Genomic DNA, 115,343 nt, shown 5'->3' with positions numbered 1-115,343 from the left:
AATGGCGTACTTATTATTGTTATTCGTATAATTCCACCCATGCTCCATTCGGTATCCTCCATCCGGATATTCTATTCCCCGCATCCGCACCACGATATACTTTTCGTTGTATGCCATGGTGACATCATATTCCATAGCCGTGGTAGTGATTCGTGTTGCATTGTTCTTAAAAAGATTGTCGAGTGTTTCTTGCGTACATGTGTTACACGTACCCGCTACCATTTGACTTAGTTGGGTCTCAAATTCGGCTCCTTCATCAAATACCGCCCACTCTATATCGTATTCGTCTGCTCCATCTACAACTGTCCAGGTAAGGTGCAAAAAATCCTGTGGCTGATCCAACTGCCCACCCACATACCGTTGCATGAGTCCTTGTTCCGCTTGATCAAAAGAACCAAAGATGCGGAGGGGCTGACTGTCATTGTACCGGTATTTTCTATCGATGGTTATTTGGCTGGTCAACTCGAGTATGGCAGGAATCGTGTCGCCCAATTCAGGCGAAGTGATATTATTTACCGTCACCTTCACCCAATATCCGTTCGTAAATTTATAAATGTCTTCCCGTCTCCAGCCGGCTACTCCACCTGGCTTATAATCGACCTTCAACTTCACATTGTTGATCTCAATGGGCTCTGCCTGCTCTACATTGGCGAAGTACTCTATCTTCAGGTCCAACTCACAGGAAAACTTCTTTTTGAAAGCGGCAGACGAATCGTTGATCAACCTTAGTACCAGCTGGTTGTTGACTGATTTGTTGGTGATATCAGTCCAGACAACTGCCGGATTTCGGAACTTTTCGTCTTTCACGATCAGGGAATCTCCCTGCCTGATCTTACCTGTCAGCATATTGCGGTATGGTTCCACACCCCCGAAAGCTGTGCAGGTAATACAAATCGTGAGAACAAACAACATCAAGCCACGTTGCCAACGTGTTGGCGTAGTCAGGTAAAGCATATAAAAGCGGAGTATTGAGATAAAGGTTTAGGGAGTTATCGTGCTACTAATTCATATTCACTGTAAGCCGTTGAGCACTGCCATTGGTCTTTGTTTTTCACCACAAACTTTTGTTGGCGAAAGCAGGAGTCCGGTATCGACACATTCGAAAGCTGTGCAAATTCGATCGTCATGAGTTTATCCGCCTCCGTATTGAGGGGATCGGATAACTCGGATTGACGTAGGAATATTTTTGTTATCCTATTTACCACGCTATCGTATGTCACCGAAAACTCTTTGAAATTGATGTTGTTGGGTGAAAGCATGGAGATGGTCATTGCTGCGCCCTGCCTGTCCTTCTTCATGGTATACCCCTCAGCGGTGATTGTTTTAAACAGTTGCCGAAGATCTGGCATGCCCCCTCGCATCACGCTCCTGGGTGGAGTAACAAGGATCTTCCTCGCATTGTGGTCGACCAGCATATAGCCGTCTTTTGAAAACAGGTTTTCTGTCTGGTCGATGCGGAAGTAGCAGTTTGCACCTTTTCTCGCATATCGGAATGGTACGTTTATCATCGCGTGGGCAGAATCCATTTTATCGATGGCCGTGAGGCGTGCATCATAATAACAATTTACGTTCAACGAGTCGAAAGGCCTTAGCCATTGGGTCATTTCATCGAGCATCGCCAATTGGGCAGGATCGGGGGTTTCCGTTCTTTCGGCCTGCTTTGGTTTAGGTTCTTCTTTCTTCCAGTTCTTTATTACAATCCTATTCGCCAACAACCAGGTAGTGCCGATGACGGCCACTACCAGCAATATCATTTTAAATATCCCGCGCTTCATTGTAGTATGTTTTTAGGGATTACTTTTTCTTTTGAGAGGATCTTGATTCCTTAATGGTCAATATGCCGCGTTCGGTTTCTTTCTTCACCCGTACCAGCCCTCCTTCGTTATCATACTCATAGAATGTAGCGAAGGCGTTCTCATCCATTTCTGCCATCAGACGAAGCGTTTTGGCATCGTAGGCGTAAGTTTTCATCAGGGAGGCAAACGGATGTATGCGGATGTCATCGATCTGCTTATCGCCCCCGTTGGGTAAAATGGCTATCGATACGGCAACATTGGCTTTTTCGGTGCAGACCAGATCTGGCATTGTAAAGGTTCCTTCTATCAGGCTCCACTTCTCGACATAGGCTTTCCGTTTCAGTATGATATTAAAACCGTTTATCGATAGCGTGATAGGAAGGCTGGTATTGACGGAAGGCTGTTCTTCTTTTACCCAGGCGCTGAATACGTACTCCATTTTAGGCATCGGCTCGAAGCCCAATGGAAAGACTGTAGGTTCTGGTGTAAGTGTAAATTCACCTTTCGTATTGGTGAATAAATAGGGCCATTCCTTTGACTCTGAATAGTGTGCCCTGGTATCGAGGGTTAGCCCGGCAGCTTTCAACGTCAGTGAGTAATTGCCGCTGTGTGCAAGGTTTGCAATATCGGGCTTAAGATCGCCACTGCCATTTTTCAATGCCACCCGATAGCAGGCTGTGAGGTCTTCAGGCGTTGGGCAGAGCTTAAACTTCGTGTCTTCAAAGCTCTCGAAAAAGATCTCCCTGCTTCTGGCATTGGAGGCTACTGCATTGGGCAGTTGGCCCAGGAACGAGAAACTGGCTGCGGAGTATCGACCCAATGCATCTTTGTTTTCGAGCTCCTGTCCATATTTATCATATACCGTAACGGTGTTGGCTGTTACCCAATTTTGTACAGCCGTGTTGGGTTTCCAGGATTGCCCGTCCAAATACCAGTAAGGCTTGAACGAAGCGAATGTGCCGCTGTTCCGGATATCGGCTCCTTTCTTTTGTTCGTTGAACAAATCATTGTGGTTGCGATCAACCTGGAACACTTTGGTTTCATTGGGTCTCCAGTTCCCTTTAGCGCCTTTCACGTACGGGTTGACTACCCGATCCAGTTCGTACTTACCACATCCTTCACAGGCACTGTATCCTGCGATAGGTATGGGGCAAGAATAACGCGTCAGTCTTGTATGAGGTGGATTGGGATGATCCCGATACACCTGTACACGCTTACCTAACAGATCCCTGGCTGTAGAAAAAATAATTTCCTCTTTGGTAGTCAGGTTAAGACCGGCCTGAATCAGTTCCTCGTAAGTTTTGTTGTACACCTCAAATCCCGCTGCCTGCACTCCACTTTCACTTGCAAATTCGATCAACACCTTGTTCTTTTTGTACGGGAAGTTATAGGGACGTACATGCCAATTATTTCTGTTGGATGGGTTATCTGCCGGCATTGAATAATCATAATCGTCGGTGTTAATCGTTATCACCATTTTCTGATCGGCTCCAAATCCGATATAGTAGTCCCCGGGCTCTGGAACTTCCACACAGAATTCAACGCCTACCCAACCAACGTCATTCGCATTGCCTTTATACAACCAAATACCGGATTCATTCAATCTACCACAGAAACCCAAGTTGCAATCAGACTGGTTGGGCGTGTTATTGATTACGCAACCAGTTGATGCATTCGGCGTTACAATAGCAGTTGATTGAGCACTGGTGGATATTACCTGGTTTTGGGTACTGTCTACAAGTTTGGTCTCAGCCAAACTTTGGCTTTCGGCTGTATTACCTAGCAAATCATTTCCACTCGGGCACGCGCAACTCCCTCCCCAAAAAAAGCTTTTCCTTGTTTCAGGAGCGCTATTATTAGTTTTATAAATCAATGCTCCATCCATCCCATAATGTGTGGCCCTGCTACCTGGCACCAGGTTAAAACAAACATCATTGTTCTCAATAGGCAACCGTTCACACTCACCATCTTCATTGAGCACATAACCAGGATCGCATGTAAGACATTCTGCTCCTGTAGACCAATTCTCATCGAAATTCACTGCGGACGCCGTCAGCACCTTCCACGCAGCGAGTTCTTCATTTTTGGAAAATGAAAGACGTTTTTTGCCCGTGGCCGGATCGATCACTATTGGATCTTTCAGGCACACGATATTCGCAGCAGCAGCTCCCAATACATTTCGATAGCCAGATCGAATCACCTTGATATCCTGTCCACTCAAGTCCTCAACGAGCTTACCGTAACGATCAACCAGCTTTTTGGTCATGGCCCCGCCGGTGCTCGTAGCCGACTCTATGATCCAATAACGATCGGAACTGCCATTGACTGAGAGGCTCACCAGTTCATCCCCTGGCTGTAAGAAGTTAGCATAAGTGTTGTTTTCTATTGCCCCGGTTGCTGTGGTTTTGAAACCAGACAAAACCGTTCCGAGGTTCTGGTACGCGGCTCCCATCGACGGATGCATCCAGTAAGCCGGAAAATTAACCGTGTATACAGGATCTCCGAATTCGTTTTGAGACCTTGTCACCAGGGGTTGACCTGTAGCGGCATCGAATACCAGGTTGTCTGCATTTATGGTAGACCCATTTTCTTTCTTTATGACCTTCTCTACAATTCCATATCTATTGATCACTTTCATGGTACAAGCGGAACGGAATAGCCGGTAGTCATCATTGTGTTTGTACGGGAAGTGGGGGAAGGGTCCACCAATGAAAATAGCGTAGATCAAATCCATTCCCAGCATCACATTTTCACCAATTGTGCTCGACTCCTGCTGCCGCATATCTGTGAATAGTTCAATCTCCCGGCCAATCACCTTATTCTCTTCTATTTGCCCATTCTTATCGATCACGGTTACCTCGTTCCGCAGTTTCCATTCATCTGCACCGATCATTTCTTGCAGGTATTTAAATTCTGAAGAGGACACCTCCATATCGGCCCTATTAAATACCCGTACGGCTTTGGGTTTTCCGTGCATGTCATTTAATTCGATAACATACCCCTGGGAGAAGGTCATTTCGTGCACGGACCAACCTCCAAAGAAAGAATACCATCCAGAGGGGCCTTGCTGATTCAGCTTATTAGATAATGCGTTTGTGATAACCGGAAAATCTTTTGCCGTATAAAACTCGTTCACAACGTACCCCGTTCTTTTGGCAGGGTCGGCTACTCCATCCTTATTCAAGTCCTGGACAGTAACTTTCCCATATCCCACTGTAGGAGCGGGGAAATAATATTCACCGAAGGGCTCCTCCAGGTTGAAATAATTATTAAGGCCCTTTTTTACATATTGCATATAGGGCACAGGCATCTTGAGTGGATTTTCATCATTGCCTATGGAAGGCTCATTGGACGCTACCCCAAACTCATATTTGTATTCCTGACCATAGGTGCGGGTGAGGTTGTTATTGTTGCCGGACATGGTGGCCCAATTGTCGGAGATCATGATCTTCTTCACGCGCAATCCCCCACCCTTTTTTGGACCATCCCATTTAGCCAGCCGCACAAAGCTTTTCTCTAGTTTGAACTGGTTGGCCCATCCTTTCTTTTCAGCGGTCTCGTAGAAATTACGAGTCAGTTCTTTCAAGTTCTTAGCAGAACTGGCAATGGCACCTACAGCCGCTTCTATAGCTTTTCCCACATTGTTGACCGACACGCGATTCTTGTAGCCGTTGTACGCATACCGGGGGTATTCCGTTTTTAGTTTCTGATAGGCAGCTTGCTGGATGGGGTTCATCGTGACGCCACCGTCGGAAAGTGTCTCAAAAATCAAGTCGTAGGTATCAGCTGATACTTTTCTAAAATCTACGATCTTGGCATAACAGGGCACAAAGTCATAGAAATCGTCATTACTCGCAGGTGCTGCAGGGTCCAAACCTCCCATGTGCACAAACATCCTGGTAAATATATAGGATGATCCATTGAGGAAATTATTGCAAAACTCCTTTAACGAATTCGTCAAGGGCTTTCCTGGAGCAATCACCCTAACCCCTACAATTTCCTTTACCCCTGTTGCCTCTCCGCCTGTCGTATTTTTTATCACCTTATCGACCTTCACCAACTCCATGGCCCGCCTGTTCTGCACATAGCTGTAGCTATCCGATTCGTAAGAAACGTTTATACTACCACCGGTTGGCAGGTCTATTTGCTTCAATTGCCACACGCCAACATAATCATCGGTTGCAGTTCCCTGAATGGTATAGGGGTGTTGATCGTTTTTCAACGGTATACTATTAATAGATGTATTGGCATCTCTAGGCTTATAGGTCCCCCACCGGTCGGTTTGCATAAAGCCATATTGGACAGCGTCCGGCTGCCCTGGCATACCCAAATTGTAAGTGAACTTATAAGGGTGATTTGATCCCTTAGGACTGTTGCCATATAAAAATTCAACCATCAGAAGTGTCAACTTACCAGGGAGCGGCTTATCAACCACTGTTTCAGGAACATTAAAGTTTGGTACTTTGGGAAACAATGAATAATCGTGTTTAAGTCTCACTATTTTAATCGGCCTGTTCGGATCAGCTTTAGAGTACAAGCGAATCTCTTTAAGTCTTTTCTGTGGAGTGCCGGCGGGATGTGTTCCCACTACCCCCTCTACGCCCATCGCATCATACCGGTTTTCGGTTATGAAAAAAGCAATCTTTGTTTTGGTCTCGATGGAATGGGGGTACCAAAGTTCCTTTTCGCCGTAGATGAAACTGCCTTTGTCATCATCCGGATCGGCAAGTGAGGCCTTTGCCACGGTCGCTTTGTTGGCCTGGCCCTCGCCAAGACCAAACGGCGTACGCCATTTGTAATCACCCGCGTATGTGTAATTGAACTTGATGGCAGTGCCCAGGTCATCGTCCGTGATGCCATCTCCTGTAACATCTACATAGTCGGGTGACAAAATTCCGGACAACAAATAACTGGAGGCGTAGGCCGGTTGCGTTTCTGTACGGAGGTAATTATCGTTGTCTGCATGTTCGCTTTGTTTTACTTTAAGGTTGTCCTTCAATGCCACAGTCACCAGGTTGTTGTCATCAGACACATAGCCACCTTCGCCGTTCTTTTTTCCTATGGCATAAGAGATGTCTTTCTGCGTTTTGTTATATACTGGAATACCGTACACATTGCGTTTACCAGCTTCATCAGTCACCGTAATTTCGGAGATATGGTCTCTTCTACGTAAACCGTCAGTACGGCCTTTTGGTGGATCCACCTGTCCTTTATGACAAAGGATATCAGCATCAATGGTCTGATCTCCAATTGCTTTATACGACTGGATCTGCTTGTCCAATCCCACCTTTGATGCTTCTTCCGCTGTTAAATATGAAATGGCTGTTTTTCTACGCTCTTTTTCCACCTTCTTTATGCTGGAAACGTTGGTGGGCGTACCACTCGCTGTTCGCCACCTCGACAAGGCATTTCGACCAACAATATCTACCGCTACGGGCTCTGTCCCTTTCATCTTTTGCACCAGGGCCTCATCTTCCTGGCTCATTTCTCCGACCTGCTTAAAAAATACATGCTCTTCTTTCGGATTGTCTGAAGGCGATTGAAAGTCGCCATTGGCCATGAATTGATTATCTTTTACCCATTTGCCACCTTTATTGGACATGGTCTGGTTGAACAAGTTGACCCCTGTATGTACGCCAAAGCCAAAACCACCATCGAGCCCCAGCGTTTGGTTCAGTGACTCGTCCGTAGCTTCATTGTCGAATAAAATGCCGGAACCTCCTCTGTACAACCTAAATTGCCCCGTACCTGCCTGGCTGGTATAAGAAAACAAATCTGGGGTAGCTACCGGTACTGCGAGGTTAGGCAATTCGGGTATAATAGGATTCTCCTTTTCACGCAGCAGGTCCATCATGGCGTCTGCTCTATTCTTGCCTCTGTCGGCGTACAAGAATCCGTACGCAGGTGTACTTACATCCCGGTCTTTCACTTCATTTTTCGTTACGTACCCCGTAATACCACCACCTGCAAAAATGAACCAAGCCGTAGGCCCTGTATTGAAGGTGGCCGAGCCATGTGACGATTTCATGGCTAGTTTTATAGATGGGTTGATCGCCGGCGTGTTAAAGGAAGTGGATTTGCCATATACATCATTGGCTGCTCCTTCATTCAGGCTGAAGGTGGCTCCCAGGGTCCGCTCCTTTAATCCTCCCCGGCTGTTGTAACTACTCGTACCAGCAATGCCTGGTGAAGCCAGTGTATTGTCATTGATCAACAAATGTGTTTGCAGGGAAAATTTCTTCTGCACATCTACACCACTGGACGTTTTGGAGGTGACGCCATATCCCATTTCACCGGTCAGTACACCAAAACAGTCTGTCCACTTGAGACCAGCATTAGCCCCCAACTCTGCACCGATGCCTGTGTAGTTGTTACTAAAGATGCCCATTGCCAGCGACCCAGACGTACTGAACCCAAACGGAAAGCCTGCCGTTTCGAGTGTTCCTGTAAGTTTACCGCCCACTGTGACATTGGGTTTTGTAAATTGATCTGTCGTATATCTGTCTCCACTAAAATCATCCGGTACACCACGAACCTGCCGGTTGATCGAACCGATGTTGACATTCCACCCAAAGCCGGCCCAAGAGGCCTCGTCATCATTGCCCATGCCCGATTGATAGCTCAGGTTGATCGGGTATCCATCAATATCCAGCAATGGTAGATTATAACTGAAGTTACCGGTGAACATATCCACCATATCCGTTACTCCTGCCGGCTTGAAGGTGCTCACTTCGGGCTGCACGGGGCCGGATGTCAACGCCAACGCGGTTGCCGGCAACAAGGTTTGAGTGGCAACGATTACCAGCATAAATGCTGCAATGGGCTTCCGGTATTTGGTTCTCAGGCTCATGGGCTTAGCTGTATGTTTTTTCTAATTCGTCAATTTGGGTACGGTCGAAGACAAAGGACATTCTGGTATTGGTGAACAGGCGATCATGGTAAATGATCTCCAATTGTTTTCCAGGCACGAGGTCCTTTGCCGCAATTGTTACGAGGTATTCAAACCTGGTAGCTATGCCTGTAGTAACAGGCTCCACCGAAACGGGCATTACTGTCAGGTTTTCTGCCCCCAGGGTGAAAAGCGAATCAAGGCCATAGTAGAAGATCGTTTTGTCTTTCGAAACACCATCATTGGCCACTGGACAAATTACCTGCAGGCGAAAGTGATAGAGTCTATTTTCGCTAAGGGTGTCAGCTGGATTTCCAGACTGAGACAAGGCTCCAGATGGTATATAATCAAACTGCAGGGTAAAGCCATTTCTCTGCAAGGTCTTTGTAAAAGCGTCACGGTTCTTCGCATACTGGTCTACTGCTTTGCCACGCTTACCATCCGAACAGGCAGCGAGCACGAGCCATACAGCTGCTCCAATTATCCATTTCCTCATAGTGGTGCTTTAAAAATGAATCTTAATTTTTGTGTACGTCCATTGGGCAGGCGAACCGTGAAGATGTAATTGAACCCGTCGACCATTGATTTCATCTCCGATAGATCTATCGTGACATTATTGTCACCTGACCGCAGTTTTACTTTGGGTAATTTTTTGAATATCTGATCAGGCTTATTGATGCAGAACAAAGCATATTCTACGGCCTGTGCCTGGTAGGGGTTTTGCACTGCAAAGCACAGTTTGCCATGGGCTACATAATAATTCCCCTTGGCCAGGTCTTCAATATCCCTGAAGCCTTCGGATCTTTCCACCGCGGGCGTATCGGTACACTTGACGGTAAAGTCCCATATCTCCGACCTATTGAGGATCACGCCTGCTTTATAGACGGTTACCTGCCAGGTATACGTTTTACCCTCTACCAGCGAGTTGGCATTGGCTGGATAGATGAGCATTGGTGCTGTTATGTTGGTTTGATTGATCAGGGGCAGGTTGTATACCAGTGCTTCCTGACTAGCCTGGTGGCCTTTCTTTTCCACCATGGTCAGGCGATATTCTGCACCCGGGATGGCCGGCATGGAAGGCTGCCACGTGAATGTGGGTCGCTTGTCGCAGGTTTGCTCTTTGTGGAAAGGTTCTATCAGAAACAAAGGGGTGAGTGGCTCAACCAGGTAATCAAAGCATTGCTCGCCCAGCAGGTCCCGGTTACCACCTTTGTCGGCCCGGAAGGCCTGGAAACAATACTCGTATTCACCTTCCGGAAAGGAACTGCTCTGCTTCACGAGCCTCGCCAGGTTGTTATCCGCAAACCGGATCACCGCATTGCTGGCTGCTTTTCGCTCGATGGCATTATTACCAGGCATCACCGCAAAGGGCGCTGTCGTAACCGATATGATCCTGCCTGCTTTTTTCTCCGTTACAGAGATGTCGAGTGAAATGGTGGCTGGTTGTTGTGACAAACTCGTCAACTTCACCCACAACAAGCCGTCGGCCGTGCGTCCCTGCACTTCAGGTACAAACTGGAAAGTTATTTGTGCTGCAGCGCGTAGCTGAAGTCCGCATAACAATAAGATCAATAAATACCGCATCATGGTCTCTTTATTTTATCTGGTATTGAACTGTTAATTCGCCCCTGAAATTTCCGTACAGGTAGGGATTGATAGGCTCTATCAGGTTTTTGCGCCAATCGATGTATGCCCCTATGGAGCAATTCCGCAGGATCATCATATTAATGGACTGCCGCGTACCCAGCTGACGGGCAGCTAGTTTATTATCGAGGTAGGTCAGCGAAGAATTCATCATGATCTTCTTGCCAATCGTATAACCTACACCGGTTTCGGCGTTCAGTTGATCGCCAATGAGCTTATTTTCTGTCAGCTCTTTGTTGTAGAAAAGGCTAACTGTAGCTTGCACCTGCTGCAAGAGTATGCTGGTAACCCATTGCGTCAGCAACAGGCTGCTGTTGCCACCTTGTTGCGTGTAAACATTGTCGAACTGCTGCAACCCTACTGAAAATACAGAGCGCTGATGGAGTCCAAAGAGGCCACTGCTGTACTGGCCTTCTGCAGCTATCTTCCGGCTTACATACATCTTTTGGTTGCCGGTGGCCGTCTTCCTGATCAGCTGGTATTGATTGATCCTGCCGCCCAAAGTCAGGTTACGATCAAAGCGGTAGCGCGCCTGCAGGTTGACCTGGAAGTTCTTCCAACGCTGATCGCCATCGGCGGAATAATTGTAATTCCTGTTGGCAACCTGTACCTGGAGGAAGCCTTTCTTCTTCTCCACGTATTTTCGCAGTTGGAGGTCATACTGCAGGGATCCCTTCGACGCGGATGGATTGCCGGGGTTATTGTAGCCAAAACCAGCATAAGCCACGTGTGCGTTGTGCGTCAACCCAATCTGCTCCCAGTCGTCCTGGTAACGCACACCGGCAGACAGGGTCTGCAGCAGGTCTTCTGCATAACTATATAAGGCGCTTTTTTGCTCCATTGCCTGGTCGGGCGATACGGAGGCCGTATTCCGGAATTGTGTGGCAGATTTGGATACCTCTGCTTCCACCGTACCGTTCTTGCGCACGCTGAATGATTTGGAGATCGTACCTACGAAAATGTTACGGGCCAGGTTATTGGCTTCATAATAAAGCGAAGCGGGCGAATAGGTGTTGGCATTCATAACTGTCACCGTGGTCCCTTTTCTTCCTGTAGTTCCTTTGCCCAGCTGCGCATACTGCATGGATACGGCCGCCGTTAAAGAACTTTGCAGTCCTGCATCTTTCAGAAAACCGGCATCTTTTATATTACCCAGACCGCCGCCCAACAGGCTGCTCTTTTTGAGCGCTTCGATCTGGAGGCCACCTGAAATCAGTGCATTGATCGACCTTTCACTCTTGTTGTTGGCAAAGGTGCCTATGTTGAGCGCCGATATATCGCCAAAGAACCGCTGAAGGCCATTTTGCGGCAACAGGTTACTGCCCGCTTCCTTAATGGTGGACGGTTGATTCCATCTATTGAATGTCTGCGTATTGGTCTGCTGTTGTTGCCGGGTGATCTGATTGACGTTGAGACCACTCGCTGCCAGCTTTTCTTTAACACCACTGACCTTCGTCACCAACTGATCCAGCGACTGCAGGTGTTCGGTCTTTTGGGTCACCAGTTTAACCAATGAATCCCGCTGTACAGCAGACAGCTCACTTGCTCTATTCTTCAACACGTCTTCATATACCCCTATTTGCTCCTTGACCCCTTTCACCATATCTGCCGGCATCAGTTTCTCTTTCACCTGGCTGATATCTAGTTTCAGCAATTCGTCGTAGGAGAATTTGCTAAACAACATGGCTTTAGGATTTTGCACCAGTGAGGACTTCAGCCCCTCTACTTGTGAGGTCAGTTCCTGCTCGAAATGCTTTTTTACAAAGGAAAGCATGTCTACTTCATTGAGCAGGTATTTCTCCAGGTCATAATACTTTGCCAGCTTTTGTTGCATCCGCCCTTTAAAGGCGTCTTTATCAAAGGACACTTTTACCAGGTTGTTGTATCGCAATGGCATATACGTGTCGGATAAATTGGCCAACTCAAAGTGAAAGGGAATATCCATGATCATCATGTCATTACTTGCACTAAGGTGATGCATCCAACCTGCTGGCGCCAGGGCTGTATTATCACGAACAAGGCTATACTGTGCGCCTTTAAATTGATTGTCCACCAAACTCTCGAACGAAGGAATTTGAAACGCTTCTTTTCCTTTGATGGCATAAAACCCTTTCAGCTTATTGCCCAGGTATTTCTGTAATCCTGCGGAATCACCGGATACCAACAGGCTTTTCGCCAATTTATTCACGCGCTCTTTACCAAAGTTGTTGCCTACATAATGCAGGAACTCGCCCATCACGGAATCTTTCATACCAGAGAAAGGCGATTGCGATTTTGACAAGTTGATCAGGTTATTCGTTCCCGGTATATTGGCAGGCAGCTGATCCAAAAAGCGTTTACGCTTATTAATAGTCTCCACGATGTTGTTGAACTTATGCATCTCCGCTTCGGAAAGCACCTCCTTCATGCCGGGCTTGGCGGACTTCAGCTGTTCTACCAGGGGCGTATTGGACCTTTTTAATGAATCCTGCACCTGCGCAACAGCGTCGGTTTCCATTAAACACAATAGTGTAACACCGGCGAGCAACCGCATAAGGGTAGCATGCCGTAAAAACATGGTTTTACGAGGCATAAGAATGCTTTCTTCTGATGATTAATCCAGCAACAATATGGTCCTTACAGGGGAATAGCCAGCTATTTCCTGCAGTAACGGATATACAGTAAGTGAATGATTACTTTATCGGGTATCTGAAAGTAAACAGGGGAATATACAAGTAACGTAGTGTTTGTAGTGGAGCCTGGGTTCCAGCACCAGGATGGACTTTAGGGTGATCATAAGCGAGGTTTGATTAGGTATGGGGGTTTTACTTGATGGCTATACGAAACTACGGGTTATGCAAATACGAAAAAACTTTTCTACACAATATTTCAACAGTAATTCGTAAGTGTGTCGATTTGGCCTATAAGTGTGCAGTATTGAGCGATAAGTGTGCAAAAACTATGTAGACTATTTATAATACATGAACTGTGGCTTTCTTTGTAAGCGGGAAATAATGTCAATAGCGCCTATGATCAGGTTCCCTCCAAATGCACATAGGATTGATAACAAACATCTGCCCGACACCGTGGTTAGTAAAAATACGGTACGAAATGAATTATATGACTTGGATACGAGAAGCTCGTGCACAAAGCGACAAGACGCGCCATGCAATTACCAACTCCCACTGGCACCGCCGCCGCTGCTGCTACCACCGCCGTAACTACTGGACGAGGAGCTGGAAGAGTTACTTGATGAAGAAGATGAGGACGAACTCCGATGGCTGTCGTTTTGGCTAGGCCAGTCGTCGAACCTGTCGGAGTAATGCCTGCGATAACCTCTGCCTGAATATAGATCGCTACCATAGTTGGCAGCTCCGTTGAAGATCTTGTACAGGAAACAGCCGATCACGAGTAGCCCAGCCAGGGTAACAGCTATACCCGTATAATTGAACGACGAATCGATGGGAACAAAGTTCGGCTCATAGGCTGCCGTTTCATAGGTACGGGATGTTTCGGTCGCAGCCGTTGTGCTGTCTTCAGCCCCCTGTACACCACCATACAGCACCTGCTTAATGGCCATTACTGCATCAGCCAGTCCCTGGTAATATTGTTGCTCCTTAAAATTATGGACCAGCTGGTTATCGATGATCTCCTGGCAGGCGTCATCGGTCAACGGGTACTCCAGTCCCGTGCCTACTTCTATCCGCAATTTGCGCTCGGAAGGGACGACCAATATCAGCACCCCATTATTCTTCGTACTGTCTCCAATACCCCAGGTATTGAAATAAGCATAAGCAGCTTCTTCTATCGTGTAGGTTTCTGCTGTTTCCGGATCGGTGAGCGTAGGCAGTGTGATGATCACTATAGCATTGGAAGATTGCTTCCGATAAGCGGTGAGGTCTTTAATCAGACGCTGCGACTCTTTGGGCGATAACAACCGGGCGAAATCTACCACGGGCTTTGCCTTGACTGGACGAGGCCGTACAAATTGATCAATCGGCTCCTGTGCTTCAGCTTGTACAGCAGACAGGATGAAGAGGATTGCTATAAATAAATTACGCATCGGTGAGGTTATTAGGGACAGCCATTACCAACTTCCACTGGCACCGCCGCCATCACTGCTGCCACTGTCGAAACTGCTGGATGTATCGGAAGAAGACGATGTTCCGGAGTCATAGGAAAAAGAACCCGAATCGTAGGACGAACCGGAGTCAAAGGAAGAAGAACTGGAATCGTGGGAAGAACCATTATCCCATGAATTGCTCGTTTGAGCGGAATTGCTATGGCTGTGTTCAACAGCCAACAAACCGGCCATTACGAGCGCTTCGCTCCAGTCATCCTTTTTGCCAGGTATACTGGTGTGGTAGCCCGTATTCGTGATCATGGCTGCGTCGCTGCGATCGCCGATCCCGCTTTTCGCCATCAATACAGCAGCAATAAACAGCACAGCAACAAAGAAGAATACACCCCACCCAAAGCCGCTCGAAGAAGTGTGAGTAGTCAGTTCTGTATTGTTGTATTCATCCTGATTTGTGTTGGTGTTACCGGTTGCGACCAACGCAGCGGTGTCGTTTTCCGACGAGGCTTTTTCCTGCCCCAGTGCTGCCTTGATCGCGGCGATCGCCGCTTTCAACCCCTTGTTATAGCCCCTTCTTTGAAATGAGGGATGATTTGCTCCTGTATGATGAGAGAACATGTCTCATTGGTCAGCACCGTCTCCAGGCCGCGGCCTACTGTTATCCGCACCTGCCGCTGGCTGGGCACCAGGAGGATCAGTACGCCCCGATTGGTTTCTTTCCGTCCGATACCCCAGGTATTGAAGTAAGCCAATGCTGTTGCTTCGATCGTGTAAGACCTCAAGGTGACTGTGTCGGTGAGCGAAGGAAGTATTAGTAATACTATGGTATTGCCGGTAAGGCTGTCGTACCGGACGAGGTCGTTGTCCAATTCAATGAAATCTTCCTGTGTCAGGAAGTCATCAAAATCAACAACGGCCCTTGCCTGGGAAGGCAAGGGCCGTACAAATTTATCAATGGGTCGCTGCGCCATTGTCAGCGCAGTGCTCATGACTGTAATTATAACGAGAGCTAAGGAACGCATGGGATAGGGTTATTATAAGGTCGTAAGTGGTGCTTCGTTTACCAGCTACCGCTGGCGCCGCCGCCACCACTGCTACCGCCGCCGAAGCCTCCAAAGCCTCCGCCACCACCGCCAGACCAGCCGCCGCCTCCACCACCGCCTCCGCGGCCTCCACCACCCAGCAAACTGCCGATGATGAATGGTGTAAATACGTCGCCCGCCCCTCTGCGGCTCATGTAGCCGCCCCCTCCACCACCGCCACGGCGGAAAATGGACAGGATGATAACAATCACCACGAATCCAATGATACCACCGATTCCGGTATTACGCTTTCCTTTCTTGTGATAGTCCTTGGGCGCTTTGTATTCGCCCTGGGCTGCCTGTATCAGCGATTGCGTGGCCTTATCGAGCCCCTCATAATAATCGCCGCTGCGAAAACCGGGTCCAATATCACTCCGTATGATCTGGTTGGCGGTAATATCCGGTATTGCCCCCTCGAGACCGTATCCTACTTCTATCCTGATCTGCCGGTCTTCGATGGCCGCCAGGATGAGTATCCCGTTGTTGGTTTTCTTGTTGCCAATGCCCCAACTACGGTAGATGTTCAGGGCAGTCTCTTCGAGGGGTTTGCCGTCGAGGGTGTTGACCAGGACAATCGCGATCTGTGTAGAGGTGCTATCGTCGTAGGCCACCAGTTTGCGCTCGAGTTGCTGCTTCTCGCTACTACTCAATACACCGGCATAATCGTTCACAAGCACCGTAGGCTTGTTTTTGATGATGCTCCCGATGTCTTGCCCCTTCACCCCTACCGTCAGCAATACCAGCACTATGGCAATGATTCTTTTCATGCAAATTTCCTGTTCAGTGATTAATTTCCGAAGATGATATCGTCGGGCAATTCATTCTTGTCCGTTTCCTTGTTGAAAGGGAAATGGTGTTGCAGTGCATGTCCCACATCACGTATCACGTGTATCACCGCATCGGCGTAATGGTTTTGCCGGAAATGCTTTTTCATCTCGCCGACTTCTTTGGCCCAGAACTGGTCGCCCACTTTCTCATGGATTCCCTGGTCGGCAAACACTGCAAACTGATGATCCCGTACAGCGACGTACACTAATACAGCATTATGGTCCTGGGTATAATCCATCTTGAGCGACCAGAACAGTTCTGCGGCCCGGTCGAGTGGATCGACAAACCGGCAACGGCTTTCTATAAACACCCTGACCTCTCCGCTGGTCGTGAGCTCCGCTTCCTGGATAGCTTTCACTATCCGTTGCTTTTCATCTTCCGAGAAAAACTCGACTTTCTTATTGAATGAAAAAAGTGCCATGTATCGGTGAGACTTGGTTTAGAATTTAACGTCTGGTGCTCTTTCTGCTCCGGGATCAGCCCTGAATCCATCCTTAACGCGGAAGCCAAACATGCCTGCAAACAGGTTGTTGGGGAACTTACGGATGGTAGAGTTGTACCCCTGTACAGCGGCGTTGAAATCATTGCGGGAAACCTTGATGCGGTTCTCTGTTCCTTCCAGTTGCTTTTGCAGGTCCTGGAAGTTTTGGTTGGCCTTCAGTTCAGGATATTTCTCAACCGTTACGAGCAACCTGCTGAGGGCACCGCTCAATTCTCCCTGTGCCTGTTGGAACTGGGCTACTTTTTCCGGTGTAAGATCGCCGGCATCGATATTGACAGAAGTTGCTTTGGCACGAGCTTCCACCACTTTGGTCAGGGTTTCCTGCTCGAAATTGGCAGCTCCTTTTACCGTGTTGACGAGGTTGGGGATCAGATCGGCCCGACGCTGGTAATCACTCTGTACATTCGCCCATTTTGCCTTTACATCTTCATCGAGATTTACCATGCTGTTATAACCACTGCATCCGCAACCGCCAAGGATGAGGATGACTGCTACTACAATAATCAGAACGAGATTACGCGACTTCATTTGTTTAAGATTTGATGACTTTCTAAAATTAACCCTTTTTATATAAGGCTACTAGAATTTTTGTTGTGAAATTCAATGGCTTATGCAGGTCAACAAACGACCATGCACACCATTTTCGTATTCATTAGTAAGGTGTGTCTCCAATTTATTACACCAACTGTGCAAATTTATGGCCTGGGTGCTCCCTTTGTTTGCTACACCATTAGACCTCTATTAGAAAGATTGAACAAAGCGGCGTCTCTGTCGGGCGGCTGGCAGGGAGCTACCCTTTTCTGAATACCGTGTCGCAGCAAGCTCCTATATCACAGGTTACGGTATCCGCCCACAAAAAGGCCGGCACTGCTGATCAGCTGCCGGCCTCGTATGAGAAATAATTGTATATTAGTCTTTGATCGCTGCGATACCTGGAAGGGTCTTTCCTTCGAAGTATTCGAGCATCGCACCACCACCAGTAGATACATAGCTCACCTTATCGGCGAAGCCAAACTGGTTGACAGCTGCCACCGAGTCACCGCCACCCACGAGGGAGAAGGCTCCTTCTTTGGTCGCTTCTACCACCGCTTCGGCTACCGTTTTGGTACCGTGCTGGAACTTTTCCATTTCAAACACGCCCATCGGACCATTCCAGAGGATGGTTTTGGAACGCTTGATCACGTTGGTAAACTGATCGCAGGCCATGGCGCCGATGTCGAGCCCCATCCAACCATCGGGGATGGCATTGCTGGGTGACGCAGCGGTTTCTGCATCCGCTGCAAACTTATCGGCAATGGTAGAGTCGGAAGGGAGGTGTAGACAAACGCCTTTTGCATCTGCTTTCTTGATCAGCTCACGGGCTGTTTCGAGACGGTCGTCTTCACAAAGTGATTTACCGATATGGCCACCCTGGGCTTTCATAAAGGTGTAGGCCATACCACCACCAATGATGATATCGGTGGCTCGCTCCAGCAAGTTCTCGATGATGAGGATCTTATCGGATACCTTGGCACCGCCGATGATGGCCGTGAAAGGCTTCTTCGACTCGTGCAACACCTTTTCTGCGCTCGCCACCTCTCCTTCCATCAACAGGCCAAACATGCGTTTGTCTTTGGCGAAGAATTCAGCAATCACAGCAGTAGAGGCATGTGCGCGGTGCGCTGTACCGAACGCATCGTTTACGTATACATCACCCAGCTTTGATAATTTCTCTGCAAAACCTTTGTCGCCTTTCTCTTCTTCTTTGTAGAAGCGAAGGTTTTCGAGCAGCAATACTTCACCGGGCTTCAGCATGCCGGCGGTTACATACGCCTGCTCGCCGATGCAATCATTGGCAAACAATACGGTGGTGCCACCGAGCAGTTCGCTGATGTGCTTGATGAGGTGTTTGAGGGAATATTTATCGGTAGGACCGTCTTTCGGGCGGCCGAGGTGGCTCATGAGGATCACGCTGCCGCCGTCGTTCAGGATCTTCTTGATGGTAGGAACGGCTGCTTTGATGCGGGTATCGTCGGTGATGTTGAACTGATCGTCGAGGGGCACGTTGAAATCAACGCGTATGAGGGCTTTCTCTCCTTTAAAGTTGTGTTGGCTAAATGTAGACATGGTGTGATTTTAAAAATTAACCGCAAAGTAGTAAGGCATTTTGTAGTTGTCCGGCAACTGCCAGGGCTTTCCTAATGCTTAGCTTTCTTTGCGGTTAAAGGTATAGAAATCTATACTGATCTTATTTGCTGATGAGGCCGGCAAAGTACTTCACCGTGCGCACCAGTTGGCTTACATAGCTCATTTCGTTGTCGTACCAGCTAACAACACGTACCAGTTGAGAGTCGCCTACTGTTTGTACACGTGTTTGGGTAGCATCGAACAGGGAGCCGAAAGAAGAACCGATGATGTCGGTGCTTACGATCTCGTCTTCTGTGTAACCGAAGCTTTCGTTGGATGCAGCTTTCATAGCGGCGTTCAATTCAGCAACGGTTGTCTTTTTAGAAATGATGGCTGTGAGCTCAGTGAGTGAACCAGTGATGGTAGGTACACGTTGTGCGGAACCATCGAGCTTTCCTTTCAGACCCGGCAGTACCAGGCCGATGGCTTTGGCAGCACCGGTGCTGTTGGGCACGATGTTCTGAGCGGCAGCACGAGCGCGGCGCAGGTCACCTTTGGGGTGAGGCGCGTCTTGTGTATTCTGGTCGTTGGTATACGCGTGGATGGTGGTCATGAGACCGTTCACGATACCGAACTGCTGGTCGAGGGTTTGGGCCATTGGCGCCAGGCAGTTGGTGGTGCAGGAAGCGCAGCTAATGATGGTTTCGCTACCGTCGAGTTCGTTGTGGTTTACGTTGAACACAATGGTCTTCAGATCACCTGTAGCAGGCGCAGAGATCACTACTCTCTTGGCACCGGCGGTGAGGTGAGCAGCAGCTTTGTCCTTATCGGTGAAGAAACCAGTACACTCGAGTACTACGTCTACTCCGTGGTCTTTCCAGCCAATTTCAGCAGGATTCTTCTGGGCGTAGATCTTTACTTCTTCACCATTTACTATAATAGAGTTTTCTGTAGATTTTACGTCGGCATCAAAACGACCTTGTGCGCTGTCGTATTTGAGCAGATGAGCCAATACCTTGGGGCTGGTAAGGTCGTTGATAGCTACTACGTCAATACCTTCCATTTTGTAGATCTGGCGATAAACCAAACGGCCGATACGACCGAACCCGTTGATGGCCACTTTAACTGTGCTCATTGTCAATTTTTTATTTAATGGTTTACAAATGCGGCGTGAAGTTACAATAATGTGTACAGAATACCGTGTACTGAATACAGAAATCGGGCTGATGGCAGACAGCAAACGGCTGGTACAGGCCTATGGCGGGCAACCGGCGGGTGGAATTGGTCGGATTGTCTCTTTAACTACAGCTTGCTACCCGAAAAAGTTCAGTGTACTGTCGGCGGAGCGTACCGCAAGGGCGGCACAGCCGGGAAGGAGTGGAATGCAGTCCACTGTTGCGCGCCAGGGTAAGAGCGTACCCCATCGGCTACCGAGCTACCAGATTACCAATCCGTTAATTCGGGGAGATGGCTCAGGCGGGTAAAATATTTCCCGAAGTTTCTGATATTTATTTGGTTGGAAATGGAGTCGCCCCTACCTTTGCACTCCCAATCCAACTTTTGGACTTCAGCAGCCGCGTTCGTCTAAGGGTTAGGACACCACCCTTTCACGGTGGTGATACGGGTTCGAATCCCGTACGCGGTACAAAAAAGAGTCGCTCAGCAATGAGCGGCTTTTTTGTTTTATGTCAATGCCGACGGTAAGCGGGGCGACTGGAGGAAGATCAGCGATCAAGCCTCATTGAGACCGGGTTGACAAGCTGGAGAACACTGAGAAATCCCATGACCTCACAAAAAAGCCGCCTCAATGCTTCATTGAGACGGCCTACCTTCTATAGTAAACTGGCTATTGCAGTATCGTCGAAGCTGTCAGGAACCCCCTCAGCGTGTAGTTCGAACTTTCTTCCAGGCCCGGTGGAACAGACTACACAGCTGGGGTCAATCAACCTGTTGCGAATCTTTCAAAATAATAAATGATCGCTGGGTCAGCAATGGTGGCTTTTCGCAAACTTCTAAGTGAGAGACAGGCTGCCTGGAAGCTCAAAGCTTTATATGCTGTTCGATCAAAGACAATAAGGCGGGATCGCTGGGCCTTGGCGCGTCGTCGGCGATTACCTTACCTGTTTTATCCAATAGCATATAGCGCGGCACACTCATGACCGTATTATTCTTCAGGATGCTTGCCCTGGCAGGTGACAGCAACAAATAGCTACTGGCTGGTAGTTGCTCTTGCTGGTTGGCCTTTAACCAGGCCTGCCTGTTTTCATCGATCGACAGGTATACAAATTGAACAGGTTTGCCAGCCAACGTCTTTTGTAATTGCTTCGAATATTTCATCTCCGCCCGGCAGGGCGCACACCAACTGGCCCAAAAGTCGAGCAACACCAGATTGCCCGCATAACTTTTTGCCATGTTGGGAAAATCTGTTTGCTTTCCCGCCGCATCGATGATCGCCTCACCGCTGCTGGCGATCATTTCCTTCGCTGTATTCATCCTCTCTGCCAGCATCGACCTGTACAGGCTATCGTTGCTGAGTTCATGAAAGCGCTTTAACCGTTGCTCCGGAATAGCCAAATAACGACTCGATGCGTCCATCAATACTTTAAAGAGTAAATATTCGCGCACCTTGCCCGTAAACTGTTCATTGATCAATTTGAATTGCTTTTCAAACTCCGGCGCCCCATAAGGTTGGTACCTGACCGCCCCAAGCGATAATACATTCAGCACGTCGCAGTATGCCTGTAGTGGAAAACGTACGGGTGTAAGTGGTATATTGTCTAGCGCTGCTTTTTTCGCCGAAAACTTTTTCACCAGCATATTCTGGCTTTCCAAAAACTGTTTGTTGAATGCGTACAACTCAACCGAATCACGCAGTGCGACGCTGTTGATACAGGTTTCGGCCAATGCTGCAAAAGCAGTACTAACCGGCTTTTGTTGCCGGTATTGCTGTAGATAACGTAATCGCTCCTGGTGAGCCTGGAAGATCTGTGTTTCATATTGCCCCAGGGCTGTTCCGTCATTCACCTTCTTCAAAAAAGGTGGCAGTCCCAATCCATACGACATATTACCTGTTTGCTGTACCAGCCCGGTAAAAAAGTTGAGCTCCCGGGTACGTTGGCTATTGCCGGGAATGGACAGGTAGGCCGCTCCGGATGCCGTAAATCCGACATGGATGGTTTCGCCGGGATGTATCAGGTAGGGATGTTGCTTTTCATCGGCCTGCAGGAGGAAGAACGGCTGATCTGCCATCACCCGGAAAGTGTCTTCTGAAAAATGAACGGGGTGGCCATGCAAGGCGATATCGTGGTAGTAGAAGTTCTTGTTGAGGATCTTTCCATTGATCGCGGTGACGGTATCGATCACGAAACAGACTTCTTTGGCAGTTTCCTGGCCATACCCAGTTAAAGCCCCGACTACCAGCGAAGCGAGGAGCAAGGTTTTGATAATTGTTGCAGAGTGCATGGCACGTTTCTTCATAAGTTATGTTTGACAGGCGGAGTGGTCACCTACGATGCAGAACATCCAGAATTCCACAATGGAATGATTTGATTTCGGAAAATTTGGTTGGTATTGTTCCCTTCCCTACTTTTGCACCCCCAATCCAACTTTTGGACTTCAGCAGCCGCGTTCGTCTAAGGGTTAGGACACCACCCTTTCACGGTGGTGATACGGGTTCGAATCCCGTACGCGGTACAACAAAAGTCGCTCTTTGAGCGGCTTTTTTTGTTTTCAGGGCGCTAAGCACTCCTCTTCGATTTGTGTAAGAAATGTTTTGAGTTGTACTACCGGGCATCTATATTGTATCAAATTAACCCTCATGCCCCAGCACTTATGGTTAAAAATGGCCAACCTGGTTTTTGAGCTCGAAAAAAAATTGGCCACTACCCCATCCTCCACCGCGATCTCCCGGAATATAGACCGCATGAAGACCGTACTGGAAGAAGCCGGACTTTTACTGCTCAATCCTCTTGGAGAAGCTTACAACGAGGCGCGCACAGACCTGGAAGCCAGTATTACAGGGGCAACAGCCGATCGTCTCTTTGTGCTGGATGTCATCAAACCCATTGTATATACTCAATCAGATGGACGCCGGTCTTTGCTGCAGAAAGGTGTTGTCATTGTAGGTAATAAATAAAACCAAGCATTCCAATGTCGTCGACTATCAATTTTGCCATAGACCTGGGTACTACCAATTCACTCATCGCCAAGGCGCATAATGGCCGGGTAGATGTTTTCAAGAATCCATCAGGCATGAAAACGACCTTACCAAGTGTCGTTGCATTCCGGAAAGACCGTATTTTAATTGGAGACAAGGCAAGAGAATATGTAGAAAAGGATCCCACCAACGTCTTTGCCTCTTTCAAGCGAAAAATGGGTACCGGTGAACGCTTTTTTGTGCCCAACAACGTGTCTTTCAAAACGCCCATCGAATTAAGCACGCTTATTCTGCAGGAACTTAAGCATTTTATATTTACGGGAGAATCTCCCAGCAGCGTGGTTATCACCATTCCGGCCAGCTTTGACACCGTGCAGAGCAATGCCACCAAGGAGGCCGGATACGCAGCCGGATTCCAGGAAGTGCTGCTGCTTCAAGAGCCTATTGCTGCGAGCCTGGCATTCGCCAACAAAACAGGCAAAGATGGTCTGGAAGGACAATGGCTGGTCTATGATCTCGGAGGTGGAACCTTTGATGTGGCCCTGGTTGTTATTGAGGATGACGAGATGAAGGTGATCGACCATGAAGGCGATAATTTCTTTGGTGGTATCGATTTTGACAACGAGATCCTGACCCGATTATTCATCCCTTACTTAGAAGCCCGGTTTGGCATACAGGACCTTTCCTCCAAGATGTTAAGCTCTAATGGTAAGTACAATAAATTGTACTACCAGTTGCTTTATAAGGCCGAAGAGGCAAAGATCGCTCTGAGCAGTTATGCCAGTACGGATATTGAATTTGACTTTACGGACGAAGCAGACGAGACGCACGAGGTTTATTTTTCCGTGAGCCGGGAAAAGTTTGAGGGCATCATCCTGGAGCGTTTACAATCTTCTATTGCTTTTATCAGGGACCTGCTGAGCAGAAATAACCTGCAGGCTTCCGATATTACTGAAGTGGTACTGGTGGGCGGAAGTACCTACATCCCCCTGGTGAGAAGTTTATTGACCCAGGAATTAGGCGTTACGATCAACACTTCCATTGACCCAACTACGGCTGTTGCCGAGGGCGCCGCCTGGTACGCGGGCAGCAAACCCTGTAGGGTCGTATCCCTATCTGCAGCCCAGGAACCGTCAGCAGCAACGTCTCCAACCAGTGGCACTCCGGCCATCGTGGTCAAAACTGCCTACCAGGCTAATAGCCGGGATGCTGAAGAATACCTGGCCGCCACGATCCAACATGCGCCCACGGGAAGCACCTACCGCATTACGCGGTCCGATGGCGGATTTGACAGTGGTCTGAAACCCGTGCAACCCAAGATCAGCGAAATGCTGTTGCTGGTGCCCAACAGTATGAACATTTTCAACCTGAAGCTATTTGATCAGCAAGGATTTCCCTTGCCGGCTTCAATCCCTGAGATCACGATCGTTCAGGGAAAGTTCTCCATTTACGGCCAGCCGCTGCCCAATGACATTTGCCTGGAAGTAGACGATACGGACAATAAAACAACTCACCTGGAATTGATCTTTGAAAGGAATGCAATTCTTCCTATCAAAAAAACCATCACGAAAACCCTCAGCAGAACAATCATCAAAGGAAGCGATGACCAGTTACTAATCAATGTACTGGAGGGTAGCCGTTATGCATCTCCCCCCTCCAATCTTCCGATCGGTATTGTCGGCATTAGCGGCCGAGATCTCCCGGCAGACCTGGTAAAAGGGTCTGACCTGGACCTTACCTTCGAGATCAGCGAAAGCAGGGATATAACAGTTACCGCCTATATCAGCCAGATCGACAAAGAGATCAGCGAAGTTTTCAATCCATCCTCCCGAACTGTCAATATAACCCGCCTTCAACAAGAAACCGACTATCTGCACCGCCTGGCTAAGCGACAGCTTGACAACCTGCTGAAAAATGAAAAATATGAAGAAAGTGCGACGCTGCAGCAAACCCTCGAAGAACTGGAAACCATTCTCCGCAAATTGCGCCAATTGACAGCCGACGATGTCACTGATACCAAGTATCAGCTGGACGATCAAAAGAGACGATTGGCACAGGCTATCGCTACGGTAGAAAAAGGAGACAAGCTCCTGGAACTAAAAGAGGAATACTACGAAAAAAGAGATATGTACCGGCTATTGCTTCTGCAGACCGACAACAAGGAACTGCAGCAACGGCTGGAAGGCCTGCATGCAGCAGAAAGCGCCTGGATCAATAACTGTAGTACACAGTTCCTTAAATTGAAGATCAATGAACTGGACCGGCTAACCTGGGAAGTCAGGAAAAAAGACATTGGTTATGTAACGAGCCTTTACATGTATTACACCACGAAGCCCAATGAGGAATACAGCAACCAGGCCGAAATAAGATCCCTGAAGAAGAGAGGAGATGAGGCCTTAACCCGACAAAACACCCATGAGTTATTGAGCATTATTTACCGCATGTACGAACTATTGATAGACAAGGATCAGGACGAAGCGATCAAAGGCACGGGGTTGCGTGGATGATCCAGCCTGCACCAGCGATCGGGCGTACCTGGCCCTACTTAAAGTGACGGGTGCGGTATTTCGCGGAGCTTGTATCCATCAATGGAACCGACTCCAATTTTTCTGTATCCCGATGGCTTTTAAGGATAGAATCAAACATGCGTGACTGCTCGGGAGATGGATGCCATTCATAAGCCGGTGTAGAGTTTCCGGAATTACAGGTAGCTATTTTAATGATGATAAACAGGGCGAATGCCAAGAACTTAAATATACCAGAGGCCGAACCGCTGTCGCTGCCGCTACTACCGCTACCGGTCGTGTCTGCGCTTACTATGTTTTCCATTTCTGCCAGCTTCTCACCCAGCGTGTTTTTTACTTCCTGGGAAGATGCCAATAATATGGCATTATCCATCCAGGTCCTCACAGAAGACCTGTAGCGTATATTCCTGTTAAATATGATAATGCAGGCGTTCTGCATTTGCAGCGCAAATTCGTCCCGCAGGTTGTCAAACCTGCTTTTGGGCAGCAAAATGATCATGCGCACATAACTGTATTCCATCAAACTACTCACCGCATGAACCGACAACGCTTCGTGTGATCTTTCGCTTCTGCTTTGGTCGACAAACTGCTCCAGCGTAGAAAGATCGTTGAATAGGATCCTGGTGACGGAATCCCAGGACGATTCAAGGTCCCTGGCAGTCATCAAGAGCTTGTTATTAAGTAAAGCGATCAGTTTGTCTTCGTCGGGATGAAGAAAGCATTCACTCATGAATGCCGTGAAGGAGCTATAAAAATAGGGGCTGATCCATTGGATAAATTGCTCCTGTTCATACAGCGGATTATGCCGGAACCGTTCCTTTCGTCCAATATGTATATTCTCCAGAAAACCGAGCAAAACCTGATCCTCGTTTACTGCACTATGATAACTTAGCGCATCTTCTTTCAACAGGCTTTCCAGGTATTGAACAATATCGTTCTTCGTAAAAGACCTGCCCTGCAATTCGATCGTACTACCACCGCTGAGTTCCAGATCAGCGAAGAGTTTCTTGCGACCCAATTGAATAGCTTTCTTATCCAGCGTACCAGACAATGATTCTCCCAGAACTGCAGCAGGCGACAGGTATTGCATTACGTTATTTCAAATTTCAATCCCTGAAAAATAATCAATCTCACGTAAAGTCGCAAATGGCGCTGTCAAGAGGGGTACAACGTTCCTGAATATCCTATCGCCAGGTAATTCGGGACCAGGATGAAATGGCTGTTGTAAACATTTGCGGAATTATTGTAGCGGTCAGCTGGCAGGAGACAGTTATGGAGAGGGCAGGATAGGTTGCAGACTATCGGTGGGGCCAGCGCCATTAGAATTGGACCGGCTACGTGGTTCGCTACATATTTTTGCGCTTTTCAATCCCCAGCTTACGCATGCGGGAACTAAGCGTAGAGGCGTTTATGTCCAGCAGTTCGGCTGCTCCACCGGGTCCGTACAATTTCCATCCACATTTTTCCAGGGCACCGATGATGTAGTCGCGCTCATTTTCCTGTATGGATTTGGTAGAGCTGGTAGCCCTGCTTCCTGTTCTGCTGTATTGGAGAGGCAGATCTACCTGCGTGATCTGGTCTCCTCTTGTCAACAGGACGCTACGGATCATTACATTTTCCAATTGCCGGACATTTCCCGGCCAGGAGTATTCCAGCAGCAGGCGCTTGACATCTTCTGATAATCCGGTGATCTGTTTGTGTTGTTGCTCGGCATACTGCTGAATAAAGTGTTGTGCCAGCAACAATACATCTTTTCCTCTTTCGCGTAAGGGAGGCATAGTAACGGGAAATACGTTCAGTCGATAAAACAGATCGATCCGGAACTGACCGTTTGCTACTTCTTCTTCCAGGTCACGGTTGGTGGCAGCCATGACGCGTACATCGATCCGCTTCTTTTTACCACCCACGGGCTCTATCTCACGCTCTTGCAGTACGCGCAGGAGTTTTGCCTGCAAATCGATCGGTAGCTCACCGATCTCATCGAGGAAGATCGTTCCTCCATCTGCCTCTTCGAATTTGCCGATACGTTTATCGGTGGCACCGGTGAAGGCACCACGCTCATGTCCAAACAATTCCGACTCGACGAGGTTGGCCGGTAGTGCCGCACAATTGACCACAACAAAGGGTTTTGCGTGCCTGAACGACAGCTGGTGAATATATTGAGCGGCCAATTCTTTTCCGGTACCGCTCTCCCCTAATATCAGCACTGAAATATCTGACGGCGCTACTGTATTGATCGCCAGCAGGCTTTCCTGCATGGCCGGACTATCGCCCAATAATTTCTTCACGTCGCGAACCTGCGCAATGGGAGGTCGCGAGTTGCTCTTTTGCGTTGTTACCGGATTTTGCCTGATCTGGTGAAGGTACCAGGCGATATCCAGCATGATGAGTACATCTTTTTTCCGGAAGGGCTTTACCAGGAAGCCATAGGGCTCGGTTATTTTTGCCGCCTCGAGCATGCGTTTGTCTGAGTTGGCTGACAGGAATACGAAGGCTACCCCTTTCTGACGCAACCTGTGTGCAAGATCAATGCCCGTCAGCTCGCCCTGCAGTATAATATCGATGAGTACCAGGTCGGGCGACTCGCTCTCGACAATTGCCAGTGCTGCGTGTACCGATGCGGCAATGGTGCAAACCCTGTATCCTGCTGTGGTCAATATCAGCTTCAGGTTGTTTGCTTCGATAAACTGGTCTTCTACAATAAGCAACTTTTGCTTCATGCCAAACAGGCCGGCATTGGTGGTGTAAGTTGCCGGCCGGGCAAAAGTCGACATTTTTCGATCATTTATCCATCTTTCATTGTTGATTGATGCAGGCCACGACATCATATCGGCACCATTTATGATTTTTGTCAATGTGACGTTTAATATTGTCCATCTATCTGCTGCTCCGGACATGTCCGATCCAAGACTCAGCTTGGCAATGCCTGCCTGCGTGTATCGGAAGGCCTGTATCCAAAGCAGGATTTAAAGATCCTGCAGAAATGCGCGTTGCTTTGAAAGCCCATGGTATAGCAAATCTCTGTTATCGTCAAATTGGTGTTCAACAGCAGGAGCTGGGCTTTCTCCAGTTTCTTTTGCCGTATCCATTTCGATGGCGCCATATTATAGATGGAAAAAAAATCCCGTCTGAAGCTGGAGAGACTGCGGCCAGCCAGGCGGGCCAGTTGCGGAACGGGTACGTCATCCATCAGCTTTTCCTCGATCATCGCCGGTATATCCCGAATATAGCGTTCACGGCAATCCATGATCAGGGAGCCGATGACAGGGCATTTGCTGGACAACTGAAACATCAATTCCAGTCCCCGGATGCTGAGCAGGGGCTCCGGTATGGTTCCCTGCGTATTGAGCTGTTCCCGGATGCCCTGGCAAAAGGCCGCCAGGGATTGATCCATGTCGCCCCAGGCGAGCGGACCTGCCGGTGTGTTGGTTTTGGCGGGTTTGTTGGTCATCGCGGCAAACTGCAGAGTCAATTCATGCTTCAACACAAACAGCAGCATTTCGGATTGCGGCATCGAAGGAGCGCATTCCAGCAAGGTTCCTTTTTTAAAGAAGACAAAGTCGTGGACATTCAACTTGCGGTTATGGTCGCCGTGGCGGGCATTGACCTGTCCGTCGAGCACGAACAGGACCGCGTCTTCTTTGAGAAAAAATGATTGCTGGTGCCTGCCATGCTGCATGCCGTTGAAGCGGAGAATGGCGACTGGTGATTGGTTTTGGCCGTTGTCAGCAGCTTGATGGTCAATGTTACTTGAATAGATCATAAAAGGCGCATTAGATGTGAAGGTGGCCCTGCCCGAAGCAGGTTGGTCACTACCTATTTTTCAAAGGCTGTGCCACAGTATCAACCTACTATTAATCAAACCATTACACAACACTCCCAATGCCCGCATCATGATATTTCGTGGACATGTCATGAAATATCATGATGAACCCGGGTGATTTTCGTGACGGCGAATTCATCATTGAGGTACCAAACGGCATGATACAGCCATTGATACCGGTAGCGGCCAAGGCTACCTTCGATACCTTGCCTGCATGAAGCCGTCTGCAGCCGTTGGGGATCGCCTTTCTTCCGATTCGTGATGTTGTATGGCAACATGCAGGTTTCTGTTTACCAATTCAATCAAACCAATTTAAGTATGCAAACAGTCACCACACCAAAGCAGCCAGGCGTACAACCCTGGCAAACCGATGTTCACCTATCTTCTGGCACCAAACAATTTCTCAAAGCGCTTAACACCGGCGGAGCACCGGTAGAATCGCTGGCACCTTTGGATGCCCGCAAAGTGCTGGAGAATGCTCAGTCTTCTGTAGCCGTTGATCTATCGGGCATCGATGTGTCGGAAAAAACCATCAGCCACAACGGGTATACGGTTACCCTGCACATCGTAAGACCCTCTGGCAATTCACAAAAGTTACCTGTCTTCATGTTCATTCACGGCGGCGGCTGGATCCTCGGAGACTTCCCGACTCACCAACGACTGGTACGCGACCTCGTGGTGACCTCGGGGTACGCGGCGGTATTTGTCAATTACACCCGTACGCCCGATGCGGCCTATCCACAGGCCATCAATGAGATCTTTGCCGCGACCCAATGGGTAGCTGACCATGGCGACGAGATCAACGTAGACGGTAAAAACCTGGCTGTAGTAGGTAATAGCGTAGGCGGCAATATGACGGCTGTCACAGCCCTCAAGGCCAAAGCGGCGGGCGGACCGCTCATTAAATTGCAGGTCATGATGTGGCCCATTGTAGACGCCGATTTCACCACGGGATCTTACCAGCAATTTGGCGAAGACCGTTTCCTAACCACTTCCCTGATGAAATGGATGTATGACATGTATATTCCCCAGCCTGAAGACCGGAAACAGATCTATGCTTCGCCGCTGAAGGCTACCCACGAACAGTTAAAAGGGTTACCCCCCGTGTTGATCCAGGTGGCAGAGAATGATATTTTGCGTGATGAAGGCGAGGCTTATGGCCGCAAGCTGGATGAGGCCGGTGTAACGGTAACTACGGTCCGGTACAATGGTGTGATCCACGACTGGGGCATGCTGAACGGCATGGCCGATCTGCCGGCCACCCACTCCCTGATCCGGCATGCAGCCGCTGAACTGAAGCACTATCTTGGATAGTTAATAAGAATCAACTGGTTAAGCAAAGAGCAGGTTCGCCTGCTCTTTTTTTTGGCGTAAACAGGCAAACAATCAGGTGCTGCTCATCAACCCGGTGCGTTGTTTATAGCTGAATATTGCAGTCAAAATCACCTATTATGTATGTATCTACTATCACCCGTCAATTGCCCAGCAGCAGGCTGCCCGGTCAGTTTGCCATTGCTCCACTCGAGTCCATCTGCCTGAATGGACAGGGCCGGTCTGGTTCGCTGGCTGCTCCCGCTATGTTTTCTATGATCGTCGTGCAGCAGCCTGGCGGCACCATCCAGATCGGCAAACGAAGCTTGCTACTGGAAAGCAATACCCTTTACTGGATCAGCCCGCATCAACAGATCGCGCTTGAGCTGGAGACCAGCACCAGGGGTTTTATGATTTCTTTCTCCAACGACTTTATCGATCTATCGGAAAAGCAGGGCGCATCGCTCTCACGTACAGCTTTCTTCAAACGTTCGCTGTTGTACCCTGCCATTCAATTGCCCGCCGAACTCAATCAACAACTGGCAGGTTTTGCCGGCAATATGCTGAAAGAGTATGCCAGTGCGGTACCTCAAAGCGAAAAGCTGATCCGCAACTACCTGAATGTATTCCTGGTTTACCTGGAACGTTTGTGCGAAGTGACCATGGATCATTCACTGCCTTCGCGGGAACAGGATATCAGCCTTCACTTCTTCTCACTGCTCGAGCAACATTTTCTGCAAAAGAAGCGGGTCAGCGACTATGCCGACATGATGGGACTGACACCCAGCTACCTGAACAAGAGAATCAAAGACAATTCAGGATTTACCGCCAGTCACCATATCCAACAGCGTATTGTATTGGAAGCTAAACGCCATGCGATCTTCGAAGGAGACAGTTTGAAGGAAGTGGCCTACGCGCTCGGCTTCTGCACGCCTGCCCATTTCAGCCGTTATTTCAAGAACAGTGCCGGTATGAATTTCACCGCTTTCAGGAAGACTGCCTGATACTGCTTTACCTACCTACCCATTGCTGCCCGTATGAACTGCTATGCCACGACCTATACCCTGCTCTCCTTCTTTCCATGAATCGCCATTCACTCAACTACCTTATGAATCTTTTTGTCGTTGGTCCCTACTACTGGCGTATGGACTAACCACTTATTCGCCATGACACGATATTAGCCAGCTATTTCACTGATGGGAGTCAATGCACTTCCACCCGCGCGAACGTATGCACCAGGAGGATCCCGGGCAGGCCCTGCCTGCCGGCAGGTTCAGATGATGGGCAGCAAGTATCCATCTTCGGTCCAGGGCAAGGGATTTACCTGTCATCCGACTGGTTCCTGTTCGGCGGGAATAATTGTACCCAGGCAGATCGATAGTCACTTCGGCACTTCCAGCAAAAGGAAGCCCATGGCAGGCGCCATGGGCTTTCTCATAGTACCATCACCTGCTATCCCTGCAGGTAATCTTTCTTGGTGATGGCCAGTTTCTTGATCTTGGAATGTAAGGTTGTAGATGGAATACTCAGGAACTGAGCGGCACCGTCTGCACCGCCGATCCTGCCATGGTATTTCCGAAGGGCCTGTATGATATAACTCCGCTCCATTTCATGCAACGATTTATCCGGCACCGGGACAAGTTGGGGTTCTTCTTTCATTGGTGACGGCTGTGGCAGGTAGATGTCATTCAACACCGGTTCCCGCGCCAGCAATACACTTCTTTCTATCAGGTGCTCCAGTTCACGGACATTACCCGGCCAGGCGTAAGCCTCCAGCGCTTGCAGCTGATGGGTTGTAACACCGGTTACTTTCTTGCCGGTGGCTTTGCTGTAGCGATCCAGAAAATAAGTAGTCAGTGGGGCAATGTCTTCTTTTCTTTCCCGGAGCGGTGGTAGTGATATGGGAAATACGTGTAGTCTGTAATACAGATCGGCCCGGAAACGTCCGGCTTTTATCTCTGCTACCAGGTCGCGGTTGGTGGCGGCTATAACGCGTACATTGGTTTTGATCGTGGTTTTACCACCGATGCGTTCAAATTCACGCTCCTGGAGCACCCGCAATAACTTCACCTGGATCTCTACCGGTATCTCACCAATTTCATCAAGGAAAATGGTGCCCTGGTTGGCCATTTCAAATTTACCTACGCGTCGATCGGTAGCACCGGTAAAGGCTCCGCGTTCATGACCAAACAATTCGCTCTCGATGAGGTTGGCCGGCAGGGCTGCACAATTGACTTTTACCATGGGTTTATCGTGCCGCATGGAGGATTGGTGAATAGCGCGTGCTATCACTTCTTTACCGGTGCCGGTTTCCCCCAGCAAGAGCACTGTTGAATCGGCCTTGGCAACCATCGATACCAGCTTGTATACCTGTTGCATCGCCGGGCCATGTCCAATGACCTGGGGAAAAACGGCGGCTGTTGTATTTGACGGACCTGGTTGTTGGTTAAGGAATGGCTGTTGGCTTGTACGTGAATCTGTCATCGCTCTTGATTTTACGATTGTACATTGAGTAAAACAAGATGATGAGGCAAGACGCTATTCAATCCCGGGCAAGGGAAGAGGTATCAAAAATACCGCTAATTATTTGTCACCTGGCGATTATGGCGCTGCGCACGTTAATAAACTGTTTCAGTATGTATTCTGAACAATCTGGTCAATAAGTATGGTACTATTTGCCAATTTCATCACACAACATTCCACTTCAGGCTACGCTGTCCTGCAGGTTGCGCCAGGTTTTGATGTAATTGAGCAACATTTGCTGGTCGGGTGCGGCATTGTACTCACCCCGTGCACTGTAATACACAATACCCAGCGCGATCACGATGTCGATATCGACACCCAGTGTAAGTCCCATGGAATAACCGTTGATAAAGTCGTTGCGGGCATGTCCATTGTTCTCGATCGCTGCAGACAGCACCCTGCGTGTCAAATTGAACTTTTGCTCTTTGGAGTAATAAGAAACGCCATTATTGGCGTATACCAACAGCCTTTGTATGTTCATGGCATTGAAGAGTGCCCGGTATTTTTCTTCATAATCGAATGGCCAAGAGTCACCACTGGTGCGGTGAACACCGTTCAATCCCTGCCACAAGCGCAACATTTCCTGCTGGTCCAAAATGAAGGTAACTTTTCCGTAGCGTGAAAACTCGCCCATGATGTCGAGCAATTCATCGACGAGGAAGAAGGGCGACCCCGATATATCGCCGAGGTAAAATATAAATTCATGGTCGCGCCGGCCAATGGGCTTGATCACCTGTGTGAGTATCGAATCCCAACATTCCGAAGCACTGGCAAACAAGGCCCAGTCGGCAAAGGCCACTGTGGTGGCGTGCCTGAACAATTGCTGCAGTGGTTTTGCAAGCTCCGGATGCTTCATCAAGGCACCTGGTGACTGCGCGATTGTTTTGGCAATGGCTGTAACTTCCCCGAGCACAGTTTCAATGGAATCGATGTCTGTGACCGTCATACTACGAATACCTGCCGCCCGGAGGAAATCGGGAAGGGGCAACTCCAGGTGCCGCAGTTTATCGACCGAATGGATGGGTGACAGCTTACTGATCGCTTCTTGTTGCCTGGCAGGTTCCAGGTACACCTGTTGCAGCATCTGACACTGGGTCACCACGGCCGACAGCTTGTCCAACACGGTGTTGATGTCTTTGTTTTCCATATGTATTTTTTACAGGAAAAGGCTACCCCTTGCATAAGGGGCAGCCTCTGCCGATGTTACTATGTGTTAGGCGGCTACGATTGCCTGACGTACTTCTACCACGGCTCCATACTGAATGATGGGACATTTCTCCGCGATCGCTACTGCTTCGTCATAACTCTTTGCCTTGATCAGGAAAAGGCCACCGATGGAATGGTTCTTTTCTGCATAGGGTCCTTCTTTCACAATACCGGGTGCGGAGATCACGCGGCCTTCGACATCCCATCTTTTAACAGGCGCTACGAGCTGGTTGGCAGCGGCGATGCCAGCTATCCAATCCTGGTAAGGCTTCATGGCTTCTTTCATTTGCTCGGGTGATGGCTTAGGATTTTTGCTGGTAAGATCCCTGTGGATGGCGATTAAGAATTCGTGCATTTTGTGTTGATTTAAACTATTAATAATTGATTTGCTATATGGCTGCCTGTATGTAGCCGAATTAAAGCTCCTGGGCTGCTCCGATAATAAATGCAGCTACTTTATCCGGCATGGACAACATGGGTACGTGACTGGACTTCAGTTCGAGCGCTTTGGCCTTGATCATCCTGGCTTCTGCCCTGGCGAGGGCAACGGGTACCATCTGGTCGTCGATACCAATGATGCACCAGGCTGGTTTAGTTTTCCAGGCTGCCTGTGAAATCTTATCGGTGGTTGCTTTAACAGACCAGGGTCCCTGGGTTACGAAAAGGAGATCTTTTTCCCCCTTGGTGAGATCCTGTGCGAAGTTGTTGTGGATACCCTTGGATGTCAGTGATAAAAAACCGGAGGCATCTGGTCTGATCTCTGCACTTCCTGGTGCTGCGGGGAATGCACCCGTTACATCCTGCACGGATTGATTGTCGTCGGGCACCAGGGCGCATACGTACAACAGGCCCGCTACCTTGGGATCGTTTCCTGCTTCGGTAACTACCATTCCACCGTATGAATGACCAACCAGTAACACGGGGCCCTCCATCAGGGCTATTGCGCGTTTTGTGGCGGCCACATCTTCTTCGATGGAACTTAGCGGGTTTTGTACGGCAATGACATTGTAGCCTTTTGCTTTGAGGGTAGGGATGATCTTTACCCAGCTGGACCCATCGGCAAATGCGCCGTGTACCAGTACAATGTTCTTTACTCCTTTAGGCGACTGTTGTGCCTGTGTGGCAGGCGTGAATAATATGGTTGTCATGGCGATTAACAAGGCTGACAGCCCTTTTTTAACGGTGGACATACTTCTTGCTTTTTATTTGATGATTGATTGTTGACATGTAGTGGAGGTGATTACAACAGGTACCGTGGGCTTCCTGCAGACACGCTTTCTTCGGTCAGTATAACCGGGAGCTCGTCCATATGAATGGCATCATCCAGGAATTCTCCTCCCTCGCTTGTATTGACTGGTGGTTCGTGAAGTTGTACCAGTGTGTGCCCAAGCTGATTGGCTGACGGGTCTGGTACCGGTGGATGTACAATTTGCAGTTTCATACGCTACCTTTTTTTGAGTGAATAATGTTGTTTTGCGAAAGGCACGTCTGCCAACGGTTGACTTGCCGTGTTGTTGACCGGTTTTCGTAAGGATCATACGCCGGCGTAGAGCTATCCTGGTGCACGAACGGGTGGAAAGTGCACGCTCATTACAACCGCCCCGGCAAGCTGACACCCGTCATCTTCGTTTCAAAGCTGGCAGACGTCGTCCTTTACACGTTGAGGGCTATTGCTGTATTTTTATTTACTTTTCGTTGTAGGTCTTCCCTTAACAGCGCCTGCATCGCTGTACCCGGCAGGGCGATGCTATGTAAGATTTCCATGACTTGTGTTTTTGTGTTGATCTGTCTTTATATAGGCCAACGACATGCCAGCCCAAAAACACATTGATTATCAAACAAATACCCATCAAACCAATTGCTTTTTATCACTTTATTCAGTGAAAGCACGTGTTGTCACACTATATGCAGTGAGCATTTGTAAAACGGTCTCCTGGAGCTGCCTTCCTATATTATCTTATCGTAAACAGGTATGTGCTTGCACCTTCTACCTATAAATTCGCGGTTTTTATTCTAACCGATGATGTAATCCGTTGCCCCGTACGGCACACTATCCTACCTCATCAACGACCATTCAATAAGCAATCATGGAAAGAAGAAACTTTTTAAAGAACATTGGATTGGGTGCTGCCGCAGTAGTGCCAGGCAGCAGCCTGCTGGCTGCAACCACTGATAACACGGTGATCGGTGCCGGTACCGTCAAAGGGAAAGTAGTCAGCAGTGGAAAAGGCATTGCTGCCGTGTCTGTCAGCGATGGTTACTCCATTGTGCAAACCGACAAGAACGGTCAGTATCAACTGCCGCTTCACTCCGATGCCAAATTTGTATTTGTGACCATTCCCAGTGGCTATCATATACCGCATGAAAAGGGATTGGCCCGTTTTTACCAGCGCCTGGACAAATCGCAGGCGGCACAAACGGCGAACTTCACGCTAACGAAAAATGAGCAAGACGATACCAAACATGCGGTGATCATCTGGGGTGATACCCAGATGGTGAAAGACGAGAATGCCGTTGAACTGATCAATGTATCTGCTCCCGACACCGCGGCGGTGGTACGGTCGCTGGGTAATATCCCGGTGCATGGTATTTCTGTAGGCGACCTGGTGCACGACCGTGCCGATCTGTATGATGAATATTCGAAGGCAGTGGAAGTAACTGGTATTCCTTTCTTCCAGGTGATCGGCAACCATGACCAAACGTATATCGCTCGTGGCGATGATAATTCACAAGCTACCTTCCAGGACCTGTTTGGCCCCGGTTATTTTTCCTTCAATCGCGGCAAGATCCACTATGTATTCCTCGACGACGTTTTCTTCCTGGGGAAGGGACATAGCTATATGGGTTACCTGACCGAGCCGCAATTGAACTGGCTGGAGAAGGACCTGCAAGCTGTACCGGTCGGCTCTACGGTGATCGTGAGCCTGCATATCCCCACCTATACCAATATTGTAGACCGGGAAAAGCTGAAAGAAGAGCCTACGGGTGGCATGGTCACCAACCACGAGCATTTGTATAAGTTGCTGAAGCCGTACCAGGTTCATATCATGTCGGGACATACGCACTGGAATGAGAACTGGGAGAAGGACAATATTTTCGAACACAACCATGGAACCGTTTGTGGCGCCTGGTGGCGTAAGCAAGCGGTATGTGTAGACGGTACTCCCAATGGCTATGCCGTGTATGAGATCGACGGCAACAACGTAAAATGGTATTACAAAGGCACTGGTAAACCGAAGGACTACCAACTGGCGGCCTATGCCCCCGGTAAAGTCAAAACGCAGCCGAATGCCGTGATTGCCAATGTGTGGAACTGGGATAAGCAATGGAAGGTGGAGTACCTGGAAGATGGTGTGCTGAAAGGCACCATGGCGCAGATCCGTTGCCAGGACCCGATCTCGATGGCTCACTACCCTGCCAATATGCATGTGTTCAGCGACCACTTCTTTGCTGCCACGCCTGGCGCTGGTGTAAAAGAAGTAACCGTAAAGGTGACCGATCGTTTTGGTGTGGTATACCAGGACAAGGTTAAACTGGGATAATACTGTCATTACGCTCTGTATGGTTTGCCCCCTGCTTGGCAGGGGGCTTTTTATTGGGCATAAAAAAATCCCGACACCATGTAGCTGCCGGGATCTCTGAGCCATTATCACAGTGAAGGAAATGACAATGACCCTTTCTGAATACGTTGAGCATTCAACTATTAATCAAATGATGTCTTTATCGGGCATCGATCAGTGATGTCCTGCTACGGTAGGGGATAGTTTCGGAAAAAATGATCTCCCGGGGGCTGTGCGGTTGGGTATGGGGCGGGTTTCCGGGTGCAATATAGGCAAATTATCAATTATATAATCTTATCGATAAGAATAGGTGCATGAAATTGAAAATCGTACGCTATCATCATTTCTTGCATTCACGGGCGCGGCCCAACGACAGGCAGGTTATTTACCCTAAAAAAAGAAAACCACCATCCGGATACGGAGGTGGTTTTCTTTTTATTACCAAGTCGTTTATACTTTATAGTATTGCTCGAATCCTTTGCGGGGCGGTAAACCAACCAGCAAATCGTTGATCTTTTTGCTGCTGGTGATCTGCTTCTTCTTCCGATCGAACTTGATCGTCTCACCGGTCCATTGAGCCAGTACACCGAGGCAGAATACCTGGCTCAGCGGGCCTGCAATGGAGAATGGTGAGCGGGTCTTTTCCTGTCCTTTACAGGCCAGCAGGAAGTTGGCAAAGTGGTTGGAAGGACTGGCTGGTACTACCGGCAGTTTGCTTTCCATCTCTTTTGCTTTTTCGGCTGGAATGATCGACAGGGTGCTACCGTGCGATCCTCCCTTGAAGGTGAGGTCCTTGCTATAGATGATCTTACCGGGATTGAGCTTGGCGGGTTCGATCTTACCGGTGCTGGGAGGCGGAATATTTGGATCGAGGCCTGATACGCCGTACCCACTTGGAATAGGCGGCAGGTTATCGAGTCCATCGTACCACTTGATCTCCAGCGGTGGCATCTTACCCCTTTTGGGGAATTTGAAGGCCAGCGTGGTGGACATGGGGTAGAAGAAATTGTTGTGGCCTTCCAGCTTGATCGGCTCTACTTCATAAGGCAGACCAAGGTCGAGGAACTGGTGAGCGGTATCGAGGATATGCGCGCCCCAGTCACCCAGTGCTCCCATGCCGAAATCGAACCAGCAGCGCCATTGTCCGTTGACAAAGTCCTTGTTGTAGGAATGCCCCTGGGTGGCCATTTGCCAGAGCTCCCAGTCGAGTGTGGAAGGAATGGGTTCGGCAGCCGGGAAGGATTTGATCTTGGGATCCCATCCATGCCAACGGCGCGGCGAATTCATGTGTGCAGTGATATTGGTCACGTCTTTGATGATCCCGGCTTCTGTCCACGCTTTGAACTGGAAGTAGTTGCCTTCGGAGTGTCCCTGGTTGCCCATTTGGGTAACGACCTTGGGGTATTTCTCGGCGGCCTTCATCATCAGTTCTACTTCCTGGAAGGTACGTGCCATGGGTTTTTCTACATACACGTGCTTGCCGAGGCTCATGGCCATCATGGTGATGGGGAAGTGGGAGAAGTCGGGTACACCGATGGATACGGCATCGATCTGGTTGCCCATTTTATCAAACATGACCCGGAAGTCCTGGAAACGTGGTACGTTGGGAAACTGTTTTACAATGGGGTCGGTATGCGGTGCGCCCATGTCTACATCACACAGGGCGACAATATTGGCAAGACCTGTTTTGGCAAGGGCTTCGATGATCTCACGGCCACGGTTTCCGATTCCGATGCAGGCAAGGTTTACCTTATCATTGGGTCCGATCTTTCGTGGATGGCTGTATTCATTGGCCAGCAGAAAACCAGGTATAGCAGCTGCAGCAGAAGCCATCATAGCCTGCTTCAGGAATTTCCTTCTTGAATAATCGTTACTGAACATTGTTTGGTAGGTTAACTTTTATTCACCCAAAATACATACTATTGTGGAATGGCTGACATTAAAGAATGATTAGGTGCCAATTGAGCTGTATGTTTTGCCAATTGAGCTTACTCGACCCCTGTTATCTCCAATTGCAGACGATTTAATTCCTTATAAATGCCATCCGGCATGCTGATCAACTCCTGGTGAGTACCAAATTCTTTCACTTCTCCTTTGTCCAGCACCACGATCTTATCGGCCGTGCGGATCGTCGAGAGTCGGTGTGCGATGATGAACGAGGTGCGGTCTTTCATCAGGTTGTCGAGGGCATCCTGTACCAGCGATTCGGAAGCTGCATCGAGAGAGCTGGTGGCCTCGTCGAGGATGAGGATCACGGGGTTCTTGAGGATGGCCCGGGCAATGGCAATCCGCTGTCTTTGTCCACCGGAAAGCTTCACACCACGCTCTCCTACTACCGTATCGTATCCTTCCGGAAAACCTTGTATGAACTCATGGGCGTTGGCGAGGCGGGCTGCCTGCTCTACTTCTTCCATGGTGGCATTGGGTTTACCATAAAGTATGTTTTCGCGGATGGTGCCGCCAAACAATAAGATATCCTGGGGCACGAGGGCCATTTGTTGTCGCAGTTGTGTAAGTGGAATGCTGTTGGCTGCCTTACCATCGAATAGCAGCTGACCGGCAGACGGTTCATAATAACGCAGCAGCAATCCGGCAATGGTCGACTTACCCGCACCACTGTGGCCTACGATGGCTACACGCTCACCTGGCTTTGCCAGCAAGGTGACTCCATTCAATACGGGCATATCCGGCCGTGAAGGATAACTGAAGGCTACGTTGTAGAGGGCAACCTGGCCCTGCAAGGTATGTTTGGGATCGGGTTGGGTTTCAACCGTTTCTACTTCCTCCGGTATTTCGCGGAGTAACTCGCGTACCCGTTGTGTGGCGCCGAGCGTCTTTTGCAGTTGCCCGTACAGGTCGGCAAAGCCGGCCATACTGCCCCCCACAAAAGCGGTATATACGACAAAAGCGGTCAGGTTGCCAAAATCGAGGTGGGAGGTGCCGTACCAGATCACCAGGGTGATGGTACCAAATAAGCTGAACAGGAGGAAGGAAACAAACAGGCCCCGGTACTGCCCGCTCTTCACGGCCATCTTCACGACCTGGTCCAGGCTACGGGAATACCGGCTGATCTCGAACCATTCGTTGGTAAAGGATTTTACATTGCTGATGCCCTGCAGGGTTTCCTGCACGATGGTGCTGGAGTCGGCCAGCTGATCCTGCGTTTGCCGGGAATAGCGGCGGATGAACTTCCCAAACACGATGGCTACTACGATGATGACCGGCAATACGGACAGCATCACCAGTGTGAGTTTCTGAGAAATAAAAAGAATGAGCCCTATGCCGATGATGAGTACCAGCAACCCGCGCAATATCTCTGCCAACACGGAGGTAACGGCATCCTGTATCTGCGACAGGTCACTACTGATGCGGCTCGATAATTCTCCCACGCGACGCTGGGCGAAGAAGTCCATGGGCATGGTGATCATCTTGCGGTAAATGCCGCGGCGCATATCGGCCACCGCATTTTCACCGACGGCGGTGAAGAGATAGACCCGCAGGAAGGAAAAGACCATCTGCACGACAAGTACGGCAAACATCCATCCTACGATGGTGCCGGGGCCTCCCCAGGAGGTATCGGGTGTAGGCCCGGCGCTATTGATCAATTGCTTGAGCAGGTAGGGAAAGGCCATGGTGGTGAGCGAAGACAATCCGATAAAGATGAGGCCCGCAATGAATTTTCCCCGGTAAGGTTTTACGTAGGAAAAGATCATGAGTGCATCCCGCAGGTTCTGCCTGTTGATCTTTGCTTTCGGTGCCTGGTCTTTGTGTGATCCACTACTATCTGCATTGCGACGCGCCATATCCGGTTTTTATTTGGGTGACGAATGAGCCCGGTCAATATTGTAAGGCTGTCAAAAAAACCTGCTGCAAGGTACGGATTCGTGCAGTAGTGCGTCAGATCAACTGCAGCTGGGCTGCTATGCGGACGAGGGAGGCGGTATTTTTTGCATTGAGCTTGCTGAGCAGGCTTTTGCGGTGTGTATCGACGGTGGTGGGGCTGATGAATAGTTTCTCCGCCACTTCGTTGTTGGTCAATCCTTCTGCGATCAGGGTCAGCACCTGCTGTTCGCGCCGGGTGAGTAACGGCACCTCCGGATCTTCTGCAGCGCGCAATGATCTCGCCACTTCGTGGCTGAGGTACAGCTTCCCTTTTACGATGGTGTTGATGGCATCCACGAGTTCTTCGCGGGTTACGTTTTTGAGTACATACCCGCTGGCGCCATTGTCCATCATCTTACGGATAAAGCTTTGCTGGTTGAAGGTACTCAGTCCTAGTATAAAGATGCCGGGGTACAACCGTTTTATTGTTGCACTGAGCTCGATACCACTTTGCTCGGCCAGGTTGATGTCCATGAGGATCACGTCGGGCTGCTGATTCCGCAAAAAGGAGAGGCAGGAATCGACCGACATGGCGTGGCCTACCAATTCTATGCTGGCCTCCTGCTGTAGCAGGGAGCGGATGCCTTCTATCACCATGTAGTGGTCGTCGACGATGAATACTTTTATAGTCATATCACACGGGTAATTCTATGAGTATGGAGGTTCCTTTGCCGGGGCCTGATTGTATATCCAGGCTGCCATCGAAGTATTCGACGCGGCTACGGATATTGCTCCAGCCGATGCCCTTGGCCTTCTGCAGGCGTTCGATATCGAATCCTTTGCCATCATCTTCTACCGTGATGGCGATGCCCGACTCGTCGCGGATCAATTGTACCAGGGCCGAAGCGGCTCCTGAATGCTTCAATACATTGCTCACCAGTTCCTGTACGATTCTGTATATGATGATGGCCGTACCTGAAGGGATCTCGCCTTTGGCTATTCCGCTTGACTGATACTGCAAGGTAAGACTGCCCGACAGGCGGATATCGTTGCAGAAGTCGCGCATAGCATCGTCGAGGCCAAATTTGACCAGCGCCTCGGGCATGAGGTTGTGGGCCACCCGCCGCATTTCACTGATGGAACTGTCGAGCATATCGATGCCGCGCTCGAAGGAACGGAGGTTGTCGTGGTCCATGATCAGGTTTCCCTTCAAGGTATTGAAGGAGGACTTGATTCCTGATAACATCCCTCCCAATCCATCGTGCAGGTCTTTGGCCAGGCGGGTACGCTCCTGTTCTTCTCCCTGCAATACGGCTTCGGTGGCGGCCAGTTGTTTTTCTGTCTGCAGCTCATTGATGCGCTTCTGTTGCAGCGCCTGTTGTTGCCGGTAGTTGCGCCAGCCCAACAAGCCTATCAATACCAAAGCCATCGCACTGCCGACCAATATTAAGTTGAGGGTATTCTTTTGCTGTAGGCTGAGTTCCTGTACTTTCTTTTCTGCCTCCAGTTGCCGGATCCGGTTTTCCTTTTTCTCCGACTCATATTTTGCCTCCAATTCAGCGGAAGGCTGTGACGATATATCGCGTATCAATACTTCGAGCCGGGCATTCATGCTGTCGTCCAGGGCAAGGCCTTCTTCGTAGTTTCTCTCGGCATAAGCAATATTGGACAGGAGGCGTAGGGTCGATACCTCTTCTACTTTGTATTGCCATTGCTGGCTCAGTGCCAGTGCCTGTTGCGCATAACGCCGGGCTTCCGCTAGCTTTCTCTGCTGCAGGCAAAAGATACCGAGGCTGCGCAAGGCGGTGGCTTGACCATCGGTGGAGCCGAGTTGCTGGTAGTTGCGTAATGTTTCTTCCGCATACTTGCGACCCAACGGATAGTTGTGGAGGCGGAGGGCTACGCTGGCCAGGTTTTGTTGTATAATCGCCGTATACCGCAATTCGTCGAGTTGCTGGCTGATCTGTAGTGCCTCTTCCAGTACCTTCATGGCCTTGTCCAGTTGGAAAACGCCCTGGTAACTCAGGGAAATATTGATCAGGAATTTGGCCAGCAGGGGTCGCTGCTTTTCTTTCCTGGTGAGGGTAATTGCTTTTTCGCCGAACCCGATAGCTTTTTGGAACTGCGCGCGGTTGTAGTACAATACTTGTAAGGCATCGTATACCTGTGCTTCGATCACCGGCGTGCCTAGTTTGTCGATGATACGTAGTCCCTGCAGGCAATAATCGATGGCTTTTTCGTAGCTGGCTCTTTCGCGGTAGTTGATACCTATGTTGAAGAGGGAAACGCCTATGCTCAGCGAATCTCCCATCTTCTGCGCAACGGTCAGCGCCTGTTGCTGATAGTACAGGGAGGAATCGAAATTGCCTTGCATTAAGAAGCTGTTGCCATAGAGCGTTAGGTATTTATACTCACCCCGGTCGTACCGCAATGCCCGGCTCAACTGCCCTGCCTGGTGCAGGTAGGCCTTGGCCATTTCGGGATCATTGTTCTCCAACGCGTCACTGATCGCGCAGAGCAGCAATACTTTGTTGGTGTCTGCCTTGGCGGTGGACAGGCGCAGCAACAGGCTGTCACTCTTCCTGGTTTGTGACCAGATGTTTGTGGCGACTGCCAGCAGCATAGCGATAACAAGAATTATTTTATTCATACAGGCGTGTACCACAGGTCGTGATACCCGCAAATAAACAACATCCTAATCGTCTGCCGGTCCCTCTTTTCCATGATTTTTTTGCTGCGGCGAAAACTCCTGTTTTTCGGGGATAGGCAACGGACAGGTCGCAGGATACTTTTACCACTTAAATATTAATTATTATGAAGTATTTGTCTTTATTTCTCCTCGCAACAAGCATCAGTATTTCTACTCAGGCTAAGATCTGGCGTGTTAATAATACGCCTGGTGTGATAGCCGATTTCAGCAATTTTGAGACAGCTGTCAATACAGCGGCCGCTAATGACACTATCTACCTGGAAAGCTCTGCTTTAAGCTATGGCGGCTCTCCCCACTTGACGAAGAAACTAACCATCATCGGACCTGGGTATCACCTCGACCCAAGCGACGGGGGAAATGCCGGCCTGCAGGTAACAACGCAAGATGCTTATCTGAGTGCCACTTTACAAGTCGACCCCAGTGGTACCGGCAGCAAAATAATGGGTTTCGTGTGCGCCAGCGTATACCTGAACGGCACCTCCAATATTACTTTCGAGCGTATGAGGGTTGGATCTGTGATCTATTTTCACACTTCCGAGTCCACCAATATTACCTTCCGTAAATGTTATTTCAACGCAAGCGGTTTCCTCAATGAATACAGCGGCGGCACCGTTAATGGTCTTACTTTTGAAAACAATATTGCTGCCGGCTACGTTTCGCTGACTGAGCTGAAGGGTTCGAGTAATATTATCCGGAACAACAATTTTACGTCTGGCAGTGGTTCGACTTTTGTCAATGCCTATTTTGTCAATAACATTATTAGCGGTAATGCGGCCACCAGCTTAACCAACTGTACGATCAAGAACAATATTTTCCGTTACGCGCAGACCCTGCCAGGTACTGCTACCGGTAATAAAGTAAGCCAAAACATGGATGATGTTTTTATCAATACTGGTAGTACGGATGGCAAATACAAATTGAAAGCCGGTTCACCAGCCAGCGGAGCGGGCCTGAGTGCCAATGGTGTCAACAATCCCGATTGCGGCGCCTTTGGTGCAACCGATCCTTATGTGCTTTCGGGCATACCAAATATCCCCACTATTTATAGCCTTACAGCACCCACATCGATCCCGTCTGGCAGTGCTACCATGAATATCACTTTCAGTACCCGCAATAACAACTAATCATGTGCTGATGGCATCAGCGTAACATACCACCCTGGTTACTGCTTGTGCTACGAAGCTTTTGATGAGGAAATGATGCTGTGAGGCATTTTTTCCGTCGTGATTCAGACTGATCAGCTTAAACATTCAGCAATGAAAAAGTATTTACTCATGCTCATAGGGTGGGCATTGGCCTTCGTGGCTTTTGCACAGGATCCTGCCTACCCGCCGTCGAGACCTTCCCCTCAAAACATCGTCGCGGCGGAGTATTTTATCGACACCGACCCTGGTTTTGGACAGGGTACACCGATGCCCATCACTCCTTCGGGCAATATCAGCAATAACAATGTTGTGATCAATGTAAACGGATTGACCAATGGCCTGCACCGCCTGTTTATCCGTTCCCGCAATGCAGAAGGAAGCTGGAGTATACCGACCGTACGGGAATTTCTCTACGATCAGGCAGTGCCCTACCCTACTGTTCCTGCTGCTCCGCAATCTATTGTGGCTGCGGAATATTATATCGACACTGACCCTGGCACTGGAAAGGCTACACCTATCCTGCTTACGCCGGGTGTCGATCTTCCTAACATTGCAGCGCCCGTCAACGTTCAAGGCCTCAGCAACGGTACCCACCGGTTGTATATCCGCACGAGAAGTGCAGAAGGCCGCTGGAGTTTGAGTTCGTTCAAGGAATTTACCATCGATTTCGACCCGCCGTATCGGCCCGCTCCGGCAGCGTTGCAGCCCATAGTGGCTGCTGAGTATTTTATCGATACCGATCCGGGCACGGGAAAGGCTACTGCTATACCGGTGACACCCGGCACGGAGCTCGCCAACATTTCAGTTGACGCGAACACGCAGGGACTATCTATGGGTATTCACCGGCTTTATCTGCGGACCCGCAACGTAACCGGTAGTTGGAGTATTACGCATTGGAAGGACTTTGCCGTCAATGCAGATCCTCCTTACCCAACAGCTCCCACTCCCGCTCAGCCGGTAGTCGCTGCCGAGTATTTTATCGATGCCGATCCGGGTACGGGTAAAGGCAAAGCGATTACCCTTGTGTCAGGTCTTGATATCGCTGACCTGTCTGTTGCTGCCCAAACCAATGGGCTCAGTATTGGCACACACCGGATCTACCTGCGCACCAAAAACCAGGAAGGCAGCTGGAGTATTACAGCCTTCCGCGAATTCATCGTCAGCGAAGAACCTCCTTATCCAGCAGTACCCGCCGCCCCACAAGCGGTGATGGCCGTTGAGTATTTTATCGATACGGATCCGGGTTTCGGCAAGGCGACAGCTATCGCCATCACCCCCGGTACGAACCTGACGAATGTATCGGCTGATGTACAGACGGCCGGATTGGCAGATGGCTATCATAGATTGTTCATCCGTTCCAGGAGCCAGGAAGGCCGCTGGAGTATGACCTATGATTCTGTATTCTTTGTCGGTGTGCCCCAGGCCAGCTGGACGATCGATCCGGCTACTGGTCATGACTTCGAAACGGTAGCCATCAATGCTACCAAAAACTTTACGTTCACAATTCGCAATACGGGTGATGTACCCATCACCGTCAGTGGAGCAACAATCGACAACCCGGTTTTCACGACATCTATTCCGGCGAATACGGTGATACCGGCACGTGCAACCCGCACCCTGTCGGTGAGCTTCAAGCCTGTTTCTGCTGGCAGCTTCACGGGTGAACTGCGTATCACCACCGCCACGGCGGGCGTCATTCCGATCACGACCATCGTACGCGGAACTGGCTTTGTGGTGGCGACACCGCCTGTATTGAAATATGTGACTGCTGCGCCTTATGGCGGCACGGCAGGCGTTGATCCGGCTGTTGGTACACCGGGCTTATATACGTATAAAGTGTTGTATCAATCGCCAGACAACAAAGCGCCTCAGGCTGGTTATCCCCGAATTGGTATCGACCTCAATGGCGACCAGGACTTTGATGATCTCGGCGAAGGCATCTTCAACATGACCCCCGAAGGCAGCAGCACCGATTATGTGGCCGGTGTGGTGTATAGCTATTCGTTCCAACAGGAAACCGTCAATAGTTCCATGGGCTATAAGTTTATCGCCAACGACGAAAACGGCAATAGCGCCAACAGTTCCTACAAACAGGGCCCTGTTGTCACCTTCAACCAACCCGACCTGCGGTTGTTTGCGAATGACATCACCTTCAGCAAGAACAACCCTGCGCCGGGCGAATCGTTTACCGTTACCGCGAAGATCACCAACAGTACCGCGCACGCCGCGTCGGATGTATCGGTGAAATTCTATCGTGAGAATACGGCCATCGACAGCCTGCGTGTACCCGTGATCAATGGCAACTCGACCGTATCGGTGACCAGCACGCTGCAATTCAATACGGATGGCTTCTATCCCATCAAGGTGTGGGTAGACAGTGCCGATCAACTGGGCGATGTCAATATGCTGAATAACTACGCGATCAGGCCGGTTACCGTGGGTACGCCTGTATTGCCGGGCGGCATCAATGTGACGTCGGATTACAAGGTGCAGACCTGTCCGCAGATCAGCACGCTGATCAGTGGCCGTGCCCTATATTATGGTACAGCTACGCCGACACCTGTGGCCGGTGCTGAAGTGACGATCAAAATTGGCACGCTCACCATCAAGACTACGACCAATGCCAATGGAGATTACAGCTACCTGCTGCCGAGTACGGTTTGCGGTACTTCGTACCAAACGTATACGGTCAGTGTGACGGACTTTACGTTTACCAGCCAGCTGTTGACAAAAGCCATCACCATACCTTGTACCTCTTCTGTGCCTTGCTATGGCGGGCAGGTGGAGATGGGTGGGGCTCGTATCATTTACGACAACAATCCTTGCGCCAATATAAGTGGCAAGAAAGCCAAATTGACCTTGAAATTGCAGTATCGTTCGAGCAATCCCAATAATATGTGGAGAGGCAATGATAAGATCATGTACGATACGATCAGAATTTACAAGAACGGCGATAAGATCTATGAATGGGGTATTGACCAATCTGGTGCAGCTCCCGGCAATGAACGGATCATTACAGAAGATGTACCGCTCAACTCCACCGATCCGGTGACGCTCCGGGCCGAATTAACCTACACCTATGTGGAGTATCTTCAGATACCTTCGCCTACCTACCATGGTCGTTGGGAGAAGATCAGGGTGGAAGACCAGGTGACCTTTACTCCGGCGCCCAGTATACCGGATCTAACGATCCAGCAGTTTCAGCAAACGGGGCATACCAGCTTCCGGTTTGCCGATGCCAATATCAGGTGTGTGGATGCGGGCATTCATACGGTGAAAGTTTATGACTCTATACCAGGTGGCAGCAAAGTGCTGATCCATACGCAAACCGTGACTGAAGTGAAGGCAGGCGCTGCCGCATTGATCGGTCTTAGCCAACCAGACATGTTGCCTGGTAAACATTACCTGACCGTCGTGACGGATGAAGACGATGCGATTGAAGAAACCGATGAGAACAATAACAGCATGCAAGCTGTCATCGATGTACCGCTGCCGGACCTGATCGTTTCGGCTGTAAAGTCGGCCACTACAGCACTGTCTAAAGGCGAGGCGATCACCTTTACCGCCACTATCGAAAACAAGGGGCGTAAAGCCGGGCCTTTCAAAGCAGGGTTCCGCGTCAATGGAGCGTTGCTCGGCTCTACGGTGTCGGTATCCGGGCTGGCAGAGAACAGCAGCCTCACGGTTACCTCACAGCCTTATATCCTGACGGGAGATGAAAACGATTGTGCCTTTACTGTAGCCGCTGTTGTGGATTTAGATGGAACGGTTACTGAATCGAATGAAGGCAACAATCAACGCTCGATCAGCATCGGCACCGATCTTGCTCCTTATCAAACCGCGAGCGAAGTGGGTTCTGTCAACCGCCCTGCCCTCGTGCGCGTCAACAAGGAAGGTCAATTCTTCCCGTCGATCCGTAATATCGGCCGGCGTGATGCAGCTGCTGTTAACGTACGGTACTTACTCAACGGCGTACGGCTCGGTGGTGAACAATTCGCACAGGTGAAAGCCGGCGAACTGTATGGGTCCGTTGGCAGCTTTACGCACACCTTCACCATACCTGGTGATTATGTAGTGCAGATAGACGCCGACACGGCCAATGCATACTGTGAAATATCAGAGAGCAATAATACCGGTTCGTTCCATATCCGCGTCGTCGATACGAAGGAAGACCTGGAAGTATTGTCTCAATACATTTCTCCGAGCAGCCTCAACCCGGCGATGGGTCAATCCATTACCCTTGTTGGCACGGTGAAGAATACGGGCGGTAAAGCATCAAAACCCAATGTGCTGCGCTTTTTGGTGGATGATATCCAGCTGGGTGTCGATGTACCTATCAACAGCCTGCAGCCGGGTAAGGATACGACCGTTGCTGCTACTGCGACCTACGCTTCACTGATCACCGGCGTGAAAGTGATGAAGATCGTAACTGATCCGAACAACACGAATGATGAAGAAAGGGAAGACAACAACGCGGCAACCCGTACCCTGATCGTGGGTGCTGCAACCGACTTCGCGGCGAATGGTGTACACCCGATCAGCTTCAATCCTACCGGGTTCCGGGCTGGCGATAGCGTCATTATTTCGTATGCGGTCATCAACAAGGGAACAGAGCAGGGAACCGCGTGGGTTCGCTTCCTGATCCTGGATGAACGTGGTGCTGTAACCGGTATCGACAGTGTGGCTATTCAACTGGCAGGTGGCGCCAGCACTGTTGCCCGCGTGAAGATGTTGTTCAATATCGAGCGTGGTAAGGTGATAGCTGAGATCGCAAACTCTACAACGCCTGAAGCCGACCTGCTCAACAATGATACCGAGCAATCCTTCAGCACCGTGGTAGCGCTCGATGGTCCGATCACCGTGAATGGCAACCTGGACATGAAGAATGGATTACCCGGTCAGCTGCCCGGCTGGATTGGTGGTAAACTATTGCTGGGCAACAACGACCTGGTGGTACGTGGCCAACTGACCAGCTACGATGCGGATCACTTCATCGTGACCAATGGTACGGGTAAACTGAAGATCATCAACACCAGCAATGACAATGTGTTTCCGGTGGGCACGACGGAAGGCAGCAGTAATTTCATCAAGATCCAGAACAGGGGTACTGCCGATCAATTCTCTGTAGGCGTGTTGCCTTATGTGCTGAGGAATGGCACCAGCGGTGATACGATCAGGCAGACATTCGTAAACCGTACCTGGCTGATCGAAGAAGAAATACCTGGCGGCAGCAATGCTACCGTCACCTTCTACTGGCAGGCAGGCCACGAACAACCACTGTTTGACCGCGACCAGGCTCGTACGGCGCATTACACCAGCAAATGGGAATTGGGCGATATTGGCATTGCCGATGTCGACTCCATTGGCCGGTATCGCAAAACCCAGACCGGGTTTACCAGCTTCTCTCCTTTTGCGGTGGCCAACAACAGTGCGATCCTACCGATCAGGCTGATCAGTTTCGAAGCGGAGGCGACCGGTAATACGGCGCAACTGACCTGGAAAGCGGAAAGGGACGATCACAGCAAGGAGTTTGTGGTGGAACATAGTACCGACGGTGTTCATTTCACGCCTATTGGTACAGTAGCTGTCGTATCAGGTACGCTGGTACATACCTATACCTTCACCCATCGCGGACTCTCCAACGGTAACCATTACTACCGCCTTCAACTGGTGGACCTGAACAGCAGTGCTACGTATTCGATGATCAGGCGGATCGAGGTGAGCCAACTGGAAGTATTGCGGGTGTATCCCAACCCTGCCCAGCGGTTCATCACGGCCAGTGGCCTTGTTGCCAATGGTACGGTGCGGGTGGTAACCATGGATGGTAAATTATTAAAGCAATGGCGTACGGAAGGATCTGTGCTGACGGCTGATATCAGTAGTCTGCCACAGGGCACTTATGTATTGCAATTCATTCACCAGGGCAAGCAGCAGCAACAACTGTTCATCAAACAGTAAGCTGGTTTCCCTTTTAAGCGAGGGGCCGCTCCGGATGGAGCGGCCTCTTTTATTTTTTGGGTCGTACCGATCTATTCTTGTGTAGACAAACTCGCGTATTGCCAGTTCTTTGGCGTGATGCCCTCCGATTTTTTGAAGGCGCGGATAAAGTAATTGACATCTGAAAACCCACATTGCTGGCTGACACTGGTCACCGTATTCCTTCGATCGGACAACAGCTGGCGGGCCAGCCTGATGCGCTCGCGGGTGATGTATTCGAGGGGGGTAATTCCAAACTGTTCTTTGAACCATTTGAAGAACATGTTGCGGCTCAGGTAGGCTTTGCGGCTCAGCTCATCGATCGCAATTTTCTCCAGCAGGTGTTCCTGTATATAGTGTAATACGTAGTGTGACCGGTTGCTGTTGGTATTGTCCATGCACTCGGCCGACACCTGCGACAATCGCTGGCTTTGCATGAGCCGGATGAACAGTTCTTTCAGGCTGAGGTCGGCGAAGATGTTCTTGGTCTTATCGTCGCTGCTGCAGATACGTATCAGCTTGTTGATGATGCCGGTTATTTCGCTGTCGTTGTCGAAGTGGTGTTCGTTGAACTTGAGTTTCCAATCGTATAGTTCCTGCTTATCGCTGTTGTAATACTCGTTGAGGTAGTGCATGATCTGGTTGATGTACTGACCATCTACTGTCAATGCTATGCACTGGGTGGGATCTGTAAACTGTGCCTCGGGAAAATCGATCGCCATGGGTTCGTTGGCGGGAATGATGGTGGTTTCGCCCGGCAGGTATTCGAAACCTGGTTCATCAAACAGGTGCATGATCTTTTTGCCACGTACCATGCTGCTGATGGTAAGGTCGTTGAACCTAAGTGGAACCCTGTAGGCGGCCTGGAAGCTTTCATACACGTTGAACTCGCAATTGTGCAGGTTGTACACGCGCCTGTTTTCTACCAGGGTATCCAGGCGATCAGGCGGGGTGAGGTCGATCGGGTCTAGGAATTTCTTTACAGGCATGGCTATAGATTTGGCATTCTGAAGGTAGTTTTCTTCACCCAATCCCGGAAACAAAGGGTACAATTATGCTACAAATAAGTACAAAAATGCAGCAGTTTGCCCCGTATATTTTGAAAATTAGCATAAATAATTAAGTATAAAAGCGCCTCTATCAATAAAATACTTCAGACCCACGGGTTGATCGTGCAGGGTTGTGGTGCTGTAGTAGATTGGATATTATGATTTTAGAGAATAGGAATTGCTTTGACCAAACACATCTTTTCAGGCAGGTTTCGAGGCGAGTTTTTGGCGACCGTAAGGTCGCCATTTTTGTTGGTGAGCCGGTCATTTATGCCGTCTGGTACCTGATGGTTGTGGCGCAAAAAAAACCGCCAGCCTGCCGGGGACACGCCAAGCCCTATCGCTTTTGGTGTAAGAGACTGATTTAGAAAAGTTGTGCTATTTTCATTACACTTCCATGGGAGCGAGTAGGGAGCGGCATGGAAGCGAGTAGGGAGCGGTACCCTACCAACACCTGACTTCTCTTTTGCCGCTGCGCTGTTATAACTACAATCGGTCACCAATTTACTATCGCTTCCAGGCCCTTTCCAAATTCCAGGCTTACCGTTAAATAAATGTCATGACATTACTAGCTGACCGGAATATTTCTCTGGCTGTAGAAGGTGGGTTGGCTGCTTCCATTGCTACGGCCCAATGTGCCATTGCGGGCAACGCTGGTTTAATATACCCCGAAGGATGATACCGGATACTGTCTCGTAGGCTTGTGGAGCACCTGCTCTCCGGTGTCCTAAAAAAAAAGAGCGCCCGGGATGGAGCGCTCTTCATGTATACCTGTCTCTTAATAAGCTTAGTACTTAGCCGGTGTGCCTGGTTTGGGCAGCGACTTGAGGATGAATGCGCGGATGTGTTCGTTGCTGGTGGCCAGGTCTTCTTTGCGCAGGTACATCATGTGTCCGCTGCGGTAGCCTTCCCAGCTGAGGCGGCTTTTCAATTTACCACCGGGATCCATTTGCCACATATCGTATTTGGCATTGAAGTAATCACAAGCTCCGTCATAATAACCGGATTGTACCAGTACATGCAGCCAGGGATTCTGGGCCATGGCCTGGCGCAGGTTTTCGCCGGTCTGGTCTCCACTGCGATCCCAGGGATTTACCGGTCCAAACATATTGTACTTGAGATCGGTCTTGTAGTTAAGATCGTTGCGCAGGTACATGTTGATGGGTGGTGTGAAGGAATGCAGCCAGGATGTCAATTCAGCATTGAAGTCGGGGCTTTCTCCCGCGTCTTCCTTATCGATGCCCTTGTAGCGGCTGTCGAGGCGGCCCACGGTATATCCCTTGTCGCGCAACAGTTCTTTCCAGAAATAATTGGTCGACACATCGAGGTTGTGCTGCAGGACCACTTTCTCGGACAGGCCGGAATAGCGGGCGTATTTGGCGGCGATCTCTTTTCGCTTGGCGTCCGCAATGAATCCTCCGCGGGTGATGGCGGGGATCAGTTCATTGACGGTAAACTCTTCCACTTCGGGCAACATGGCGGTGAGGTCTTTCTGCTGCAGGTCGGCTGGCAGTGCTTTGTGGTACCAGGCGGTGGCTGCGAAATAAGGCAGGCGCAGTGCAGCGCCTACGGGACCACTTCTGGCGATACCCAGGTCGGTGGGTGATACGAGGACCACGCCGTTGAGGTACATCCATTGGGAATTCTGCAGTTCCAGCGCCAGGCCGGATACACGTGTAGTACCATAGCTTTCACCGATCAGGTATTTGGGAGATGCCCAACGGTTTTGCCTGGTGACAAAGGTCCCGATCCACTCGGCGAGGTATTTGATGTCGGCCCGTACTCCAAAGAAACGCGAGGTCGGTACATCTTTGTTGATGGGACGGGAGAACCCTGTGTTGACGGGATCTACATACACGATATCGGCCACATCGAGGATCGAGTGTGGGTTTTCCTTGATGCCATAGGGCATGATGGGATAACCTTCGTCATCGATATTGAGCAATACCGGGCCGGTGTAGGCGATGTGCATCCATACAGACGCTGAACCGGGACCTCCGTTGAAGGAAATCACGAGTGGGCGGTTTGCACGGTCTCTTACATCGGATCTTTCGTAATAGGTATAGAATATGCCGGCAATCGCCTTTCCTTCTTCATCCCATACGGGCATGGTACCTGCTACTGCTTTGTAGGGGATACGGTTGCCTTTGATGGTCACTTCATGGGTGGTCGTCACCGACGCATCCGGATCGATCAGTGTTTTGGCGGGGGTTTTATCTTCCCGGGCAGGACTGGCGGGTGTTGCTGTAGCTGGTGCGCCGGGCCTGGGCGCGCCGGGTTGACCTTGCTGGCCTGGTTGCCCCGAGGGCCTGCCCTGACCTGGCTGCCTTTGTTGTGCAAAGGATGTTGCCACGATGGCCAACATCGCTACTGATAGCAGAGTTCTTCTCATATACTGATTTGGTTATTGTGCACTTAAAAAGCCAATTTAAAGGATTGCCTTGCGATTGCCGGTTATTTGCCGACTATTGGTTCATTCTGGTTAAGGAATGAATAATTTCTATCCATTGCTATTTAATCTCATATTTCGTTTCCTCGGTAATTCCCTTCCACGTATCTGTGCGGAAAGGTACTGCGGGAAATCCTTCTTTGTTGTACAGGTTGGCTTCGGGCATGTCATCGGCCCAGGCATAGCGCACGGCCACCGGGGCGGCTACCTGCTCGCTCCATACCAACAGTTTACCACCAACAACGAGGGCCTGGGCAAAGTGGAATTTTTTATCGGCCCCGGCGATCTCGAACCCTTTGATGTAGCCGTATTTGTCTTTTACCTGGAAACCTGTCGCTGCGTGGTCGAAGGTCAGTTCTATTTTGTTGTCCTTTACCTGCATGGACTGGTAGAGCGGTCCGGACCATTCGCCGGTTTGTTTGTATTGTTCATGGAGGGCGATGGCTGCCAGTCGCTTGCCTACATCCTGTTTGTTGCGGGGATGGATATCTTTCGATTCACCGATATCGATGGTCACTGCCATGCCGGTATTGGGGAGGGACAAGGTTTTGGTTTGTGCTTCGCGCAATTCGGCCCAGGTACTACCCTGTTGTGTGTTGCCATTGCCTGCGTTGAAGCTGGCGAGCTGCACAAAATAGAAGGGGAAATCGCCCTGGTTCCAGCGTTGGCGCCAGTCGTTGATCATCAGCGGGAATGCCTTGCGGTATTGATACGCGCGACCTGCATTGGTTTCGCCCTGGTACCAGATAGCACCCTGTATCGCGTAAGGTATGATGGGGTTGACCATGGTATTGTACAGCAAGGTGGGATAGCTGTTGGGCGCCACGGTATTGTTGGTGTGCATCGATTCTACGCGGTATTGCCAGTTGCCGGCCAACGACTGGGAAGTTTGGTCGACGGTGAGCTTCATGCCAGCCGCATCGCCATAGATGCCTCCACCACCGCCACCGTCCGTGACTTTCACTGCGATGCTGTTTTTGCCGGCTTTCAGTACGCCTGCGGGGATCGTATATTTTCTCAGGGCATCGTATTGGGCTGTGCCGCCTACCCGTACACCATTGACAAAGGTTTCATCGATATCGTCGATCTGCGCCAGCTCAAGCGTGCCCGCTTTTCCGGCCTGTGGTTCGGTGAGGTTGACTGTTTTGCGAAACCACAGTACACCGTCGACATTCTCGAGGCCACGTGTTTCCCAGAGTGCAGGCAATTGCATGGTTGCCCAGCCTGCATCATCGAGGTCGGCGTTTTTCCAGGTGCTGGTATTCATGCCTGGTTTTACCGGCCCTTGTTGTGCTTCTATTTTTTGTATGACCTTGCTGGCCTGTTGTTGCAGGTTATTCTCCAGTTGCGCAAAATTGCTGTTGCCAAAAAGGTTCTTAAATTCTTCGTTGCGTTCAAAGGCCTCGCGGCTGGCCCAGGTTTCGACCATGGTACCTCCCCAGCTGGTATTGATCAGGCCAATGGGTACATTAAGCCGCTGGAACAATTCACGGGCAAAGAAATAACCTACTGCGGTAAAGTTGCCGACGGTTTGCGGGCTGCACACTTCCCAACTGCCGCCCGGCAGGTCTTTCTGTGGTGTGGCGGAGGTGGTATTGGGAATCTTGATATGCCTGATCTGGGGAAACTGTGCGTTGGCAATCTCCTGGTCTTTGTTGTTGCTGTTGGTGACCGTCCATTCCATATTGGACTGGCCGGAGCAGATCCAAACTTCTCCTACCATCACATTGCTGATGGCCAGGGCATTTTTTCCCTTTACAGCCAGCTGCCAGGGGCCACCTGCCTGTTCGGCGTCCAGCACTACCTTCCACTGGCCTGTTTTATCGGCTTTGGTGGTCTTGGTTTGCTGGTTGAATTGTACGGTCACTTTTTCATTGGGTGCTGCCCAGCCCCATACCGGAATGGGTTTGTTGCGCTGCAGTACCATGTTGTCGTTGAATATGCGGGGCAGTGAAACATTTGCCTGGCTGATGCCGGTGCCAGCCAGCAGGGCCAGGCAGATCATAACTCTTTTCATATAGAAGTTTGGTTGGATGTGCAATCTTGGTTTGGGCATCTAAAATACGTTGCGCCCGCTATAAAGCAAGCGCCGGATGCCTTAAGAACGACCGGGAACGTTTTTATAGACACGCTTCCTGCTATTTACCGGTAGCGCCATGAAAAAGAGCCGCCATATTTATGGTCGGCCCTGGGATTTTTAGGGAAATGGGATCAGGCTCTTTGCGGGGGTGCGAGCCAGGATATTTTTGCGTGCAGTTCGCCGGGGCGAAATGGTTTGTGTATAAAGTCGGTAAATCCTTTTTGCAGCAGGTCTTCCTGCATATTGTCGTACACCGCTGCCGTGAAGGCAACTACCGGAATATCGGGCCGCAGCTTGCGGATCTCCCGCAGGGCGGAAGCGCCATCCATCTCGGGCATTTCGAGGTCTATCAGCAGCAGGTCGTAAGATTCGCGTTTGAACTGCTCTACCGCTTCACGGCCATTAACTGCCTCACTCACTTCGATGCCCCATTTGGTGAGGAAGCGACGTGCGATCGACATATTGACAGGATTGTCTTCGGCAATCAGTACGCGGACGCCGGGCAGCTGTTTCAACTCGCCCACATTCTCTTCGTGGATATAGCGCTGACGGCTTTCATTGATCTTGAGTTCTACCGTAAAATGAAAAGCACTGCCTTTTCCTTCTTCACTTTCGAGGAGCAGGTCGCTGTTGAACATGTTGACGATCTTCTTGGTAATCGCCAGTCCCAATCCGGTACCTCCGTATTTGCGGGTGGTGTTGACATCGGCCTGGGTAAAGGTGTCGAAGATCTCGCGGTGCTTGTTGCGGGGTATGCCGATGCCGGTGTCCATGACGATGAACTGGATCGTGGCCTTGGTACTGGAGGCAAATAGTTTGCGCACTGCCAGCGTGATCTTACCCTGGTGGGTAAACTTGATCGCGTTGGACAGCAGGTTGCTCAGCACCTGGTTTAGCCTAGTTTCATCGGTAATGAATTCGGCATCCAGCCGGTCATCGATATCTGTCTTGAACTCCAGCCCCCTGGCCCTGGCCTGGGAGGAGAACTGGGTGGATACCTGTTGTATGAAGTGCTTGATGTTGACGGGGCCCTGGGCCAGTTCGAGTTTGCCCGCCTCGATCTTATTGTAATCGAGGATATCGTTGATGAGCATCATCATGTGCTCGGACGAAAACTTAAGGATATCGAGGTGTGGTGTTTGAGAGGCCAGGTGTTCTTCCTGTACAAGCAAGTTGGAAGCGCCAATGATGCCATTGAGTGGTGTGCGCAATTCATGGCTCATGTTGGACAGGAACCTTGACTTGGCCTTGGCGGCCACTTCTGCTTTTTCTTTCGCCTTCATGAGCTCAAACTCGGTCATCTTTACATGCGACACGTCGAGGATACTGATCTTCGTGTACCGAACGTCTTTATAAAAGAAGGGAGCTACACTCACATAACCATGAAAGGTGCGGCCGGTGGTGGTGGTAAAGGCCAATTCGCCCTGCCAGCTCTGGGCGCCGTCTTCTACCGCTTTTTCGATGGAGCTGAATTGCCGTACATGGTCTTCATCGAACCAGTTTTCTACGTGTGATCCTTCGATCTCACGCTTTTCTTTTACGTCAAACAGTTCCAGAGCGCGGTTGTTGCAACTGGCGATGATACCTGACTGGCTAAACAGGATGAATACGCCATCCAGTGACGTATTGAAAATGGTATCGCCGAATTTCTTTTCCTGCAGGATAGCCACCTCATTGTCTTTGTTGACCCGCAGGATGGAATAAGAGAAAATGATGGTCATGCACAGCGATATCACGAGGTTACTGCTGTACAGCCTGGTATAGAGTGCATCGTTGATTACCTGCACGCTGTTGGTATAGGGTGATAACTTAAGACAAATGAGCGACGCTATGACGGTAATGGCATATACAATGAAGAGTTCACGTGAGTTGCGCCGGATACTTACCACAAAGGTAAGCACGAGAAAATAGGGGAAATAAAAGAGGTATTCGCCGGCCTTGAGTCCTTCGATATAACTGATCACGATCAGGTATAGGTTAAGATTGACGACGGCAATGATACGTCCCGCCTCCAGTTTTTTCCTGGACCCGAGATAAAAAGCGAGTAAGAAAAAGTAAGCGGATGTAATATTGATCAGTGCGCTGATGTATAGCTTGTGGTAGAAGTAAGAGATCACTGAGAAGAAGTTGACCAGCAATGCCAACAAGATGAACTGGTTAAAGCCAATGATCTTTTTGCGTTGATCTTTTGTGATGCCCTCCTGCAGACCTGAAAACACAATATCCCGGTAAATTGACCACCCCAGATATAATAATTTCTGCTTCATAGAGTTATTGGATTATACGTTGGTTGCTCAGCGGGCCAACCAGCTGTTACTGTAACGGAAAAAACGAAAATCTATTTCCCATGAACCCAATCACCCTATCTAAGCAGTTCATTTTCAATGAAAAAATAAACAGCGACTACCTGTTTAGCTTGTACGCCGACGATTACCCTTATATAGAAGAGGTGTTTGGCGTGACCCTGCAGCATTACGATGAGGATGTGGATGCCATTCAGGCGGCCTATGGCAATGGCAGTGTGGCAGACCTGCGGAGAGGGGTGCATAAGATCAAACCAGCCTTTGGCTTTGTGGGGCTTACCGATATTCAGCAAAGCTGTGCGGTCTTTGAAGACGCCTGCAACCGGGCCGAGGAAACGGAAACACTCAAATCCGATTACAAACAATTGCTATCGCTGCTCGAAGAAGGGAAATTGATCCTTGACAAAGAATACCGCAAGTTGAAAGATTTTAATGCCAATCCTCTATGAATTTGAAATGCGTGATCGTTGAAGACCTGCAGGTGGCCGCCGACTACCTGACAAAGTGTTGTGAAAAGAGTGGACAAATCGAGGTACTGGCTCATTTTCCCAATGTGGCCGAGGCGTTGGTGTATCTCAACCAACATTCGGTAGACCTGCTTTTTCTCGATGTGGAGATGCCGGGTGCTACCGGTTTTGAACTGCTCGATCAACTGGCCTATTTCCCGAAGGTGGTGCTCACCACTTCGAAATCGGAATATGCGTATGATGCCTTTGAATACAATGTGACTGATTTCCTGAAGAAGCCTTTTACCTACCAACGCTTCCAGGAATCGCTGCAGAAGATCACGACGGCCCCGGAGAACAATATTGCGGCTACGGCCTCGGACCATATCTTCATCAAAAGTGAGGGGAAGCTGGTGCGTCTCAACAACGACGATATCCTGTATATTGAAAGTATGGGCGATTATGTGAAGTTTGTGACGGGCGATAAAAAGTATGTGACCCACAATACGATCAAGAACCTGGAAGAAAAAGTGAACAGGATCAGCTTTATCAAGGTGCATCGCTCCTATATCATCAATATCTCCAAGATCGACGATATCCGGGAGAACGATTTGTATATCAAGGGCAACGAGATCCCTATCAGTAAAGCGCACCGCAACGAGGTGATGAAGCGCCTCAACATCATTTAACACGATAATTTTCAACAGATTAACATAGTTACGCCAGTATCACCCGATACTGGCGTTTCCATTTATCGACAAAAGGGGCGGTTTCACCGGCCTTTTGCGGTTGATACGCTAAAAAACTTCCAGTCCTCCGGTTCATTTTACACCTTTGTATCAGCGAAAAGGCAACGAGGCAGAAAGGCAGCAAGGCAACGAGGGGAAAGGCAGAGAGGCAAAGGGAAGGCGAGAAGGCTGAGAGAAGGCAACAAGAGGCAACGAGGCACCTAGAGACAGCAATGAGAAAGGGAAAAGGGGGAATGAACGGGTAAGCCTTAAACAAACTGATTTTATCAAACTGATTTATTGCGACGGTTATACTCTATACTTTTAGTTACACAGCAAAATGAAGTCCGTACAGTATGAAAACTAATGGGTAAATGCTCCAGCCTTTACTCATCTTAATCCCCCAGGATTTCATTGGTAACAGCCGAACCCTCAAGGTTCGGTTGTTGCTTTTTAGGTATGCCGGAAAACGGCGAGTGGACGGTATATTGTCGAGCGAACGGCAGGGTATTTCCGAAAAACGGCGTTCAGCCACTGTTTGGCGAAAAAAATAGGTGGCAATAAAAAGAATCTGCATCTTTGTTTACCGATGGTCCAGGAACAGCCAGTGGACTGCGTTTCAGGCCTGCTTCACGGAGTAGCCAATGTGATCCAACCATTTTATGAAAGGCTTGTTGAACAGTTGAGTAATCTCCTCGAAGGAAAACCTGCACCAATATCTATGATGGCTACCCTATTCAATATTTTATGACTTACATCTGATTCTACAGACAGATTTAAAGACGCTTGACGACCCACAGTAAAGTAATTAAAGCTGCCCCGTGAGGCAGCTTTTTTCGTTTATATATCCCATGGAGTACATTGCGTGTTAACCTAATCCGATTTCATCGTGGCGGGCGGGAATTTGTACGTCGTGGAATCCTTTCTTCACCAGGCGCTGTTTGAATTGTTGTTGTACATCGTATTCGCCATGCACCAGGAATAGCTTTTTCACTTCGCGTGGGTCCTGACTGGCCAGGAACTGGCTGAGGTCTTCATAATCGCCGTGTGCGCTCATGCTGCGAATGGATCCTATCTCTGCGTTCACTTCATGGCGTACGCCAAAGATGCCTACTTCCCGGGCTCCTGCCATCAGGCGGCCGCCCAACGAGGTGGGTTCACAATAACCGGTCAGCAGTATCGTATTACGGCTATTCTCGATGTTGTTGCTGATATGGTGTTTTACACGGCCCGCTTCTGCCATACCGCTGGCGGAGATGATCACGCAGGGTTCGTTGCGGAAGTTGAGCAGTTTAGACTGATCGACTGTTTTGACATATTTCAATCCGGTGAAGGCAAATGGGTCACTATCGGTTTGCAATATCTTTTGGATGTGCTTATTGAAGTATTGCGGATATTTCTTCAACAGTTCCGTTACTTCTATGCTCAGCGGACTGTCGACAAAGTAATCCAGCTTTGGCAGTCTGTTTTCCAGTTCGAGTTGATTGAGGGCGTACAGCAACTCCTGGGTACGGCCCACACTGAATGCCGGCATGATCAGCTTGCCTTTTTTCTGCAGGCAGGTCTTTTCGATCCACTGCAGGAGCTGGTCGGGCGTTGTGATGTGTACATCGTGCAAGCTGTTGCCATACGTCGATTCGAGCAGGATATAATCTGCCTGCGGAAACTTTGCCGGCGACTTGAGGATTACATCCCGGAACCTGCCTACATCACCGCTGAAGGTGAGGCTGGTGGTTTTGCCGTTCTCTTTGATGCGCAGGTGCACGGCTGCACTGCCAATAATATGGCCTGCATCGGTATACATCACCTCTACAAATTCATCGATGGTATGCCAGCGCTCATACTCTACGGTCACAAAAAGCCCCATGGCTTCCCAGGCATGTTCTTTTGTATATAGGGGCTCTATATAGGGCAGGCCTTCCACGGCCCTTTTCTTGTTGGCGTATTTCACATCGCTTTCCTGGATACCGGCTGAATCTTCGAGCAGCAGGCCCGCCAGTTCTTTCGTGGCGGGTGTAGAGAATATCTTCCCGTCGAAGCCATCCTTGACCAGTTTAGGAATAAGACCACTGTGGTCGATGTGCGCGTGTGACAGGATCAGGAAGTCGACTTCGCGGGGATCGAATCCCCAGGTTTTGTTCAGGGTATCGGTTTCGGTACCCATGCCTTGGAACATGCCACAATCGAGCAGGTATTTCTTACCATTGGTTAGTGTGAGCAAATGTTTTGAGCCGGTAACTGTGCGGGCGGCTCCATGGAAAGCAATTTTCATCTTGTTCTGATTTCTGTTTTTGAATGTCGTCTGTACGGATCGTTCCTTTCTTATAACCCTATCGGGCAAGCAATGTTGTGCAAAGCGCTCGTTAATGTTCGCACGGTCATCGTTTTACTTTAAATGACCAGGTGAAGAGAAACTCTGCCACCGATTCGCCCTGCTCGTTGAAGCCGGAGCTGCGTGTTACGAGTGTTTGTCCTTCACCGGTTGCGATGGCCCGTTCCACCACTTCGCGCAAGGCGTATCCATCTTCACACTGAAAAGTGGTGATATTGGTGGCCTTTTTGAGATAACTGGATTCCATTTTTACGATCAGCATGGATACCGATGGGGTACGTTTGTAGAGCTGCATCATCGCCAATGCGCCGGTCGACAATTCGGCTGCCATGGAGAGGCAGGCGAAATAGGTGGAGCGAAAGGGATTTCTCGTAAACCAGCGGTAGGGTACGGTGACCTTGCACCCTTTTTCCGATACTTCCATGATGCGTACACCGGAAAAAAAGGCGGCGGGCAATTTCATCAGGAGAAAGAACCGACTTTTCAGCGGATGCTTCATCAGCGTGATAAATTCCTGTGCGTTATTGCTCATATTATTGCTGCTTGTAGGTAGCGGGGTTGATCGCTTTGGCTGTCCAATTGTTGAAAAAGCCCAACACTTTTCTTTTGTCATATCCTTTGCCTTCTTCGAGCAGGCCCGAATCCTGGATGTGCAACAGGTTGCCTTTGCCATCGAGGATCAGGAACACTGGAAACCCAAACCTTTGCGGAAAGCCATATTTAGCCAATAGCTTTTCGTTCTTGTTTTCGGGGCTGTAGTTCAGGTGGTATACCACGTATTCTGTTTTCAGGAGCGAATCGATGGTGGCATCTTTGGTGGTGTATTCCTGAAATCGGGCACACCATACACACCAGTTGCCACCGATCTGCACCAGCACCTGTTTGTTGCCGGCACCTGCTTCCTGTATTTTTTGCTGAAGGGCTTTTTCGGCATCTTCTGTTGGGTTGTAGAGCTTGAAGTTTTTCATATCCTGGGCATACAGACTGGCTGTTGCCACGAGGAGGAATACCAGTACGGATACTTGTTTCATGTAAAGGAATTTATCAGTTTTATTTGGTTACTTCTATGATGAACGCTACCATTTGGTTGTCGGCCCCACCGGCATTAAAGTGGATATTGCCGTTACCGGTATGATCAAATTTTACGTCCCGGATAAGTTTGCGCGTTAAGGCATTGTCGAACCGCGAAGCATAATCGGAGGAGGGATTGCGGCTGATCTGCTCATTGAGGGCATGCCAGTCGATCTGTTCTTTACTCACGACGACGGCCATCACATCACGCTTTCCAATGCTGTCGGGGGTCATGCTTTTGTCTTTCGGGAACAGCCGGTAGCCGGTGATGCCACAGAAGGGCGAGTATTTGGTTTTGGTGGGATCCTCTTTGGAAGGGTACGGGAACAGCGTGTAGCTGGTGCCATCCGTTTCCTTGCCAAACACATAGATATAACATTCGGTACTGTTCTTCACTTCTATTTTGAAGCGGGTACCGGGCTGCATGGGGCTCACCGTTTCAAAAACATTCTGACTGTTGTGCCGTAAGGGTACATAACCTTTGGACACCATTCTACCGTTTTCTTCTGCTACGGGCACCAGGCCTATCTCGCATTCAAATGGCTGGTTGGCGGCTGCCCCTACCTTGTTCATGGGTTCGAGGCCGTACGCTTCCCGCACGAATATCCGGAAGTCGCGGTACCGTACCCAGGCAAATCCATTGTTGCCCCACTCTGGTCCCCAGCTATTCATCAGGAGAAAGGCGCCTCCGTGCCGACGGTCATCATAGCCCACCACACACATAGCGTGGCCACCAAAGCCCATTTGCGATTCATCGCCTTGTTCAGGCTCCCAGAGGTCACGTCCCTGCATGGGCTGCATGAAGCTGGGCCCTACCATCATGCCGATGACAACGGGGGCTCCCTGTGCGAGGTTTTCTTTGATGGCGCGCAGGTCGATGGCATCTGTACGGTCGCCCTGTGAGAGGCGGTTGAAGCCCCGCATTTTGAACTCGCCGGCTTCCTGTATGAGGTCTGAACCCGGCGGGCGTGTACAGTCCTGGTCGGTATAGGGGAATTTATCGTAGGCCACGGAGCCTTGCTTCGTCATGTATTCCATGGCCCGGATGATGTAGGAACCCTGGCAGCCTTGTAAGCCGATCTGGTTGTACAGGAAGGAGGGGCTGAAACGCAAGGCATTGCCCGATTGTCCGGTACGGGCTGACTCGAGGATGGTACGTGCGCCGTATGCACTGCTCCAGGCTACACAGCTACCCTGTTCGCCCTGGTTGCCCACAGCGGGAGCAAACTTTTGCAGGTTGGCACTTTCCGGCAGTGGATTCTTGGTATCGTCTTCGGCCAGGGGCTCGTAGATGTTGGCTTTTTCGAACTGGCGTGGGTCGAGGAATCCTCCCGTAGCCAGCTGCGCCATTTGTGCGAGGTTGCAACCGCCGCCTCCCCTGCCCAGCAGGAAATAAGCACCCACACCGATGACCAATAAAAGCAGTATTCCTTTTCCACGAAATAGTCCCAATAGCAGTGGCAACAAGGCAAACAGGCCTCCGCCTCCACCACCACCACCGGGAAAATTGGAACGGCCACCACCACCGCTGTCGTTACTATTATCCTGCTGATCCTGTGGATCGTCGGTCATACGAATAGGCATAGAAACAGTTTTTGGTTCTATACTAAAAATACCAAGATTTCGGCAACGCTACATGAAGAAAATAACAAATAGGACCGGATAACGGGTTGACCATGACAGAAGTTGACCAGGTAAGCTTTCTCCCTATCGCTTAACAAAAAAGGACCACGCAGATGGCGTAGCCCTTTTGAAAACCCAGCAGTAAAGATCATCGATAACTGTAAACAATAGTATATACGCAAAGAAGGGACTAATGGATTTGGGTAGTATATCAATCATTCTGGCAGCAGGCAGGCGTAAGCATTAAAATTGAATGGCATATCAAGGAATTTACGGCTTGATTTTTACCACATAGTGGTATTTCCTGCGACTTACTATCTAGGTAACTTGCGAACTCATTGACCTATAACCTAAAATTAGTACCATGGCGCTCAAGAAGAAAACTGCCAAGAAAGCAGCGAAGAAAGCCCCACCTAAAGCTGCTGCAGCTTCAAAAACTGCCAGGCCCACTTCCACGAAAACACTAAAACCCGTTGCCATTGTAAGAAGCAAGGGTGCACACACCGTTTACCTCGACTCGAGGGTATTTTTCCCGGCCGATAGCTCACTGGGCTATATCGATCATTTTCAGGATGGACGTCAAACGGTCATGGCCGGTACTGGATTGACTGCTGCTTTGCCATTGCCGGTGAATGCGGTGATCCGGTCTGTGACGGTGTATTATAAAAATACCGGACACGAGGATATGCAATTCTTCATCCTGAAGAAAAGCATCGATCATCGTTGTCCCAGTGGTGAGGTGGAAGTGACCATTGACTTTTTACCGCCCGCTACGCTGGCGCCCGATAACTATGCGGCGAAGCTGATCGATCATTTCGATGCTGGTGGACTGATCAAAGACAAGTACCTGTACTTTATCGAAATATACGGTACCGGCAAGCCAACAGAAGAGGATGTTCGTTTATTGCGGGGCGTGAAGATCGATTACAATTATTTGCCTTAAGGGAAAGTATAACCATGTATAAAACAAAAGCGGGTCGCATGACCCGCTTTTTATCTTGTTATAAGACTTCTATCTGGTTTCTTAGCAGATCGTTGAACTCATCCCGCTTGCGGATCAAATGTGCCTTGCCATCGATCACCAACACTTCGGCTGGTTTGTAGCGGGCGTTGAAGTTGGATGACATTTCAAAACCATAGGCGCCGGCATTGCGGAATACCAGGTAATCTCCTTCCCGTACTTCGTTCAGGGTGCGATCCCAGGCAAAAGTGTCGGTCTCGCAGATATTACCGACAACGGAATATTTCTTCTGTTCGCCCGTGGGATTGCTGATGTTTTCGATGTGGTGATAGGCATCGTAAAACATGGGGCGAATGAGGTGATTGAATCCGCTGTCTACGCTGACGAATGTTGCGGCCGCTGTTTCTTTGATCACATTGACCTGCGTTACGAAATAACCACATTCGCTGACAAGGAATTTACCGGGCTCGAACCATACCTGTAAGGGGCGACCACCCGGATTGGGGTGTGCTGCAAAGGCTTCATTGACCTTTTGGGCTAGCAGGTTGATATCCGTTTCTACGTCACCGTCTTTATAGGGCACCTTGAATCCACCACCGAGGTCGATGAACTCCAGTTCCTTGAAGTGGGGAATGATATTGAACAATACTTCGATACCTTTTACAAACACTTCTACATCTTTGATCTCACTACCTGTGTGGATGTGCAGGTCACTGATGCGCAGGTTGTGTTTTTTTACAAGCGCGAGCACCTGGTCGATCTGGTCGACGGGAATGCCAAATTTACTTTTGTCGTGGCCGGTAGAGATCTTCAGGTTACCACCTGCCATGATATTGGGCCGGAGGCGTAACCCTACCGGATAGCTATGCCCGTAAGCTTCGCCAAATTTATCGAGGTTGGAGAGGCTATCGATGTTGATGATGATGCCCAATTCTTTGGCTTCAGCGATTTCGCTGAAAGCGATACCGTTGGAGGTATACAGGATACGTTCGGGCGGAAAACCGGCATGGAGGGCCAGTTTGGCTTCGTTGATCGAGCTACAGTCTACATTGGCACCCAATGAACAAACGTATTTGAGTACATTGATATTGGTGAGGGCTTTGCAGGCGTAGAAGAAAACCGTATTGCTTTTGCTAAAGGCGGTCGTCAGTTTCTGGTATTGTTCTTTGATCTTTTCTGCATGGTATACGTAAAGGGGGGTGCCGAACTCTGCGGCCAGTTGGGCTATATATTCCTTCGTGAGTTGCTGTGACATAGTGTGCGAATATACTGTAAAAAAAATGTCACGGCCGGGCCGTGACATCTACATCTTAAAAAACTATATTTTATCATCGCTTCCGGTCCCTAGGAACGGTCGGACTTGTTTTTGTCTTCTTCCTCGTCCTGATCTCCTTCGTCGTCTTGGTCGTCGTCGTCGCTTTCCTCTTCTCCCGCTTCTTCATCGGCCAGCTCTTCATCACCGGCTTCGTCGTCGGCTTCCTCTTCTTCGTCGTCCCCGGCATCTTCCGCTTCGTCTTCGTCGTCGTTATCTTCTTCGTCGTCCTCAGCCTCTACGTCCTCCTCCGTTTCTTCTTCCTCGCTTTCTTCGTCCTCTTCTTCGGCTGCTGCCTCTTCTTCCTCGTCTTCGCTGGCGGGGTCGTAGTCTGCTTCTTCTCCTTCGTCTTCACCGGCTTCTTCATCGGCCAGTTCTTCGTCGCCCGCTAGCTCGTCGGCTGCGTTCTCGTCGTCAGTTGCCTCTTCTTCGCCGGCTTCTTCTTCCGACAAGTCATCGGTGGCGGATTGTTCTGTGCCTTCTTCCAGGACCTCTCCCGTCTCGAAGTCGATCTTCTCTCCATTGAGGTGGGGGCCTGTGCTGCCTTCGATGAGCTCACCGTTCTCGCCTACGGCGAGGTTGGCATCTTCTTCCGTTGCTGCGGCGTCGCCGGCAGTTTGTTGTGCGACGGCATCGTCGACCCTTGTGGCGTCTACCAAGTTTTCGTCGAATATTTCCTTGAGCTTGGGCAGGTCTTCGGGTGAGTTGATGCCGAAATAATCCATGAAGTTCTTGGAAGTGGCATATACCAGCGGATGGCCTGGCAGGGCTTCGTTGCGGCCAGTGATCACGATCAACTCTTTTTCGAGCAGCTTCTGGATCGCATAGTCACTGCTTACGCCGCGAATGGCCTCGATCTCCGCCTTGGTAACCGGTTGCTTGTAAGCGATGATGGACAGGGCTTCCAGGGCGGCTGAAGACAGGCGCTTGAGGAACTTCTCTCCATTGAGCTGGGCAACGGTTTTATGAAAATCTCTCTTGGTCAGGAATTGCCAGCCTCCGCCGCTTTCCTTGACCTCAAAAGGATAGAACTCTGATCTGTATTTTTCTACTACGCCCTCGATGGCTGCCTCTACCTGGTCCAGCACGATCTTATCCTCCATAAAGCCAAAGGCATTGTTGATGAGATCGGTTAGCTCCAATGCGGTCAGGGGCTTATCGCTGGCAAAAATAAGGGCCTCGATATGTGGTATAAGATGTCCGATTTCCATGCTGGCAGTTTATGGACGCAAAAAACAATAAAATGATGAATTATCCCTGCAGGGCTGCTGCACCACTTACGATCTCTGTGAGCTCGGTAGTGATGGCTGCCTGGCGTGCACGGTTGTAAGAGATCTTGAGGGTTTTCAACATTTCATTGGCGTTCTCTGTCGCCTTATCCATGGCTGTCATACGGGCGCCATGTTCAGAAGCGTGTGCATCGAGCACTGCCTTGAACAATTGCGTGTTGAGGATCTTCGGCATCAGTTCGGCGATCAGCTCCTGCTGTGAAGGTTCGAAGATGAAGTCGCTTTTCTTGGCGCCGGCTTTCTGCTCCACTTTGGGGATGGGCAGGAAACGCTCGAGAACGAAGTTTTGGGTAGCTGCGTTCTTGAATTCGCTGTACACGAGTTCTACGACGTCAAACTGACCGTTTTCAAAAGCTTTTACGGCTGCTTGTGCGCAGGCCTGTACGTTCTCGAAAGTGAGGTTGAGGAAAATATCTTTGTAGGTCTCGTCTGCATTGAACTTGTTCTTGGAGAAATGCTCGAAGCCTTTCTTACCAATGCTCCAGATCTGCACATTGCCTTTGGCAGCCTGGTCGGCATATTTTTCTTTGATCGTGGTTTTTGCCAGCTTGATCACGTTGGCGTTATAGGCGCCGCTCAAACCACGGTCGCTGGTGATCACGATCAGCAATACTTTTTCAATGGGTCTCTCTGTGGCCAGGTTGCTACCAACTTCTCCTTCCGCACTGGTTACGATGTTGCTCAATACTTCCTGCAATTTGCGGGCGTAGGGGCGCATTTGGATGATAGCGTCCTGAGCTTTACGCAATTTGGCAGCACTAACCATTTTCATCGCTTTGGTGATCTGCTGCGTATTCTGTACCGATTTGATCCTGTTACGTACTTCTTTTAATTGGCCTGCCATGTATGGAGGGTTGAAAAGTTTGCTTTACAATAAAGGCTTCCCGGAGGAACCCAATAGCCTTTTTTAATCGGCGGCAAAGGTAGCGCATAGCGTCCGGATTTCCATCCCGCTGTGGAAAATTCCGGCTTCCGTAAGCCGGTGGGTGGTTGCCAGCCTTGGGGCTGGTGGCCGGAGGGGTTGGAAACCAGCTTCAAACAGTCGAGGTGAACGTCAAGAAGACAAGCTATACAATTCATTATCAATAAATAATGAGCCAGCCCTGCAGGACTCCCGGTAGCCCTGCAGGGGCTGGCGCCATGCCGCTCCCATCGGCTGGCCTGCCTGGTTTTCCGGGTTCGGTCCGTCCGATATGGCTTTGTGAACGTCTGTAATGGTCGCGTGTGTGTTGATGGGTGGGGGCGGCGAACGTCGTCGACTGCACTGCGTTTATACGTGATAAAGGCTACTGCCTGACCGGATGCTCCGCGGCGAATCCGATGTACCAATCAACGCTTTTGCGTTGTTATTCAATCAGGAACGCTGGTTTCTTTTTGTGCCACCGAAAATATTCAGCACTTTTGTTACCTGTTCAATATCAGTTATGGCCAAAGCGAAGAAAAAAGAAGAACCTGTAATCCTGGTCGTCAACGACGATGGCATTACAGCCCCGGGCATACGCAACCTCGTAGAAGCGGTAAAAGACCTCGGTAAGATCGTAGTGGTAGCACCCGATAAGCCCCAGTCGGGCATGGGCCACGCCATTACCATCGGTCAGCCCTTGCGCTTGACGGCAGTGCCCCTTTTTGATGGCATTGAAGCCTATCAGTGTACCGGCACGCCGGTGGATTGCGTGAAGCTGGCCGTCGACAAAGTGCTGCACCGTAAACCCGATCTTTGCATCAGCGGGATCAACCATGGCGCCAACCATTCTATCAATGTTATCTATTCCGGTACCATGTCTGCCGCCGTTGAAGCGGCCATTGAAAGCATTCCTTCTATCGGCTTTTCCCTGCTCGACCACAGCATCGAGGCCAATTTCGACGCCGCGCGTAAATATGCCCGTATCATTGTAGAGCAAATGTTGAAACGCAAGGCAGACAAGCATATGGTGCTTAATGTCAACTTCCCGGCCGTCGACGAATCGCTCATCAAAGGCATTCGTATTTGCCGGCAGGCTTATGCCAAATATGAAGAAGATTTTATTGAACGCAATGACCCCAATGGCCGGAAATATTACTGGCTGACCGGTGAGTTCGTCAACTTCGACAAGGGTAAGGATACGGATGTCTGGGCCCTTGAAAATAATTATGTTAGCGTAGTACCCGTACAATTTGATCTCACGAATTACGTTCTTAGAGACAAACTGCAAAAAATGTGGAAATTCTAATGTTCAAGAAAGACAACCTCCGCTTCGGTATCCTGCTTGGCTTTATTGCACCGCTGCTCAGTCTGGTGATCTACTATTTTGCCAAATTCTCCACGTATTTTACGGTGAGTGATTTCCTGCATTTCGTCAGCACCAATAAAAGCCAGGTAACGGCTATCTCTGTTCCCTGCCTGCTGCTGAATATTGCTCTTTTCACTGTTTACATCAATACCCGCCGCGACAAGACCGCCAAAGGCATCTTTGCGATCACCCTGGTGTACGCCATAGGTGCGATGCTATTGAAATTTGCGCTTTAAAGTCTGCCATGCCCCTGTGAGAGCCCGTTATTCGTGACGGCGCTGCTGCCTGTTTTATCTCCAATCCTTTTTTGCCGGACCTTTGACCGATGCTTCTTTTACTTACTTTGCACCTGAAACCTATAGCTTAGTATGCGATATTATATGATAGCTGGTGAAGCTTCGGGCGATCTGCACGGAAGTAACCTGATCAAAGAACTGAAAAAGCTCGATTCCCAGGCAGATATCCGCTGCTGGGGAGGTGACCTGATGGAAGCCGCCGGCGGCAAGCTCGTGAAACATCATCGCGACCTGGCCTTTATGGGTTTTGTCGAGGTGGTGATGAACCTGGGAACCATTCTGCGGAACCTGAAGTTTTGCAAGGAGGATATCCTGGCCAACCGACCCGATACCCTGGTATTGATCGACTACCCGGGTTTTAACCTGCGCATTGCAGAATGGGCCAAGGAGCAGGGCATCAAAGTGATCTATTATATTTCTCCGCAGGTATGGGCCTGGAAGGAAAACCGGGTCAAGAAAATGAAGCAATGCATCGACAAGATGCTGGTGATACTGCCGTTTGAAAAAGATTATTATCGTGACAAATGGAACTGGGAAGTGGAATATGTTGGGCACCCCTTGGTGGAAGTGGTGGAAGAAAGACAGGCGAACGCCACCCAGCAGCCGACTGCACTGACGACCACCAACGGTCACCCCCTCTCCGATCTGCCTATCGTGGCTTTGTTGCCGGGCAGCCGTAAGCAGGAGATCCTGAAAAAACTGCCGATCATGCTCGAGGTGAGCAAACAATTCCGTCACCTGCAGTTTGTGGTGGCTAAGGCGCCCGGGCAGGAAGATAGTTTTTACGATGGCTTGCTGGCTGGTCACCCCAACGTATCGGCAGTGAGCGGCAAGACCTATCATTTGCTGATGCAGTCCAAAGCCGCGCTGGTGACTTCGGGTACAGCTACGTTGGAAACGGCGCTCTTTGGCGTGCCGGAGGTTGTTTGCTACAAGGGCAGCAATATTTCTTACCAGATCGCCAAGCGACTGGTCAAGGTAAAATACATTTCGCTGGTAAACCTGATCATGGACAAGCTGGTGGTGAAGGAACTGATCCAAGACGACCTGACCCCTGCCAACCTGGAGCGGGAGCTGAATGAACTTTTAAACAGCCCTCAGCGGCGTCAGCAGCTGTCGGCCGACTATGCTGCGCTGAAAGCCTTACTATCACAGGGTGGCCATGCGTCTGCCCAGGCGGCTGCCAGCATTGTGCGTTATTTGCAAGCGTCTTAAATTTTGAGCGATATAAAAGCAACGGGCTTTCAACCATGGTTGAAAGCCCGCTCCTTTTATAAGTCCTTGTATCGTTACTGCACCAACAGTTTTTTTACGAGGTGGCTACGTCCATGCACCACTTTGATGTAGTAGGTTCCCGCAGGAATACCCGTCAAAGGCAGGTCAAACGACTGGCTTCTATTGCCTGTGCGTTTGGTCAACAAGACCCTGCCATCTGTAGACAGCAATTGGATCTCTGCCTGACCAAGGGCTTGCGTGAACACCAACTGTACGCGCCGGATAGAATTTACCGGGTTGGGTACGATGGTGAAATCCAACTCAACGCTGCCCGACAATAAGCCCGACCGTATCGCCGAATAAGTAGGACGTCCATCGAGGTCATCTTCCCGAATGCGATACTGGTACAAGGTATTGGCCTTTGCCGTTGCGTCGGTGAAGCTGTATTGATTCCGCCCGGCCGCATTGATGAAGGCAATGGTCTCAAACACACCGGTGCCTACCTGCATACGCTCTACCGCATAGCCTTTCACATTTACCTCCTGGTCTACTTTCCAGATCAGTTGCAGTTTATTGTCCTGGGGCTGTACGGTGAAGTCGGTAAAGATCACCGGCAGCGCAGCATCGACTGCATACAGGGAGGTGATGGGCACTATCTGGCGGAATACGCGTGGTCCATACCACTCCAGTTCAATATCGGGGCTACCGCTGTAGTTGGCCCAGAAGTCGATCTGTACGGGGTATTTACGTCCGGCCACCAGCATCATATTCCCTTCTGTAGGTTGTACGGTGCCACCAGGCCATCTCGAGATCAGCGTATCTCCATCGATGATAAAGCGCGACTGACTCTGTTTGTTGCGCAGGTAGAAGGTATACTCGCCGCTGGTCCTTGGCTGAATATAGCCTTTCCACTGTACGGTGAAATTTGTGGGGCTTACACCTGGCGCCGGCGGTGTGGGATATGGCCAATCGAAGTCGATGGCGGTATCGATACGTGTCACAGTTGGTACGCCGGTGAACTTGTCGTTATTGGTGCGATACTCCCCGGTAAGACCTTCACCTGAGAAGACGGCTGTCTTTTCATAGTTGGCCACAATAGTGGTATCGGCATTGGGGGTGATAATATTCAAGGTCGGGTTGGTGTTGCCATTGCCCCAGCCCTGGAAGGTGAACAGGGTATCGTTGAGCAGGTAGGTTGCCTGTGCGGTCACACTTCTGGCCACGCCCTTCACACTGGGCTTATCGACATTGGGTGTCGTGATGGTGCCATCCATATTGAGCGGTATGGCTGCGAGGCGGCCGCCTGTCATCGCCCGAATGTGCAGGTCAACTTTTTGCGGATACACTTCTCTATATATGGTGGATTTAAGCCCCAGGCTGTTTTCTGCCGTCAGGTACACCCGGTACCATACGGTATCCGACACTTCGATATTGCCGGGAATGAAATAATTACCAGTGGCTACGTTTCCGGCGGTGGCATCGAGGCCCGGATGGTAGTGTGTATCGTGGTGGAAATCGATCTTCCAGGTCAGTTTATTGCTGGGTACCGTGCCATCTACCGCATCTGTCGCCGAACCGCTGTATACCATGGTTGAATTGGCGACGTAGGTGGAACCAGGTGCCGGCAGGCTGATTACCGGTGTTGGGGGCTGGCGTTGGGTAACCCGGAGTATAGCACCCTGGCTGGTGACATCACCAAAACTGTTGACCACCTTCACGGTGATCACAGCGCCGCTATCAACCAATACCAGGTTGTTCAATACCAGGGTCGAGGTATCCGAATTGGGGATGGCGACACCACCCTTGAACCATTCGTAGGTAAGTCCGAGGCCATTGGCAACGACTGTAAAGCTTGCCGATCCACCTACCGAACCGATGGTGGTAGCAGGCTGCGCGCCGATCACGGGCGCGAGCGAACCGGTGTATTCTACTTTCCACAAGATACCGTCTACCGCTTCTTCACCGGTTTGTGGTAAACCACCCCGGTCGAGGTAGTAGAAGATACCGGTCGTGGGGTTCACGGCAAAGGCTACTGGACGTTTCAGGTTGGACCCAAAGATGCCCAGCGACTGGTTGGTCTCGGGATCCATGATCCTGATCGACTGGTTACAATAGTCGCCGTAAAAGAATTTATCGAGGTATTGTACGGGGAAGGAAGGATTGTTGGGGGCATAGAACACGCCTCCTACTACTGCACAACCTACGCTGTGGTTGTACACGAACAGGGGATCGACGTATTCATCGGGAGGGGTTGTACCGGGCTGGATCTTTCCTTCCACTACCGACCAGCCATAGTTCTTGCCTGCCTTGATCTCATTGATCTCTTCCCAATCGTTCTGCCCTACGTCGCAGATAAAATACCGGCCACTAACGGGATGTACGTCGGCCGCATAGGGATTGCGAAGGCCCCGTGCGTAGATGTAACGCAGGCTATCGGCCAATACATTGTAGAAAGGATTGTCGGTTGGGATCTGCCCATCTTTGTGCATCCGGAGCACTTTACCAAGCTGGCTGTTGAAGTTTTGTGCATAGTCGGGATGGCTCGATTCGCCAGTGGCCACATAGAGCATTCCATCTGCACCAAAATTCATGGCACCTCCTGTATGGATGGGCCCCACCATGGCTTGTGTAGACATCAGTGTAAATGGATCTTTCAGTGTATCTGCTGCTGCATCGAAGGTGTAACGGTTGATCCGGTTACGCGCAGAGGGCAACGTGAAATACAGGTACACATACTGATTGGTGGCAAAGTCGGGATCGATCGCCAGGTGAGTGAGTCCCTTTTCACCATCGACGATAATGCTGGCAGAGATGTCGAGCAACGGTTTTGTCTGCAGCACATCATTTTCGACGAGGAATACCTTTCCGTTTTTGTCGGTAATGAAAAGGTACTGTCCATCGGGCGAAAATTTCATTTCAGTAGGGTTCAGGCCATCAGCTACTTTGGTAGCCTGAAAGCCTGCGGGAAAGGATTGGGCGCTTAGCTGGTTGCCTCCAACACATAGCAAGGCCCATAATACAAATAGGCATTTGTAAATAGTCTTCATGCGGAATAACAGTTTTGAACGTTAATGGTAGTTCACGAGTAAAATGACTGGTGGAGTTTCAGTTAGACTTTAGATTGTGGCAGAGGTAGTCGTTACAAAGGATATTGGGATGGGAACTACGATTCAGTGCGAGGGGTGGGGCAAAACTACATGAATTCACCTACATAACCTTCATTTCGTGTAGATTAATATGTTAGATAGCAAAACAGATGCCACCCAACATCAGGAGATTAAAATCTTATTAAGATATCGCTAGTGACGCTTGAACACAAACAGTTTGAGGAGGACAATGATCGCTGCCACGAGGAACATAAATAAGGAGATGCGGTTGATCCCATGCATGTATTTCATCCACTGTGTATGTGGCGCATTGGGATCTCTTTTCTTAATGTAGAAATACTCCGCCAACTGTCTCAGAACACCCATAGAAAATGCTGTTGAGCTACAAAGTTACTGCATTCGAGCCAGCTACCGTTCCGTGAGCTGATCATATACCCGGATCAGGCCGGTCTTTTACCTGTTTCGTTACTGGTATAGTTTTGGTTGTCACCGGCTCTTCGTCATGCAGCAGCTCTTTCTGGTAGAGGTGCTTAAGCCGGTCGTAAAACGAATGACGATCGACCAGGTAAGATACCAGGCTGGCCACCATGCCTGCCAGCATCAGGTGGAAGATCACATTGTGCCGGTCGGTCATTTCCAGTACCAGGATAAACGACGTGAAGGGGGTGCGGGTTACACCTGTGAGGAAGGCCACCATGCCTGCCAGCACGATGACATTCATGTTACCATCTGCCAGGTGAAACCAGCTGCCGATCACCGATCCTACGCCTGCCCCGGCGCCAAGTGCGGGTGCAAACACGCCACCGGCCCCACCGGTAGTAAAGGACAATACCGAACCGACCATCCTGAACAAGGGCACATACCAGGGCAATTCCTTATCGGGGGTAAACAAAGCATGTGTCATGATCTCCTTGCCCGAACCAAACATACGTTCGTCGAAGTAAATGCCTACCCCTGCAACGATCAGCGCGCAGAGTACCGTATACAAGATATGTTTGCGATGGCTGCAAAAGCTACGCACCCAGGCCAGCACCCACAAAATGATTTTTGCCATACCACTTCCACACAGTCCGGCGATAGCGGCCACGAGGATCGTAATAAAGAACAACCAGGAAGAGAGGTGTGCTACATCTGGATAACCCAGGTACAGATAAGGGCCCAACAATCCCTGGGCAGTAAGTCCGGCGATGATCACCGCTGTAAAAAGGGCTGTCTTGAAAAAACTGATGTGCGTTTTGGTTAGCTCTTCTACGGCAAAGACCAATCCGCCAAGGGGTGTATTGAAGGCTGCTGCCAGTCCCGCTGCCGCCCCCGCCTTGATCATGTTTCTGCGGGATACCCTTGGCCACCATTCGGGCAACCACTGATTCACTTTCCGGAAGATGGAGCCGGCAATCTGGATGGTAGGGCCTTCGCGCCCCACTACACCGCCCCCTACGACCATGATCACGCTGGAGATGACCTTGACGACGATGATGCGCAGACTCAACAAGCGACCTACCTTATCGTTGGTTTTAGGATTGGTGAGCTCTACCGCAGCAATGACCTGCGGAATACCACTGCCACGTGCATAGGGTGCATACCGCGCTACCAGCCACCACGCAGCTACAAAGCAGGCGGGCGTTACGATCAGCATCCACCCACCGTGGTGATGAATGATCCATGCGGCCCCTTCTTCGGCCCAACCAAACAGCAGTGCATACCCCACCGCCACCAGGCCGGTGATCAACGAACCAATCCAGAAGGGGATTGCCTGCAGCAGGTTGCGTTTAATATGATCGTTGTGGATCTTGTCGAATAATTGCTTTAACCGGGCACGGACCCGTGACACGAGTGGCATCATATAATTAATATTAGCCGGGCGACAAAGAGACATGCTGATCACCACCCGCAGTAATGGCCCGGCAGACAGGAGATGAAGCTGCAAGCTCCGGGCAACAGATTAAAACAGTATTAGAATAATCTAAAAATGGGATTAATGAACGGGCGTTAGGGAGAGGAAAAAGCACGGTCACCTGCCCATCAGGGGCAGTTTAAAGGGAGGCAAAGATCGTAGCTGAGGGTTGCCTGTATTACTCCACCGCCATGGTGTGGATCTTCCATCGCTCCAGCTTGTGCAGGTTGCGGGTAAAAAAGGAAGCGACAAACCCGGGGAAGCCGACACTTTTTAATTGGCCCCTGACCCGCGTTTTCATGTCTTCTACGGTAATGTTGCGAACAGTGAAACGCCCATCCCGATAACAATGGCTGCAGTACATCGTATTCCTGCTGCCATCGGCATTGGAACCGCCACCGTGTTCATCCCGCTTCATGGTCATTCCGCAAGACTGACAGTATTTGTACATTCGTTCCATAGCCTTATAATTTGACTATTTCTAAGTTACCGAATTCCGCTGAAAATGGCGCCAGATGCGGGTTTTGTTTTTATCCACCCTGCCATAGGCCGCACAAGATCATCCAACCTAAACCTATCTCCCTGAAACCCACCGGCAAAGAAAACGACCTCAAACCAGTACCTTAGTAGTTTTAAATAATATGGGTATGCTTTCCCCCAACGATATCAAGAAAATTACCGGCGAAGCTGCGGCCCGGATCGTGCAGTCCGGCATGACGGTTGGCATTGGAACAGGCTCTACGGCCTACTGGCTGATCATGGCTTTGGGACAGCAGGTAAAAGCTGGCCTGGATATCCGTTGTGTGCCCACCTCTACCCATACTGCCCAACTGGCGGCTGAACAATCTATCCCTCTGACTACGCTCAACGAGGTCGACAACATCGACATGACCATCGATGGCGCCGATGAGATTGACCCGGCAGGCCAACTGATCAAAGGTGGTGGCGGCGCCTTGCTGCAGGAGAAAATGGTGGCAGCTGCCTCCCGCGAACTGGTGATCATCGCCGACCACACCAAACTCGTTTCTCAACTCGGCGCCTTTCCCTTGCCCGTAGAGATCATTCCTTTTGGCTGGAAACAGGTTCAACAGCGTATTGAAACCCTGTACCGCACAAAGAGTGCTTTGCGCCTGAAAGACCAGCAGCCGCTGGTTACCGATCATGGCCATTATATTCTCGATGTTCATTTCCAGCAGATCGAAGACCCGGCCTTCCTCAATACCCTGTTAAACACCATCCCAGGCGTTGTCGACAATGGCCTGTTTATTGACATGGCCACCCAGTCTATCATCGGTTATCCGGATGGCTCGGTAAAGACCCACCATTTTAACCGACCGAACCCGTAGCGCAACACCAGCTGTTTCAAAAGCCCCCTTCCCGATCTGCCACCGACTGGATCAGATCTGAATGGTTTGAATTTTATTATATTTGACTAGATCAGATTGTCAGTATATGGGCAAAGCAGTGTTTACATCCGACGAGCATCTTTATCTCCAGGTGGCTGACGGTATCGAAAAAATGATTGCCGGCGACGTGTTACGCATCGGCGACAAGCTACCCTCGGTACGTGTATTAAGTGAAGAATATGGCATCAGCATGGGCACTGCCTTTCAGGCCTATTATCACCTGGAAGGCAAAGGCCTTATCGAGTCGAGGCCCAAATCGGGCTATTATGTTCGATTTACGCACCGGCGTTTCCCGGCCGTACCACAAATGATACGACACGAGCCGGTACCGGCGGAGGTGACCGTGCAGGAAATGATCAAACAGGTCTTGCACCGCATCACGGCGGAAGACATGACCAACTTCGCCCTGGCAGCGCCTGCCATCGAACTGCTGCCGACTGCCAAGCTGAACAAATCGGTGGTCCATGCCTTGCGCAATGGGAAAGACCACTGCATTGGCTACGAAGATACCCAAGGCAATCCGGAGCTGCGCAAGCAGATTGCCAAACTTGCCTTCAATTGGGGCGGTCGCATTGCGCCCGACGAAGTGGTGGTGACCAGCGGTTGTATGGAAGCCATCGGACTGAGCCTGCGGGCCGTCACAGTGCCTGGGGACACCGTGGCTGTCGAGTCGCCTGCTTATTTTGGCATCTACCAGATCATTGAATGCCTGGGTCTGAAAGTGGTGGAGATACCATCCGATCCGGAAACGGGTCCGGAGCTGGCCAGCCTGGAAAAAGCGATCGACAAACTGGGCATCCGGGCAGTGATCCTGGTGCCTAATTTCAACAACCCGGCTGGCAGCTGTATGCCCGACGAAAACAAGAAACGGCTGGTGGAGATCATTCAGCAACACCAGATCCCGCTGATCGAAGATGATATATATGGAGAGTTGTATTTTGGTCGCCACCGGCCCAAGACCTGTAAGTATTATGATACGCAGGGACTGCTGATCCATTGCTCTTCGCTGTCAAAATCATTGGCGCCCGGTTACCGCATCGGCTGGATATTGCCGGGCCGGTTTCTGGACAAGGTAAGCGCCCTGAAGCAAATGTATACCATCAGCAGTCCTACCCTCACACAGGTAGCAGTAGCCCATTTTCTCAGTATTGGCCGGTACGAATACCATCTCAAGAACCTGCGAAAGGCCTTGCATACACAAAGTCTGCGGTATATACAGGGCATTTTACAGCACTTCCCGGACGACACGCGGATATCCCGGCCGCAGGGTGGTTTTGTGTTGTGGGTAGAGCTGAATGCAGCCATCGACACCTATGAGTTGTGTACAGAAGCGCTGAAACACCATATCTCCATTGCACCGGGGCGCATTTTTTCGATCGGCAGTAATTACTCCAACTACCTCCGCATTGGCTATGGCAGCCCGTGGAATGAAAAGGTCGAGAGCGGCCTCAAAACGCTGGGCAGCATTATCCGTAAAATGGTGGCCCGATCGGCCATTAAATAAAGCGATAGTCCAATAATTCGCGGGGATGAACATTCAGTCCTTTGGCCAATTCTACGATGGTGGATAGCTGGATATCGAATTTACCATTTTCGATCTTGGAGATATTGCTGTTGTCGAGGTCGCATTGTTCTTCCATTTGGCGCAAGCTCAGCCCTTTTTCTTTTCGTAAGGAACGCAGGTGCTCGCCAAAATCGATATTCAGCTTACTATATGTTTTGACGGGCGTTTTCTTTTTGGTGGCCATATTAGTTATATGCTGATTAAAGATACGCTACAAACCGATGTAAATGACAATAAGACTTGCGCATACCCACCTGCATACCCGAAAGCGGTAGGCGTGGGCGTTAATTATGAGCTATAATCTGGAGTTTTGAAGAAAAGGCAGGTTTTCTTCAAAAAAGTTGCGGTAATTTGATACCGCAACATAATATTTACCGTATATTTGATCTCGTTATACTGCTTCAGGATGTTCCAATATCCGGGCAACCCAACCAATACACCATCATAAGTTTGCGACCTGATTTTCTCTTTCGGCATTGCCGTTAGTGGACCTGTTATGCAATGTCATAACACCCGGGTATATCAAACCATATTGTAGCGAGCTGTTCTTTTATCACTACTGGTTTAAGGCTCTGGGGGCTCATGACTTGAAGCAAGGGTGAGCCCTTCTTTTTAAAACCTATTATCCCGACCATGTACGACATCAATCAAAAGACCCAACTTATTCAAAGCTACCTAGCCATCGCCACGCTCAACCGTACACTATCTTAAAATTATTGTCCATGCCGAAAAAGAATCAACGTCGTAGCATACCGGCAGCCGATAAGAAGCCTGTAACCAAGTCGGGCAAAAGCCCCCTGGGCGTGATCGGCGAGTTTTGTGACAACTACCATCTGCCGGAGGCACAGGATATGTTATGGGAATGGCTGGTTACCGCACTGGGTAAAAGCCCGAGCCAGTATGATCAGGGCAAGGAACGCAGTAACCTGTTCTTTTTTTATGAAAATATCGATGGGCTGCTGGAGGCGATCTATATACTCAACGCCCAGCGTACGCCTGGCAAACCGACACCACCCAAAACATCACAGGCTGCTGAATAATATGGTGCAGCTTGGCTGGACAATGCATTGCCGCTATTGCAGTACTATCTGCATGTTCAACGGGCTACCAGGTGTACTCACTGCGCGTGGACATAGCAGGGTGATTTTTCTGGCTGCTGCATCATAGTAGTAGCTGCCTGCATCGTTACCCACCGAAGTGGTACCAGCCTTGAACGCCTGACCATTTACGGTCACCGTGCCAGGTTTACCAACGCCATTCCAGCTGACCAGGTAGGTATCGATGGATGGTTGGTAGTTACCAACAGGCGCAGCTATTGTCAACCGCAAGGTATTGCCCGCCGCGGTAGTGGTGATAGGGGTAACCGCATTATCCCCCTTTTGGTACTCCAGGCTCTTCCCATCGTCCTCATACCAATCGAACCGGCCATTGCCGGGGTATACCTGCAGCTGAAGTTGCCGGATCGTTTTCTGTCCGTCGTATTGGATCAGCTCCTGCTGCGGTAATACAGCACCGGCTTTTACAAACATCGGCATGGTATCGAGTGGCGTCACTACATGTAAGTATTGACGGCCGGTATAGTATTTACCGGTCCAGAAATCGTACCAGCCACCTTCGGGCAGGTACACGGTGCGCGTTTGCGCCCCTTTGGTGGTGACGGGACATATCATCAGGTTGTCGCCCAGCAGGTATTGATCACAGATCTCGTGTACATTTTTATCTTCCTGGTATTCGAGCACCAATGCCCGCATCAACGGCATCCCCGTTTTGTATTGCTGCCAGGCACTGCCGTACAGATAAGGCAACAAGGTATACCGCAGCGAATCGTACTTTTTAAAGTTTCTCAACCCGTCGGCCCCATAGTTCCAAGGCTCCTTATAACCCGGATGGTCCATACCGAATACCGTAGCGATCGGACTCAACATACCAAACTGGCACCAGCGTATATATAGTTCCGGATCGGCATTGTGCTCGAACCCACCCATACAGTGTGCCCAGTACCCTACGCCCGACAATCCAATATTCAGCCCCGCCTTGATGACCGCCGGGAAATACTGCCATTCACTGGGCCAGTCGCCTGCAAAGATGTAGGGGTAGCGCTGTATGCCAGCATACCCTTCCCGGGTTTGATTCAGGCCGCGGACGCCGTTGTATTGCTGGAATTTTTCGTAAGGCGCTTTGGCATAAGCGATCGGGAATACATTGTGCAGCCCCTCTATCGCTTTACCGGTAGGCCCGGTCTTGTCGCTTTCATTGGCCAGGTGACCAAAGGCACTCCCCTCATCTGTTTTAAGGAACCGGGCGCCGATCGATGCCACCCGCATTACACCGCGCTGCCACCAGAAATTCACAGCATTGCTATCGAAGTAGTTCACGAACTCTCCTGCGTAGTTTCCTTCCCGATAGGTAAAACCCAGTTGCTGGGCGGTATCGAGCAGCCGGATCTTGTTGCCATTGTCGAACCGAGGCCGCAGATGCAATCCCACCATATTGTACCCCATGGCATACAGGCTGTCGAACATGCCTTTGGGATCGGCAAACGTCTCCCGCCATTCAAAAGATGTAGCACCTTTGCCGCCATTCTTACCGAAGATGCGCCAGGTAGAATCCAGCCAAAGCAGATCGACAGGAATACCCATGGCCCGCAGCTTCCTCGCCAGTTCGATCACATAGCGATCGGAAGTAAGTTGCTCATGCCCCCAAGTACCACCCGAATACGTACCCACATGCAAACCCAACGCAAAGCGCGGCAACAACGGCGACCTTCCTGTGAGGGCTGTATACTGCTCCAACAAGGCCGGAAACCTGGGGCCGTAGATAAAGTAGTAATCCAATTCTCCGCCAGCGGCAGCGAACCGGTATTCGTCATCACGCGTAGCCCCCATATCCCAGGAGGTAGCAAAAGAGTTGTGGAAGAAGATGCCATATCCCTGCGTGCTCAGGAAGAAAGGCACGGGCGAATAATTGGCTTCAAGGATATTGTAAGCACCTACGGCATGCGGCAGGCCTTTGCCGCGGCCAACATTCAATGTTAGTTTTTTACTGCGCCGGTTGAGGAAATCCATACGCTCGCCAAATCCGAAGAACTGCTCATCGGGCTGGCATTGTTTGGTGCAACCCACTGTATCTGCGTTGCGGAATAGGCCACCTTTGGCGGTGGTTACTTTTTCGGAAGACAATAGTTTTCCGGCGGCCGTATAGATATCGATGCGCGCCGGCGATTTGTATACGCGCAACTGCAACTGCGCTGTTGTCACCAGGAAATGATCGGCCTGGATTTTTACCTGTACCGCCACCGATGGCCATGCATACTGTACTACCATCAGGGATTCGTTTGCTTCGAATGACCCCGTCCAGCTGCTGCGGATGCGCACCATCGCCGGTGTACAGAATTCCAATCTTAACTGTGCAGTAGATGTTTTGAATTGTACCGAGTTGCCATTTTTAGTATAACTGCCCTGTAGCGTGCCAATACCGGTTTGGGCGGAGAGGATTTGGTACGAAGCGAGCAGCAAGCAAACAAGCAGTATCCTGGTAAACATGCAATCGTTGATTTATAAGTAGGGCTTATTGCCGGTTTTGCAATGTACCTGAAGCGCGGGGCAAAACCATCCTGTAGCTACAGGACGGCCTTTTGCCTGGAAGTTATTTTCAACGCTGGTATAAGTTACTCTTGCAATCAATGATCTGCCACCCTTCTTCCATACACCCTATTCCGTTTTCTTCTCGCCTGGCAACAAGGGCCAGTTAACATCTGCCACATGCGCTTCACGCATGTACGCAGCAATCTGTTGAACGATATCGGGGTGAGCCGTCGCGATATTGTGTTGCTCGGCCGGATCCACTGTCAGGTCATAGAGCTCGATGGGTCCATCAGCCTCTTTCGATACATTTAACCGCACGCCTTTCCATTTACCCCAGCGTACCGCCTGCTTACCGTTCTGCTCATGAAACTCCCAATAGAAGTATGGATGCGGAGCTTGCACACCACCGGTCAGGGCAGGCACGATAGAGAGGCCATCGATCGGTTTCCATACGAGTATAAGGGCAAGCTCACTGAAAGTAGGGAAAAGATCCCACCAGGCGGCCGGTTGTTCCTGTTGCGTACCTGGCTGTACTACCCCTTTCCAGTTGGCGATAAAGGGCACCCGAATCCCCCCTTCATACAGGTCACGTTTAATACCCCGTAAACCGCCATTGCCATTGAAGAATGTCGGATCACCGCCATCTTCTTTATGGGGTCCGTTATCACTGGTGAAGATGATCAGTGTATTGTCGGCCTGGCCGCTTCGCTGTACATACTGGTATATTTCTCCCACATAACGATCGAGCCGGGTTACCATGGCTGCAAAGGCCGCATGTGGGTAAGGCTCAAACCTGCCTTTCGAAACAGTTGATGCCTTTAGTGGCGGCTCATTGAACAACTGTACATAACGCCGATAAACGCTGTCACGCGGCACATCGAGATCGCCATGTGGTAAGGTATAGGGCAGAAAGAGAAAGAAAGGTTTTTTACCCTGGGCCCGGAGCCACTTCATGGCTTCGGCATGTATCTTATCACCCGAGTACAGCGAATCGCTGGTACGGTTACCGGGAAATTCCACCCGCTGGTCATTGTCCCACAAATGATCGGGATAATAATTATGGGCTTCCGTTTGGCAGTTGTATCCAAAGAAACGGTCAACACCCTGCTTGAGCGGTGCACCACCGGAGCCAGGATAGCCCATACCCCATTTACCAAAAGCACCGGTGGTATACCCAGCCTTCTTCAATACTTTGGCGATTGTCAAGGCCGAATCAGGGAGCGGGAATTGCCCTTCCGGTTTGAAGCCGCGATTGCCGCGTATGGCCGCGTGGCCGGTATGCATGCCCGTCATCAGGCTGGCCCTGGAAGGTGCACAGACCGTAGTGCCTGCATAAAATTGGGTGAACCGCATGCCGGTTGCCGCCAACCGGTCAATATGAGGGGTAGCAATCTTTTGCTGTCCGTAGCAGCCCAGGTCTCCATAACCAAGGTCATCGGCCACGATGAGAATGATATTGACGGGGCGCCGGCTGGTCGTGGTGCGCTGCGCAGCAGCAACAACCGTTACTATAGTCAGCAATAAGATAGCAAACGTTCTTTTCATGGAGGTTGATTGTAACGATCGCAAGATAACGAAACGAAACCGACGAGCATCCTGTGCAATCATTACCTGCCAACCTCTACAGCCGCTTTCCGGACAGCAAAAAGCCCGGCAACATTGCCGGGCCTTCGTTGTATGTACTCGTCCATCTTTTAGAAACGTCTTCCGCCACCGCCGCCATTGCCCTGACCGCCACCTCTCCGCATTTCACCACCACCGCCACGTTGCTGATTGTTTCTGCCACCAAACCGGTTGAGGTTGTACATGAAGGTCACCATGAAATAACGACGCAATGCTTCTGTATAGCTGTCTTCTATATAATACTCATTGATCGTACGATCGATGTTCTTGTTCTGGTTGAGCAGATCCACCACACTGAAACGCAGTTCGCCGTTGCGCTTCTTGAACAGCACCCAGGCTACACTTGCATTCAGCAAAGGAATGGGTTGGTTGAATCCGTCGGCGCGGCCGGTGTTGACCAGGTAATCGAAATCGCCACTCACCATGAAACGCTTGAGGAAGGTATAGGTAGCATCCAGCGAATAGTTGTGGTTGAAATACCGGTTATTGGAATTAGCCTGGAAACCATACCGTGCATCGTTGTAGTTGAAGTTGGCACTGGCGCCCACATCCAGCTTGTCGGGAATATTGTAATCGAAGCGAATCCGCTCTCCCAAACCGGTCGTGGTATTGTACCCCACTACCCCTACCTGCTGGCTCACGTCGCGGTTGTAGCGGGCGCTGGTCGTCAGGTTGATATTCATGGGACTGCGTTTGCCCGTGGTCACTTTTACCAGGGGAATACCGATGGTACCCGACAAGGAGGCATTCCAGGCACCGTTGAGGTTGACCGGGCGGATCAACTGCACTGTGTTGCTCACCTTTTCCAGGCTGTTCACAATCCTGTTGTTGATGACCGATGCGTTCAGGTTCACATTGAAGAACAGGAAATTATTCAGGTTGAAGGTATTGTAGCTGAAGTTGAAGTTGTTGGTAAACTCCTGTTTCAGGTTCGGGTTACCGGTGCGGTATACCAACTGATTGCTTTGGTCTACTACATCCTGCAACTGACTGATGCTGGGCGCCCTGGTATTACCCCGGTAGCCGAAGCGGATACTCTTGCGGGTGCCCAGGTTGTAATTGAAGGAGGCATTGGGGAAAAAGTTGGTGTAACGCTGACTCATCGTGCTGTCTTTGCCCGTCATCGCCCGATGGCTCAGGTTCTTCAACGTGGCGAATTGCACGGCACCTCCCAACTGGAAATCGTACTTCTGCTTTTTCACGCGGTAGTTGGTACCCAGCCTGCTGGAAATAAAAGTATTCTCGAAATAGTTGGTCTGGTTCTTATTCACGCTATCATAGGCGCCGGTGCTAGGCAGCCAGTCAAATACCTTTCGATCGCTGGTGCTTTCATTGACGGAATAAGCATAGTTCAATTCCAGCACCTGCCCTTCTGCTAATGCCTCTGTCACGGACGTACTCACGGTATTGTTGAAGGAAGTGGTCAGCTGGTTGTTTTGCTGACGCTGATCCCGGATATAATTGAGCGTGCTATCGGGGTTGTAATAGTTATAAGGCGAAGTATTGTAGCCGTTGCCTTCGCTGTCGTTGACAGCGGTGGTCCATCCAATGGTAAAGGTGCGACCAGGTTTGCGGAACCGGTGACGGAACAAGAGGTTGTTATTAAAACTTACGCCATCGCGTTCGTTGGTGCGCAGGCTGGTACCATCGATGGCCTTGTAGCGGGTCTTGGGCGACACGGCCACCGTCATGATGGAGTCGAAGCTCTCCGACTCAGACTGTTGTATATTGAAGGTAGGCGTCAACAGGATGGAGTTCATGCTGTCGATCCGGTATTCCCAACGCAGTCCAAAACGGTGGTTGAGGTTATCGTTGCGTGTGTAAGATTGTTCGTCGCTTTCAGAAGTAGAGTCGTTGGCAAACAGGTTTTGCCGATGGCTCGTACTGCGATTGATGGTACTGGTTTTGGATACAAAATAGTTGCCGGAGAACTCCATTTTCTTGCCCCAATCATCGCGGTAATTGACGCCCAGGTTCCAGGATTTGGTATTGCCATTGCCGGCACTACCACCGCCACCTCCACCACCGCGGCCTCCACGACCACCACCTCCGCCGCCACCCGAAAACCCTCCCATACCGCCCATGCTGCTCACCAAGTCGCTGGAGCTGAAGCCGAGCCGGTTGACATTGTTGGCGCCACCAACGATCGACACCCGTTGATCTTCATTGAAGGCGTTCAACGAAATATTCGCAGTATAGCGATCGCTGGTACCCGCCCCCACCGTTGAACGGCCAAACAAGCCTTTGCGCCGGTCTTTTTTGAGTTTAATGTTAATGGTACGCTGGCGGCTGCCATCATCGATCTTGGTAAACTTGGCCTGGTCGCTCATGTCGTCGAATACCTGGATACTTTCTACCATTTCGGCCGTCAGGTTCTTGGTGGCAAGCTTGGGATCGTTGCCAAAGAACTCTTTACCATCTACATATATCTTGGGAATATTTTCACCCTGAGAAGTAACGTTACCGTCTTTATCGACCTCCACGCCCGGTAGTTTTTTCAACAGATCTTCCACGGTGGCGTTGGGTTTGGTCTTAAAAGCGCTGGCCCTGAATTCGACAGTATCTTTCTTAATGGTAATAGGAGGCACCGTTACAATCACGCTGGCCAGCATATTGGTATCGGTCTGCATCTTGATCGTATCGAGGTCGATCATTGGCTTAGTGGCCGTGATGTCTATAGAACGATTGTAAGTAGCATATCCGGTAAAGCTGATGCTGAAGAGATAACTACCACCGGGTATATTTTTGATCTCGAATGATCCGGTTTTATCTGCCACGGCGAAGCCGATGGAAGCGGAGTCTTCTTTACTCATGACGGTCACTGTAGCATCGGGCAAGGGTAGGTTGTTCAATATATCTACCACTTTACCTTTAATATTACCACTGACCTTTTGTTGGGCAACAAGGGCCGGGCTCGTCAGTAAAACCGTTAAGACAAGGACCAGTAACTTCATGCGTTGTTGTTGGGGTATGTCCTATATTGGACGACGCCCCCTGCGAAAACCCGCAAATATGACCTTATCTTTTTTTCTTTTCCCGGCGTTAAACCTATGTGCGTGGCCGCAGTCAAAGCGGTTGCTTTATGCCCCACCAGGGCTTTCTAGTTGTCATGTAGACAGGGAGTATTGATTACCAGCGACTATCGGTACCCTAACGCTCCCCCGCCACCGATCACCGTTGCAGTTTATAGACTTCTGATCCTGCCAGCAGGAAACAACCCAGTCCATAGTCCTCAAAATCAGGGATATTGGTATAGCTGACCGGCTGTCCATCTTTCGGCTCTTTACCTGTACCCTGCACATATCCCAACATACCATCCGTATGCAAACAGTCGCTAACCAGTGCATTCCAGGCTTTGGTCAATACAGGCAGGTAGGTGCCCCGGTCGATTATTTTGTTGTTGATGCCCCAGGCCATGCCGTACACGAACAGGGCAGTACCCGTTAATTCTTTTCCGCCAAAATGGGTGGAATCGTGCAAGCTGACGTTCCAGAAACCATCTGCCCGCTGTATGGGCAACAGGGCTTTGAGCATGGCCAGGTAGTCATTTTTATACTCCGTGTAATGCGGATCGTTTTTCGGCAACCACTGCATGGTGCGCACGAGCGCAGCCACTACCCAGCCATTACCACGGCTCCAATAGCAGTCTTCGCCATTGGGTTCCTTGTAAGGGGGTACAAAATCCTTATCACGCCACCAGAGCGACTCGGCAGCATTGTACAAACCGTTGGTGCCATGGTTGTACTTGGCAAAAGCATACAGGTCGTACATCTTGCGGAAGTAGGCGGTATCGCTGTAGATAACACCCAGCCGTGTATAGACGGGCATCGCCATTTGCAGGGCATCGATCCAGTTCCAGTCATCTTTCTTGTCGCTCTTCACCATCAGGTCGACGGAAGCCTTGATGTCTCGGATATGGGTAGAGTCTTTGCTTTTCAGGAACAGCTCGATATAGGTTTGTCCACAACATTGGTTATCGGCATTGCGCGTGCGGATGCCTTCCCGCAGCCCCCATTTGTGTTTATTTCCCCATTCGAAAGCATAGTCGATATAGGCTTTCTTTTTATCGAGGTGGTACAGCTCCATCAGTCCTTCATAATACACCGCACGGGTCCAGATATTGCTCGGTCTTTCGCGGTTGGTGATGATCGACTTGCCTGGATCGGGCCATTTCGCCATAAAATATTTGTTGGCCAGGGTCATGGCTTTCAACACGGCCTTCTTCTTCGGCAAGGACTGCGCATAGCCGGCTGCCGACAGCAGCAGTGCGCCCAACACAACGAACATATTCTTATGCATCATAAACGATTATTTTAGGGCTGGAACAAACCGCATCGATCAACGTAAATACTTTTTCAGGTCGCAGGCTGTCAGCTTTTTCAATTCACTGACAACGATGCCTGCATTCAACTGGGCACCCTCTTTGTTGGTATGTGTATGGTCTGCGGGAAAAAAGGCTTTCACCTGATCGGGACCCAGCTTCTCATATTCGTCAGCGATCGTATTGTTGAGGTCGATGAAGGAGGCGCCGGTGGCCGCAGCCGTTTCCCGTGCCCACTTGCCGTAGTCTTCGTTGGCCCGGTTCACTTTGCCTTCTTTGAAATTGTTGCGGGGGATGGGCGAACAAACGATGGCAATGGCGCCTTTGGCCTTCGCTTCATTAATATACTTTCGCATATACCATCCGTAGGTATATACCACTTCCTGTTTCTTCGTAATGGGATTGTAGATCTCTTTGCTTTCTTCTCCGGTACCGCGGATCGTGCCGCGGGCTCGGGCAGTATCGTCGAGCGGACCAGCATCATTGTGACCAAACTGCATCAACACATAATCGCCGGGTTGTAACACATCCAGGATGCGCTGCCAGCGGCCTTCATTGATAAACGTGCGGCTGCTACGGCCACCAATCGCATGGTTGCGTACACCAATCTGTGTGGTATCGAAGTAGGGCGCGATCAGGCTACCCCAGCCCCACTGGTTATTGCTGCCGGAACCGTCGCCATTGCGCACGGTAGAATCACCGATGATGTAGAGTGTGGGCTTCTGTTGTTGCCATACGACAAAGGACAACAAACCGATGGCGAGTACTGCCATACCGATGGGCCGTAAATAATGTTGGTTTGATCTTTTCATACAGCTTGTACAGGTAAATATAAGTTAGGTGATCATTTTGCCTTGCTGGCGGTGGTGGTTGGCTTTGGCCAAACCAGCCGGATAGGCGGTGGCGGCGGCGGTTTCATGCCTTCGCCGAGGTGAAAGCCTGTATGAGGCGGCTGGTTATACGCCACATTCTGCCAGGCGATGCTAAGCCGGTATTGCGGATCGTGCATCAGTGTATAGAAGCGGTGCGTAGTAGGGATGGTGGTCGTAAAGATGCGGAGCTCGTTGTTGTCTGAAGTGCGATAGATGACCTCCTCGCGCCAGTCGCCCCAGATATCGGCACTCAATACAGGATTGGACTTGGTGCCGTTGTTCTTTACACAGTTGTATTGTGCGGCTTCCAGCAGGGTTACGGTTTGGCTGTTCTGGTAATCCCATTTGTCGATGGTGGTACCATTGAGTATTTCACTGAGCACATCTCCATCCCAGTAGATGCCCATATTGCAGGCAGGTGTTTTGTCGGCTATCTTGTTGCCTTTGGCATCGAACATACCCAGGATACCTGCACCGGCTACCCAACATTCGTATCCGGGATAACGCGGATCAACGTCCAATGCCAAACCACGGCCAGGGCCTTCTCCATCTTCACCAGCTTTTACGGAAGCTTTTTTCCAGATCACTTCCCCGGTTTTGGCATCGCGGAAGTTGGCGCCTGCATCATCAAAGCGTTCCTGGATATCGAACACTTCCAGGCCAGGTCGTGAGGGATCGAGGTCGGTCACGTGGAGGGCATCACCATGACCAAGCCCGGTACTATACAAACCCTCTCCGTTGTCGTCGATGGTCATGGCACCGTACACGATCTCGTCATTGCCATCGCCATCTACGTCGGCCACCGTCAGGTTGTGATTGCCTTGTCCTGCATAGTTCCGCCGTCCGTTGTTGGTATCGAATACCCAACGGGAAGTGAGTTGGCCATTCTTCCAATCCCAGGCTGCCAGTACGGTACGGGTGTAATAACCGCGGCACATCACGAGGCTGGGATGCACCCCATCGAGGTAGGCGATGCAAGCCAGGAAACGGTCCATGCGGTTGCCGTAGCCATCACCCCACAAGGCTTTCAGCTCGTCGGTGGTGGGCGCCAGCGAAGCCGGATGCCGGGCGGGCAGGTAGTTGGTTGTAAACAATGCCGCGCCGGTGCGGCCATCGAAGATGGTCAGGTATTCCGGCCCGGCGAGAATATATCCTTTGTCATTGCGGTAATCTTTGGTGGAGTCGCCGATCACTTTACCCCGGCCATCGATACTGCCGTCGGCTGTCTTCATCGCCACCTCGGCCCGTCCATCGCCATCGAGGTCATAGACCATGAACTGCGTGTAGTGGGCTCCTTCACGGATATTCTTTCCAAGATTGATGGTCCACAGTAAGGTGCCATCTATTTTATAAGCCTGAAAGATGGGGGGATCGGTCATGCCAGCGTGGGAGTTGTCGTGCGCCCTGCCGGTTTGGTGCAGGATGATCTCATAGTTGCCATCTCCATCGAGGTCGCCTACCGAAGCATCGTTGGGTGAATAGCCAGCGGGCGTTTGCAAGGGCAGCGACCAATATGGCTTTGCGCCCGGTTGCAAAGAGAACAGGGCACTGGCTACTCCTTCTTTCCCTTTCAGGAGTGCTTTGACAAAATAGGTTTGTGTCCTGGACGAGTCGGTGGAAATCTGTGTATAGGAGGTACTGCTGGTAACCGGTTGCTGGTTGAGCTTGGTTGCCTTTCCGTTGGCTGCCACCTGGTACACGTTAAAACTGATGTCGGAGGGATCTGTGCCGAGTAAACGCCAGCTGATGAAAACCTGGCCATCTGGCTGGCGGGTGGCATGTACGCCACGATCGAGCCATTCCATATTTCGTTGGGCCAATAACTGCGCGCAGAACAGCATGCCGACGCAGCCAAACAAGAGGGATTTCTTTTTCATATAGCGGTTGAAAAGGTAGCCTACAACGGGTAGTTGTCCATCCTGTACTGTTCTGAAAAATTATGTATAAACTACAGACCGGTTCAACAGTATCTCCAAAAGGAGCATATACTGCTAAACCGGTCCGTATTAAAAGCACAACGCTTAACTGGTGTGCAGGCTATTGTTTCATCACCCGGGTGGAGGTAGTCTCTCCTTCACGAATGATCTTCACCATATACCAACCTGTACTCCAGGCGGCACCTACTGATAATTTATTTTGTCCTTTGCCACGTTCGATCAAACGGCCCGCTGCATCGTAGGCTTCATAACCGAAAGCACCGCGAGCGGTGAGTTGGAAATGGGTTGACGTTGGGTTGGGAAATACCGACACCTTGATACGCTCTTCCGGCGTGAGCACATCGGTCGTGGTGGTCGCTATCCGTGCAGAAGCGCATGCGACCGCGGTAGCATTGCCCGACACATTGAGGTAGTCGATGTTGGCGGGCCCGGTGGCATTGATGGCTTCCAGCCGCAGGTTGACTGTACCAGCCGGTAGCGATACATTGATGGATACGGTAGTCCAGGTAGTCCAGTCGGTGGTGGCCGGGAAACTGATGCTGGCCACGGAGGTACTACCATTTACCAGCAGCCGCGAGGGCCTGTCGGCACCACCACCATTGGCATAACGCCAGGTCAGGGTGTAAGTACCAGCGGAGGGTGTACTGATCCGCCAGTTAATGCTGGAGTTGGCCACATTGTTAGCATTGGCGAAACCAGTTCCGGTAAATCCTGCATTGTTATTGTCAACCGTACCATCTATGCTGCAGAAACCGTTGGTATTCTCCTGGACGGTCAGTCCGCCGCCAGCGGGTGGCGGAGCCCCTACCATCACGATATTGGGTGTGGGTGGCGCACTCATATCTGTGCCCAGGTAGAAGCCGGGATGTGGCGGTTGGTTGTAAGCCCCATTTTGCCAGGCAATGGCCATGCGGTATTGCGGATCGTGCATGAGGGTATAGATGCGATTGGTGGCCAGTGCGGTGGTGGTATAGATACGCAGGGCGCTGTTGTCCGATGCACGAAGTATCACTTCTTCGCGCCAGTCGCCGAGGATATCACCGCTCAAAGCCGGTGTTGCCTTGGTACTGTTGTTGGAGGCAGTACCGCTGGTAGCCAGCAGGGCACTGGTGGTAGAGCTGGTATAGTTCCATTTTGAAATAGTGGTACCATCGAGCAGTTCACGACTCAGGTCAGCATCCCACCAAACGGCGAAGTTGATGGAGGGTTTTGACGTCGTGATCTGAACACCTTTGCAGGTATAGAGACCGCCGCGGGAAGCCCAGCATTCATATCCTTTGTAGCGGGGATCGATATCGGAAGCCATGCCCCGGCCTACATCGGTGCTGGGTTCGGCAACGGTCCACAGGCGGGCGCCAGTCGCTGCATTGACAAGGGCGGCGCCAACACCGCCATTGCTACCGGGACTTTCATAAGGCTGCCATATTTCAAGGCCAGCCCGATCGGGATCCATATCACTCACATGCAGGGCATCGCCATGCCCCATGCCATTGGCCCAGGATCCGGTACCGTTGTCGTTGATGGCGCTGGACCCATTGATGGTCTCCTGTTTTCCATCGCCATCGATATCGGCTACGCTGACCTGGTGATTGCCCTGACCCGCGTAAGAGGTATTGCTGTTGCTATCGAAGGCCCAGCGTTGGGTGAGCGTGCCGTTGCGCCAGTCCCAGGCTACGCGCACCAGGCGTGTGTAGTAGCCCCGTCCAAAGACCATGCTGGGCCGTTGACCATCGAGGTAGGCAACGTTGGCTACGAAGCGATCGACCCGGTTACCATAATTATCGCCCCAGGAAGATACGGTACCCCGTGCAGGCAGGTAATTGGTGGTAGCCATCGCGGCACCTGTTTGTCCATTAAAGACGGTCAGGTATTCGGGACCGGTCAATACATAACCGCTGGTGTTGCGGTAGTCGGCAGTAGAGCTGCCGATATACGTGCCCACGCCATCGCGGGTGGCATCGGCCGTTTTACAGGCTACTTCTGCTTTGCCATCGCCATCGAAATCGTAGACGAGGAACTGGGTATAGTGAGCGCCGGCCCGGATATTACGGCCCAGATCGATGCGCCACATACGGGTGCCACTGAGTTTATAGGCATCGAGGTACACGTTGCCCGTATAACCCGATTGCGAATTGTCTTTGGCATTGGTGGGATCCCATTTCAGGATGATCTCGTATTCCCCATCGCCATCGAGGTCGCCTACCGAAGCGTCATTGGCCGTATAGGTGTAGGCTTCGCCGCTGGGGGTGGTACCACCGGCGGGGATTTGCAAGGGTACATTCAGGTAGGCCGTGGTAGTGACATTGGCACCAGCGGAGGCGGCCTGCTCTACCCCACCGATCACGGGCCGCACCGTGTACGTGTTGTTGGTCGATATGTTATCGACCAGGTTGGTAGAAGCGGTGATCGGCGATGCATTGATCAGCGTAGTGCCGCGGTATACGTTGAAGCCGATGCCTGCCGGATCGGTACCCAGCAAGCGCCAGCCTACATATACCTGGCTGGTACTGGTGCGCACGGCCACTACGCCTCTGCCGAGGTATTCCATCTGGTACTGCGCCTGTACCAGGCAAGCTGACAACAAGAAGATGACCAGCAATGCCAGCTGGTGGCGGATCATTTTGCGGAAGGTGTGGGAATGAACAGGGCGCAAGGGCGCGCGCTGCGATGAACACAGTAAAGAATTAGTCATATGGCTTTTATTTGGTTATGGAAAAACAAGGGAAGCCATGCAACAGGAGATACGCAGACGGTTGTTTTATAGGTCTGCGGCCGGGGAATGGGCAGGCGCTATCATCACAGCGATGCAAGCGCGTGGCGCCACGCACGATGCTGCGCATGGAATGATAGTGTCATACTATTCACCCGAAGGCTATTACCTGTAACATGGTTATACTAGCTGATAATACCCTGGTGGAGAGTTGCGTGCCAGGGGGCTTATCCTGCGAGTAGCGCGCAGTTGATCATTAGTCGTGTAGAAGTTGCAAGCATATAAATTTAACCTACCTGCCACGGTTGTCTATCCTGCACCGTCATGGAGAATGCAGGTTACCCTCATTACCGGTCGCATTAAACGAAGTGTATTACTAATCTAACCTTACCAGATCTTCCACCAGGGTTTGCGGACGGCGGTGTGGTCGGGTTGCTGCTGTTGCAGCGACTGAGGTGCCAGGAAATCGACGGCGGTATTGTCCGACAAATGTTTAACAATGTATCTGCCCACGTTGGCGGCATTGTCGAGGTTGATGCCCAGGTTGCGGGCCAGGCCATGGATATCGTCGTAGAAAGCGTCTGTGTTGAAATTGTAGCCAGTCTCTTCCGGAAGCGGCTTTCCAAAATTATCGACCACCTTGCCATCTTCGTTAAAGAAGCTGCGCAGCTTTTCGAGGTGATAGTAGTGAAAGCCATAACAGCCACTGGTACCGATCGTCTGGAGCGAAAAGACAGGTGTCTTAAAAGTACGCGATACGGTGGCCATGGCTTCTTCATCCATGCACAGGAGGAAGGAGTAGTCTTCGATGATCGTCCAGCCATTGTCGACCCACACAATACGTCTTTGCAGCCCATCGGCGGGGTTCATGTACTCGTCGTCGATGATATTTTCAGCAGCTTCCCAGCTGGTCAGTACTTCCTCCTTTCCGGTATCGGTCAGGTTGAAAAAACCAAAGATGGTGGTCAGTTGATCGATATGATCGCCTTTGATCGCAATTAAGCCGGATGTCATGCTCATAAGTGGCAGCGGGGGGTGAGTGTCAAAAGTACACCAGTATACGGCATTTCTTCGGCAAAAATATCAGTTTCGGGTAGCACGGCGACAATTGGTGGTCAGTAGCAGGCTTTTACCCTATCCCTACTGTATTACTACTGGTATGGAACTGGTATAGGACTGGTATGGGACTGGTACGGGACTGGTACTGGAGTACCAGTATACCTCAGGGAGTTCCATACAATACCCATAGGAGTGGGCGGGGAGTGATACAGCATCCAGATACCAGTCAGGTGGCATTGGAGAGCACTATTGCGCGACGACATCGCCCATATTGGCCGAATTGGAGACCTTTAACGGCGCTTTATCCTGGGTGGTGATGGTGACCCGGTCAAACTTCCAGCCGGCCGCATAGCTGATATCGCCGGCAGCCGCTGCCTGGATGGTCACGTTGGTGAACTGAAAATTTTGCAGGGAAGATTCCGGCAGGCCGGTGGCGCTGATCACCCGTTTTACGCCCTGTGCCCGGATGTTCGACACATAGATATTCCGGAAGGTAGGGATGCCTTTGGCCGTCGGTTCCACTTTTTGCAGCATGGTTTTCCAGTGTGCAGGAATCGAGTCGTAGTGATAGCCTTCGGGTAGTTTGGAATAACTGTAGGTCGGGTTCCAGTTCATGGTGAAATGAAAGGCATTGCCTACACTATCGAGTTGATTGTTGATGAAATAAACATCTTCCACCGTGCCACCGCGGGTAGTGGCCGATTTGATGTGAAAGCCGTTGCCCGTGCCCATGGCCACCAGGTTGGTAGCCAGTACATGCCGTATGCTACCGGACGTTTCGGACCCCAGTGTCAACAGACCACCGCCTTTACGGGCAATGCAATTGCGGATGACCACGTATTCCGTAGGGCGATTCACCCGCAAACCATCCCAGTCACGCCCGGCCTTGAGACAGAAGTCATCGTCATTACAATCGATATCGCAGTTTTCTACCAGCACCCAAGAAGAAGAATCTACATCTACCCCATCGGTACTGGGTCCTTTCCCATCTTCGTTGTTGCGGATCACAATGCCATCGACCGTGATGTATTTTGAATACAGCAGCTGCACGGTCCAGAAACCGGCATTAGAGAAAGTGACGTTCTTCAGCGTGATGTCGGTCGACTCCTGCACGAGAAAAGTGCGGACCCGCTTGGCATCGTAGTCGACGATCCAGCGCAGGCCCTTGGGTTCATACTCCTGCCGGCGCATGGTCCAGTATTTGTCCCAACAGAATTTACCGCGTGCATTGACCTTTCCTTCGCCGCTGACCATGACGTTCTGCTGACCTATGATATTGATGAGGGCTGCGGGCCATTTCATTTCGATGCCGGCGATGCGGGTATCGATCTCCGGATAGTCGTCGAAACTTTGGCTACCCAATAAGGTAACGCCTTTGCCGATCTGCAGGTGTACATTGCTTTTGAGGAAAATAGCGCCGGTCACATAGTTCCCGGGCTCAAAGTTCACGATACCGCCACCTTTGGCGGCACAGGCATCGATGGCTTTCTGAATGGCGGCTGTAGTGAGCGTTTGTCCATCTTTTACAGCCCCGTATTGGTTGACGGAGAAAACACGGGTGGCGGAAGGCTTTGTGCGCGCGCCCGTTTTATTGGCCCATTTCAATACGTCGGCCGGGATGCTGTCGCCGACATTCGCATAAACAGGTGCAACGATCCAACACATGAATACAACAACGATCCCGCGAAGAGCCAATGTACACATAGCAAGCAATTTACGGGCAGTAAAATAGAACAGGCCGGGAAGCTGTCTATCCTGCGGCATCCTGCCAGGCGCCGTGCGCGCCTAGATCTTCGTTCCGAATAGCGGGAATGCTACTGCTAGCCCGTCACCCCAATTGGCATCGATTGACTGCATTTTCTGGCTGTGCGCCTATCGCCCTATGGCTTCAGTTTATTAAATTCTTCAGCACTGATGGAGAATACCGTTCCATGGCGAAGGCCTTTGGGAAAACTGACCTTATCAGAAATATCCGTCCAGGTCTTGAAGTCGGTGGAGCTGATGGCGCCGTATTTATGTTCGGTGTATTTGTCGAAGTACACGATCCATTGGTCGCCGATCTTTATCACGGTAGGTCCTTCTGCCCAGTATTTCCCGGTTATAGGCGCTGAAGGCGCCGAATACCCCGCGGTGAGGCGTTTGCTGGTAGCGATGCGCAGGTTTTTTTGTGGGGGACGCCGCGTCTCGTCTTTGAGGAACATAACGTATTGCTTTCCCTGTTGCTGAATGGTAGCATCGATCACGTTGAACCCTTTATCGTAGAGCAGTTTCGTGGGGCTGAAGGTTTTAAAATCTTTGGTCGTGGTATAATACATCCGGTGATTGTACTTGTCATCGCCGGCCGTATCGCCCACGGCAAACCTGCCGGATATGGTAGTGGCCCAATAGATCAGGTACTCTTTTCTGCGGGCATCGTAAAATAACTCGGGTGCCCAGCAGTTTCTTGCTTCGGGCTCGTGCTCCATGACCGGAATGTATCGCTGTTCACTCCAATTTATCAGGTCTTTGGAACTGGCATAGCCAATACCTTTTTCATTCCAGCTTACCGTCCACACCATGTGAAAGGTTCCGTCGGCCCCGCGCACGATGCAGGGGTCACGCATGAGCTTGTCTTTTCCAGCAGTTGGCTTCAGGAAAGAGCTGTCGCCTTTTAAGGGCTGCCAGCTGTATCCATTCTGGCTATAGGCCAGGTGAAGCCCATCTTCGCCATTGCCTTTGAAGTAGGAGAAAAGGTAAACGGGATTGTTCGACTGCGCCGCCAGCCAGGTGGACTGCGCCAATACATAAAAAGCCAGGAAGAGTTTTTTCATATGTCATGCTATTCATTTGCGCCTATGCCGGCAATTTAATCAATTAAAAAGGGTTAATTCCGCACCAGGGTCACACTCATCAGACCAATGACCACCTCATTGGTCAGGGCATATACACTGATCGACTGCAAGTCCTTGTCACCATCCAGCGGCAGATCCAGGACCGAAGCGGCGCCACCATCGATCATTTGGTTGCTGAAGCCTTTCAGGGTCGTGTACGCTTTACTGGTGAACGGATTGATTACGGTACCCGTTTTCAGGTACACCCGCAGGGGTGGTGGCGCACCGGTTGTAAAGGCGTAACCATCCACAAAATAATCCTGCTCGACCGGCCACCAGTTTTCCGGATTCTTCAGCAACAAAGAATCCGACGAGCCATCGGCATATCGTACCACTACTACCCCATTGGCCATCCGGCTCTGCATGTGATTGGTGGTGCCTGCCATCATCAGGTATACATGCGAAGACCTGCCCGTTAAAGGGATGCTGGCACTATCCGGATAATTATCCCATGCCGAGGTCCACAAGATATCGTTGGCCGCCGTATCGCCCGGCGTGCTCAGGGGAATATGCTGCCCGGGGTTGATCTCATTGTTGACCGCCGCGGCTGCCCGCAGTCCCGAATCATTGATCACCGGCTGCACGAGTGGATAACACCAGTTGCCAATGCCTTGTACGGGCAACTGCAGCGTGGGTGATGCCGGACGTGGCGATAGGTACGCCTGCCTGAACACTTCGCGCAATTTGCCATTGAAGCGACCGGAAAATTCGAGCTTTTCAAAGGCCACACCGATGGAAGGGATGTTCCAGTTGATCATCTCCGCCTGCACTTGCTTTACGCTATCCCAAACAAACCGTATTACATTGGTACCGGTGACGAGGTAAGGTGCCGGAATATGCACGGTAGGGGATAGTTTTTTTGTTTCTATTTCCAAGGGCATGGTGATCATGCGCGAACCGGAGTTCAACACCAGCTTGCCTTTCACGGCGCCTCCATAGTTCTGCACCTGAAAATAAATGCCCGCCGAATCGCCCCGTACGGGAATGATCTTTATGACAGGCACCACTTTGATGTCTACCGGCTGCCACCAGCCCAGGCCACCCTGCGTAAGACGCACAAAAAATGTTTTGTCCCCTTCGGCCGGGTTGACCCTTGCTTCCACACGATTGTTGCGTACCGCAGCCCCCTGCAGTACTTGTTGCGGGTCGTAGATCTCCTGCACAGCCGCTACCCCTCCTGCCAGCGCGATCGAGGCGCCGGCTGCATACAGGGAATCAATTGCCAGTCGTTGCGGCACAGCGCCTTTCCAACTGATCGCGACCGTATACCGCGGTTGTTTCGGCACAACGATCTCGATGAGGGGTGCACCCAGCGCAGTGGTAACAGACTTCCAGGGAACAGGTTTGCCATTGACCAGGACACCAGCCACCCCTGCTTTGGGGGCCATCACCTGCAAACGCAAGTGCATGTTGTGCGTATATGTAGGAACAATGGTGTATTGATCTTTTACCGCATCCCGTTTAAAATCGATCTGTATATCGGGCGTCTGCAAAGCCGCGGTACTCCACGTAGCAGGCCAACCGGGCTTGATGGTTAGGGTATCATGGATCGCATCGGGTGCAATGCCAAACAACCCCTCGACGAGCGTACGTGCTGCCATACCAATCGGGTCCGCAAAGTCGCGGTATAGTTCTCCCCGCATTGCATCATAAAAAGGTAGTTGCTGAAAATTACCGGGGCTCGCCCCTGCATACATGGATTCCAGCAAGGCCGACTTCCAGAGCCGGTAGGCCTCTTCCTGCCGGTTGCCCTGCCAGTAGGCTAGTGACGTATGCAGGTTCTCGGCCAACGCTACATTGTTGATGGACCAGGTATAAGGTTGCCAGTTGGTGGTAGACAACAAATACAGGTTGTTGCCCGGCAGTCCTTTTACCTGCAGGGGAATATGCGGCAGCTTCGTATCGACATAACGCAGCGTTTGCCAGGCCTGAAAGGCATCGGGCAACCGGGCATCCAGCACATGGTACACCGTCCACAGACCGGCAGCAGGATGTACGAGTTGATTTCCTAACAGGTCTTTGTATTCGCCATACCACCCTTGCTTTGGCAACCACAACTCCCTGTTGATAGCCTGTGCAATCCTGGTAGCTTCCGCCCGGTACGGTGCCGGGTCTTTTCCAACAATGCCTGCGAGCAGGGAAGCCATTACATGAGCCCGGTAGTTATAAGCAGAAGCATGGGTAACCCCACCGCCACTGTATTGCAGGGCATCACTGGCCCAGATACAACAGTAAGCATCGTACAAGCCATCGTTGTCTGCATCGAAATTTCTTTTCTCCCAGGCCAGGTGCCGTTCGATCAGGGGCCAGCTCTCTATCATATAAGCCGTGTCACCGGTATACAAACAATGCGTGAGCAACTGATCGACAAATACGAGGTTCATATCGTAGTGGTGCGGACGCATATCACCGTTGGGGTTGCGGCAGATATAGCCACTGCTGAACATGGCCGTACCCATCTTCTCGAGGTGCCGGGCCAGGTGCAGAGCAGTATCGGCGATGACGGGCGCCGTAAGCGGACTGGTCACCTGCGAGGCTGCATAACTGGTGAAATGGCGACGCGCACGATCATGCCACCCGAGTGCATCGGCCGCATAAGCTCCCCGCCAGGCAGGTAGCCGCATACGCCAGGCAATGGCGCCATGCATATAAGTAGGATCATCCCAGATGGCATCTGCTGCAATGCTCAACGCACCACCCAGGGTATTGATGAAAGGATCGGGAGTATTGACCTTGATACGCCCCGCCAATTGCTGACGGGTAGCTTCTGCCGCTTTAAAAATAGCCGGCAGGTCGGCATACGTCATATTTGTTGCCTGGGCAGCAGGCTGGCGGATCAACCAATAAAGCGTATCCGATTTCACCAGGCCCAGCTTACCCACCATCATCGGCGCGGTACCGGCCGTAGAAGCATCTGCTGCCAGCGGCGATTGTTGCTGGTTGGCATCTGCGGTGTGCAAGCTGATGCCTGCAGGGAAAATGCCCTGCAGCTTTTTAGCGCCTGCATCCCCAAAGCTGACGGTGAACTGGTTGCCATCGATGTCGTAGCTATTCCCGACACAATACGCAGGCTGTAAATAAAAGGAAGATTCGGGATCGGCGCCGATATCGCCATCACGGGAGAACTTCTTGCCCGTTACTCCACCAAAAGCAGTCAGCAACTGCACGGGAGCAGTAATACCCCTGGGCACTACCTGCAGGATCATCGCTTCCTGGTCATAGGTTGCCAGGGCAGTTATCTGTAATACACCTGCTCCCAATAAAGGATCCCTGACCTCGTAGACCATGGAACCGGGACGATAAATAGCTTTGATGTTATTGGCGGAAATGAGCCAACTGCTTTTGTTGCCAGCGATGAGGCCCAATTTACAATTACCGCCCATGCCGGGCAGGTAGAGGGCAAACTCCGGCAGGTCGCCGGCTTCTACGCGAAAGGCCGTGTTGCCGCCATACAAAGCGCGGTTGAACCTTGCCTTACCGTTGGTAGTCACAAAGTCTTTCCCTTCCGGACGGTAATGGATAGAACGTTCCTTACCGTGCCAGGGAACAGGGGCAGACTGCTGAGCATACACAAGCTGCGTGCAGGCCAGCATGAGCAGGGCACCATAGAGTCGTATCAAGGGGAGCGATTTTATTAAGGCATTTTACGCAACCCTTCCCACTTCACAGTCCAGGTATCTTTCGGAAAACCCGGGTTTAGGGTTGTATTGGCATCGGATCCGGCACACATCAGGGCAATGGCGCTTAACAGTCCTCCATTACCCGGCAGGTATATCGTTAGTCTTTCATCCTGAAAATTATGGCCGTTGATAAGGTAAGTGTTGGTGCGAACCGGCATGAACAAGGCATCGATGGCTTTTTCCGGCAGGTGAAGCCGGGTAGCCGCCATGGCCGTGAGTGGAAAGTCCCATCCCCAGGTATCGTCCCATTTCCATGATTTCCACACCAGATCAAAGGTACTCTTCATCACGACAGTATCCAAGTGGTTGCTGGCAGGAATTGACGCATAGGCGCCCAGCACGGCCGGGTGATCGGTCAGGTACCGTTCGGTGGTGTAACAATCAGGTGTGCTCTCCGTGGCCAGGTACACCCCCTTTTGCTGCGGTAGCGGAGCAAGGTTATCCATCACCCGATCCCACTCTGCCTTGCGGGGCAAGCCCAGCCGTTGCCGCCATTGCTGCGCCACCCCCAATGCCCAATGCCAGTAGGCCAGCTCATAGGTGGGGTTGAAGGTGGTGACCGCATCGAAACATTCCTGCGCCGGAATAAGCCCTCGACCCAGGTTGTATTTTTTAGTGCTGTCATTCAAAGAAGGGAAAGAAGCCATAAAATCGGCAGTCGCAAATACCAGGTCCTTGTATTTCTCCAACACTTTATTCGATTTGTGCTCGCGGTAACTGAGCTCGGCCATGTAGATAAAATGCGGCTGCTGCCAGATCAGAAAAGAGCCAACCGACGAGGGCGATTCGTTGCCGGCATGGTCTACCATCTTTTGCCAGCGCAAGCCCTCAAACCCTTGCCGCCTGGCAACGGCTTTTGCTTCCTCCGCCACCGTCGCATACCAATCGAGGCTTTTCTCCATCAGTTCGACGCGCCCCCACAAGGCGAAATGCACGGCATGCCACCAATGCATTTCCAGGTGCGGTTTGCCGTACCAGCTGTTGTAGGTAAGGCCTGTTTCCTGTGGTGGAAAGTTGGAAGCGCATTGCAGGCGGGTGAGGTATTGGGAAAGGATAATTCGCCTTTCCAGTTCTGGAGCCCGCTTGTCCTTGCTGCCTGCCAGGTCGATGGCACCGCCACTGCTCCAGAATTTGAGCCAGCTGGCAGTCGCTCCTGCAGCTACCGAGGCATAAGCAGGTAAGGTGCTGTGCGCTGGCCGTTGTGCAAAAGCAATCGTGGCCGTGAAACGATTACCTCTTTGTGGCGTGATCACAAACTGGTGTGCTGCGGATTGCTGTATGGCAGCCGGCTGTTGCCAGATAGCCTGTACATAATAGTTGGTAGTATCGAGTGTGCGTTGAATGGTGACTGGTTTGCCATAAAAAGGGTTGGCTGCCGGCGCCGTCAGTTGCGATCGATGCTTGTCGTGTTGCCCATAGTGAACACCTGCGTCCTTGAACTGGGCATTGGGATAAGGGAAGCGCATGGTGAGGCGAAGGCGCTTTTGCTGCAGCAGGGGCGATTCGATGAGCACCGCAATGCCATCGAAGCCAACGGCAGCGCTGGTGTAAACCGTTACTGGATTTCCCTCTACGGTAAATTTACTCGTCAACAGCCCCTTCCACATATCGAGTTGCTGATCAATGTTGCTGATGTCGTCTATAGTTACAGGCTGCCCGTTAGCCTTCAGTATCTCCAGGCCAATATTCCCCAGCTGCAAACGATGCGGATTCACACGGAAATAATCGACGGCCTCGCGGTTGCGCCCCGGCTCTTTGAACTGCACGGGGTAAGGGATCGTTCTTCCCTCCAACTGATAAGGGCGCAGCGTTTCTTCAAATCGATATTGGTTGGTATTGGGAAAGCTATGCCAGCCCCATTCCGATTGCGTACCCAGCGGCACCCCTCCTTTGTAGTGTTCGGGAAAACTCTGCAGGCCGGTGATGTCGGCAGTAAAAGCAAACTGGCCGTTACCCAGCGAGAGGGATGCCAACGAATCGGCCTTGCGTACGTGTATCGTATGCCGTTGCACCAGGGCCTTGCGGTCGATGCGCGGAGACTGGGCCACTACAGCAATACCCATCAGAAGCAATACAGTCGTCAATACAGTTCTCATACATCAGGTATTTAGCGATCAAAACAGGTCATTCACAGAAGGCATGGTAAATTGCTTGCGCTGGTCTTCCGGTTTGGGTAAACCAAAATAGAACCAGAGGCGGCGCTTTACCGATGCTCCGAGCCTGGTGAATTCACCGGCGGGGCCCAGGTTGCGCGTGTTGGCGCTGATGTTCAAGGCCAGCTTAGTACCAATCGGTGGTATGGCATCGAGGAAAGAAATATCACCGGTAGGCAATGCCGGATGTGGCACCACACCCGACAGTCCATAAAAGTCGAACAGGCGTACATACAAACCTGGCTCCTGGCTGGCCACCAGGAATTTACCTTCTACCGTATTCAACTCCATCCAGGTGATGTCGGCGAAGTATCCTTTGAATTCGGGGAAGTTCCAGGGATAGCTGCCCGTTTGCGTATTGTTGTAACTATTTTCCCACACATTGTTGGTGACGCCCTGCAGGCGGTTCTTCCAAACCCGGTAGGGCCCTTTGCCCAGCCATTTGGCGCCCAGTACAAAATTCTCCGGGTAACTGAAACTGATACCAGCCAGCGCTACCGTATCGGTCAGGTTGTAGGCATAATCGAGACTAACCCATCCGCCGGGATACATGGTCCAGCGGGCATACTTAAATGCCCCGTCGTAGGCAGCTTCTATACTCCGGGTATTGCCTTCAGCAATCGTTTTAATACTATTGAAACTGGCATTACCGCCCACCAGTACGGGACCATTTCGAAACAGCAACGCATTGCTGGCAGCATTGGCTACGCCTTGGAGCAGCCCCGTTTTCTTATGGATCGCGAGGCTGATACCGGCCGAACGTAAGGTCAGGGAAGTATCCGTTTCCAGCAGGCTTACCGAATCGGTCGAATGGTTGATGAAGGAACCCAATAGCTGTTCATTGTTCTTTATGTTGTAGGTGCGTCGCAATACTTCTCTGCCTTTTGGGTCCAGCACGATCACTGTCAGGGCGTCGTGCGCAGCCCAGTTGTCAGGCAGGTTCAGCGCGAACGTTCCAGACTGTGTGGGAGCGATATCCGGTGCCGTCGCTGTTCCTTTTTGCAGGATAGTGACCCCGGCTTGTCCGCTGAATGGTTTGGTATAATTGACCAGCTGCCACTGAAAGCTGCATTGTGACAGGTTGGTAAAATGATAACGGTTCTCTACTGCCAGTGTGCCTTTGAAATCTACCGGCAATGTCAGGGCTTCGATTTTCACCGGAGAAAAGATCTCGCGGATGGCCCAGAAGCTGCCCTCCTTTTCGCGGTGCGGCCCCACGACTCCATCCGGTGCGTTTACCCCATTCACATCGATGCGGCCGCCGAAGTCGGTACGCACAATGCCTTCATCTACCAGTGCCCATAAAAATCCGCCGCCTGACTTCTTTGACTTCCAATGCAGCTCCCAAAAATCGTTGAGCGCGGCGCCACCGCCGCCATCGTCCTGGCAATGGAGGAACTCCGTCGGCATATAGATATCGGGGCCGTTGAGGATATTCTTTGAACTATAATAATCTTCATAATGATTGCAATCGATGCCATTGAAGGTATTACCCGGCCGGTGGTGTGCATGGATCACAGGCCTGTTGCTGAGGTCATACTGACCATAGTCATCATCCAGCTCTTTGTTGTGGCCTCCTTCATTGCCATTACTCCAGAAGATGATGGAAGGATGGTTCGCATCGCGGGTCACCATTTCCTTGACCAGCGGGGCACCGGCTTTGGTGCTGTAGGCTTTTTGCCAGCCTGCCAGCTCGTCAAGCACATAGAGGCCGAGGGAATCACATATTTCAAGAAAACGTCTGTCGGGCGGATAGTGGGAACAGCGCACCGCATTCATGTTCATCTCTTTGATCAGCTGCACGTCGGCCAGATCAATGGCAGGGCTTATGGTTCTACCGGTTTCGGGCCACCAAACATGCCGGTTGATGCCTTTCATCTTTATCTGCACACCATTGAGGTAAATACCATCTCCTTTGCGGATCTCGATGGTCCGGAAGCCAAAGCGATCGGTCGTTTTATAAAGAGACTGCACCCCATTGCTGAGCGCCAGGTGAACGGTATATAGGTTCGGCGTTTCGGCAGTCCACAACCGGGGATTGGACACGCTGGTGACTAGTTTTACCAATGTATCACCTGCCTTCACGGCCTGTTGCATGGTGGCCACCGATTTACCGGCCGCATCTTTGATGGTGGCGGTCAATTGGCGGGGACCTTTGATCTGTTGTAAGGCTACATTCATCGCAAAGCTGCCATCGGCTTTGGCATCGATGGCGGTGTGATCGATGTATTCTTTGGGAACCACCTCGAGGTAAACGGGCCGAAAGATGCCGCCAAATATCCAATAATCGGCCAGGCGCTCTGCATTGTTGACCGACTCGTCGGCCGACATCTTGCTGACCGTCACGTCCAGCACATTGGGCTTGCCGGCTTGTAGCTTATCGGTGATATTGTATTTGAAACGGTAAAAAGCGCCCTGGTGAATGGGCCCAGCCAAACGTCCATTGATCTTCACTTCTGCATCGGTCATAGCGCCCTCGAAAACGATGAAAACATGCTTTTGTTTCCAATCGGCCGGGATGGTGAAGCTGTGCTTGTACAATCCTTTCTCGTCGGCGAATCGAAAATTGCGGCCATAGGTCTTGTAGTCGCGACCATAATTATAGGCACCAAACCCCTGTTGCTCCCAGCAGGAGGGTACTTCTATTTTGGTCCATTGGCCGCTTTTGCGGCCTCCGGTACACAAGAAGTCCCAGGTTACGGTATGGTCTTTATCTGTGCCTGAAAGATATTGTATGATCTTCTCCTGGCCGGAAGCCACGGAGCAAAATGCCATCAACCCGATGGCTTGTATCGTGCGAAGGAGGTTCATAACGGTATCAATAAAGTGCTGTACTATGGCTTGCTGACCGGCCGCAAAGGATCAGCCACCAGCTTGTTGCGATCGCAGGTGAGTGTTCCGTTGTCGTATTTCAGTATAGCCAGTTGTATCAGGGTGCGTTTATCTTCCACCGTACCAGGTTTGGCCGGATTGTCTTTCCGCCTGCCGGGATGGGTGAAATAGTACAGGTACACTTTATCGTGGTTGACGACTACATCGGCGTGGCCGCCGATGGCCTGGTCGTCGGTGCCCGTGCCAGGCGCTTCGAGGATGCGCTGGGGCTGTTTGGTCCATTGCAACAGGTCGTCGGAGCGATAGATATCCATGCCCTTCCACACATCCACTACCATCCAGTAATGCCCTTTCCAGGCAAATACTTTAGGTCCTTCGCCACGGGCAGCGATGGCCTTGCCCTTATCTTCCCAGTGGTATAGATCTTTGCTGTCGGCATACCAAAGCGACTTCCCATCACGCTCGTTGTTGTACCACATACGCCAGTTGCCATCGGGCAACCGGAATACCGCCGCATCAATCACTTTGTCGTTGACCAGCTGCAATTGAGACTGATAGGTCCAATTGACCAGGTCTTTGCTGGTAAGGTGTACAATGTGGCGGGGATGGTTCCAGTCGCGGAAGATGCCGGGAACATACGTGAGGTACATGTGATAGGTACCGCTGTGTTCAATGATATCGGGAGCCCAGAAGGTGTATCCTGCATCGGGCCGGTAATTGATGTTTGCCGTGTCTTTGTATTGCCAGTGCAGGCCATCCTTCGATTCGGCAATACCGATGCGCGTACCATGCACCCATTCCACGCCGGTAGAATCGGGCAGGTTCGCGCGTCGGTTGGTATAGAACATCCACCATTTCTTAACGGCCGGATTCCAGATCACCACCGGGTCTGCCGCGCCATCATAGATGGGATCACGGTAAAGCGGTTTGGGGGCGGGTTGTTGTGCCATCGCCATCCAACAAATGAACTGTACCGCAAGGAGCAGGCTGAATGTTCTCATAGTCGATTATTAAACAACTTTTACTGCCTGACGTGCCAGCAGCTTCCACTCTTTTCCGGTTTTCTTCCATACCGTCATAATAGCGAGGTTTACTTTTCCGGGTTTGCCACCATCATTGGTATCTGCTGCCAGCTTATGCCGTACAATGGCCACGTCTCCACTTACCGCAATGGTTTGCTCGGTGAGGTCGATGGTCACAAAGTCAGACTTACCACTCGCAATGGCTTCTACAAAAGCGGCTTTGTCTTCCAGCTTACCACTGGAATGGCCATAGGTCAGTTGTGCAGCAGCGATGTTTTCCAGCGCCGTACGGTCGCCATCGACCATGGCTTTGCGTAAGGTTTCAACAGCAGCAGCTACTGCCGTTTCGTCTTTTGATTGGGCAAGTACCGTCATGGTGATCAGGTTTACCAGTACGAGCAGGCTCAGCAATTTGATGCGCATATAGTTACATTTTCGGGTTAAGAATGAACCCAATATTAAGGCTTATTGTATAATCCGCGACTGGTCGGGCTGTTTAATCCGCACTTTACTTAACAGGGCAATTGGCGTAATCGTAACTCCTGTTGTCAACCCCGATGCCCGCGGCTCCCAATGCTTTGCCGTGAACAGGCCATCGGCGCCACGATTGTCTGCCAACCTGGACGGGAAATTGGTATTGTAAAATTTCTTCCAGTGTTCACCTGCTTTGTCCATAGCCGCAATGCGGTTGGCCATTCCATTGGTAACGAGGATCTCCAACTGGTTGGTGGCCTTCAATGCTGAAGCCGGCACCACCACCTGGAATACCGGACCGATGAGCGTGGCCAGGCGCTTGCCATTCAGGATCACCTCGGCCGACTCCTGCACCACACCCAGGTCGAGCAGGAAATCTTCCGCCTTGTCGGCAGGTTTGGGAAAACTGATGGCATAAGAAGCCGTTCCGGAAAACTTTTTCAACTCATCGCCAGCCCATCCGGTCCAGGAGTTTAGTTGCGTAGTAGTCGTTGGCGCCGGTAATACAGGGCCTCCTTTTAGAAAGGAAACCTTCCAGGTACCTTCTATATTAATAGCGTTGCCGGATGCATAATAAAAGGGGAATCGCTCCTTTCCGCCAGCCGGTGGATTGGTTTGCAAAAGGCAGCTTTCGCCGGGATTTAATTGCACCCACACCTGCGTTTCACCCTTTTCCTGCCGAAGCGCGCCAATCCCCTGTCGCCCCTGCATCGGATCGAATACATGTACCGTATTGGCTGTCGTAGCAATCGACACCCAATCGTTGATGGGCTTATTACCGGTGTTCGTAATGAAATAATATTTCCCCCCGGGGATGACACGGCGGATACATTGCAGGCTGCTGTCGGTCATCGACTCGCGGCGCACCTGGGCTGATGACAACAGCGCTTGCCAGTCTTCTGCTATCACAAACTTGCCTTTGCCTACTGCCGCTTGTTGTACACTGTTTATGGTCGTAAAAGTCAGGGCTGACCAGATCGCTTTGGCATCTGCCTGGCGTTTAGCCAGATTGGTAAGCCCCGGCACATCCGTGGGCAGGCTTTTGTGTACCAGGATCGTGGCTCCCTGCTGCGCCAGGGCTACCAGCTTTTGCAAGGTTTCCAACGGTAAGTATTGTATGGCTGGTACCATGATGGTCTTGTAGCTATTGCCACTAGCAATCAGGTTTTGCCCGATGTATTTGACCTGCCCCAGTTGTTTATCGGAGAACAGGTCCCAGGTATATCCCTTTTGCAGCATCCAGGCAGCCGTCTCTTTGAAATCGGTGTGGTCAAATCCTTCCATGCCATCGAAGTGGTGCAGCAGATCGCGTCCGGGTTGCGCAAAGCGATCATAGATGGGGAAATACAATAACACATCGTTATCGGGCTTGCCGGCCTGCAGGAATGACTGCACCCGCGTTACGTATTGGTTGAGCGTAGGAAAATCTTTCCAGAACGGGTTATTGGGATGAAAATGCACGGCTGCATAAAACAACCAACCCGGCCAGGGATCATTGTTGGGCGAATAGTTGGTGCCGTGGTAAAAGATATGGTTGACACCCCCTATGAAGTATTTATCGAGCGCCACTTTTACGTCACCCAACGTGGATATAAAATGTTCGTTTAGCCAGGTAGCCGCTTCAGCGGATGCCAATGGTTTGCCGAGCACGTGGGCAGTAGAAGTAGCAAACTTAAAACGAAGTACATCCGTACCTTCTGTTTCAGGAATATCGATGGCGCCATACAGGTCAAGAATATTGGCCGGCGATCCGTGCGACTGATTGCGGATCAGCGCTCCTTTACCTTTGGCCCAGCTATGCCAGGGCGTGGTGAATTTCTCCAACAGCAGCTCGGAGATCGTTTGGCGATAGTCGCTCAGCACACGCGCATTCTTATCGGCGTTGTCTTTTCCGTATAGCGCAGGTAACTCTTTGCGGAGATCATACCCACGCCGTTGCTGAAACTCCTTCAGCAGATCGGGTGTCCAGTTGGCCTGCCCGCGGGCATCATCTACCTCGTAGGAATCGTTGAAGTAAGAGCGTATATTTTTTACATTCCTGTCGGCAAAGGCTTTGTCAAACCGCTGCAGGTAATGTTGCAAGGCGGGCAGGTTGAAATGGTCGATCACATCGCCCTCTCCACCGGGAGCAGCGCGCTCCACCAGTTTGCCATGCCATCCCTGAAAGAGTCCGTACAGGGTCCAGTTGCCGGTGGGCGCCGTCCAATTGAGCGTACCATCAGCAGTTACTTTGGCAGTGATATCCTGTTGATTGCCTTTGTCGTCATACGCCATCAACAGGGTGACCCGCAATTCCTTTTCAAACCGTACCTGGTCGAAGGCATATTCCTGTAAATTCTTATTCGTGGCAATGGGATAACTCAGCGTTTTAATATCGATGGGCTTGCCGCTGACCGTACGCACGAGTGGCTGTTGGGTAAAGCTGATCTTCTCGCCCAGCTGCTCACCGCCTTTGAGTGTCCAGGTTTTTAGGCTGATATTCTTGCAGGCATCGGTGGGCGTCACCCAGGGACCACCAAAGGGCCAGCCGGTACCGGTGGCCAGGTCGATGCCCATTTGTAGTTTTCCCGCTTCCTGCAACGTGTGCTCCAGCATCGATACCCATTGGGTCGACAGGAAGGGGATGAATTGCTGTTCGGCGCCACGCACTCCATAAATGGGCGTCACTTCAAGTCCGCCGAGACCAACGCGATGATACTCCTTGATCAACGCACTCAGGTCAGTTTTATTGACAGCACTGCCCTGCCACCACCAGCGTGTCCACGGTTTCGTGGTGGCCGTTACGGCCGGCCAGGTAGGCTGTGCATAAGAAGTACCAATAGCAAAAAACAAGCAGGTAAACAGGGAAGTACGTTTCATGGAGCAGCAGGTTATTTCCGGACGAAGGGGTGTATCAATATTGGCGTGGAGGAAAGGCTAGAGAGCGGCCGCCCATCTGGCAATAAGCCCGGAAGTAATGTATTCATACAGCAATCTATTTTTTAGTACAAGCGCGTCTGTAAAATAGGATGCGCAGGCTGTTCCATCATCCTGCGCTGTCCTGTTAAAATAACTGATCTTCCTTCTTTAATGGAAATCTAATTGCCATCGGGCTTGGTGATATTCAGTCTCGGACTCAAGGGCCAGTGCCACGCCTTCACCTCATCCGGTTTGGCCGGATCGAAAGCAGGAATGTCTTTCTTCAGGAAGTACATAAGGGCCAACTTGTTCTTTTTGATGCCTTCTACGATGCAACGGGCGATCTCATAAGCGCCGTAGGTATTGAAGTGGGTATTGTCTTTTAACGCTTTCTCCTGCCCCGGAAATGTATTGGCGGGATAGATCACAAAAGCCAGTTGGCTTTTATCCGGTCCCCAGGCTTCGTACAGGGTTTTGCTCATGTTGTTGAGGTCAATCATGGCTACCCGCTCTTCGACGGCCGTTTTGCGCACAGCCGCCGGATAGTCTCCCAGCGTATTGACGATCTTACCGGTGCTATCGAAACTTCTTCGGTGCATGGAAGTGACCAGCACGGGAATACCGCCTCTTTTACGCGTTTCGCTGATATAATACTTCAGGTCGGCGGCATAAGAAGTGAAAGCACCGATGCCCTCGCCTTTCTGTTTTTGGTCATTGTGCCCAAACTCGATGAAGAGATAATCCCCCTGCTTCATCAGGGCCAGTATTTTGTCGAGCCGGTGGGCAGACCGGAAGCTGGTGAGTGCTTCACCCGATTCGGCATAGTTGGCAATAGCTATCTTACCTGGCTGAAAAAAAGCGGGGATCATTTGCCCCCAGGAGGCAAAGGGTTCGCCGGTCTGGTCCACGACGGTGGAGTTGCCGGCCAAAAACACCGTCGTCACATCCATGGCAGGGGCGATCTCGATGGCGCACACCTTCGGTGCCGCATCGTTGAATTCAATGGTCAACTTATTATCCCAATGCAGGTAGCTGCCTTCCCGGGGCTTCAACCGCACCTGCCGCTCGGTACCGTGGATCAGGGAATCGCGTACGTGCACGGTAAAGTGTACGGTGGCAAATTGTTTGCGTTTGGTTTTTACCTGTTGCACCATCATACGGCGATTCTCGACGCGGATGGCGGCCACACTGGCGCTGTCGGCATCGCCGAGGATAACCGTGACATGGTAGTTGCCTTCCGGCAACTTCACCGAGAAAAAGAAGGGCAGCTGCCCCGTGATGAAATCACTTTTCAGCGGGTCTTTGCCCCCACGGTCTACTGCCCGTAACACGGCTCCGGGCTCGAAGCCGTAACCAGTTTGATCATTGTAAAAAGTAGTAGCAGTTACCGGCTTGTATCCCTCGGTCAGTTTTCCACTGCCGAGGTCAAATCGCCAGGTATTGGTTTGAGCCTGCAACAAGGCGGGTAGGCATAGAGTCAGTAACAGGTAAAGGTGTTTCATACGATCTCAAAACTATCTTACTTCTCGTAGTACTGCAAGGCACTATCGTTGATGCGGAATTTATTGTCTTGTAATAACTCATAGATGGCAGCGCCCGCCAGCAACACCGGACCGTACCCATGCGCTGCATACACATTGACGGGTCTGTAATAATAAAACGCCGGTTCGAATCCCATGCCGGTGCCCACACAGGTACCCTCTACCTGCCCTTTGTCATTCACTTTGGTTGATACGGCATTCCAGGCCAGTAACGCCATCGGGCCATAAGCCACCGGATCGAGCCATCCCTTCCTGATGGCCCGCGCTATACAATAAGCGTAGATCGCCGTGGCAGAAGTTTCCAGGTAAGAATCGTTGCGATCGAGTAGTTGGTGCCAGAATCCCGAACCTGATTGATACCCAGCTAGCCCCTGTGCATGCAGGCGTAACAACTCCAGTATTTTGGCACGACCGGGATGGTTTTCGGGCAATACATCGAGTAACTCCACTTTGGTCAGGATAGCCCAACCGTTGGCACGTGCCCAATGAAATTGAGGGTGGTCTTTCATGCCCTGCACCCATCCATGCATATACACATTCTTTTGCTTGTTGAACATACGTTCGGAAAACTGCACGACCTGCTTCACCGCATCGTCGAAGTATTTGCGGTCGCCGGTCAGCTTACCCATCTGGGCCAAAGCCGGTACACTCATAAAAAGGTCATCGAGCCAAATCGTGTTGGGATGCGGGCGGTTGCGCGCCAGCGTACCA

The 115,343-nt window shown here is 50.8% G+C and carries 78 protein-coding genes and 2 tRNA genes (2 of these 80 running past the window's edge); 19 read left to right on the top strand and 61 right to left on the bottom strand.

The window, feature by feature from the left end; all coding sequences use genetic code 11:
- The 14 genes from P2W70_RS04725 to gap form a co-directional block, all read right to left on the bottom strand.
- Positions 1-954 carry the beginning of a LamG-like jellyroll fold domain-containing protein gene (locus P2W70_RS04725; protein WP_276480271.1) on the bottom strand. 9,456 nt of this gene lie to the left of the window's left edge, so the window shows 954 of its 10,410 coding nt (coding positions 1-954); it begins with the start codon at positions 952-954; the stop codon falls past the left edge of the window.
- Positions 955-989: 35 nt separating this feature from the next.
- Complete coding sequence (locus tag P2W70_RS04720) at positions 990-1,775, bottom strand: hypothetical protein (RefSeq protein ID WP_276480270.1); 786 nt, start codon at positions 1,773-1,775, stop codon at positions 990-992.
- Positions 1,776-1,794: 19 nt separating this feature from the next.
- Positions 1,795-8,646, bottom strand: a complete 6,852-nt coding sequence (locus tag P2W70_RS04715) for a hypothetical protein (RefSeq protein WP_276480269.1) — start codon at positions 8,644-8,646, stop codon at positions 1,795-1,797.
- Positions 8,647-8,650: 4 nt separating this feature from the next.
- Complete coding sequence (locus tag P2W70_RS04710; RefSeq protein WP_276480268.1) at positions 8,651-9,181, bottom strand: hypothetical protein; 531 nt, start codon at positions 9,179-9,181, stop codon at positions 8,651-8,653.
- A complete protein-coding gene (locus P2W70_RS04705; RefSeq protein WP_276480267.1) occupies positions 9,178-10,272 on the bottom strand; it encodes a DUF928 domain-containing protein in 1,095 nt (364 codons plus the stop codon). The genes P2W70_RS04710 and P2W70_RS04705 overlap by 4 nt, the downstream gene beginning before the upstream one ends.
- A 7-nt stretch (positions 10,273-10,279) precedes the next feature.
- Positions 10,280-12,901, bottom strand: a complete 2,622-nt coding sequence (locus tag P2W70_RS04700; RefSeq protein ID WP_276480266.1) for a hypothetical protein — start codon at positions 12,899-12,901, stop codon at positions 10,280-10,282.
- 579 nt (positions 12,902-13,480) lie between these two features.
- Complete coding sequence (locus P2W70_RS04695; protein WP_276480265.1) at positions 13,481-14,371, bottom strand: TPM domain-containing protein; 891 nt, start codon at positions 14,369-14,371, stop codon at positions 13,481-13,483.
- Positions 14,372-14,395: 24 nt separating this feature from the next.
- Positions 14,396-14,941 (bottom strand): hypothetical protein, encoded by a 546-nt coding sequence (locus P2W70_RS04690; protein WP_276480264.1) that lies wholly within the window; start codon positions 14,939-14,941, stop codon positions 14,396-14,398.
- Positions 14,938-15,375 (bottom strand): TPM domain-containing protein, encoded by a 438-nt coding sequence (locus tag P2W70_RS04685; RefSeq protein ID WP_276480263.1) that lies wholly within the window; start codon positions 15,373-15,375, stop codon positions 14,938-14,940. Before P2W70_RS04685 ends, P2W70_RS04690 begins: the two co-directional genes overlap by 4 nt.
- A gap of 71 nt (positions 15,376-15,446) precedes the next feature.
- A complete protein-coding gene (locus P2W70_RS04680; protein ID WP_276480262.1) occupies positions 15,447-16,235 on the bottom strand; it encodes a TPM domain-containing protein in 789 nt (262 codons plus the stop codon).
- A gap of 20 nt (positions 16,236-16,255) precedes the next feature.
- Positions 16,256-16,717 carry a TPM domain-containing protein gene (locus P2W70_RS04675; protein WP_276480261.1) on the bottom strand — a complete coding sequence of 154 codons (462 nt, stop codon included), beginning with the start codon at positions 16,715-16,717 and terminating at the stop codon, positions 16,256-16,258.
- Between the two features lie 18 nt (positions 16,718-16,735).
- Positions 16,736-17,326, bottom strand: a complete 591-nt coding sequence (locus P2W70_RS04670) for a LemA family protein (protein WP_276480260.1) — start codon at positions 17,324-17,326, stop codon at positions 16,736-16,738.
- A 381-nt stretch (positions 17,327-17,707) separates the two neighbouring features.
- A complete protein-coding gene (locus P2W70_RS04665; RefSeq protein WP_276480259.1) occupies positions 17,708-18,904 on the bottom strand; it encodes a phosphoglycerate kinase in 1,197 nt (398 codons plus the stop codon).
- Between the two features lie 121 nt (positions 18,905-19,025).
- The gene (gene gap / locus P2W70_RS04660) at positions 19,026-20,039 is read right to left on the bottom strand and encodes a type I glyceraldehyde-3-phosphate dehydrogenase (protein ID WP_276480258.1); all 1,014 of its coding nucleotides are present in this window, start codon (positions 20,037-20,039) and stop codon (positions 19,026-19,028) included.
- Between the two features lie 438 nt (positions 20,040-20,477).
- Here gap and P2W70_RS04655 point away from each other — a divergent pair.
- Positions 20,478-20,549, top strand: a tRNA-Glu gene (locus P2W70_RS04655).
- A gap of 395 nt (positions 20,550-20,944) precedes the next feature.
- On the opposite strand, the gene P2W70_RS04650 is transcribed toward P2W70_RS04655, so the two are convergent.
- Entirely contained in the window at positions 20,945-22,381 is a 1,437-nt protein-coding gene (locus P2W70_RS04650; RefSeq protein ID WP_276480257.1) for a thioredoxin-like domain-containing protein, read from the bottom strand.
- 144 nt (positions 22,382-22,525) lie between these two features.
- Between P2W70_RS04650 and P2W70_RS04645 the strand changes: the two genes are divergently transcribed.
- The 3 genes from P2W70_RS04645 (at position 22,526) to P2W70_RS04635 (ending at position 25,567) form a co-directional block, all read left to right on the top strand.
- Positions 22,526-22,597, top strand: a tRNA-Glu gene (locus P2W70_RS04645).
- Between the two features lie 124 nt (positions 22,598-22,721).
- Positions 22,722-23,039, top strand: a complete 318-nt coding sequence (locus P2W70_RS04640; protein ID WP_276480256.1) for a hypothetical protein — start codon at positions 22,722-22,724, stop codon at positions 23,037-23,039.
- A gap of 14 nt (positions 23,040-23,053) precedes the next feature.
- A complete protein-coding gene (locus P2W70_RS04635; RefSeq protein WP_276480255.1) occupies positions 23,054-25,567 on the top strand; it encodes an Hsp70 family protein in 2,514 nt (837 codons plus the stop codon).
- A gap of 34 nt (positions 25,568-25,601) precedes the next feature.
- Here P2W70_RS04635 and P2W70_RS04630 read toward each other — a convergent pair whose 3' ends face one another.
- The 3 genes from P2W70_RS04630 to P2W70_RS04620 form a co-directional block, all read right to left on the bottom strand.
- Complete coding sequence (locus P2W70_RS04630) at positions 25,602-26,675, bottom strand: hypothetical protein (RefSeq protein WP_276480254.1); 1,074 nt, start codon at positions 26,673-26,675, stop codon at positions 25,602-25,604.
- A 256-nt stretch (positions 26,676-26,931) separates the two neighbouring features.
- Positions 26,932-28,359, bottom strand: coding sequence for a sigma-54-dependent transcriptional regulator (locus P2W70_RS04625; protein WP_276480253.1), 1,428 nt, complete (start codon positions 28,357-28,359; stop codon positions 26,932-26,934).
- Between the two features lie 137 nt (positions 28,360-28,496).
- Positions 28,497-29,348, bottom strand: a complete 852-nt coding sequence (locus tag P2W70_RS04620) for a helix-turn-helix domain-containing protein (RefSeq protein ID WP_276480252.1) — start codon at positions 29,346-29,348, stop codon at positions 28,497-28,499.
- 378 nt (positions 29,349-29,726) lie between these two features.
- On the opposite strand from P2W70_RS04620, the gene P2W70_RS04615 reads away from it, so the two are divergent.
- On the top strand, positions 29,727-30,722 hold the full coding sequence (locus tag P2W70_RS04615) for an alpha/beta hydrolase (RefSeq protein ID WP_276480251.1): 996 nt from the start codon (positions 29,727-29,729) through the stop codon (positions 30,720-30,722).
- Between the two features lie 137 nt (positions 30,723-30,859).
- Complete coding sequence (locus P2W70_RS04610; protein ID WP_276480250.1) at positions 30,860-31,723, top strand: helix-turn-helix domain-containing protein; 864 nt, start codon at positions 30,860-30,862, stop codon at positions 31,721-31,723.
- A 448-nt stretch (positions 31,724-32,171) separates the two neighbouring features.
- On the opposite strand, the gene P2W70_RS04605 is transcribed toward P2W70_RS04610, so the two are convergent.
- The 5 genes from P2W70_RS04605 to P2W70_RS04585 form a co-directional block, all read right to left on the bottom strand.
- Positions 32,172-33,203 (bottom strand): sigma-54 interaction domain-containing protein, encoded by a 1,032-nt coding sequence (locus tag P2W70_RS04605; RefSeq protein WP_276480249.1) that lies wholly within the window; start codon positions 33,201-33,203, stop codon positions 32,172-32,174.
- 220 nt (positions 33,204-33,423) lie between these two features.
- On the bottom strand, positions 33,424-34,389 hold the full coding sequence (locus tag P2W70_RS04600; RefSeq protein WP_276480248.1) for a hypothetical protein: 966 nt from the start codon (positions 34,387-34,389) through the stop codon (positions 33,424-33,426).
- A 66-nt stretch (positions 34,390-34,455) separates the two neighbouring features.
- On the bottom strand, positions 34,456-34,803 hold the full coding sequence (locus P2W70_RS04595) for a YciI family protein (RefSeq protein ID WP_276480247.1): 348 nt from the start codon (positions 34,801-34,803) through the stop codon (positions 34,456-34,458).
- 61 nt (positions 34,804-34,864) lie between these two features.
- Positions 34,865-35,596 (bottom strand): alpha/beta fold hydrolase, encoded by a 732-nt coding sequence (locus P2W70_RS04590; RefSeq protein ID WP_276480246.1) that lies wholly within the window; start codon positions 35,594-35,596, stop codon positions 34,865-34,867.
- A gap of 92 nt (positions 35,597-35,688) precedes the next feature.
- Positions 35,689-35,889, bottom strand: coding sequence for a hypothetical protein (locus tag P2W70_RS04585; protein WP_276480245.1), 201 nt, complete (start codon positions 35,887-35,889; stop codon positions 35,689-35,691).
- 646 nt (positions 35,890-36,535) lie between these two features.
- Between P2W70_RS04585 and P2W70_RS04580 the strand changes: the two genes are divergently transcribed.
- Positions 36,536-37,990, top strand: coding sequence for a calcineurin-like phosphoesterase family protein (locus tag P2W70_RS04580; RefSeq protein ID WP_276480244.1), 1,455 nt, complete (start codon positions 36,536-36,538; stop codon positions 37,988-37,990).
- 468 nt (positions 37,991-38,458) lie between these two features.
- Here the strand turns inward: P2W70_RS04580 and P2W70_RS04575 are convergent, their stop codons facing one another.
- The 4 genes from P2W70_RS04575 to P2W70_RS04560 all read right to left on the bottom strand — a co-directional run bounded on the left by P2W70_RS04575 (position 38,459) and on the right by P2W70_RS04560 (position 44,480).
- Positions 38,459-39,889 (bottom strand): Gfo/Idh/MocA family protein, encoded by a 1,431-nt coding sequence (locus tag P2W70_RS04575; RefSeq protein ID WP_276480243.1) that lies wholly within the window; start codon positions 39,887-39,889, stop codon positions 38,459-38,461.
- Positions 39,890-39,996: 107 nt separating this feature from the next.
- Positions 39,997-41,811 (bottom strand): ABC transporter ATP-binding protein, encoded by a 1,815-nt coding sequence (locus P2W70_RS04570; RefSeq protein ID WP_276480242.1) that lies wholly within the window; start codon positions 41,809-41,811, stop codon positions 39,997-39,999.
- Positions 41,812-41,905: 94 nt separating this feature from the next.
- Positions 41,906-42,523 (bottom strand): response regulator, encoded by a 618-nt coding sequence (locus P2W70_RS04565; RefSeq protein WP_276480241.1) that lies wholly within the window; start codon positions 42,521-42,523, stop codon positions 41,906-41,908.
- 1 nt (position 42,524) lies between these two features.
- Complete coding sequence (locus tag P2W70_RS04560) at positions 42,525-44,480, bottom strand: sensor histidine kinase (protein WP_276480240.1); 1,956 nt, start codon at positions 44,478-44,480, stop codon at positions 42,525-42,527.
- 164 nt (positions 44,481-44,644) lie between these two features.
- Between P2W70_RS04560 and P2W70_RS04555 the strand changes: the two genes are divergently transcribed.
- Both P2W70_RS04555 and P2W70_RS04550 read left to right on the top strand, forming a co-directional pair.
- Positions 44,645-45,664, top strand: a complete 1,020-nt coding sequence (locus P2W70_RS04555; RefSeq protein ID WP_276480239.1) for a right-handed parallel beta-helix repeat-containing protein — start codon at positions 44,645-44,647, stop codon at positions 45,662-45,664.
- A gap of 132 nt (positions 45,665-45,796) precedes the next feature.
- A complete protein-coding gene (locus P2W70_RS04550) occupies positions 45,797-51,643 on the top strand; it encodes a CARDB domain-containing protein (protein WP_276480238.1) in 5,847 nt (1,948 codons plus the stop codon).
- A 71-nt stretch (positions 51,644-51,714) separates the two neighbouring features.
- Here P2W70_RS04550 and P2W70_RS04545 read toward each other — a convergent pair whose 3' ends face one another.
- The 4 genes from P2W70_RS04545 to P2W70_RS04530 all read right to left on the bottom strand — a co-directional run bounded on the left by P2W70_RS04545 (position 51,715) and on the right by P2W70_RS04530 (position 59,506).
- Positions 51,715-52,650 (bottom strand): AraC family transcriptional regulator, encoded by a 936-nt coding sequence (locus tag P2W70_RS04545; protein WP_276480237.1) that lies wholly within the window; start codon positions 52,648-52,650, stop codon positions 51,715-51,717.
- Positions 52,651-53,497: 847 nt separating this feature from the next.
- Complete coding sequence (locus P2W70_RS04540) at positions 53,498-55,102, bottom strand: S10 family peptidase (RefSeq protein ID WP_276480236.1); 1,605 nt, start codon at positions 55,100-55,102, stop codon at positions 53,498-53,500.
- A 118-nt stretch (positions 55,103-55,220) separates the two neighbouring features.
- Entirely contained in the window at positions 55,221-57,176 is a 1,956-nt protein-coding gene (locus tag P2W70_RS04535) for a sialate O-acetylesterase (RefSeq protein WP_276480235.1), read from the bottom strand.
- Positions 57,177-57,370: 194 nt separating this feature from the next.
- Positions 57,371-59,506, bottom strand: a complete 2,136-nt coding sequence (locus P2W70_RS04530; protein ID WP_276480234.1) for a hybrid sensor histidine kinase/response regulator — start codon at positions 59,504-59,506, stop codon at positions 57,371-57,373.
- 80 nt (positions 59,507-59,586) lie between these two features.
- Here P2W70_RS04530 and P2W70_RS04525 point away from each other — a divergent pair, with 80 nt between their 5' ends.
- Complete coding sequence (locus tag P2W70_RS04525) at positions 59,587-59,991, top strand: Hpt domain-containing protein (protein ID WP_276480233.1); 405 nt, start codon at positions 59,587-59,589, stop codon at positions 59,989-59,991.
- The gene (locus tag P2W70_RS04520; RefSeq protein ID WP_276480232.1) at positions 59,988-60,677 is read left to right on the top strand and encodes a LytR/AlgR family response regulator transcription factor; all 690 of its coding nucleotides are present in this window, start codon (positions 59,988-59,990) and stop codon (positions 60,675-60,677) included. The genes P2W70_RS04525 and P2W70_RS04520 overlap by 4 nt, the downstream gene beginning before the upstream one ends.
- Positions 60,678-61,584: 907 nt before the next feature.
- Here P2W70_RS04520 and P2W70_RS04515 read toward each other — a convergent pair.
- From P2W70_RS04515 to P2W70_RS04500, 4 genes are all read right to left on the bottom strand, one after another.
- Complete coding sequence (locus P2W70_RS04515) at positions 61,585-62,988, bottom strand: MBL fold metallo-hydrolase (RefSeq protein WP_276480231.1); 1,404 nt, start codon at positions 62,986-62,988, stop codon at positions 61,585-61,587.
- Between the two features lie 106 nt (positions 62,989-63,094).
- On the bottom strand, positions 63,095-63,580 hold the full coding sequence (locus tag P2W70_RS04510) for a DUF4442 domain-containing protein (protein ID WP_276480230.1): 486 nt from the start codon (positions 63,578-63,580) through the stop codon (positions 63,095-63,097).
- A 1-nt stretch (position 63,581) separates the two neighbouring features.
- Positions 63,582-64,079 carry a thioredoxin family protein gene (locus P2W70_RS04505; RefSeq protein ID WP_276480229.1) on the bottom strand — a complete coding sequence of 166 codons (498 nt, stop codon included), beginning with the start codon at positions 64,077-64,079 and terminating at the stop codon, positions 63,582-63,584.
- A 19-nt stretch (positions 64,080-64,098) separates the two neighbouring features.
- On the bottom strand, positions 64,099-65,703 hold the full coding sequence (locus P2W70_RS04500) for a C1 family peptidase (protein WP_276480228.1): 1,605 nt from the start codon (positions 65,701-65,703) through the stop codon (positions 64,099-64,101).
- A 403-nt stretch (positions 65,704-66,106) separates the two neighbouring features.
- On the opposite strand from P2W70_RS04500, the gene P2W70_RS04495 reads away from it, so the two are divergent.
- The gene (locus P2W70_RS04495) at positions 66,107-66,685 is read left to right on the top strand and encodes a hypothetical protein (RefSeq protein WP_276480227.1); all 579 of its coding nucleotides are present in this window, start codon (positions 66,107-66,109) and stop codon (positions 66,683-66,685) included.
- Positions 66,686-66,743: 58 nt separating this feature from the next.
- Here the strand turns inward: P2W70_RS04495 and lysA are convergent, their stop codons facing one another.
- From lysA to atpG, 3 genes are all read right to left on the bottom strand, one after another.
- A complete protein-coding gene (lysA, locus tag P2W70_RS04490) occupies positions 66,744-67,958 on the bottom strand; it encodes a diaminopimelate decarboxylase (protein WP_276480226.1) in 1,215 nt (404 codons plus the stop codon).
- A gap of 89 nt (positions 67,959-68,047) precedes the next feature.
- Positions 68,048-69,226, bottom strand: a complete 1,179-nt coding sequence (gene scpB, locus P2W70_RS04485) for an SMC-Scp complex subunit ScpB (RefSeq protein ID WP_276480225.1) — start codon at positions 69,224-69,226, stop codon at positions 68,048-68,050.
- A gap of 40 nt (positions 69,227-69,266) precedes the next feature.
- On the bottom strand, positions 69,267-70,148 hold the full coding sequence (gene atpG, locus P2W70_RS04480) for an ATP synthase F1 subunit gamma (RefSeq protein ID WP_276480224.1): 882 nt from the start codon (positions 70,146-70,148) through the stop codon (positions 69,267-69,269).
- Between the two features lie 580 nt (positions 70,149-70,728).
- On the opposite strand from atpG, the gene surE reads away from it, so the two are divergent.
- The 3 genes from surE (at position 70,729) to lpxB (ending at position 73,085) form a co-directional block, all read left to right on the top strand.
- Entirely contained in the window at positions 70,729-71,514 is a 786-nt protein-coding gene (gene surE / locus P2W70_RS04475; protein WP_276480223.1) for a 5'/3'-nucleotidase SurE, read from the top strand.
- Positions 71,502-71,810, top strand: a complete 309-nt coding sequence (locus P2W70_RS04470; protein WP_276480222.1) for a hypothetical protein — start codon at positions 71,502-71,504, stop codon at positions 71,808-71,810. Before surE ends, P2W70_RS04470 begins: the two co-directional genes overlap by 13 nt.
- Positions 71,811-71,942: 132 nt before the next feature.
- The gene (gene lpxB / locus P2W70_RS04465) at positions 71,943-73,085 is read left to right on the top strand and encodes a lipid-A-disaccharide synthase (protein WP_276480221.1); all 1,143 of its coding nucleotides are present in this window, start codon (positions 71,943-71,945) and stop codon (positions 73,083-73,085) included.
- A 74-nt stretch (positions 73,086-73,159) separates the two neighbouring features.
- Here lpxB and P2W70_RS04460 read toward each other — a convergent pair whose 3' ends face one another.
- The 4 genes from P2W70_RS04460 to P2W70_RS04445 all read right to left on the bottom strand — a co-directional run bounded on the left by P2W70_RS04460 (position 73,160) and on the right by P2W70_RS04445 (position 78,546).
- The gene (locus P2W70_RS04460) at positions 73,160-76,132 is read right to left on the bottom strand and encodes a PQQ-dependent sugar dehydrogenase (RefSeq protein ID WP_276480220.1); all 2,973 of its coding nucleotides are present in this window, start codon (positions 76,130-76,132) and stop codon (positions 73,160-73,162) included.
- Between the two features lie 252 nt (positions 76,133-76,384).
- A complete protein-coding gene (locus P2W70_RS04455) occupies positions 76,385-76,558 on the bottom strand; it encodes a DUF6728 family protein (protein ID WP_276480219.1) in 174 nt (57 codons plus the stop codon).
- 61 nt (positions 76,559-76,619) lie between these two features.
- Complete coding sequence (locus P2W70_RS04450) at positions 76,620-78,035, bottom strand: chloride channel protein (RefSeq protein ID WP_276480218.1); 1,416 nt, start codon at positions 78,033-78,035, stop codon at positions 76,620-76,622.
- A gap of 229 nt (positions 78,036-78,264) precedes the next feature.
- A complete protein-coding gene (locus P2W70_RS04445) occupies positions 78,265-78,546 on the bottom strand; it encodes a zinc ribbon domain-containing protein (protein ID WP_276480217.1) in 282 nt (93 codons plus the stop codon).
- A 187-nt stretch (positions 78,547-78,733) separates the two neighbouring features.
- On the opposite strand from P2W70_RS04445, the gene rpiA reads away from it, so the two are divergent.
- Together rpiA and P2W70_RS04435 are read left to right on the top strand one after the other, a co-directional pair.
- Complete coding sequence (gene rpiA / locus P2W70_RS04440) at positions 78,734-79,432, top strand: ribose-5-phosphate isomerase RpiA (protein WP_276480216.1); 699 nt, start codon at positions 78,734-78,736, stop codon at positions 79,430-79,432.
- 106 nt (positions 79,433-79,538) lie between these two features.
- A complete protein-coding gene (locus P2W70_RS04435) occupies positions 79,539-80,996 on the top strand; it encodes an aminotransferase-like domain-containing protein (RefSeq protein ID WP_276480215.1) in 1,458 nt (485 codons plus the stop codon).
- Here P2W70_RS04435 and P2W70_RS04430 read toward each other — a convergent pair.
- On the bottom strand, positions 80,989-81,240 hold the full coding sequence (locus tag P2W70_RS04430; protein WP_276480214.1) for a helix-turn-helix domain-containing protein: 252 nt from the start codon (positions 81,238-81,240) through the stop codon (positions 80,989-80,991). The genes P2W70_RS04435 and P2W70_RS04430 overlap by 8 nt on opposite strands.
- Positions 81,241-81,778: 538 nt before the next feature.
- On the opposite strand from P2W70_RS04430, the gene P2W70_RS04425 reads away from it, so the two are divergent.
- Positions 81,779-82,096 (top strand): hypothetical protein, encoded by a 318-nt coding sequence (locus tag P2W70_RS04425; protein ID WP_276480213.1) that lies wholly within the window; start codon positions 81,779-81,781, stop codon positions 82,094-82,096.
- Positions 82,097-82,129: 33 nt separating this feature from the next.
- Here the strand turns inward: P2W70_RS04425 and P2W70_RS04420 are convergent, their stop codons facing one another.
- From P2W70_RS04420 to P2W70_RS04390, 7 genes are all read right to left on the bottom strand, one after another.
- Positions 82,130-84,598 carry a glycoside hydrolase family 31 protein gene (locus P2W70_RS04420; protein ID WP_276480212.1) on the bottom strand — a complete coding sequence of 823 codons (2,469 nt, stop codon included), beginning with the start codon at positions 84,596-84,598 and terminating at the stop codon, positions 82,130-82,132.
- A 168-nt stretch (positions 84,599-84,766) separates the two neighbouring features.
- Positions 84,767-86,185: an arylsulfatase gene (locus tag P2W70_RS04415; protein WP_276480211.1), complete on the bottom strand. Its 1,419-nt coding sequence runs from the start codon at positions 86,183-86,185 to the stop codon at positions 84,767-84,769.
- Between the two features lie 149 nt (positions 86,186-86,334).
- Positions 86,335-89,217 (bottom strand): TonB-dependent receptor, encoded by a 2,883-nt coding sequence (locus tag P2W70_RS04410; RefSeq protein ID WP_276480210.1) that lies wholly within the window; start codon positions 89,215-89,217, stop codon positions 86,335-86,337.
- A 217-nt stretch (positions 89,218-89,434) separates the two neighbouring features.
- The gene (locus tag P2W70_RS04405; protein WP_276480209.1) at positions 89,435-90,565 is read right to left on the bottom strand and encodes a glycoside hydrolase family 88/105 protein; all 1,131 of its coding nucleotides are present in this window, start codon (positions 90,563-90,565) and stop codon (positions 89,435-89,437) included.
- 36 nt (positions 90,566-90,601) lie between these two features.
- Entirely contained in the window at positions 90,602-91,396 is a 795-nt protein-coding gene (locus P2W70_RS04400; RefSeq protein WP_276480208.1) for a rhamnogalacturonan acetylesterase, read from the bottom strand.
- A 32-nt stretch (positions 91,397-91,428) separates the two neighbouring features.
- Positions 91,429-93,333, bottom strand: coding sequence for a rhamnogalacturonan lyase (locus P2W70_RS04395; protein ID WP_276480207.1), 1,905 nt, complete (start codon positions 93,331-93,333; stop codon positions 91,429-91,431).
- A 160-nt stretch (positions 93,334-93,493) separates the two neighbouring features.
- Positions 93,494-96,085: a rhamnogalacturonan lyase family protein gene (locus tag P2W70_RS04390; protein WP_276480206.1), complete on the bottom strand. Its 2,592-nt coding sequence runs from the start codon at positions 96,083-96,085 to the stop codon at positions 93,494-93,496.
- 37 nt (positions 96,086-96,122) lie between these two features.
- Between P2W70_RS04390 and P2W70_RS04385 the strand changes: the two genes are divergently transcribed.
- Positions 96,123-96,278, top strand: coding sequence for a hypothetical protein (locus P2W70_RS04385; protein WP_276480205.1), 156 nt, complete (start codon positions 96,123-96,125; stop codon positions 96,276-96,278).
- Between the two features lie 212 nt (positions 96,279-96,490).
- On the opposite strand, the gene P2W70_RS04380 is transcribed toward P2W70_RS04385, so the two are convergent.
- From P2W70_RS04380 to P2W70_RS04330, 11 genes are all read right to left on the bottom strand, one after another.
- The gene (locus P2W70_RS04380; protein WP_276480204.1) at positions 96,491-97,117 is read right to left on the bottom strand and encodes a hypothetical protein; all 627 of its coding nucleotides are present in this window, start codon (positions 97,115-97,117) and stop codon (positions 96,491-96,493) included.
- A gap of 291 nt (positions 97,118-97,408) precedes the next feature.
- Positions 97,409-98,866 carry a glycoside hydrolase family 28 protein gene (locus P2W70_RS04375; RefSeq protein WP_276480203.1) on the bottom strand — a complete coding sequence of 486 codons (1,458 nt, stop codon included), beginning with the start codon at positions 98,864-98,866 and terminating at the stop codon, positions 97,409-97,411.
- 176 nt (positions 98,867-99,042) lie between these two features.
- Entirely contained in the window at positions 99,043-99,972 is a 930-nt protein-coding gene (locus P2W70_RS04370) for a glycoside hydrolase family 43 protein (RefSeq protein WP_276480202.1), read from the bottom strand.
- Between the two features lie 53 nt (positions 99,973-100,025).
- The gene (locus P2W70_RS04365) at positions 100,026-103,652 is read right to left on the bottom strand and encodes a DUF4450 domain-containing protein (RefSeq protein WP_276480201.1); all 3,627 of its coding nucleotides are present in this window, start codon (positions 103,650-103,652) and stop codon (positions 100,026-100,028) included.
- Positions 103,653-103,666: 14 nt separating this feature from the next.
- Positions 103,667-105,808 (bottom strand): hypothetical protein, encoded by a 2,142-nt coding sequence (locus P2W70_RS04360; RefSeq protein WP_276480200.1) that lies wholly within the window; start codon positions 105,806-105,808, stop codon positions 103,667-103,669.
- Positions 105,809-105,826: 18 nt separating this feature from the next.
- Positions 105,827-108,676, bottom strand: coding sequence for a glycoside hydrolase family 2 protein (locus P2W70_RS04355; protein WP_276480199.1), 2,850 nt, complete (start codon positions 108,674-108,676; stop codon positions 105,827-105,829).
- A 23-nt stretch (positions 108,677-108,699) separates the two neighbouring features.
- Positions 108,700-109,698, bottom strand: a complete 999-nt coding sequence (locus P2W70_RS04350) for a family 43 glycosylhydrolase (RefSeq protein ID WP_276480198.1) — start codon at positions 109,696-109,698, stop codon at positions 108,700-108,702.
- A 9-nt stretch (positions 109,699-109,707) separates the two neighbouring features.
- A complete protein-coding gene (locus P2W70_RS04345; protein WP_276480197.1) occupies positions 109,708-110,142 on the bottom strand; it encodes a nuclear transport factor 2 family protein in 435 nt (144 codons plus the stop codon).
- 42 nt (positions 110,143-110,184) lie between these two features.
- Positions 110,185-113,052, bottom strand: coding sequence for a glycosyl hydrolase (locus P2W70_RS04340; RefSeq protein WP_276480196.1), 2,868 nt, complete (start codon positions 113,050-113,052; stop codon positions 110,185-110,187).
- A 218-nt stretch (positions 113,053-113,270) separates the two neighbouring features.
- A complete protein-coding gene (locus P2W70_RS04335) occupies positions 113,271-114,593 on the bottom strand; it encodes a rhamnogalacturonan acetylesterase (RefSeq protein WP_276480195.1) in 1,323 nt (440 codons plus the stop codon).
- A gap of 17 nt (positions 114,594-114,610) precedes the next feature.
- A protein-coding gene (locus P2W70_RS04330) for a glycoside hydrolase family 88/105 protein (protein WP_276480194.1) crosses the window boundary here: on the bottom strand, positions 114,611-115,343 show its 3' portion. The gene runs 617 nt beyond the window's last position; 733 of the gene's 1,350 nt are visible here — the last part of the coding sequence; its start codon lies beyond the right edge, outside the window — the gene reads right to left on this strand; it ends in the stop codon at positions 114,611-114,613.

This window comes from Paraflavitalea pollutisoli (genome assembly GCF_029360705.1).
Lineage (GTDB): Bacteria > Bacteroidota > Bacteroidia > Chitinophagales > Chitinophagaceae > Paraflavitalea > Paraflavitalea pollutisoli.
This window is presented reverse-complemented; position numbering and strand designations above follow the sequence as displayed.

Coding starts and splice junctions, on each gene's coding strand:
- P2W70_RS04720 (WP_276480270.1), bottom strand. CDS start 1,775: ATGAAGCGCGGGATATTTAAAATGATATTGCTGGTAGTGGCCGTCATC.
- P2W70_RS04715 (WP_276480269.1), bottom strand. CDS start 8,646: ATGAGCCTGAGAACCAAATACCGGAAGCCCATTGCAGCATTTATGCTG.
- P2W70_RS04710 (WP_276480268.1), bottom strand. CDS start 9,181: ATGAGGAAATGGATAATTGGAGCAGCTGTATGGCTCGTGCTCGCTGCC.
- P2W70_RS04705 (WP_276480267.1), bottom strand. CDS start 10,272: ATGATGCGGTATTTATTGATCTTATTGTTATGCGGACTTCAGCTACGC.
- P2W70_RS04700 (WP_276480266.1), bottom strand. CDS start 12,901: ATGCCTCGTAAAACCATGTTTTTACGGCATGCTACCCTTATGCGGTTG.
- P2W70_RS04695 (WP_276480265.1), bottom strand. CDS start 14,371: ATGCGTAATTTATTTATAGCAATCCTCTTCATCCTGTCTGCTGTACAA.
- P2W70_RS04685 (WP_276480263.1), bottom strand. CDS start 15,375: ATGAGCACTGCGCTGACAATGGCGCAGCGACCCATTGATAAATTTGTA.
- P2W70_RS04680 (WP_276480262.1), bottom strand. CDS start 16,235: ATGAAAAGAATCATTGCCATAGTGCTGGTATTGCTGACGGTAGGGGTG.
- P2W70_RS04675 (WP_276480261.1), bottom strand. CDS start 16,717: ATGGCACTTTTTTCATTCAATAAGAAAGTCGAGTTTTTCTCGGAAGAT.
- P2W70_RS04670 (WP_276480260.1), bottom strand. CDS start 17,326: ATGAAGTCGCGTAATCTCGTTCTGATTATTGTAGTAGCAGTCATCCTC.
- P2W70_RS04665 (WP_276480259.1), bottom strand. CDS start 18,904: ATGTCTACATTTAGCCAACACAACTTTAAAGGAGAGAAAGCCCTCATA.
- gap (WP_276480258.1), bottom strand. CDS start 20,039: ATGAGCACAGTTAAAGTGGCCATCAACGGGTTCGGTCGTATCGGCCGT.
- P2W70_RS04650 (WP_276480257.1), bottom strand. CDS start 22,381: ATGAAGAAACGTGCCATGCACTCTGCAACAATTATCAAAACCTTGCTC.
- P2W70_RS04640 (WP_276480256.1), top strand. CDS start 22,722: ATGCCCCAGCACTTATGGTTAAAAATGGCCAACCTGGTTTTTGAGCTC.
- P2W70_RS04635 (WP_276480255.1), top strand. CDS start 23,054: ATGTCGTCGACTATCAATTTTGCCATAGACCTGGGTACTACCAATTCA.
- P2W70_RS04630 (WP_276480254.1), bottom strand. CDS start 26,675: ATGCAATACCTGTCGCCTGCTGCAGTTCTGGGAGAATCATTGTCTGGT.
- P2W70_RS04625 (WP_276480253.1), bottom strand. CDS start 28,359: ATGTCGACTTTTGCCCGGCCGGCAACTTACACCACCAATGCCGGCCTG.
- P2W70_RS04620 (WP_276480252.1), bottom strand. CDS start 29,348: ATGATCTATTCAAGTAACATTGACCATCAAGCTGCTGACAACGGCCAA.
- P2W70_RS04615 (WP_276480251.1), top strand. CDS start 29,727: ATGCAAACAGTCACCACACCAAAGCAGCCAGGCGTACAACCCTGGCAA.
- P2W70_RS04610 (WP_276480250.1), top strand. CDS start 30,860: ATGTATGTATCTACTATCACCCGTCAATTGCCCAGCAGCAGGCTGCCC.
- P2W70_RS04605 (WP_276480249.1), bottom strand. CDS start 33,203: ATGACAGATTCACGTACAAGCCAACAGCCATTCCTTAACCAACAACCA.
- P2W70_RS04600 (WP_276480248.1), bottom strand. CDS start 34,389: ATGGAAAACAAAGACATCAACACCGTGTTGGACAAGCTGTCGGCCGTG.
- P2W70_RS04595 (WP_276480247.1), bottom strand. CDS start 34,803: ATGCACGAATTCTTAATCGCCATCCACAGGGATCTTACCAGCAAAAAT.
- P2W70_RS04590 (WP_276480246.1), bottom strand. CDS start 35,596: ATGACAACCATATTATTCACGCCTGCCACACAGGCACAACAGTCGCCT.
- P2W70_RS04585 (WP_276480245.1), bottom strand. CDS start 35,889: ATGAAACTGCAAATTGTACATCCACCGGTACCAGACCCGTCAGCCAAT.
- P2W70_RS04580 (WP_276480244.1), top strand. CDS start 36,536: ATGGAAAGAAGAAACTTTTTAAAGAACATTGGATTGGGTGCTGCCGCA.
- P2W70_RS04575 (WP_276480243.1), bottom strand. CDS start 39,889: ATGTTCAGTAACGATTATTCAAGAAGGAAATTCCTGAAGCAGGCTATG.
- P2W70_RS04570 (WP_276480242.1), bottom strand. CDS start 41,811: ATGGCGCGTCGCAATGCAGATAGTAGTGGATCACACAAAGACCAGGCA.
- P2W70_RS04565 (WP_276480241.1), bottom strand. CDS start 42,523: ATGACTATAAAAGTATTCATCGTCGACGACCACTACATGGTGATAGAA.
- P2W70_RS04560 (WP_276480240.1), bottom strand. CDS start 44,480: ATGAATAAAATAATTCTTGTTATCGCTATGCTGCTGGCAGTCGCCACA.
- P2W70_RS04555 (WP_276480239.1), top strand. CDS start 44,645: ATGAAGTATTTGTCTTTATTTCTCCTCGCAACAAGCATCAGTATTTCT.
- P2W70_RS04550 (WP_276480238.1), top strand. CDS start 45,797: ATGAAAAAGTATTTACTCATGCTCATAGGGTGGGCATTGGCCTTCGTG.
- P2W70_RS04545 (WP_276480237.1), bottom strand. CDS start 52,650: ATGCCTGTAAAGAAATTCCTAGACCCGATCGACCTCACCCCGCCTGAT.
- P2W70_RS04540 (WP_276480236.1), bottom strand. CDS start 55,102: ATGAGAAGAACTCTGCTATCAGTAGCGATGTTGGCCATCGTGGCAACA.
- P2W70_RS04535 (WP_276480235.1), bottom strand. CDS start 57,176: ATGAAAAGAGTTATGATCTGCCTGGCCCTGCTGGCTGGCACCGGCATC.
- P2W70_RS04530 (WP_276480234.1), bottom strand. CDS start 59,506: ATGAAGCAGAAATTATTATATCTGGGGTGGTCAATTTACCGGGATATT.
- P2W70_RS04525 (WP_276480233.1), top strand. CDS start 59,587: ATGAACCCAATCACCCTATCTAAGCAGTTCATTTTCAATGAAAAAATA.
- P2W70_RS04520 (WP_276480232.1), top strand. CDS start 59,988: ATGAATTTGAAATGCGTGATCGTTGAAGACCTGCAGGTGGCCGCCGAC.
- P2W70_RS04515 (WP_276480231.1), bottom strand. CDS start 62,988: ATGAAAATTGCTTTCCATGGAGCCGCCCGCACAGTTACCGGCTCAAAA.
- P2W70_RS04510 (WP_276480230.1), bottom strand. CDS start 63,580: ATGAGCAATAACGCACAGGAATTTATCACGCTGATGAAGCATCCGCTG.
- P2W70_RS04505 (WP_276480229.1), bottom strand. CDS start 64,079: ATGAAACAAGTATCCGTACTGGTATTCCTCCTCGTGGCAACAGCCAGT.
- P2W70_RS04500 (WP_276480228.1), bottom strand. CDS start 65,703: ATGCCTATTCGTATGACCGACGATCCACAGGATCAGCAGGATAATAGT.
- P2W70_RS04495 (WP_276480227.1), top strand. CDS start 66,107: ATGGCGCTCAAGAAGAAAACTGCCAAGAAAGCAGCGAAGAAAGCCCCA.
- lysA (WP_276480226.1), bottom strand. CDS start 67,958: ATGTCACAGCAACTCACGAAGGAATATATAGCCCAACTGGCCGCAGAG.
- scpB (WP_276480225.1), bottom strand. CDS start 69,226: ATGGAAATCGGACATCTTATACCACATATCGAGGCCCTTATTTTTGCC.
- atpG (WP_276480224.1), bottom strand. CDS start 70,148: ATGGCAGGCCAATTAAAAGAAGTACGTAACAGGATCAAATCGGTACAG.
- surE (WP_276480223.1), top strand. CDS start 70,729: ATGGCCAAAGCGAAGAAAAAAGAAGAACCTGTAATCCTGGTCGTCAAC.
- lpxB (WP_276480221.1), top strand. CDS start 71,943: ATGCGATATTATATGATAGCTGGTGAAGCTTCGGGCGATCTGCACGGA.
- P2W70_RS04460 (WP_276480220.1), bottom strand. CDS start 76,132: ATGAAGACTATTTACAAATGCCTATTTGTATTATGGGCCTTGCTATGT.
- P2W70_RS04455 (WP_276480219.1), bottom strand. CDS start 76,558: ATGGGTGTTCTGAGACAGTTGGCGGAGTATTTCTACATTAAGAAAAGA.
- P2W70_RS04450 (WP_276480218.1), bottom strand. CDS start 78,035: ATGATGCCACTCGTGTCACGGGTCCGTGCCCGGTTAAAGCAATTATTC.
- P2W70_RS04445 (WP_276480217.1), bottom strand. CDS start 78,546: ATGGAACGAATGTACAAATACTGTCAGTCTTGCGGAATGACCATGAAG.
- rpiA (WP_276480216.1), top strand. CDS start 78,734: ATGCTTTCCCCCAACGATATCAAGAAAATTACCGGCGAAGCTGCGGCC.
- P2W70_RS04435 (WP_276480215.1), top strand. CDS start 79,539: ATGGGCAAAGCAGTGTTTACATCCGACGAGCATCTTTATCTCCAGGTG.
- P2W70_RS04430 (WP_276480214.1), bottom strand. CDS start 81,240: ATGGCCACCAAAAAGAAAACGCCCGTCAAAACATATAGTAAGCTGAAT.
- P2W70_RS04425 (WP_276480213.1), top strand. CDS start 81,779: ATGCCGAAAAAGAATCAACGTCGTAGCATACCGGCAGCCGATAAGAAG.
- P2W70_RS04420 (WP_276480212.1), bottom strand. CDS start 84,598: ATGTTTACCAGGATACTGCTTGTTTGCTTGCTGCTCGCTTCGTACCAA.
- P2W70_RS04415 (WP_276480211.1), bottom strand. CDS start 86,185: ATGAAAAGAACGTTTGCTATCTTATTGCTGACTATAGTAACGGTTGTT.
- P2W70_RS04410 (WP_276480210.1), bottom strand. CDS start 89,217: ATGAAGTTACTGGTCCTTGTCTTAACGGTTTTACTGACGAGCCCGGCC.
- P2W70_RS04405 (WP_276480209.1), bottom strand. CDS start 90,565: ATGATGCATAAGAATATGTTCGTTGTGTTGGGCGCACTGCTGCTGTCG.
- P2W70_RS04400 (WP_276480208.1), bottom strand. CDS start 91,396: ATGAAAAGATCAAACCAACATTATTTACGGCCCATCGGTATGGCAGTA.
- P2W70_RS04395 (WP_276480207.1), bottom strand. CDS start 93,333: ATGAAAAAGAAATCCCTCTTGTTTGGCTGCGTCGGCATGCTGTTCTGC.
- P2W70_RS04390 (WP_276480206.1), bottom strand. CDS start 96,085: ATGACTAATTCTTTACTGTGTTCATCGCAGCGCGCGCCCTTGCGCCCT.
- P2W70_RS04385 (WP_276480205.1), top strand. CDS start 96,123: ATGCAACAGGAGATACGCAGACGGTTGTTTTATAGGTCTGCGGCCGGG.
- P2W70_RS04380 (WP_276480204.1), bottom strand. CDS start 97,117: ATGACATCCGGCTTAATTGCGATCAAAGGCGATCATATCGATCAACTG.
- P2W70_RS04375 (WP_276480203.1), bottom strand. CDS start 98,866: ATGTGTACATTGGCTCTTCGCGGGATCGTTGTTGTATTCATGTGTTGG.
- P2W70_RS04370 (WP_276480202.1), bottom strand. CDS start 99,972: ATGAAAAAACTCTTCCTGGCTTTTTATGTATTGGCGCAGTCCACCTGG.
- P2W70_RS04360 (WP_276480200.1), bottom strand. CDS start 105,808: ATGAGAACTGTATTGACGACTGTATTGCTTCTGATGGGTATTGCTGTA.
- P2W70_RS04355 (WP_276480199.1), bottom strand. CDS start 108,676: ATGAACCTCCTTCGCACGATACAAGCCATCGGGTTGATGGCATTTTGC.
- P2W70_RS04350 (WP_276480198.1), bottom strand. CDS start 109,698: ATGAGAACATTCAGCCTGCTCCTTGCGGTACAGTTCATTTGTTGGATG.
- P2W70_RS04345 (WP_276480197.1), bottom strand. CDS start 110,142: ATGCGCATCAAATTGCTGAGCCTGCTCGTACTGGTAAACCTGATCACC.
- P2W70_RS04340 (WP_276480196.1), bottom strand. CDS start 113,052: ATGAAACGTACTTCCCTGTTTACCTGCTTGTTTTTTGCTATTGGTACT.
- P2W70_RS04335 (WP_276480195.1), bottom strand. CDS start 114,593: ATGAAACACCTTTACCTGTTACTGACTCTATGCCTACCCGCCTTGTTG.